Source organism: Niallia endozanthoxylica, assembly GCF_008710145.1.
GTDB classification, from domain to species: domain Bacteria; phylum Bacillota; class Bacilli; order Bacillales; family Cytobacillaceae; genus Bacillus_BD; species Bacillus_BD endozanthoxylica.
In genome coordinates this window covers 115,343-209,981 of the sequence record NZ_VYKL01000037.1, presented here as the reverse complement: position 1 = coordinate 209,981, position 94,639 = coordinate 115,343, and the positions used below count along the sequence as shown (strand labels likewise).

92 protein-coding genes, 3 tRNA genes, 1 pseudogene and 1 riboswitch (1 of these 97 only partly in view) are annotated in these 94,639 nt (G+C 39.2%); of the genes and pseudogenes, 27 read left to right on the top strand and 69 right to left on the bottom strand.

Translation table 11 applies throughout. The features are described from left to right. Nucleotides 1–217: 217 nt before the first annotated feature. The 4 genes from F4V44_RS21825 to F4V44_RS21810 all read right to left on the bottom strand — a co-directional run bounded on the left by F4V44_RS21825 (nucleotide 218) and on the right by F4V44_RS21810 (nucleotide 1,093). Nucleotides 218–289, bottom strand: a tRNA-Glu gene (locus F4V44_RS21825). Nucleotides 290–302: 13 nt separating this feature from the next. Further along, nucleotides 303–393 (bottom strand) — tRNA-Ser (locus F4V44_RS21820). Between the two features lie 3 nt (nucleotides 394–396). Continuing rightward, nucleotides 397–471: transfer RNA gene (locus tag F4V44_RS21815), tRNA-Asn, on the bottom strand. Nucleotides 472–631: 160 nt separating this feature from the next. Further along, nucleotides 632–1,093: a SprT family protein gene (locus F4V44_RS21810; RefSeq protein WP_150442118.1), complete on the bottom strand. Its 462-nt coding sequence runs from the start codon at nucleotides 1,091–1,093 to the stop codon at nucleotides 632–634. Between the two features lie 98 nt (nucleotides 1,094–1,191). On the opposite strand from F4V44_RS21810, the gene cmpA reads away from it, so the two are divergent. After that, complete coding sequence (gene cmpA, locus F4V44_RS21805; protein WP_150442117.1) at nucleotides 1,192–1,302, top strand: cortex morphogenetic protein CmpA; 111 nt, start codon at nucleotides 1,192–1,194, stop codon at nucleotides 1,300–1,302. A 133-nt stretch (nucleotides 1,303–1,435) separates the two neighbouring features. Here the strand turns inward: cmpA and F4V44_RS21800 are convergent, their stop codons facing one another. From F4V44_RS21800 to acpS, 6 genes are all read right to left on the bottom strand, one after another. After that, a complete protein-coding gene (locus F4V44_RS21800; protein WP_150442116.1) occupies nucleotides 1,436–3,616 on the bottom strand; it encodes a Tex family protein in 2,181 nt (726 codons plus the stop codon). Between the two features lie 154 nt (nucleotides 3,617–3,770). Then, entirely contained in the window at nucleotides 3,771–4,121 is a 351-nt protein-coding gene (gene ndoA / locus F4V44_RS21795; protein ID WP_150442115.1) for a type II toxin-antitoxin system endoribonuclease NdoA, read from the bottom strand. A gap of 4 nt (nucleotides 4,122–4,125) precedes the next feature. After that, nucleotides 4,126–4,407 carry a CopG family ribbon-helix-helix protein gene (locus tag F4V44_RS21790; protein WP_150442114.1) on the bottom strand — a complete coding sequence of 94 codons (282 nt, stop codon included), beginning with the start codon at nucleotides 4,405–4,407 and terminating at the stop codon, nucleotides 4,126–4,128. 294 nt (nucleotides 4,408–4,701) lie between these two features. Continuing rightward, nucleotides 4,702–5,856 carry an alanine racemase gene (gene alr / locus F4V44_RS21785; RefSeq protein WP_150442113.1) on the bottom strand — a complete coding sequence of 385 codons (1,155 nt, stop codon included), beginning with the start codon at nucleotides 5,854–5,856 and terminating at the stop codon, nucleotides 4,702–4,704. Nucleotides 5,857–6,135: 279 nt separating this feature from the next. Further along, entirely contained in the window at nucleotides 6,136–7,146 is a 1,011-nt protein-coding gene (locus tag F4V44_RS21780) for a LolA family protein (RefSeq protein WP_150442112.1), read from the bottom strand. A gap of 160 nt (nucleotides 7,147–7,306) precedes the next feature. After that, nucleotides 7,307–7,657 (bottom strand): holo-ACP synthase, encoded by a 351-nt coding sequence (gene acpS / locus F4V44_RS21775; protein ID WP_150442111.1) that lies wholly within the window; start codon nucleotides 7,655–7,657, stop codon nucleotides 7,307–7,309. Between the two features lie 323 nt (nucleotides 7,658–7,980). Here acpS and F4V44_RS21770 point away from each other — a divergent pair, with 323 nt between their 5' ends. Beyond that, nucleotides 7,981–8,571, top strand: coding sequence for a rhomboid family intramembrane serine protease (locus F4V44_RS21770; protein ID WP_150442110.1), 591 nt, complete (start codon nucleotides 7,981–7,983; stop codon nucleotides 8,569–8,571). A gap of 15 nt (nucleotides 8,572–8,586) precedes the next feature. On the opposite strand, the gene F4V44_RS21765 is transcribed toward F4V44_RS21770, so the two are convergent. The 22 genes from F4V44_RS21765 to F4V44_RS21665 form a co-directional block, all read right to left on the bottom strand. Next, nucleotides 8,587–10,011, bottom strand: coding sequence for a PH domain-containing protein (locus tag F4V44_RS21765; protein WP_150442109.1), 1,425 nt, complete (start codon nucleotides 10,009–10,011; stop codon nucleotides 8,587–8,589). Beyond that, nucleotides 10,004–10,483 carry a PH domain-containing protein gene (locus F4V44_RS21760; protein WP_150442108.1) on the bottom strand — a complete coding sequence of 160 codons (480 nt, stop codon included), beginning with the start codon at nucleotides 10,481–10,483 and terminating at the stop codon, nucleotides 10,004–10,006. Before F4V44_RS21760 ends, F4V44_RS21765 begins: the two co-directional genes overlap by 8 nt. A 157-nt stretch (nucleotides 10,484–10,640) precedes the next feature. Beyond that, nucleotides 10,641–12,113, bottom strand: coding sequence for a DEAD/DEAH box helicase (locus F4V44_RS21755; protein ID WP_150442107.1), 1,473 nt, complete (start codon nucleotides 12,111–12,113; stop codon nucleotides 10,641–10,643). A gap of 336 nt (nucleotides 12,114–12,449) precedes the next feature. Further along, a complete protein-coding gene (locus F4V44_RS27580; RefSeq protein ID WP_191090802.1) occupies nucleotides 12,450–12,620 on the bottom strand; it encodes a hypothetical protein in 171 nt (56 codons plus the stop codon). Between the two features lie 198 nt (nucleotides 12,621–12,818). Continuing rightward, nucleotides 12,819–13,514 carry an alpha/beta hydrolase gene (locus tag F4V44_RS21750; protein ID WP_150442106.1) on the bottom strand — a complete coding sequence of 232 codons (696 nt, stop codon included), beginning with the start codon at nucleotides 13,512–13,514 and terminating at the stop codon, nucleotides 12,819–12,821. A gap of 131 nt (nucleotides 13,515–13,645) precedes the next feature. Next, the gene (locus F4V44_RS21745) at nucleotides 13,646–15,022 is read right to left on the bottom strand and encodes a UDP-N-acetylmuramoyl-tripeptide--D-alanyl-D-alanine ligase (RefSeq protein ID WP_150442105.1); all 1,377 of its coding nucleotides are present in this window, start codon (nucleotides 15,020–15,022) and stop codon (nucleotides 13,646–13,648) included. Between the two features lie 35 nt (nucleotides 15,023–15,057). Continuing rightward, nucleotides 15,058–16,128: a D-alanine--D-alanine ligase gene (locus F4V44_RS21740; protein ID WP_150442104.1), complete on the bottom strand. Its 1,071-nt coding sequence runs from the start codon at nucleotides 16,126–16,128 to the stop codon at nucleotides 15,058–15,060. Nucleotides 16,129–16,536: 408 nt separating this feature from the next. Then, nucleotides 16,537–17,148: a histidine phosphatase family protein gene (locus F4V44_RS21735; RefSeq protein ID WP_150442103.1), complete on the bottom strand. Its 612-nt coding sequence runs from the start codon at nucleotides 17,146–17,148 to the stop codon at nucleotides 16,537–16,539. 35 nt (nucleotides 17,149–17,183) lie between these two features. Then, nucleotides 17,184–17,909: an ATP-binding protein gene (locus F4V44_RS21730; protein WP_150442102.1), complete on the bottom strand. Its 726-nt coding sequence runs from the start codon at nucleotides 17,907–17,909 to the stop codon at nucleotides 17,184–17,186. Then, entirely contained in the window at nucleotides 17,906–18,388 is a 483-nt protein-coding gene (locus tag F4V44_RS21725) for an ECF transporter S component (protein WP_150442101.1), read from the bottom strand. The genes F4V44_RS21730 and F4V44_RS21725 overlap by 4 nt, the downstream gene beginning before the upstream one ends. Next, nucleotides 18,369–18,971 carry a cob(I)yrinic acid a,c-diamide adenosyltransferase gene (locus F4V44_RS21720; RefSeq protein WP_150442100.1) on the bottom strand — a complete coding sequence of 201 codons (603 nt, stop codon included), beginning with the start codon at nucleotides 18,969–18,971 and terminating at the stop codon, nucleotides 18,369–18,371. The genes F4V44_RS21725 and F4V44_RS21720 overlap by 20 nt, the downstream gene beginning before the upstream one ends. Before the next feature lie 19 nt (nucleotides 18,972–18,990). Next, nucleotides 18,991–19,428, bottom strand: a complete 438-nt coding sequence (locus F4V44_RS21715) for a bifunctional adenosylcobinamide kinase/adenosylcobinamide-phosphate guanylyltransferase (protein WP_150442099.1) — start codon at nucleotides 19,426–19,428, stop codon at nucleotides 18,991–18,993. Continuing rightward, nucleotides 19,380–20,006 (bottom strand): histidine phosphatase family protein, encoded by a 627-nt coding sequence (locus tag F4V44_RS21710; RefSeq protein WP_150442098.1) that lies wholly within the window; start codon nucleotides 20,004–20,006, stop codon nucleotides 19,380–19,382. The genes F4V44_RS21715 and F4V44_RS21710 overlap by 49 nt, the downstream gene beginning before the upstream one ends. Continuing rightward, on the bottom strand, nucleotides 19,964–20,755 hold the full coding sequence (gene cobS, locus F4V44_RS21705) for an adenosylcobinamide-GDP ribazoletransferase (RefSeq protein ID WP_150442097.1): 792 nt from the start codon (nucleotides 20,753–20,755) through the stop codon (nucleotides 19,964–19,966). Before cobS ends, F4V44_RS21710 begins: the two co-directional genes overlap by 43 nt. After that, a complete protein-coding gene (locus F4V44_RS21700; protein WP_150442096.1) occupies nucleotides 20,742–21,629 on the bottom strand; it encodes a cobyric acid synthase in 888 nt (295 codons plus the stop codon). Before F4V44_RS21700 ends, cobS begins: the two co-directional genes overlap by 14 nt. Next, entirely contained in the window at nucleotides 21,626–22,207 is a 582-nt protein-coding gene (locus tag F4V44_RS21695; RefSeq protein WP_150442095.1) for a bifunctional adenosylcobinamide kinase/adenosylcobinamide-phosphate guanylyltransferase, read from the bottom strand. Before F4V44_RS21695 ends, F4V44_RS21700 begins: the two co-directional genes overlap by 4 nt. Then, nucleotides 22,177–23,262: a threonine-phosphate decarboxylase CobD gene (gene cobD / locus F4V44_RS21690; RefSeq protein ID WP_150442094.1), complete on the bottom strand. Its 1,086-nt coding sequence runs from the start codon at nucleotides 23,260–23,262 to the stop codon at nucleotides 22,177–22,179. The genes F4V44_RS21695 and cobD overlap by 31 nt, the downstream gene beginning before the upstream one ends. Beyond that, nucleotides 23,237–24,208, bottom strand: coding sequence for an adenosylcobinamide-phosphate synthase CbiB (gene cbiB, locus F4V44_RS21685; protein ID WP_150442093.1), 972 nt, complete (start codon nucleotides 24,206–24,208; stop codon nucleotides 23,237–23,239). Before cbiB ends, cobD begins: the two co-directional genes overlap by 26 nt. Further along, complete coding sequence (locus tag F4V44_RS21680; RefSeq protein WP_150442092.1) at nucleotides 24,198–25,679, bottom strand: adenosylcobinamide amidohydrolase; 1,482 nt, start codon at nucleotides 25,677–25,679, stop codon at nucleotides 24,198–24,200. The genes cbiB and F4V44_RS21680 overlap by 11 nt, the downstream gene beginning before the upstream one ends. A 2-nt stretch (nucleotides 25,680–25,681) precedes the next feature. Then, on the bottom strand, nucleotides 25,682–26,740 hold the full coding sequence (locus F4V44_RS21675) for a FecCD family ABC transporter permease (RefSeq protein ID WP_150442091.1): 1,059 nt from the start codon (nucleotides 26,738–26,740) through the stop codon (nucleotides 25,682–25,684). After that, complete coding sequence (locus tag F4V44_RS21670) at nucleotides 26,706–27,698, bottom strand: ABC transporter substrate-binding protein (RefSeq protein ID WP_150442090.1); 993 nt, start codon at nucleotides 27,696–27,698, stop codon at nucleotides 26,706–26,708. Before F4V44_RS21670 ends, F4V44_RS21675 begins: the two co-directional genes overlap by 35 nt. A gap of 159 nt (nucleotides 27,699–27,857) precedes the next feature. After that, nucleotides 27,858–28,038, bottom strand: a riboswitch (cobalamin riboswitch). A gap of 82 nt (nucleotides 28,039–28,120) precedes the next feature. After that, nucleotides 28,121–28,891, bottom strand: coding sequence for a hypothetical protein (locus tag F4V44_RS21665; protein ID WP_150442089.1), 771 nt, complete (start codon nucleotides 28,889–28,891; stop codon nucleotides 28,121–28,123). A 490-nt stretch (nucleotides 28,892–29,381) separates the two neighbouring features. Between F4V44_RS21665 and mgtE the strand changes: the two genes are divergently transcribed. Both mgtE and F4V44_RS21655 read left to right on the top strand, forming a co-directional pair. Continuing rightward, nucleotides 29,382–30,740, top strand: a complete 1,359-nt coding sequence (gene mgtE, locus F4V44_RS21660; protein ID WP_150442088.1) for a magnesium transporter — start codon at nucleotides 29,382–29,384, stop codon at nucleotides 30,738–30,740. 221 nt (nucleotides 30,741–30,961) lie between these two features. Then, entirely contained in the window at nucleotides 30,962–32,179 is a 1,218-nt protein-coding gene (locus F4V44_RS21655) for an FtsW/RodA/SpoVE family cell cycle protein (RefSeq protein WP_150442087.1), read from the top strand. A 100-nt stretch (nucleotides 32,180–32,279) separates the two neighbouring features. On the opposite strand, the gene F4V44_RS21650 is transcribed toward F4V44_RS21655, so the two are convergent. Continuing rightward, nucleotides 32,280–32,714: a Dps family protein gene (locus F4V44_RS21650; protein ID WP_150442086.1), complete on the bottom strand. Its 435-nt coding sequence runs from the start codon at nucleotides 32,712–32,714 to the stop codon at nucleotides 32,280–32,282. Between the two features lie 393 nt (nucleotides 32,715–33,107). Continuing rightward, complete coding sequence (locus F4V44_RS21645; RefSeq protein WP_150442085.1) at nucleotides 33,108–33,887, bottom strand: divergent polysaccharide deacetylase family protein; 780 nt, start codon at nucleotides 33,885–33,887, stop codon at nucleotides 33,108–33,110. Nucleotides 33,888–34,113: 226 nt separating this feature from the next. Between F4V44_RS21645 and F4V44_RS21640 the strand changes: the two genes are divergently transcribed. Beyond that, a complete protein-coding gene (locus tag F4V44_RS21640; RefSeq protein ID WP_223882000.1) occupies nucleotides 34,114–34,380 on the top strand; it encodes a hypothetical protein in 267 nt (88 codons plus the stop codon). Nucleotides 34,381–34,440: 60 nt separating this feature from the next. Here F4V44_RS21640 and qoxD read toward each other — a convergent pair whose 3' ends face one another. The 5 genes from qoxD to F4V44_RS21615 form a co-directional block, all read right to left on the bottom strand. After that, on the bottom strand, nucleotides 34,441–34,722 hold the full coding sequence (gene qoxD, locus F4V44_RS21635) for a cytochrome aa3 quinol oxidase subunit IV (protein WP_150442084.1): 282 nt from the start codon (nucleotides 34,720–34,722) through the stop codon (nucleotides 34,441–34,443). Nucleotide 34,723: 1 nt separating this feature from the next. Then, nucleotides 34,724–35,320, bottom strand: coding sequence for a cytochrome aa3 quinol oxidase subunit III (gene qoxC, locus F4V44_RS21630; protein ID WP_150442083.1), 597 nt, complete (start codon nucleotides 35,318–35,320; stop codon nucleotides 34,724–34,726). Next, a complete protein-coding gene (gene qoxB / locus F4V44_RS21625) occupies nucleotides 35,320–37,266 on the bottom strand; it encodes a cytochrome aa3 quinol oxidase subunit I (protein WP_150442082.1) in 1,947 nt (648 codons plus the stop codon). The genes qoxC and qoxB overlap by 1 nt, the downstream gene beginning before the upstream one ends. An 82-nt stretch (nucleotides 37,267–37,348) precedes the next feature. Then, nucleotides 37,349–38,269, bottom strand: coding sequence for a cytochrome aa3 quinol oxidase subunit II (gene qoxA, locus F4V44_RS21620; protein ID WP_150442081.1), 921 nt, complete (start codon nucleotides 38,267–38,269; stop codon nucleotides 37,349–37,351). 542 nt (nucleotides 38,270–38,811) lie between these two features. After that, the gene (locus F4V44_RS21615) at nucleotides 38,812–40,446 is read right to left on the bottom strand and encodes an ABC1 kinase family protein (RefSeq protein WP_150442080.1); all 1,635 of its coding nucleotides are present in this window, start codon (nucleotides 40,444–40,446) and stop codon (nucleotides 38,812–38,814) included. Between the two features lie 460 nt (nucleotides 40,447–40,906). Here F4V44_RS21615 and F4V44_RS21610 point away from each other — a divergent pair, with 460 nt between their 5' ends. Both F4V44_RS21610 and F4V44_RS21605 read left to right on the top strand, forming a co-directional pair. Then, the gene (locus tag F4V44_RS21610; RefSeq protein ID WP_150442079.1) at nucleotides 40,907–42,670 is read left to right on the top strand and encodes a SulP family inorganic anion transporter; all 1,764 of its coding nucleotides are present in this window, start codon (nucleotides 40,907–40,909) and stop codon (nucleotides 42,668–42,670) included. A gap of 54 nt (nucleotides 42,671–42,724) precedes the next feature. Beyond that, the gene (locus F4V44_RS21605) at nucleotides 42,725–43,075 is read left to right on the top strand and encodes an ArsR/SmtB family transcription factor (RefSeq protein WP_150442078.1); all 351 of its coding nucleotides are present in this window, start codon (nucleotides 42,725–42,727) and stop codon (nucleotides 43,073–43,075) included. Between the two features lie 57 nt (nucleotides 43,076–43,132). Here the strand turns inward: F4V44_RS21605 and F4V44_RS21600 are convergent, their stop codons facing one another. Next, nucleotides 43,133–43,921, bottom strand: a complete 789-nt coding sequence (locus tag F4V44_RS21600; RefSeq protein WP_150442077.1) for a TIGR00266 family protein — start codon at nucleotides 43,919–43,921, stop codon at nucleotides 43,133–43,135. Between the two features lie 246 nt (nucleotides 43,922–44,167). Between F4V44_RS21600 and F4V44_RS21595 the strand changes: the two genes are divergently transcribed. Further along, nucleotides 44,168–44,632, top strand: coding sequence for a nucleoside deaminase (locus tag F4V44_RS21595; RefSeq protein WP_150442076.1), 465 nt, complete (start codon nucleotides 44,168–44,170; stop codon nucleotides 44,630–44,632). A gap of 67 nt (nucleotides 44,633–44,699) precedes the next feature. After that, a complete protein-coding gene (gene ade / locus F4V44_RS21590; protein WP_150442075.1) occupies nucleotides 44,700–46,436 on the top strand; it encodes an adenine deaminase in 1,737 nt (578 codons plus the stop codon). A 171-nt stretch (nucleotides 46,437–46,607) separates the two neighbouring features. On the opposite strand, the gene proC is transcribed toward ade, so the two are convergent. Next, entirely contained in the window at nucleotides 46,608–47,414 is an 807-nt protein-coding gene (proC, locus tag F4V44_RS21585) for a pyrroline-5-carboxylate reductase (RefSeq protein ID WP_150442074.1), read from the bottom strand. A 118-nt stretch (nucleotides 47,415–47,532) separates the two neighbouring features. Here proC and F4V44_RS21580 point away from each other — a divergent pair, with 118 nt between their 5' ends. Both F4V44_RS21580 and F4V44_RS21575 read left to right on the top strand, forming a co-directional pair. Continuing rightward, nucleotides 47,533–48,132 (top strand): DNA-3-methyladenine glycosylase, encoded by a 600-nt coding sequence (locus tag F4V44_RS21580; protein ID WP_150442073.1) that lies wholly within the window; start codon nucleotides 47,533–47,535, stop codon nucleotides 48,130–48,132. 129 nt (nucleotides 48,133–48,261) lie between these two features. Then, nucleotides 48,262–49,257, top strand: coding sequence for a D-cysteate sulfo-lyase (locus tag F4V44_RS21575; protein ID WP_150442072.1), 996 nt, complete (start codon nucleotides 48,262–48,264; stop codon nucleotides 49,255–49,257). A gap of 98 nt (nucleotides 49,258–49,355) precedes the next feature. Here F4V44_RS21575 and F4V44_RS21570 read toward each other — a convergent pair whose 3' ends face one another. From F4V44_RS21570 to F4V44_RS21560, 3 genes are read right to left on the bottom strand one after another with little or no spacing between them, the layout of a single operon-like run. Continuing rightward, nucleotides 49,356–50,093 carry an amino acid ABC transporter ATP-binding protein gene (locus F4V44_RS21570; RefSeq protein ID WP_150442071.1) on the bottom strand — a complete coding sequence of 246 codons (738 nt, stop codon included), beginning with the start codon at nucleotides 50,091–50,093 and terminating at the stop codon, nucleotides 49,356–49,358. Nucleotides 50,094–50,128: 35 nt separating this feature from the next. Further along, on the bottom strand, nucleotides 50,129–50,830 hold the full coding sequence (locus F4V44_RS21565) for an amino acid ABC transporter permease (protein ID WP_150442070.1): 702 nt from the start codon (nucleotides 50,828–50,830) through the stop codon (nucleotides 50,129–50,131). Next, nucleotides 50,817–51,671, bottom strand: coding sequence for an amino acid ABC transporter substrate-binding protein (locus F4V44_RS21560; protein WP_150442069.1), 855 nt, complete (start codon nucleotides 51,669–51,671; stop codon nucleotides 50,817–50,819). Before F4V44_RS21560 ends, F4V44_RS21565 begins: the two co-directional genes overlap by 14 nt. A gap of 301 nt (nucleotides 51,672–51,972) precedes the next feature. On the opposite strand from F4V44_RS21560, the gene ilvD reads away from it, so the two are divergent. After that, nucleotides 51,973–53,655, top strand: coding sequence for a dihydroxy-acid dehydratase (gene ilvD / locus F4V44_RS21555; protein WP_396897511.1), 1,683 nt, complete (start codon nucleotides 51,973–51,975; stop codon nucleotides 53,653–53,655). A gap of 34 nt (nucleotides 53,656–53,689) precedes the next feature. On the opposite strand, the gene F4V44_RS21550 is transcribed toward ilvD, so the two are convergent. From F4V44_RS21550 to F4V44_RS21530, 5 genes are all read right to left on the bottom strand, one after another. After that, nucleotides 53,690–54,469 (bottom strand): IucA/IucC family C-terminal-domain containing protein, encoded by a 780-nt coding sequence (locus F4V44_RS21550; RefSeq protein WP_191090800.1) that lies wholly within the window; start codon nucleotides 54,467–54,469, stop codon nucleotides 53,690–53,692. Then, on the bottom strand, nucleotides 54,462–55,283 hold the full coding sequence (locus F4V44_RS21545; protein ID WP_150442067.1) for an ABC transporter ATP-binding protein: 822 nt from the start codon (nucleotides 55,281–55,283) through the stop codon (nucleotides 54,462–54,464). The genes F4V44_RS21550 and F4V44_RS21545 overlap by 8 nt, the downstream gene beginning before the upstream one ends. Before the next feature lie 57 nt (nucleotides 55,284–55,340). Next, a complete protein-coding gene (locus tag F4V44_RS21540; protein ID WP_150442066.1) occupies nucleotides 55,341–56,396 on the bottom strand; it encodes a FecCD family ABC transporter permease in 1,056 nt (351 codons plus the stop codon). Beyond that, complete coding sequence (locus F4V44_RS21535; protein WP_150442065.1) at nucleotides 56,393–57,397, bottom strand: FecCD family ABC transporter permease; 1,005 nt, start codon at nucleotides 57,395–57,397, stop codon at nucleotides 56,393–56,395. The genes F4V44_RS21540 and F4V44_RS21535 overlap by 4 nt, the downstream gene beginning before the upstream one ends. 205 nt (nucleotides 57,398–57,602) lie before the next feature. Continuing rightward, nucleotides 57,603–57,983 carry a 2Fe-2S iron-sulfur cluster-binding protein gene (locus F4V44_RS21530; protein WP_150442064.1) on the bottom strand — a complete coding sequence of 127 codons (381 nt, stop codon included), beginning with the start codon at nucleotides 57,981–57,983 and terminating at the stop codon, nucleotides 57,603–57,605. Nucleotides 57,984–58,121: 138 nt separating this feature from the next. Between F4V44_RS21530 and F4V44_RS21525 the strand changes: the two genes are divergently transcribed. After that, nucleotides 58,122–58,586, top strand: coding sequence for a hypothetical protein (locus tag F4V44_RS21525; protein ID WP_150442063.1), 465 nt, complete (start codon nucleotides 58,122–58,124; stop codon nucleotides 58,584–58,586). Nucleotides 58,587–58,684: 98 nt separating this feature from the next. Here F4V44_RS21525 and F4V44_RS21520 read toward each other — a convergent pair whose 3' ends face one another. Both F4V44_RS21520 and F4V44_RS21515 read right to left on the bottom strand, forming a co-directional pair. Then, entirely contained in the window at nucleotides 58,685–59,533 is an 849-nt protein-coding gene (locus F4V44_RS21520; protein ID WP_150442062.1) for a family 1 encapsulin nanocompartment shell protein, read from the bottom strand. A gap of 37 nt (nucleotides 59,534–59,570) precedes the next feature. Continuing rightward, the gene (locus F4V44_RS21515) at nucleotides 59,571–60,161 is read right to left on the bottom strand and encodes an IMEF encapsulin system ferritin-like cargo protein (RefSeq protein ID WP_223881999.1); all 591 of its coding nucleotides are present in this window, start codon (nucleotides 60,159–60,161) and stop codon (nucleotides 59,571–59,573) included. 232 nt (nucleotides 60,162–60,393) lie between these two features. Here F4V44_RS21515 and F4V44_RS21510 point away from each other — a divergent pair, with 232 nt between their 5' ends. The 6 genes from F4V44_RS21510 (at nucleotide 60,394) to F4V44_RS21485 (ending at nucleotide 66,091) form a co-directional block, all read left to right on the top strand. Next, nucleotides 60,394–61,362: an ABC transporter substrate-binding protein gene (locus F4V44_RS21510; protein WP_150442061.1), complete on the top strand. Its 969-nt coding sequence runs from the start codon at nucleotides 60,394–60,396 to the stop codon at nucleotides 61,360–61,362. A 307-nt stretch (nucleotides 61,363–61,669) separates the two neighbouring features. Further along, nucleotides 61,670–62,485 (top strand): GDSL-type esterase/lipase family protein, encoded by an 816-nt coding sequence (locus tag F4V44_RS21505; RefSeq protein WP_150442060.1) that lies wholly within the window; start codon nucleotides 61,670–61,672, stop codon nucleotides 62,483–62,485. Beyond that, entirely contained in the window at nucleotides 62,478–63,386 is a 909-nt protein-coding gene (locus tag F4V44_RS21500; protein ID WP_150442059.1) for an ABC transporter ATP-binding protein, read from the top strand. Before F4V44_RS21505 ends, F4V44_RS21500 begins: the two co-directional genes overlap by 8 nt. Further along, nucleotides 63,379–64,356, top strand: a complete 978-nt coding sequence (locus F4V44_RS21495) for an ABC transporter permease subunit (RefSeq protein ID WP_150442058.1) — start codon at nucleotides 63,379–63,381, stop codon at nucleotides 64,354–64,356. Before F4V44_RS21500 ends, F4V44_RS21495 begins: the two co-directional genes overlap by 8 nt. 259 nt (nucleotides 64,357–64,615) lie before the next feature. Then, on the top strand, nucleotides 64,616–65,227 hold the full coding sequence (locus tag F4V44_RS21490; protein WP_150442057.1) for a DedA family protein: 612 nt from the start codon (nucleotides 64,616–64,618) through the stop codon (nucleotides 65,225–65,227). 21 nt (nucleotides 65,228–65,248) lie between these two features. Continuing rightward, the gene (locus tag F4V44_RS21485; RefSeq protein WP_150442056.1) at nucleotides 65,249–66,091 is read left to right on the top strand and encodes an undecaprenyl-diphosphate phosphatase; all 843 of its coding nucleotides are present in this window, start codon (nucleotides 65,249–65,251) and stop codon (nucleotides 66,089–66,091) included. A gap of 112 nt (nucleotides 66,092–66,203) precedes the next feature. Here the strand turns inward: F4V44_RS21485 and F4V44_RS21480 are convergent, their stop codons facing one another. Further along, nucleotides 66,204–67,457, bottom strand: a complete 1,254-nt coding sequence (locus F4V44_RS21480) for a DUF438 domain-containing protein (protein ID WP_150442055.1) — start codon at nucleotides 67,455–67,457, stop codon at nucleotides 66,204–66,206. A gap of 111 nt (nucleotides 67,458–67,568) precedes the next feature. Further along, entirely contained in the window at nucleotides 67,569–67,796 is a 228-nt protein-coding gene (locus F4V44_RS21475) for a DUF1858 domain-containing protein (protein ID WP_150442054.1), read from the bottom strand. 268 nt (nucleotides 67,797–68,064) lie between these two features. Between F4V44_RS21475 and F4V44_RS21470 the strand changes: the two genes are divergently transcribed. Then, a complete protein-coding gene (locus tag F4V44_RS21470) occupies nucleotides 68,065–68,463 on the top strand; it encodes a hypothetical protein (RefSeq protein WP_150442053.1) in 399 nt (132 codons plus the stop codon). 55 nt (nucleotides 68,464–68,518) lie between these two features. Here F4V44_RS21470 and F4V44_RS21465 read toward each other — a convergent pair whose 3' ends face one another. Next, on the bottom strand, nucleotides 68,519–68,950 hold the full coding sequence (locus F4V44_RS21465) for a DUF2935 domain-containing protein (protein WP_150442052.1): 432 nt from the start codon (nucleotides 68,948–68,950) through the stop codon (nucleotides 68,519–68,521). Between the two features lie 64 nt (nucleotides 68,951–69,014). Further along, complete coding sequence (locus F4V44_RS21460) at nucleotides 69,015–69,296, bottom strand: iron-sulfur cluster biosynthesis (protein ID WP_150442051.1); 282 nt, start codon at nucleotides 69,294–69,296, stop codon at nucleotides 69,015–69,017. Between the two features lie 308 nt (nucleotides 69,297–69,604). Between F4V44_RS21460 and F4V44_RS21455 the strand changes: the two genes are divergently transcribed. The 4 genes from F4V44_RS21455 to F4V44_RS21445 all read left to right on the top strand — a co-directional run bounded on the left by F4V44_RS21455 (nucleotide 69,605) and on the right by F4V44_RS21445 (nucleotide 74,387). Then, nucleotides 69,605–70,951: a sodium-dependent transporter gene (locus F4V44_RS21455; protein ID WP_150442050.1), complete on the top strand. Its 1,347-nt coding sequence runs from the start codon at nucleotides 69,605–69,607 to the stop codon at nucleotides 70,949–70,951. A gap of 197 nt (nucleotides 70,952–71,148) precedes the next feature. Beyond that, nucleotides 71,149–71,325 (top strand): hypothetical protein, encoded by a 177-nt coding sequence (locus F4V44_RS27575; protein ID WP_191090799.1) that lies wholly within the window; start codon nucleotides 71,149–71,151, stop codon nucleotides 71,323–71,325. Between the two features lie 425 nt (nucleotides 71,326–71,750). Then, nucleotides 71,751–72,026: a magnesium chelatase domain-containing protein gene (locus F4V44_RS21450; protein WP_223881998.1), complete on the top strand. Its 276-nt coding sequence runs from the start codon at nucleotides 71,751–71,753 to the stop codon at nucleotides 72,024–72,026. Nucleotides 72,027–72,944: 918 nt separating this feature from the next. After that, nucleotides 72,945–74,387, top strand: coding sequence for an NADP-dependent glyceraldehyde-3-phosphate dehydrogenase (locus F4V44_RS21445; RefSeq protein WP_150442125.1), 1,443 nt, complete (start codon nucleotides 72,945–72,947; stop codon nucleotides 74,385–74,387). A 442-nt stretch (nucleotides 74,388–74,829) separates the two neighbouring features. On the opposite strand, the gene F4V44_RS28450 is transcribed toward F4V44_RS21445, so the two are convergent. Both F4V44_RS28450 and F4V44_RS27570 read right to left on the bottom strand, forming a co-directional pair. Continuing rightward, on the bottom strand, nucleotides 74,830–74,970 hold the full coding sequence (locus tag F4V44_RS28450) for a substrate-binding domain-containing protein (protein ID WP_150442049.1): 141 nt from the start codon (nucleotides 74,968–74,970) through the stop codon (nucleotides 74,830–74,832). Then, nucleotides 74,928–75,119 (bottom strand): hypothetical protein, encoded by a 192-nt coding sequence (locus F4V44_RS27570; protein ID WP_191090804.1) that lies wholly within the window; start codon nucleotides 75,117–75,119, stop codon nucleotides 74,928–74,930. The genes F4V44_RS28450 and F4V44_RS27570 overlap by 43 nt, the downstream gene beginning before the upstream one ends. 159 nt (nucleotides 75,120–75,278) lie before the next feature. On the opposite strand from F4V44_RS27570, the gene pyk reads away from it, so the two are divergent. Together pyk and F4V44_RS21430 are read left to right on the top strand one after the other, a co-directional pair. Next, nucleotides 75,279–77,039: a pyruvate kinase gene (pyk, locus tag F4V44_RS21435; protein ID WP_150442048.1), complete on the top strand. Its 1,761-nt coding sequence runs from the start codon at nucleotides 75,279–75,281 to the stop codon at nucleotides 77,037–77,039. Between the two features lie 412 nt (nucleotides 77,040–77,451). Beyond that, complete coding sequence (locus tag F4V44_RS21430; RefSeq protein ID WP_191090798.1) at nucleotides 77,452–77,991, top strand: PepSY domain-containing protein; 540 nt, start codon at nucleotides 77,452–77,454, stop codon at nucleotides 77,989–77,991. A gap of 329 nt (nucleotides 77,992–78,320) precedes the next feature. Here F4V44_RS21430 and ald read toward each other — a convergent pair whose 3' ends face one another. The 11 genes from ald to F4V44_RS21375 form a co-directional block, all read right to left on the bottom strand. Further along, entirely contained in the window at nucleotides 78,321–79,454 is a 1,134-nt protein-coding gene (gene ald / locus F4V44_RS21425; RefSeq protein WP_150442046.1) for an alanine dehydrogenase, read from the bottom strand. A gap of 125 nt (nucleotides 79,455–79,579) precedes the next feature. Continuing rightward, nucleotides 79,580–80,383: a fumarylacetoacetate hydrolase family protein gene (locus tag F4V44_RS21420; protein ID WP_150442045.1), complete on the bottom strand. Its 804-nt coding sequence runs from the start codon at nucleotides 80,381–80,383 to the stop codon at nucleotides 79,580–79,582. A 47-nt stretch (nucleotides 80,384–80,430) separates the two neighbouring features. Beyond that, nucleotides 80,431–81,855 carry an aspartate ammonia-lyase gene (gene aspA, locus F4V44_RS21415; protein ID WP_396897510.1) on the bottom strand — a complete coding sequence of 475 codons (1,425 nt, stop codon included), beginning with the start codon at nucleotides 81,853–81,855 and terminating at the stop codon, nucleotides 80,431–80,433. Nucleotides 81,856–82,135: 280 nt separating this feature from the next. Next, complete coding sequence (locus F4V44_RS21410) at nucleotides 82,136–83,473, bottom strand: aminotransferase family protein (protein ID WP_150442043.1); 1,338 nt, start codon at nucleotides 83,471–83,473, stop codon at nucleotides 82,136–82,138. A gap of 88 nt (nucleotides 83,474–83,561) precedes the next feature. Beyond that, nucleotides 83,562–85,013: an aldehyde dehydrogenase family protein gene (locus F4V44_RS21405; RefSeq protein ID WP_150442042.1), complete on the bottom strand. Its 1,452-nt coding sequence runs from the start codon at nucleotides 85,011–85,013 to the stop codon at nucleotides 83,562–83,564. Between the two features lie 37 nt (nucleotides 85,014–85,050). Then, nucleotides 85,051–86,247 carry a M20 metallopeptidase family protein gene (locus F4V44_RS21400; protein ID WP_150442041.1) on the bottom strand — a complete coding sequence of 399 codons (1,197 nt, stop codon included), beginning with the start codon at nucleotides 86,245–86,247 and terminating at the stop codon, nucleotides 85,051–85,053. Between the two features lie 29 nt (nucleotides 86,248–86,276). Next, nucleotides 86,277–87,284 carry a cyclodeaminase gene (locus F4V44_RS21395; protein WP_150442040.1) on the bottom strand — a complete coding sequence of 336 codons (1,008 nt, stop codon included), beginning with the start codon at nucleotides 87,282–87,284 and terminating at the stop codon, nucleotides 86,277–86,279. A 26-nt stretch (nucleotides 87,285–87,310) separates the two neighbouring features. Beyond that, nucleotides 87,311–88,501 carry a M24 family metallopeptidase gene (locus F4V44_RS21390; RefSeq protein ID WP_150442124.1) on the bottom strand — a complete coding sequence of 397 codons (1,191 nt, stop codon included), beginning with the start codon at nucleotides 88,499–88,501 and terminating at the stop codon, nucleotides 87,311–87,313. A 240-nt stretch (nucleotides 88,502–88,741) separates the two neighbouring features. Further along, nucleotides 88,742–90,442 carry a PucR family transcriptional regulator gene (locus F4V44_RS21385; protein WP_223881997.1) on the bottom strand — a complete coding sequence of 567 codons (1,701 nt, stop codon included), beginning with the start codon at nucleotides 90,440–90,442 and terminating at the stop codon, nucleotides 88,742–88,744. Nucleotides 90,443–90,510: 68 nt separating this feature from the next. Beyond that, nucleotides 90,511–91,527: a hydroxyectoine utilization dehydratase EutB gene (gene eutB / locus F4V44_RS21380; RefSeq protein ID WP_396897508.1), complete on the bottom strand. Its 1,017-nt coding sequence runs from the start codon at nucleotides 91,525–91,527 to the stop codon at nucleotides 90,511–90,513. A gap of 281 nt (nucleotides 91,528–91,808) precedes the next feature. Continuing rightward, nucleotides 91,809–93,257, bottom strand: coding sequence for an MFS transporter (locus F4V44_RS21375; protein WP_223881996.1), 1,449 nt, complete (start codon nucleotides 93,255–93,257; stop codon nucleotides 91,809–91,811). 1,117 nt (nucleotides 93,258–94,374) lie between these two features. On the opposite strand from F4V44_RS21375, the pseudogene F4V44_RS21370 reads away from it, so the two are divergent. Next, nucleotides 94,375–94,600, top strand: a pseudogene (locus tag F4V44_RS21370) (IS110 family transposase); the annotation flags it as partial. Here F4V44_RS21370 and F4V44_RS21365 read toward each other — a convergent pair. Next, nucleotides 94,530–94,639: the 3' portion of a nitronate monooxygenase gene (locus tag F4V44_RS21365; RefSeq protein ID WP_263406673.1), read on the bottom strand. The gene runs 76 nt beyond the window's last position; the window shows 110 of its 186 coding nt (coding positions 77–186); the start codon falls outside the window, past its right edge — the gene reads right to left on this strand; it ends in the stop codon at nucleotides 94,530–94,532. The pseudogene F4V44_RS21370 and the gene F4V44_RS21365 sit on opposite strands and share 71 nt — an antisense overlap.

The following is a 94,639-nucleotide window of genomic DNA, read 5'->3' as shown; positions in this document are numbered from 1 at the left end:
CTGCGTGACAGGCAGGCATTCTAACCAACTGAACTACCGGACCAAAAATATTACTATACATTAGATAGCTGTCTAGCTCCAGTGCCTAGCGGACTTCACATTCCTCCCTACGATAAGTCAACATCCAATCGCACTAGCGTGCTCTTGGTGTTTCCTTTATCTCGGTCCGGATGCTCCAGTCCATATGCCGCTGGGCAAAGCGCTTCCGCTTTTCTAATGACCCGTACGGGATTCGAACCCGTGTTACCGCCGTGAAAGGGCGGTGTCTTAACCGCTTGACCAACGGGCCATAATATAATAAATGGCGGAGAAGGAGGGATTTGAACCCTCGCGCCGCTCACGCGACCTACACCCTTAGCAGGGGCGCCTCTTCAGCCTCTTGAGTACTTCCCCATATGGCTCCGCAGGTAGGACTCGAACCTACGACCGATCGGTTAACAGCCGATAGCTCTACCACTGAGCTACTGCGGAATAATTTCTAAGTCTTTTTAGCTTGTCCTCATATCGACTCTTCATATTATAGTTACGTAAAATATAAAAGTCAATATTTTTTCATTCAAAAATTATATGAATAGGACTAACTCTTTGTTCGTTACAGGAACAAAAATATATCACCTTACTACAGTAAACGTCAACCGTCTTTAAAAATTAATTTCCCTCTGCAAATCCCACAAACATATTTTTTCGTATCTATCTTTCTTTTTCGTCTATATATCTGGTGACACCCATTGCAAATATACGTTATGATTTTTTGGTTCTTTTTGTTTACAGTGTTTTCTGGAAGTGAGGAACAGTACCTGGGGGCTCCTACTTTATCCAAGAGCAGCTTAAAATCCTTATCTCGATGCTTGTAACCCTTCCCCTCTAAATGCAAGTGATAGTGACACAATTCATGTTTGATAATACCGACTAGCTCATCCATCCCTAATTGCTGTAAATATTTTATATTCATTTCAATGTCATGGCTCTTCAATAAATATCGTCCGCCTGTCGTCTTCAGCCGAGCATTAAAAGTAGCTTGATGTCGAAAGGGTTTATGGAAATACTCCATTGAGATATCTTCCACGAGTTTTTGTAACTCTTGATTATCCACGTTACTTTCACAACTCCTTTTCATCATTAAGCACATGACAAACTATATCAGCATAGACTAATGATAATTAATAAGATTTTTGTCCGGGAGGTTATCAAATGCCTACTTGGTTTCAAAATCAAATCCAAAGAGCTTTTTATAATAAAAATAGATACCAAATTAAATTGTTAAATCAATGCTGGTTTATTTATAGAAAAAAACATTTTTAATGCTATTACAGGACTGTCCTGTTATTTGAAAAGAACCACATGTCAGAGTCCAGTGTCAATTATAAACATGGATGATTAAATGTGGAACTATTATCATATAAGACAGCCCTGTAAGACTACACATTTAAAAGGCTTAGCCTTCTGTTGGTGAAAGCATTGTTAAAGCTACTCTGCCTTTATTCAAATCAACTGAATCAACCCAAACAGTCACTACATCTCCCACAGACACAACATCAAGAGGATGCTTAACAAATTGACGGCTCAATTTTGATATATGGACAAGCCCATCTTGTTTGACACCGATATCTACAAAGGCACCAAAATCCACGACATTCCGGACTGTACCTTGCAGCTCCATCCCAGGCTTTAAATCTTCCAGCTTTAGAATATCCTTTTTCAAAAGCGGTGTAGGTAGTTCATCACGAGGATCTCTTTCTGGTCTTACTAACGCATCGACAATATCCTGAAGCGTTAACTCTCCAATTGTCATCTGTTCAGCTGTTTGTTTAATATCAATTGCAGCTAAAGCCTTTTTTAGCTCCTCTGTACCTAAATCTTCGGAGCTGAATCCAAGAGACTTAAGAAGCATTTCCACTGCATCATAGTTTTCCGGGTGTATAGGTGTTCGATCTAACGGTTCATTGCCATCTATGACTCTTAAAAATCCAATTGCCTGTTCATATGTTTTGGCACCTAAACGAGGAATTTTCTTTAATTGCTTCCTTGATGTAAATCGGCCTTCTTCCTCTCGCTTTTTCACAATATTGTTTGCCACTGTTTTTGACAGACCAGATACATATTGCAGCAGCGAAGGAGAAGCTGTATTTACATTCACCCCTACCTGGTTAACAACTGTTTCAACGACAAATGTAAGTGATTCATATAATTTCTTTTGTGAAACATCATGCTGGTACTGACCCACACCGACTGATTTTGGATCAATTTTCACCAATTCAGCGAGAGGATCCTGAAGACGTCTGGCAATGGAGACAGCACTTCTTTCCTCTACCTGATAATTAGGGAATTCTTCCCTGGCAATGTCAGAGGCAGAATATACACTTGCCCCGGCTTCATTTACGATTAGATAAAAAACCTCTTCAGGCAGTTCCTTTAATACATCTGCTACAAACTGCTCTGTTTCCCGAGAGGCTGTCCCATTCCCAATCGCTACCATTTCAACTTTGTAATCCTTCACGATTTTCACGAACTTTTCCTTCGCTTCTTTCGCCTTGGATACGGGCGGATGCGGATAAATTACCCCGATGGTTAACACTTTCCCTGTTTCATCGACAGCAGCCAACTTACATCCAGTACGGTAGGCCGGATCCACACCAAGGACTACTTTTCCTTTTAGCGGCGGCTGAAGCAATAAATTCCTCAGGTTTTCTGAAAAAATATGGATAGCCTGTTGCTCTGCTTTTTCCGTCAGTTCATTTCGAATATCTCTTTCGATAGAGGGTTGGATCAGCCGTTTATATCCATCTTCAATCGCCTCTGAAACAATAGGGGCTGCAATGGAACTTGTATCACGAATCCATCTTTTTTGTAGATACTTTACGATAAACTCTATATCTGGTTTTATATTTACACGTAAAATATCCTCTTTTTCCCCGCGATTCAATGCCAGGATTCGGTGAGGAACAATTTTGCTAACTGGCTCTTCATACGAATAATACATTTCGTATACTTTCTTCTCATCTTTTTCAGAGTCTTTTTCCGTTGATTCAACGATTCCCTTTTTGCTTGTTTCATTTCGAATCCATTTACGACTCTCTGCTTCGTCTGAGACCATTTCAGCAATAATGTCTTTGGCGCCTGCCAATACATCCTCAACTGTCATCACTTCTTTTTCATCCGAAAGGTATTTGCTTGCTTCTTCCTCTAATGACACGCCTTTAGGAAATGTCAATAACCACTCTGCAAACGGCTCTAAACCTTTTTCTTTCGCAATCGTTGCTTTTGTCCGTCTTTTTTGTTTATACGGGCGGTATAAATCCTCAACTTCCTGCAGTTTCACAGCCTTTACAATCTTTTGCTGCAATTCGGCTGTCAGTTTTCCTTGCTCTTCAATTAGCCTGACTACTTCCTCTTTACGTTGCTCCAGGTTTTGTATGTATTGCCATCTTTCCATAATGTCCCGTATCTGTACTTCATCCAAAGAACCAGTCTGTTCTTTCCGATAGCGGGCAATAAACGGGACAGTGTTCCCTTCATCAAGCATTGCTATTACATTTTTGATTTGTTTAACAGCAAGAGATTGTTCTGATGCTATTAACTGAAATAATTCCTCTTGCTTTTCTAGAGTATTTTCCAATCGCACAGCCTCCAATAATGAGTAATATATTTATTTTAACAAATTCTTACGCATGATACCCAGTGGTACCTTCATCTTTCAACGGACAAAATCCAACATGGTTATAGTCATAATAAAAACGCCCCTACAATTATAAGGACGTTTTTTGTATGATTTAAAATTCAATAAGACCTAAACTTATTTGCAGGGCTTCATTGACCTTATCCATCATTTCATCATCGAGATGAGTTATTTTATCGGTTAAGCGTTGCTTGTCAATAGTACGAATTTGCTCTAAAAGAATGACCGAATCTCGTTCAAAACCATAACGCTTCGCATCAATTTCAACATGTGTAGGCAGCTTCGCTTTTTGTATCTGTGCTGTGATTGCTGCAATTATTACTGTGGGACTAAACCGATTCCCGATGTCGTTTTGAATGACGAGTACAGGGCGCACCCCGCCTTGTTCTGAGCCAACAACTGGGGAAAGGTCCGCAAAATAAACGTCTCCACGTTTGACAATCAAGGGTTTACCCTCCGCTTACTAGACGTTCAACTGTGTGTTCTGCCTCATATTCCGCTTGAAATGCTTCAGATGCAATCGTCAAATTTATTTTGGCCATTTCCATATAGCCCCGTCTCATGGATTCACGAATATGTCTTTTCTTACGCTCACGTAAGTACATTTTCGTTGCTTGATAAATAAATTCACTACGATTTACATTTTCTTGTTTGACAAAACCGTCTAACTCACTTAATAGATGTTGCGGTAATTTTATCATAATCTCTGTCGTTACACTTGACTCAGACACAATTGTACACCTCCACCATCAATACACACCTATTCACTCTACCATTTTTTATAATATCATTAATTTTTATTAATGCAAAGACTATTCAAGGATTCTTCACTATTATCGTCCAAAAAAATAGCCTTTTATGCATTCATACGCATGTTTGACTACTTTATGTCGGTTATTTTATTTCTTTTCAATAAGCCTTGCTAGCAAACACTGTTTATAAAACTGATTTTTGACTCATCCGTGAGAAATGGACATTTCTCACGCCTTTCAGTAAAGGACTTTCAACTATCCAAAACTGCTGAATTAGAATAATCCGTTAACTACTTCAACGATTTGGCCTCCCTGAATGTATACGCGCGGGATTCGATTGGACATCATACAGGTAATTTCATAGTTTATCGTCTCTAATTCATCGGCTATCTCATTAACCGAGATAAATTCATTCCCTTGTCTGCCAATAAGGGTAACCTCCGTTCCCAGTGGCAAGTGATTTGGAAGCTTAATCATGGTTTGATCCATACAAATCCGGCCGGCAATCTGTACTCTTTTTCCATCGACTAATACTTCTTTTCCACGAAGCTTACGGATCCACCCATCTGCGTAGCCGATTGGCAGGGTTCCAATCCATTCAGGAGCTTTCGCTTCATAGGTCGCACCGTAGCCTACTTTCTCACCTGATTTTATTTCCTTCACATGAACTAATCTTGTCCTTAGAGAAAATGCCTCCTTGAGTGGATAAGGCAATTCCGTTTCAATCTCTCTTGAAGGACTTAATCCATACATAGAAATCCCTAAACGCACCCCGTTAAAATAGCTTTCTGGATAGCGAAAGGAGGCCGCAGAGTTGCTGGCATGAACTAATTCAGGACGCTGTTCAAAGCTTTCTAGCAGTTCATTAAAAGAAGCCAGCTGCTGGTTAAAATACGTCTTATCTGACTCATCGGCAGTAGCAAAATGCGTAAACACACCTTCTAAATAAAAACAAGAATTTTCTCTGATGGCGGATTCAACATCTTTAAGTTCTTCTTTCGTTTTTACACCAATCCTGCCCATTCCCGAATCAACCTTCATATGAAGCTTGACAGGTTTGCTTTCCTTTAAACACTCTTTAGCTTTGTCTATCCATTCCTTTTGAAAAACGGTCAATGTAATATCATATTCAGCAGCTAACGCAGCATTTTCCGGCCTACTCGTCCCAAGTACAAGCACCGGTTCTGTAAAACCTTTCTTTCGTAAAGCAATCGCTTCATCAAGGAGAGCAACGGCCGCGTAAGAAGCGCCGGCACTTATTGCCGTACGGGCAGCTTGAATGTCTCCGTGCCCATAAGCATTCGCTTTTACAACAGCAAATAAAACCACTTTTTCAGGTAAAATTTTTTTCAATGATTCCACATTATAATAAATGTTGTCAAGATTAATTTCTGCCCACGTATCACGATAAAACTGCTGAGCCCCCATTTGAATAATCCCCTCTTTTGTTGACTTATTTATCTGTATAATTTGATTATCGAGTTCTGCTAAGCACTTGTCAAATGGGTTTGACTAATAAACATTAACACGCTCTAATCGGTGAAATACCAAAGCTAACCGGCTAGTCAGACAATGAAAAAGGCCGACCCTTTATAAAGGTGTCAGACCCTGCAATACAATATCTAGCATAAACAAATAGATACCGATTATTCATTTATCTTTTATCATATTTGCAGGGGTCTAAACCCATTAGTCAGCCATTTGAGCTTATTTTACTGCATTGCCTTGAACTGTACGTGCAATTTCTACCATTTCTTCAGGTGTCAAATCATTAGAAGCAATCATATAATCTACACCATCATTCGTCCAGGTTAAACTATTATCAGTCAACGCTCCAATTGTAAACCCTAGGTCAACCAATTCACCTGTTACATTTGTCGGTCCAGCTGTAGCAGGCATGACCGATGTTTTCTCCTGCACTAATGTGAATGATTTATCTCCCTCATATGTGAGGACCACTCGTTTTCCGCTGTCTATTTTTACTTCCTTCTCACCTACTAAATGAACACCAGGAATATCTTCCGGGTACTTGACCGAGAATTCTTGATTCTCTAAATCCGCCATTACTGTTTTGTCAAGTTGGGCACCGGTCATATTCTTTTGGACATTAAAATCATTTTTATCAAAGCTGGCATTAAATTTCACATCAGAAAATTTAACAGTAACAAGCGCGTTATGGTCGGAATCCATCACCTTTACACTAATTGGGGCCAAGTTCTTTTTATTTAAGGTAATTTCCTGATAAGGAAGCATCTTATTGTTTTGATATCTTGTTTTCGTTTCAAATACATAATGCTCTTTTGTGCTAGTGAATTTTGCTTCTTTATCCTCCATAATATCTTTTACAAGCGACTCATATAAATAGGCTTGGCTGCTGTTTTGAGGCCAATCACTTTGGAACTTAAAACTTTTATTGAGAGCAGGAGTTAATACAAAGACACCTTCTTCATTGCGGAGAATCATTTGGTTTTGATCCTTTTGGGCATTCTTTAAGTCAACCCGGTAGAAATCAGGCTCCTTGTGCCAAACCTCTACATCATACGTATGCGGTTCTGTTCCCATCTGCAAGGTCATTTTTGCCTTTGCCTTATACCCGCCTAAATCCTCGAGCTTCGTATTTAAATCTTTAATGACATCCTCTTGAGTCTTCGTCCCACAGGCAGATAGTACAAGAACAGCCATGAGCCCTAAAGCCAACATGAACATCCTTTTCTTCATTCCTTCAACCCCTTTTGTCTCATTTCCATTACGTAGAAGGAGAGCTCAAAAAATGAACCTGGCCTTGTCTCTCCTATTGCACTATGAATATATGAGACAACCACTTATAATATGACGAACTCGAGGGAAGGAATTACAGAGCTTATTTATGAGCAAATATTTACTTTTCAATAATCACCTGTGCTGCTGCATATTCAGCGCTGTGAGTAATGGTAAGGTGGACTCCTTTCTGAAACGGTTTGCGGATATACGGCTTTCCTTTTTCATCATTCTCTATTTGGATATCCAGAAAGGAAAGGTTTTCGCCAATTCCTGTTCCAAATGCTTTGGCAAATGCCTCTTTGGCAGCAAAACGGCCTGCCAAATATTCAATTCTTCTTTTATCAGATAACTGCTCATAGGATTCCGTTTCAAAAGGTGTTAATATCCGATTCACAAATTTTGATTGACGCTCCACAATCTTTTTTATTCGCTGCAACTCAACAATATCTAAACCAATACCTGAAATCATTGTACATCTTCCTTCTCTCTTATCAAATTCGCTCCGTCGAATTTGTGCCCGGAAATTTATCGAGCTCGCTCGATAAATTTCCATTAAAAAATCCGAGGCATCCGCCGGAGGCTTAACTTCATTCAGCCGGGGTTTGAACTCCGTCTGAATCAGAGAGCCTTTTATATTTATCTCTCACTTATAGAAGTGGAGGACTTCTGCTGAATGAAGTTATAATTTGGTGCATAAAAAAATAGCATAGACAAGCAGCCATTAATCTATTTTGTTTTGATCTAAAAATAGCTGTGTTATGATTTATCCAAATACTTATTTTGGAGGGGTATATGTTTACAAGAACAGAAAGCTTTCAAGAATTTATTCGTTATTATCCGGTCGTTTCTGTGATTGTTTCTATTCATATTCTATTATACCTATTAACCTCTTTGCCAATCTTCCCCAACTCCACAATAATGCAGCAATTATCTGGGGTTAATTTTTATATTTGGCAAGGAGAAATTTGGAGACTAGTAACCCCAATCTTTTTACATAGCGGTTTTTCTCATGTGCTGTTTAACAGCTTTTCACTTGTTTTGTTTGGACCTGCATTAGAGAGGATTCTTGGGAGTTTACGATTTACTTGGATTTATTTAATTACGGGGATTTCCGCTAATGTCGCCACCTTGTTGATTGAGCCTGTAACCTATATCCATCTAGGTGCAAGCGGAGCTATTTTTGGATTATTTGGTATGTACATTAGTCTGAATGTGTTCCGTAAACATCTTTTATCTAAGGATAACAGACAGCTCATTACTACTATTGCGGTCATCAGTATTATCATGACCTTTTTCCAGCCAAATATAAACGTCATCTCCCACCTTTTCGGTTTCCTGTCCGGATTTTTGATTGGTGCATTATCATTAAGAAAACGTACCTAATCAAAGGTACGTTTTCTATTGATATCGATACCAATTATATATGGCAAGACCATCTTGTTCTTCAATGTCTACTACTTCACCGCCGGAAAGACCGACCCCCGAATCAACAGTTGCCTGAAGCGATCCAAGTGATTGTTTTTCTTGAAAAAGACTGCTAGTTAATGTCAGTGATTGAATTTTATTTTTTCTCATAAAAAATGTGTTCTTCACGATTCCCCGGTAGGTCAATGTAAGCTGCTGCTGATGTAAATTCCAGCCGGCATCCTTATATTTGAGATAGGACCAGAAAGCTGCGAACGGAAGCAGCAATAAGGATAAATAGCCCCATGGTCTGAAAAAAATCAAGGCCGCTGCAACAATAATCAATGGAAGCAGCATCCCTCGAACCATATACCGTTTCAACGCTCGTTTTGGGGCTGGAACCATCTTAGGAGTAAAGCAATAATCATGTAAAAATGGAGATAAAAGAGCAGCTATCTCTTTTTTCTTAATAAGCGGCAAAAGAAGAGTCCTTGAACTGTCTTTTTCAAGCGAACCCCCTGCAGTCTCTAAATAGACAGAGCAATATCCAAGCGGCTGCCTGACAATATTTTCACTTATTAGTATGCCTTGTATCCGTTTTAAGGGAATGGTAAGCTGTCTTTTTTCGAGCAGCCCTCTTGAAATGACTAAATCCTCTTCTACCTTTTTAACGGTAAACCCAGCATACTTAATCATCGTTCCAACAACAGCAATTATCCACGCGATTAGAAACAGCACGAAAAGAATGATGCTCACAAAAACAATTCCGGTAGAGATAAATCCCTGCAGCTCCTTAAATACTCTTTCATATGGTATTAATTCGTCGAATTGCAGGATAAAGGCAAGAGAGGCTGAAAGGACCACTCCTGCACCGCCGGACGTTGATGCTAGAAGCAGCAGTTGAGAAGGCTGCATCGTATATAAAGTTTCTTCTGACTCTTCGACTTCATTGTAAGGATCAGTCTGACCTCTTTTTACTGACGTCAATATCTCTTGGATAGCTATAGCATCCTGTTTCTTAATGGCTGTCAGCACTGCTTCAGCATTATTTAATCCGCTTGAACCTGCTGTTTCTACTTTCACTTTAACAAGACCAAAGGGACGCTGCAGAATCCCTTCTGAAAAATCAAGACTCTGAATCCTTTCAAATGGAATATATCGTTTTTTTCTCACAAATAAGCCTGATTCAATTCTTAGCTCCCCTTCTTCTACACGATACGTGAACCGAAGCCAAGATAAAATGCCGCCGATTAGCGATAAAAGAACAAAAGCAGCAGCGATGATAGACTGCCAAAAGTCAAAACCAGGACCTTTCCCGCCAAATAGAAAGATAAAAATAAAAGGAACAATAAATTCCTTCAATGACTTTAGAAAATTAATAACACTTGTAATGGGATGAAGCCGTTTTGGTTCAGACATCTTCATCAGCCACCCTTGCTAGCCTTGAAATGGATACTCTCATTTCTTCTGCTTCTGAAAGCTCTAATGCAGGTATTTCATGAGTGGTTGCAGCCGTTGAAACCGTCACGGAGGCTAATTTATATTTTCGCAGAAGCGGCCCCTGAGCGGTGTCCACATGCTGCACACGAACCATCGGGACAAGCGTACGTTTGATAACAAACAGCCCGTGCTGTAATTCTATTTCCTGTTCACGAACTTCATAGCGCCATCGTTTCCATCGAAGAGAAGGAAATAGTACAACAAAAAAATAAATGGATAAAACAAATAAAAGGATAGCAGCCGCACAAATCCAAATCGGCCACTCAAAAATAATAGTCAGCGTTGTCAGGCCTCCAGCTAATAATAAGAAAAAGAAGGAATAAAAGGCCCCGGATATGCGCCACACCTTTAACGCTCTTTCTGAAATCCTGTTTTTCGGTTCCGATATCATTATTTCTCCCCCTGAACTCACAAATCACAATCTCTTTTATTAGTATGTACGTTTTTACCTTCCATTTAGTTTCAATATAAAGCAAAGGTGTCAGGCACCGCATATGGACAAATAGGAATACTTTGTCTTTTTGCGGTGCCTGACACCTTTCTATCTCTTATTTATAGCTGTTTGATTTTGACTTATATTGTGAGTTATTTGGACGTTTGCCGCCATGGCTGTGACCTTGACGTGACTTCATTGGTGTTCGCTTACGGTTATTAGAATCATATCCTCGTTTACGGTCATCAAATTTACGATCACGCTTAACAGGCAGCGGCTTTTCTTCTGTTAATTTTACCGGCGTTGTATCAGGCTCTTTTGTCAGCATTTTCAATACTGCCGCTACAACGGTAGAAGCATCATGTTCTTCCAACAGTTCATCTGCAGCCTGCTTATAGTAAGAAAGGTTATTTCCATCAATCGTTTGAATGATTTTTTCCATTGCCGCTTTTTGCTGGCCTTCTAAAGCCTCATCCAATGTTGGAGGCTCCATGCGCTCCATTTTCTTTCTTGTTGTTTTTTCCACAACATGAAGGTAAGACTTTTCCCTTGGAGTAATAAAGGTCATTGCAACGCCAGCTTTTCCGGCACGACCTGTTCTTCCAATCCGATGAACATAGCTTTCGGGATCTTGCGGAATATCGAAGTTATACACATGAGTAACCCCGGAAATATCTAAGCCGCGGGCTGCCACATCGGTAGCCACAAGGACATCAATGGAACCTTCTTTAAACTTCCTTAATACGGATAACCGCTTTGCCTGACTCAAGTCACCATGAATTCCTTCCGCATTATAGCCGCGAAGATTCAACGCTTCGGAAAGCTCATCAACACGTCTTTTTGTACGTCCAAAGATGATGGCTAATTCTGGTGATTGGATATCTAACAGTCTTGTAAGGACGTCAAACTTTCCTTTTTCCTGAATTTCAATATAATATTGTTCAATCAAAGATACAGTGACTTCTTTTGTTTTCACACGCACGATTTGCGGGTCCTTCATAAATCGCTCGGCCATACGCTGAATCGGTGCAGGCATCGTTGCTGAGAATAGCAATGTTTGATGGTCTTCTGGAATTTTTGCCAGGATTGCTTCAATATCCTCGATGAATCCCATGTTCAGCATTTCATCTGCTTCATCCAAAATCACAGTCCGCACATTATCAAGCTTCAGTGTATTCCGATTGATATGGTCAAGCAAACGACCAGGTGTACCAACAATAATATGAGGAGGTCTTTTTAACGCACGAATTTGTCTGTTAATATCCTGCCCGCCGTAGATAGAAAGGACACGTGCTCTTTTTCCGTATCCAATTTTGTACAGCTCCTCTGAAACCTGAATCGCAAGCTCCCTTGTTGGGGCAATAACGATTCCCTGAATGATATCCTTTGTGTAGTCAATTGTATCAATCATCGGAACGCCAAATGCTGTTGTTTTTCCCGTACCTGTTTGTGCTTGACCAATTAAATCCTTGTTAGCTAAACCCAATGGAATCGTTTCAGCTTGAATTGGAGTAGCCTCCTCAAATCCCATTCTCTTTAAAGATTTTAATGTAGCCGGACTAATATTCAGTTCTTCAAATTTTGTCAATTTTTCCAATCTCCTTTAATTGTAACAAAATAGTCTATAAAAAGTGGCTAGTGTGGTTTTCTCCCGAGCCAAATTCCTGCGGAGATCTATCTATTTTAAATTCGCCCCGTCAAATCAGCGCCCAAATTTTTATGACGCATCAAAACGCCACAGTTGCATGTCTAGCCTGACTAGGACATCCGGTCCATCGTCGATACTTGCTTAATACATTTAACTTAAAAATTCAAGGCTCGCCGGAGGCTTAACTTCATTCAACAGGGCTTAAGCCCCGCTCAAAAGGAGAACTTTTTACATTCTCCAGCTTTTATAAAATTGGATGACTTTTGCTGAATGAAGTTAACGCAGCAATACATACAAAGCCAGCATAGTGTTGTACGCACCATTTAGTATGGAGGAATCCTTATGTTGAAGAGCCGAACGAATAGATACACGGCCGGCTTGTGGAGGAAGACTTCGTAACTTTGTTGGGGGTGGAATTAGCGTATCGATAATATTTAAACAACTCATTCTAAGCTGTTCCGTCCTCCGCTTCCTTCATACAAAAAGTGAAAAAAAGACATTCTCCAAATGGAGTAATGTCTGGGTTCGAAAGAAATTCTCTCATTGGCACTTTGATGGTAATTTTACCAGTAATTCCACCCATTTGCAACTGTGATAAATAGCTAATAGAAAGCGTTTGATGAGCAGTATATGCAAAAAAGAAAATTACTTTACTCCAGCTTTTAAAAAATAAAGAATATTTTCAAATAGATTATCTCTTTCGTCACTATGACAAATCAAATGCTTTGAATTCTTTAAATAAAAGAGCTTCTTTGAAGACGATCCTATCGTGCTGTATAAATACTGCGCTGCTTTCGGTGGTACAACACCATCCACTTCACCTTGGGCAATAAAGGTGGGAACGCTTATTTGAGGCACTAACGGTCTAATCGAATAAACAAGCTTTCGAAATTGCAGTGTTGCTGCTAAAGGGGTTTCCTTTAATTTTCGTTTATAACGTAAAAAAAGCTCATTTTCATTGAGTTTTCCTTGATACAAGTCTTTTACCATCATGCCCATGTCGATGGCAAGCTGTTTGGGATTTACATAGTAAGCTGCTGCACTTAATAGAACTAGCTTTTCTACCGGAAAATGAACAGCCAAATAACTGGCAATCATGCCCCCCATTGAAAAACCTACAACATACACCTGATCACAGGTTTGAAGTAATTTCTCAAGCTCTTGTTCAGCATGCTTAATCCACTGATTATATTGAATTCCTTTTAGATTTAAGGAATCTCCATGTCCCGGTAATGTCGGCACAGCCAGTTTCCAATCTGTATGCTTATTTAAAAAGTGAACGAGCGGTTCAATCTCAGATGGGGCACCCGTAAAACCATGAATACATAAACAGCCAATCATGCCATAACCACCGCCAATATTATAGAATGAAAAATTCCTTTTCTATTTTCTCGCATTCCCACGGTTGTTACTCGTGGGAAATAATGAAAAACGGAAAATCAAAGACCTTGCAAGCAACAAGGTCTTCGTATTTACTCTATTAAAGCATTCACTACTTCTTCAAGTTTCATGCCTCTAGAGGCTTTCACTAGAACAAGTGTCTCTTCATTCGTACAGTTTTTCAACCTTTCAATTAGTGCTGGCTTATCAGTGAAAGAAAATACTCTTTCCGCTGTGAATATACTCCGGGCTCCAGCCGCTATTTCTTCGCCTAACCGGCCAAATGTAAATACATAATCAACCTTTTCCGGATTGATATATTTCCCCATTTCAAAATGAAATTCATTTTCTTTTTCACCCAGCTCCAGCATATCACCGAGCACAAGTATTTTTCTTTCATAATCAGGAAGATTAGAAACTAAATCAACGGCTACCTTCATTGACGTCGGGCTGGCATTATACGCATCATTAATGATCTTTTCGCCATTTTTCCCCTCTACCAGTTCCATTCTCATATTGGTTAATTTCAAGCCTGCAAAACCATTATTCATTTCATGAAACGGAATCTGAAAAAATTGCGCCGCAAGCATCGCACTAAGTGCATTTAATACATTGTGGCCGCCAAGCACTGGCAGAGAAAATTCAGTTTCTTCTCCATTAATTTTAAACGTACTGCCATTCTGATTCGTTTCTAATTCAACAGGATATAAATCATTGGTGCTAAGACGGCCAAATGTCTTAATTTCCGCACTTCCTGTGTAATTAGACATACCTTCGCTCAGCAATAACTCATCACCTAAGTAAATAATTAAACCGTTCTTCTTCAATCCCTCAATGATTTCCATCTTTGCCGCTGCAATCGCTTCTCTTGAACCTAAATCCTGCAGATGAGATTCTCCGATATTGGTAATAATGGCTACATCAGGGCGTGCCAGCTTTGATAGAAACTCAATTTCTCCTCTGCCGCTCATTCCCATTTCGAGAACAGCTATATCTGTATCCTCATAAAGAGAAAGAATCGTAAGCGGCATTCCAATATGATTATTATAGTTTCCTTCTGTTTTTTGCACCTTATATTTTAATGACAGTAAATTTGCTGTCATATCCTTCACGGTTGTTTTCCCATTACTTCCGGTAATCCCGACTACTTTTACATCCAGCTCATTGCGATAGTTTCGTGATAGTTCCTGCAAAGCTGTAAGGGTATCCTCAACAACAATAATAGGCAGGTTTGCGGGAGGATTTGGAACGTCCTTTTGCCAAAGGGTGGCGGCCGCTCCCTTTTTTAAAGCATCCTCAACAAAACGATGGCCATCAGAGTGCTCCCCTTTAAAAGGAATAAATAAATTTCCTGGTGCTATTTTTCGAGAATCAATGGACACCCCATCAATGGATACGTCTTGAAAGGCTGCTAGATCATTCTCGACCTTAATCATCTTCTGTATCTGGTGTACTGTTCTTCTAATCATTGGCCCCTCCTCATCGTTACGGTCATTTCCGGGCTTTAAAATGTATATTTAATCGTTTGTTTTTCTTTATGTCTTTCTATTCCCAATTGAACAAGTGTTTCAATTAACTGAGGATACTCCACTTCTGTATGCTTCCATAGAAGCGGGAACATACTCACCGGAGTAAATCCAGGCATTGTATTCACTTCGTTAATCATCGCTCTCCCGTCTTTTGTTAAAAAGAAATCCGCTCTTACAAGCCCTGAACAATCAAGTGCCTTAAACGCTTTTAATGCCATTTCACTTAATGTTTTATACTCTTCCTCTGAAATCTTAGCAGGAATAATTAGTGCGGTATCTCCGTCTTCATATTTTGCCTTATAATCGTAGAAGTCTTCCTTTGGAACGATTTCTCCAACAACCGAACATTTAGGATCATCATTTCCAAGTACGGCAATTTCAACTTCTCTTGCCGTAACGCCTTCCTCAACAATCACTTTGCGGTCAAACTGAAAAGCTTCTTGAAAGGCCTTTTCTAGCTCCGCCCGATTGACACACTTACTGATTCCAACACTTGAGCCAAGGTTTGCCGGCTTCACGAAACAAGGATAGCCAAGCTCTTTCTCCACCTGATCATAAGTTGATTCCGGTTTTTCATTCCACTCACTTTTAATAAATGAAACGTATTGAACTTGATCAAGACCCGCATGGGCAAAAATATTTTTCATGACGACTTTATCCATCCCTGCCGAAGATGCAAGCACACCGTTTCCAACATAAGGAAGATTCAGTATTTCTAAGAGACCTTGTACGGTACCATCCTCACCATTTGGTCCATGTAAAAGCGGAAAAATGACATCAAAGGTTTTTCCATCCTCTGTTTGAAAAAGCTTTGATGAAAAAGCTGATTCTGATGAAGCAGTTTGTGAAAATTGCAGGTCCTCAATCTTTTCAACAGGCCCATTTAATTGCCCGCCTTTTATCCATTCACCTTTTTCCGTGATATAGATTGGATATATTTCAAATTTAGTATGATCTAATGCTTTATTAACAGCCAATGCTGTCCGCAAAGATACTTTATGCTCAGCAGATTTCCCACCATATAATAAACCTAATTTCGTTTTCATTTTAGACCTCCAATATATCAAATTCGTCCGTCGAATTTGCGCCCGGATTTTTATTCCACTCTTAACAGGCAGTAAGACTCCCACTGATGGAAGTTTCACTTGATCACGCTCGGTACATTCCCGAGGTTAAATCACACATGTACCATTTTACCACTTTATAACATAAGCGGGAGGGTTATTTGAACTATCCATTTCTTATCATATGTATAGTTGGGCTGAACCGAAACCCATAGTTGTGCCCATGTGTGAAATTTATAAAATTTTCTCCACCTGCTTTTTTAGCATATGGAAAGCTCCTCTTATTTCCCTTCACAAAAAAACAGAGTCAAATCCTCACTCTGTTTAACATTTTTTTATTATATACTACCTTTGTTCCTTTTACCTCATTTGGTTGGTAATGGAAGAATCTTATTCCGCCACATGACTCATATCACTTTCAACTAGTAACTCAAACCGCTTATTTTCCCATTTCACAATGGAAAGACTGGTACCATCGACTGTAGGCTCCGTCCACAAATCCTTTAATTCAATCTCTTTAAAAATAAGATAGAGGATTTTTATAAAAAGTCCGTGTGTGACAACTAACAGATTTCCGGTTAATTCACTCTTTTTCAATTCCTCCAGAAAACCATTCGCTCTTTCCAGCATATCTGCAAATGATTCTCCATCCCCACCCAGAAAAAGGTTAGGCTCATTCATAAAGGAATCATATTCTGCGGGATAATGTTCTTTAATTTCTTTTGTCGTTAACCCCTGCCAAGAACCTAAATGCATTTCCATAATCCGCTCGTCTGTTCCTATTGGAGTCGTGCGAGAACCGCGAAGAATCTTCGCTGTCTCAAGCGCCCGATCACTCGGACTCGAAATAATTCCTGCAAATTCCGTATCCTTTATCTTTTCTCCCAGCCTTCTCGCGTATTCCCTGCCTTTATCAGACAAATGGGAATCTAGTCTTCCTTGTATTCGATTGACCTTATTCCACTCTGTTTCTCCATGTCTCACAATATATAACTTTAGCATTCCGAAACTCTCCCGTATTTCTTTTACCGTACTCTTTATTTTACCTCTATCTCCAGCGAATGATAAAGGTCTAAAGTCATTTCCTTCACAACCGGCTCCAGTACGGCTGGAAAAGCAATCAATATACAAGTGGAAGGTCCGGAGGTTTTTAGCACATCCAATTCACATCCGACTGAATTCAAAGCTAACTCATCATTATCTGCCATCACCTTCAGTTCATGAAGGATTCCCTTTGAACCGACAGGCAAAAGAATAACACCATTCAACCCATTCAATTCTTTAAACAAGGACAGCGGGACTACTTCATGACTCTTTTTGAGCACCTCTTCCCCCACTAACGGTGATCCAATGACTGCAAACTTCATCTTAGTAAAAGACACTTGTTTTTCTGTAAACTCCCGATTTCGTTTCCCAATCACAATTGTACCGAAACCTGATTGCAGCAATGGGAAATTACTTTCTGTACTTCCTGAAATCTGAACAAGAGACTTCATTCCCAATTCATCCAAACCGCGTTCTACTCCATTAACCATTGCCTGCCAAGATTCATCGCCGCAAAAATTATGGATAATGACTGAAAAAGGCTCTCCACCAGCAGCCATACATTCCATAGCAGCCACTCTTAAGCTGAAATATGAGACCACATCATATGGTGTATGAACCAAATCATTTTCCTTTAATCCAATGCCGCCGCTATTATCAGATGCAATAACAAGCGAATCTCTTTCACTCATAGGAATAACCATAATATCTCGTATCATTTTACCGCTTCCTTATGAAGAAATACACTTGTTAAACGAGGCGCCAAAAGAAGAGCTAATACCGTATTAAGTACAGCACCAATTAATAAGGACGGAATCATTCCAATATAAAACCCCGACCCCATGATAAATAAAAACGGTAAAGGAGAAACAAATGTATTTCCTATGACAAATAAAATGCCAGCTAGAATTCTTTTACCCTTATCATAGATAACTGTAAACATCCAAACTAAGAGGGCCATTTCCACAGCAATTAAGAAATGAAACGGTCCTAGGGGCATTCCCCCGATGAGCGCTGAAACTAAATGACCAAAAAGAGCGACAAGTGCACCAGGAAGACTCCCCAAGAGGGCACCTGCTGCTAAAGCGGGCACCATATCTAATGCAACACTTGAAACAATGGCCGGAATTTTAATAGAAGCTCCGACCACTGACAAGGCAATGAATAAGCTGACCAGACTAACCTTCTTGATGTTCATTTTCTGCCTCCTCTTTTCTTTTTCCGCCGCGGAATACCGGTGCACTGCGAACATATTCCACATCCTTCACATGAAGCCTTGCATTCACTACTCGTGCAACAGCAAAGAAGTAATCTGACAGCCTATTCAGATATTGCAGCTGACGATGAAATTCGTTATCTATTTTTAAAAGAGTCACAACCAATCGTTCCGCTCTTCTTGTCACTGTACGTGCAATATGAAGAGTTGCAGCAGCCGGAGAACCGCCCGGTAGAATAAACCGTTCAAGCTCTGGTGCTTCTTTAATTAATTCATCGATTCTTTCCTCTAAATAGGTAATCGATTCAGACGTTAATTTCGATTGGCGTTTTTTCGTCACATTGGCCAAATCCCCGCCGCAGTCAAAAAGCTCATGTTGAATTTTTTCCAAATCATCCAAGATATCTTTAAATACATCCCCATCAAGCTGTGTCACAGCCTGCCCGACAAAGCAGTTCACTTCATCGACTGTTCCATAGGCTTCTACCCTCACATCATCCTTATCCACTCTGCCCCCGATAATGCTTGTTTGTCCCTTGTCACCTGTACGCGTATATAATTTCATCCCAAAACTTCCTTTCACTCTATTTTAGTTTTTGATTGATTCCATACCAGATCACATCTACCCTTTCGGAGGCAGCTGCACTATCTTGGAAAACCCTGCCTGTTACGTCCCGCCAAATACGTTCCTCGAGTGTGGCAGGTACAATTCCTTTTGTGATATCTGCACCTATTAAGATGGCCTTTCTTCCCTTCTGATTCTTTTCCCATAACTGCCATTTCTCCAAAAGTGCCCGCCATTTTTCCCTGACGGACCTTTCATCGTGATCATTTAATAATTCCTTTACCCACAGCTCAAGCCCTTCCAAAACAACCATTTCCTTATTAGAAGACTCTAAGCTATCGGGCAAAGCTTCTTGACGGTAGGCAGTAATCCAAAGGCTGTTTTCTTCGTTTATTCCATTATATGCTTTTACCCATTTTGATTTTCCGTTAAAGGCACCGCCCGTAACAAATTGCAACGTTCTCCCCTCCTGAATGCCTCACGATTTGACCAGACAAGCTCGAACCCATTTCCATGAGGAACCTTCCATTCCCAGAAATCGCGCTCTTCATAAAGCTTTGATAATAAATAACGTATTACACCCCCATGGGTCACAATAGCGAGCTGATGGATATTGTCACTATCCATCATGGTTAAAACCCTTTGCCATCCCTTTTCAATCCTGTCCGTAAAAACAGAATAGCTCTCACCCTGAGGCGGTGCTTTTTCATATTGGTTATTAAGCCACTCCTTATAATCAGGATTACCCGAAAGCTCGTCGTATGTTTTCCCTTCCCAGCTGCCGAAATGGAGCTCGCGAAATTCAGATAATATGAGGGGGGATTGATCGGGAAATAGCAGGTTTGCCGTTTGCAAACAGCGCTTTAAATCACTCGTGACAATTTGCTCATAAGGAGAAGACTCCGGAAACTTCCCCTTCAATGTTTCTCTTACATCCTCGCAAACAGGAGAATCTGTCCAGCCAATATAGGCCTTTCGTTTATTTTCTTCAGTTAAACCGTGACGAAATAATGCCACAACCACAGTGTCATCCATAAAACCATTTCCACTCCTTCCACAGATGCTCCTAATACATCACCTGTTATTCCGCCAAACCATTTGACTGCTTTTTTCGCTGATATCATTATAAATACGACCCCAGCCAGTAATAACAGGAAGGCACCACCAAGCGCCCCAGGCCAAATCGCTAATAACACAACAAACAAAATAATAATATAAATAGGATAAATCCAGAGAGTATACTTGGAAGCTGCATTTTTAAACAGAGTGCCAAGTCCCTCTTTCTTGGCTGCCTTTACATATATTAAAAGGACACCCATCACACTTTTACTTAAAAAAGGGATGAAGGCAATAAGCACATACGAAGCATCATAGAGCCGCTGGGCTATCTCATAAATAAACAAAAACTTAGCACTTAATAGGACCACAATAGAAAGAACGCCAAATGCTCCTACCCTTGAATCCTTCATAATTTCCAATCTTCGCTCCCGGTCACGATAGGAGAAATAAGCATCACTGGCATCCATCCAGCCATCTAGATGCAGACCTCCCGTTAGAAGAATCATCGAAAGCCATACAAAGAAAGCTGCTGCAAGCGGGGATAACGGTGTCCAAGCGGAAATAGCAAACAGGACAAAGGCATAAAAAATCCCCTGCAGGAGACCTAAGATGGGAAAGGTTTTGATTGCCTTTTCAATATGGACACGGTCCATCGGTACTTCATATGGAATCGGAATGCTCGTAAAAAATTGAAAGGCCATGATTAATCCTTTAATGGTCTTCATGGTCAAAATTCCAATCTAAGATGATCTTTTTGATTCTCTCCATATCCATATATTTTCCCATCTCTTCTGCCAATCTTTCATACCGCTCATCGCTTAAATTCTCGTCATCAACCTTTCGACTTTGCGGTATATAGGCTATGCTGTCCATTTCATCGATGGATAAGGAATCCTCACGTTCAATCATATGATTGCTTATATAGGGCAGCACACCTAGAACTGGGATTCCTGTCTTTTCCTCAAGAAATGTAACACCGTCCTTAAATAATCTAAAATCACCGCGGAATTTATTGATAAGGATTCCTTTGACTCTTTTTCGCTCTTCATCAGACAATAATTCAAGTGTTCCGACGATGCTTGCGAAGACACCGCCTCGATCAATATCTGCGACAAGAAACACAGGGACATCTGCCATTTCAGCAACCTTCATATTGACAAGCTCGCGGTCCTTTAAATTCATTTCAACTGGACTGCCCGCTCCCTCCATGATGAGCCAATCATATTCCTTTGAAAGCTCCTGAATAGACTGACGAATGACTTCCATTCCCTTTTCATAGAAGGTTTCACGGTAGTCTTTTCCAGATAACGTTTCGTGGGGTTCTCCCAGCAGCACAATCTCTGAACTCCTGTCAGAATACGGCTTTAGGAGGATTGGGTTCATCCAAACAGAAGCCTCTGTTTTAGCCGCTTCAGCCTGCACCCCTTGAGCTAGTCCAATTTCTGAGCCATCCTTCGTTATATACGAGTAATTAGTCATATTCTGTGATTTAAACGGAGCAACCCTAATCCCTTCATTCGCAAATATTCTGCATAAGGCAGTCACGATTAAACTTTTCCCTACATCAGAACAGGTTCCTTGAATCATGAACCCCTTCATTTGACCACACCTTTCATTTCAAGCGGTATCCCGGATTCAACTAAAAAAGCCCTTGAAGCTGAAGCAACGATTCTTTGATGCAATTTCCCCAGTAAACGGCTGTATTGAAAAACCAGCTCATTAGAGGCAATGGGTTCGTTCAGCACTTCATTACTTACAATGACGAGTGTCCTCACTTTCTGAGCAATCAGCACAACCCCATCCCACATCACTTCAAATAAATCTGCTAAAAAATTTTCCTTCTGCCAGTTGTCTTCTTCAAAGAACAGCTCATTATTAAGCCATGTCGTTAAACAATCAAGCAGTACAACATCCTGCTGATGAAAGAACGCTGCCAATTCTCCAATTGAAACTGGCTTTTCCCATGTATTCCAGTCCAATCCGCTTTGATTGCGATCTTCCCTATGCTTAAGAATTCGGTCTGTCATTTCAGTGTCTGAAGGCTGCATCGCTGCAATATAATGAAGCCGGCCCGTCTTAGACTTCTTCCATATATCAGCTGTCAGTTTTTCAGCAAAGCGGCTTTTCCCGCTGCGTACACCGCCGGTTATAAAAATAATGGATTCAAGCTGCGCCATGCCTGCATCGCCTCCATTAACCTTCTGTTTTCATCGGATGTTCGAATAGCAAAACGCAGCCACCGGCCATCAAGACCTGTAAAATTAAAGGTATGTCTTGGAACGATTCCCCGCTTCAGCAAAAATTCGAAGAGCGGGTACTGATCATCGAGCCCGATATCCCGCAGAAGGTAGAAATTTATTGCTGTATTGGAAACTTCAAAATGATGTTCTTGATAAAAGTCAAAAAGCACATTCCGTTCAGACTGAATAAATTGAATCGTCTTAAAGATATGGTTCTCATCTTCTAAACACCACTCTCCTGCTTGTAAGGCAACACTGTTAACACTCCAATGCGGCTGAAATTCTGACAGCTTTTCAATCAATCCCCCATCTGCCATTAAGTAGCCTAAACGTAATCCAGGAATAGCAAATACTTTTGTCATCGATCGCATTAGAATTAATTGCGGAAAATCCTTTAAGAATGGAACGAGAGGTTCATATTCAGCCGTAAAATCATAAAATGCCTCGTCTATAATTAGGAAACAGTTTTCATGTTTACATGCTTTTAAGAGAGGTAAAAGAATGCTGGTTTTATAATACATACCGGTTGGATTATTGGGATTGCACAGAAACACAGCATCCATACCTTGGAGTTTCCCAATCAGGTCATCTAAGTGAATCTCCCAGCCATCTGACAGCCTATAATAAGAAACGTCACAGTTGTTAACCAGACATGCCTTTTTGTATTCAGAAAAAGCAGGTTCCACAATCATCACTTTTTTCCCTGACAACAGTCTGCCAATCAGACTAATAATCTCTGCACCGCCATTCCCTATAAGAATCTGCCCTGGTTCAACCCCTTCGCGTTGCGATATTTTTTCTTTGAGTGATGCCATATGTGGGTCAGGATAGGTTCCCATTCCTTGAAACAAATCACCCCAGCGCTTTTGTAACACAGCAGGCGGACCGAGTGGATTAATATTAGCACTAAAATCTAATAAGGATTTCGGAAAAGGAAGTCCGGCGGCTTCATATAAATATTGAGGATTAGATCCATGTAACGGCCATTTCAACTAACACACCTCCAAGCCATAATAGGATTAAAAATAAATCGACAGTCTGGGAAAGAATGCGATTCATTTTGAGAATATCTTTGCTTTCTAACGTAACCAGCGGATCGCCCATTCTCGCACGATTTGAAACCATTCCCTTGTATGTATTGATTCCTCCAAGCTGGACACCCAAAAGAGCGGCAGCAGCCGCTTCACACCAGCCGCTGTTTGGACTTGGATGTTTTTTTGCATCACGGAACAGGATGCGCCATGTCTCTTTCCGATTGGTTTTAAGCGGACGGTTAGCCAGCAGCATCATAAAGCCTGTTAACCTGCTTGGAATCCAGTTAACGGCATCATCCATCCTCGCAGATGCCCAACCAAAGTCTTGATAGTTTTCATTTTTATAACCAACCATCGAATCACACGTATTAATTGCCCGGTATACAAGCGCGAGCGGAGCACCGCCAACTAAAGCCCAAAACATAGGTGCTGTCACTCCGTCGCTCGTATTCTCCGCAACCGTTTCCACCGTTCCACGGACAATCTCTGGTTCAGGCAAATGCTCAGTATCCCTGCCGACAATATAAGAAAGCTTAAGACGCGCTTCTTTAAGATCCTCCTTTTGAAGCGGTTCATATACCTCTAAAGCAGCATCCTTCAAGCTTTTTTGAGCGATAGTCGCGGCAATGATTATCCCTTCAACAAGTATTCCAACGAGCGGATGTATGCTATAAGCAGCCATACAAATCAATAAAGAAGGCAGCAGCACAGCTAGAATGATAATTAGAAGCATCCAAACTCCTTTCCATTTCCGCGTCTGCGCTCCGCCATTGTTAAGCTGCTTATCAAGAAAGGCAATCATCTTGCCAAACCATTTGACAGGATGCGGCCAGGAAGGGGGATCCCCTATTATTCGATCAATGATAACAGCTAATGTTATCGATAATGCATGTTCAATCAGCATATGCTTTCTCTCTTCTTTCTTTGCTCTTCACAATTGCTTCCTTTGTACATTCATATACTCCCTTGCCAATCAATTTCCCAAGCGGCGCAATGCTGCCGGCATATTCAAGCAGCTTGCCCTTTTGAGTCGCAGCAATTAAAATGCTGTCGGTAGACGTTCCTGTGGCAATGGTTCCTGTATTTACGTCTTTAATGTCCATATCATGCATGACTTTAACCTTTGCTTCCGTCGCGGTTACAACGGACTGGATAAATGCCTCCTCGGTTAATTCCCCGTTAACAAAAAGCCAAGTATTGATTGTTCCTGGTGTTAATATACCGCACTGCTCATGGCTTTTGGACACATCAACGGCATTGCCGACACCTGCTGTCACTATCACAAGTAAAGAAAATCCAGCACCCTCGTAAAGCCGGTACACTACATCCTCTGTATACACAGCCGTCATCATGCCAACCGTTTCAGAGGGTTCAAAGCCATTCGCCTTTAGAAATTCACTCATTTCTTCCCGGGGATTGCTGCAATTGTAATCCTTGTCAACATGTCTGTTTACAAACGTGTGATACCAGCCCATACCCGATCCCGTCACACCTGAAGACATGGTACGCAAAGACATCGGAGCTATTAAGGAAATAAATTCTTGGCTCACGGTCAGATTTTCCGTCGTAATCTTCATATCCTTTCGATTCTGATAATAAGATTCAGGCAGTAAAACCACTTGTGGAGCAGGAACAATAGGATGAGGATGTTTTCTGATTTCTGTATGGTAGACATTTTCAATCGTTTCTTGTTTTAATACTTCATTCGGTGTATCATAGCGATTTACTTCTCCGTTTTCCAGCAGCAAAAGACGATCACAATACAAACCAGCAAGATTTAAATCATGAAAAATAGACACAACGGTTAAACCCTTTTCCCGCGTCCATTTTTTCAATAAATCTAACAGTTCCTTCTGATAAGTTAAATCCAAATGATTGGTCGGTTCATCCAAAAGAAGGATTTCCGGCTCCTGTGCAAGTGCCTGCGCAAGAAAAACCCTCTGCCTCTCTCCACCAGATAATAAATGGGTCGGCTGGTCTTGGAAGGAAGCCACACCAGTCCAGCTCATGACATCTTGAACAATGGCCTCGTCTTCTTTACTCCATTCATTAAAAAAGCCTGATTGATGTGCATATCGTCCAAGTGAAACCGTTTCTCTGACAGAGTAGGAAAAGGCTTCTGATGAATGTTGTGATAGAACCGCAATGACCTTTGCCAGCTGTTTCGTTGAATATTTTTTTAAGTGCTGACCTTTCAAGAGAATGTTTCCTCTGTTATAAGGTAGAATGCCGCTTATCATCTTAAGCAAGGTGGTTTTTCCACTTCCATTTGGTCCAAGAATTCCAAAGAGCTCGCCCTTACGTACTTGAAATGATACATTAGCAAGGACTGCCGTATCGTTGTAGCCGCCATATAATTGTTCAATCTCGAGCAACCTCACCTTCCCCTTTCCTTTCTTTTACTTCTCATTAGAATCAATGCAAACACCGGGGCTCCAATTAAAGAAGTGATAACACCAATAGGAAGCTCTGTTGGTGAAATAATTGTTCTTGCTACAAGGTCAGCCAAAATAAGAAATCCGCTTCCCGTTAAAATAGACAAAGGCAATAAATGTCTATGATCGGGTCCCCAAAGTAATCTTGTTAAATGCGGAATGACCAATCCAACAAAGCCAATGGCACCTGAAACAGCCACCGCTGCACCAGTTAAAATGGAGCCAGCTGATAAAACTAGCAGTTTCCTCCTTTGTACGTTTACACCTAAATGCTGGGCGCGTTCTTCGCCAAATGACATAGCATTCAATTCTTTCGTATTAACTAATAAAAGCAAGGAGCCAATGATAAAAAATGGAATCATCATTTTAATATAGTCCCAGCCTCGCATCGATACACTGCCTAGAAGCCAGCCAATAATTTGCCTAAGTTCTTCGCCGGTTAAGGCAATCATAAGGGAAATAAAGGAGCTTAAAAATGAACTAAAAATAACTCCAGTTAAAATAATGGTTTCGACCTTCATAGAACGGTCAATTTTTTGCGCAAATAGAAGGACAATAAAGATGGTCATAAAAGAACAAATAATACTTAGAAAAGGTAATGTAAACGGACCGATAATCGGAATGGATAAATTTAAAAAGATTGTCAAAACGGCACCGACTGAAGCACCTGAAGAAACACCCAGTGTATAGGGGTCTGCAAGCGGGTTCCGTAACAACCCTTGAAAAGCGGCTCCTGCAATTGCAAGAGAGGCTCCAACTAACCCTGAAAGAATAACCCTTGGCAGACGAATATTTAGAACAATATTCGAATACATGGGGTCAATTTGCTCTATTGAAAAGCCGAAAAGAACTGAGCCAATAATTTGCACAATATCGAAAATAGGTACAGAAACTGTACCTATTGAAATAGCAAAGAGCATAGCTGTAATTAATAGAACGACAGCTAGCAAGTAAGCAACTATTTTATTATTTGAAAACGTCTGGGTAAACCGCTTTTGCAACTTCCTCTACTCCTTCAACAAGACGAGGCCCTGAACGTGTAACTTCATCGGAATTAACATCCACTACTTGCTTATTCTTTACTGCGTTAACATCCTGCCATCCTTCGCGGCCTAATACTTGTTCAGCAGCATCTGGCGTATAGAATCCATAAGTTGTAATAATGACATCAGGATTACTGGCAATAATCGCTTCCTGGTCAACCTTTGGCCAATCAGCCTCGGTCACTATGTTCTCTGCATGAATGATACTTAGCATTTCATCCATAAATGTATTTTTTCCTGCTGCGTATATTTCAGGGGCTGGCATAATTTCGATATAAACTTTTTTCCTGTCTTCCTCTTTAATTGAGGCCGCTTTTTCTTTAATTGCGTCTATTCTTGATTGCATATCGGCTGTAATTTCGTCAGCCTTTTCTTTCGTTCCTGTTGCCTTCCCAATCATAAGGATTGCATCATACACAGCATCAAAGCTTGTTGCATCATTTACAACAAGGACTGTAATGCCTGCATCACGGAGCTGCTGTAACCCTTCAACAGAGCTTCCCATTCCTGACCCGCCATGTGCAAGAACTAAATCTGGTTTTAATGAAATGATTTTCTCAACATTAAAGTTCATATCACCGATTTTTTCTTTTTCCAATGCTTCCTCTGGATAATTGTCATAATCGGTTACGCCAACAATCTCATCACCCAGCCCTAAAGCAAAAGTAATTTCTGTATTACTAGGCATAAGTGAAACAATTCTTTCCGGCTTTGCTTCAATAACAACCTCTTTATCCGCTGCATCCTTTATCTTTACTGGAAAGACATCCGTTGCTTTTTCCTCAACCGATTCTTTCTCCTCGGTCTTTTGATTCGGTTCATTTTGTGCTGTCTTGTTCTCATCTGCTCCGCCACAGCCTGCTAATACCAGAAGGCTTAACAACAGGGCAAACAATACGGTATAAAACTTTTTCAATTTATATTCCTCCCTTTTCTTATTTTATCTTGTTAGTCTTACATATAAATTGAAATCAATACAACAAAAAAAGCATCTCCTAAAGTAAAGGAGATGCTGGATTGACTATATAAATATTAAATCTAGCCGGTTTCCATCCACCCCCTATCCTCGTAGGTTTTTTGGTGTGAGAAACAGGCTGGTCTCCTGGCTCATGATCATTGCTTCCTGCTCCTTCCCATACAACGTACAGTGGATTCGCAGGTCACTCCCATTTACAGTGGCGGGACCGCGTTGGACTTTGCACCAACTTCCCAATTAAGTCTTGTTTTAATAAGACACCTATTCCTAAACTATATGTAAATTTTCAACAACCTGATTATATCATCACCGAAATACTAATCATAGTATTTTATTATCCTGTACGCATGAAGAAGGACCGTTTAATTTGATCTCATTTTCCACTCACGCGTTTTCTTATCAAAAATAAGCTTCGCATCACATGGCCTTTTGCTGTTTTTTTCATATTCTTCGTACATATCATCCATATTTGAAAAATCACCAATCACCCATACTGGCAATTCAATGCGAAACCGATTTTGCATAACATCCTTAATAGACAAAACTAAACCTTCACTCATAAACTTTTTTATAGATAATAAAAGATGCTCGTCAACGGATGGATAAGTTTTTTTCTTTTTCAACCCTAATAAATTTTTCTCTGGCTTAATGGCTTCAAGCTTCATCGGAATCAATTGGCTCAGAAGGTTATAAAAAAGATTCACATCCCGGTAATAAGTTTTGTTAAACCAGCCATCATCATGCGCTAAATAGGCAAAGGAATTCCCTAAATAGCTGTAGAAAGGAGGTCTTAAAGGCTCTTTGACGTGACCAAGATAAAGCAGCTCCGCTAATACCTGACCAGGAATTTCATCTAACCCTTCCATTTCTTCAAAGTCAATCCAGCAAAAATCTCCGTACCCGTAAACATCTTCTTCAACGAGCTTCATTACTCTTTTCTTTGGCACATAATCAAGCATTGTGTGCATATTAAAATCTCCATCATCAAACCGATGCTTGAGAAGGAGTAAATGATTGATGGATTCGTGTAAAGACAGCAGGAACTCACGAAATTCAATCCCATAAGAAAGTACATACTGATCCTTTTCATTTAAATGGATATAAATTACATCCCTTATATCATTCCTCTTCAACGATGAAACCCCCGAATATGTAATCAAAATATCCTTACTGTCTACTTTCTTAGCTCCATTATCTATTTTCTATCATAGCAGATAATAGAAATATTATCTTAATTAGTGCTTGTTATTTTTCAACAATCCTTCTAGGATAAGGTAAGTTCGACCATCCTTATGAACTATACATTTTTATTCAGTGTTGGGCAATGGGAAAATCAGATGTTTATAAAACGGACAAGATTTATATTGTACTACACTATTTTTATCGGATGCAGGAAGCAACATACAGACATAAAACATATCCCTAAAAAATCCTTTATTTCTAACAAACGCCTATGTCCCCTTTTCCGTAGACATGCATAACATATACTATCTATTTATAAATAAATTGACCATTATTACTCCATGTTCACGAAATTTCATTTTAATTCATATCATTTTTTCATTATAATAGTCATGCATGACTAATCCCAAGAACTTTTCCGGTGGAAGGAGCGTGAGACGTTTGATTCAAAACATGACTGAAAACCAAATCACACTTTATATTATTAAAGCTTTAAAGGAAAATAAACAAAAAGAGCTGGATGCTATTCTAGATGAATTGCAGCCCTATGATATAGCTCAAATCTATGCCGATCTGCCGGAAAAGCATCGAACTCGTTTCTTATTAAATTTAAAAATTGATTTACTTGCCGACTTAATTCAGGAATTAGATAGAGATGAACAATTTAAAGTTCTAAATAAGCTAGGGCTTGAGAGAAAAGGTCAAGTTCTTGATGAAATGGATAATGATGACCTGGCCTCTTTATTGGACGAATTATCCCCTGAAAAAATGGCTTCTCTACTATCCGGTATGAAAATAGAGGAATCTAAGATTGTTCAGAACATCATGAATTATCCTCCTGAAACAGCCGGGCGTTTAATGACAAACCGATTTGTTTGGATTCGGGATTACTATTCTGTAAGAGACGCAGTTGATAAGTTAAAAACCTTTGCTGAATTTGCCGAAACCATCAACTATTTATATGTAGTAGATAACCACCGTAAGCTTGTTGGCGTTGTATCCTACCGTGACTTACTGATTGCTGACGCCAATGAAAGAATCAGCAACATTATGTATGAGCGCGTAATCGCTGTATCGGATACAATGGACCAGGAAGAAGTGGCCCGCATGATTGAGCGCTATGACTTTCTGGCTATTCCCGTTGTAAACGAAAATAATGTCTTAATGGGGATTGTTACGGTCGATGATATTATCGATGTTGTGATTAAAGAAGCAAATGAGGACATTGAAAAGCTTTCCGCATCAGGTAAAGCGATTGATTTTGATACAAAAGCGTTTGTAGCTGCCTATCGCCGGCTTCCATGGCTTGTCTTATTATTGTTCATTGGTCTTATTTCAGGAAGCATCATCAGCGGCTACGAAAACACCTTACAACAGGTCGTGGCATTGACATACTTTATGCCCATGATATCAGGTATGACTGGAAATACTGGAACACAGTCACTTGCTGTCGTTGTTCGCGGCCTAGCTGTAAATGATCTTGATAAAAAATCGATTTTCAATTTAATTATGCGGGAATCCGGTGTTGGTATTATTATTGGTGTAACCTGCGGCATCTTAATTTCCATTATCGCCTATGTATGGCTTGGCAATCCAATGCTTGGTGTCGTTGTAGGCTCATCCCTCCTGCTAACTTTAATTATTGGTACATTGGCAGGAACAATTATCCCCATTTTCCTTTATCGGATAAATATTGATCCAGCAGTTGCATCCGGGCCGCTCATCACAACGTTAAATGATATCTTTTCATTAATTATTTACTTCGGAATTGCAACAGCTTTTATGCATTATTTAATGTAAATAACGAAAAGCGGAAGGCGCCTGCCTATCGGCGATAAGTATAAGACATAATATAGACGGTGTCAGGCACCAGAAAAAGACAAATGAAGCCCATTTGTCTTTTTCTGGTGCCTGACACTTTCTAAAAACAAAACGTCAAAATTATTTGTATAATTATATTGTTGTAGTTATAATTGTTTGCTACGATTAGGTGGTAAACACAGATGAAATAAGGTGTGAGAATGGAACGTAAGAATAAAGTGGCAGAGAGATTCGATTGGACATTAACACTATTATTATTGATGCTCTTTCTTGTCAGCTGCGTTGCAATATACAGCGGTCAAGCTTCAAATCAATATTCAGGATCAAACTTCCTGATGCAGCAAATCTTTTGGTATGGAGTCGGTGCGGCTATTATTGCAGTTGTCATGTACTTTGATAGTGATCAGTTAAATAGACTTACCTGGGTTATCTATGGATTCGGAATATTATTATTACTATTTTTAGCCGTTGCACCTGTTAGTGAATTCACGCCAAAAATTAATGGAGCTCAAAGTTGGTTTATCACCCCGGTCGGCTCCCTTCAACCTTCCGAATTTATGAAGGTATTTCTTATCATGGGCTTAAGCAGAACCATTTGTAAGCATCATGAAAAAAACATTAATAAAACGATGAAAACTGATTATTTATTATTAATAAAAATCGGACTTGTAACCGGTCTGCCAATTGGACTTGTTATGTTACAGCCTGATTTAGGAACCTCCCTCGTTATGCTGGCCATTATGACAGGTATGATTTTTATTTCCGGTATCTCCTGGAAGATTATTGGATCCCTTTATGGAACAGGCGCTGCCATTGCTTGTACCATACTATACTTTGTCATCTGGGCACCAGAAATATTAGAAAAATATTTAAATGTAAAGTCCTATCAATTTGACCGTATCTATGCATGGATTGACCCAAATAACAATGCGGCAGGATACCACCTTTCCAATTCATTAAAAGCCATTGGTTCTGGACTTTTAACCGGGAAGGGCTTTGGTGAAAGAAAAGTATATATTCCAGAAAGTCATACAGACTTTATTTTCAGCGTTATCGGAGAAGAATATGGATTTCTTGGTGGAAGTATTGTCGTTGGACTATTTTTCCTCTTAATCTATCACCTTACGAAAACAGCTCTAGAAACGGTTGATCCGTATAATACTTATATTTGTGTAGGAATTATTAGTATGCTGACCTTCCACGTATTCCAAAATATTGGAATGACCATCCAAGTCTTGCCGATTACAGGAATACCGCTGCCTTTTATTAGTTATGGCGGGAGCTCGCTTATGGGGAATATGTTTGCCATGGGGCTCATCTATAGTATCCATTATCACCATCGGAACTATATGTTTTCTTCAAACAATCATTATTCTGAACCTGATACGAAGACAATGGAAAGAAGCACGTCCAGTTAATCAAACGTTTGTTTAAATAAAAGACAACAGCAAAAAGCACGAGAGCTTTCAGAAATGAAGTCTCCCGTGCTTTTTTTGTTACGGCAAGTTGTTCCCTCTATTATTCTCCTAAATAAGCATTAAGCATCCATACATGTGTGTCAATGCTCTCGATTAAGCCAACAGCAAGATCATTTGTGATTGTGTCATTTTCTTCTTCAGCGCTGGCCGCTAATTGCTCCAAGCCTGCTTTAATTTCAATATAGTCTCTCACAAGTGCAGCAACCATATCAGATGCTTTTATTTCCCCGGCTGTTTCTTCTATTGTTGCTATTTCAAGAAATTCTTTCATTGTTGCGATTGGTTGTCCGCCAATAGCTAACAGACGTTCAGCAACTTGGTCCACAACTTGTCCTGATTCATTATATAATTCTTCAAATTTTGCATGAAGTGTAAAGAATAAAGGTCCTTTAACATACCAGTGGAAACGATGAAGTTTTGTATAAAGCACACTCCAGTTAGCAATTTGTTGATTTAATTTAGATTGGATAGTCATAAAAAAATTCCTCCTTAAGTATCGTTCATTTGTTCTTTCTTTATATTCTTATTATAACAAGTTTAATTTTAAAGTCAATATTAAATTATAATAATTATAATATAGAAATCACTATCGATTAATAAGGAAAGACATTCCAGTACAATATTATTCCTAAATAAAGAAAGAGTCAGTGACATTAATCACTAGACTCTTTTTGCTGCAAACATTGTTTTCCATGTCTAATTTATAGCTTTGTTTATAAGCATTGTTGATTTTGACTCATCTAAAGCTGAAAGGCGTGAGAAATGGATATTTCTCACGGATGAGTCAAAAATCTGAGTTATCAATCTGATTCGTTAATATGGCCTCATTTATAGATAAGCAGTTATTCCCCACTGCCATACTCTTATCCTACGGCAGTTTTTGATCAATCATATCCCGCTCAGGTATGAGTGTAGAAAGTGGTACAATATCAGCATATTCTTTGTATTTAGGGATGTATGTTTTCAATGTACTTACCACTCTTTCACCGGTAATTCCAACATGACCGATGGCAATTAATTGCTCCTCTTCAGTTAATTGTTGCATTAGTTTGTTAGCCTGTTTATTGATATATTGTTCTGAATAAATATGATCAAAAAATAAATCATTTTCTAAATGAGGAACGGATAATTCCTCAGCCACTTTTCCAACGACACTATTACTGCTTGTTTTGCTATCAAGATAATAAAGACCCTTTTCCTTACAAACCTCTAATACCACTCTCATGACCCGCTCGTCTTCTGTTACTTTTGATCCCATATGATGGTTCATCCCCACTGCATATGGGACGGATTCAATCGCCTTTTCAACCTGTTTTCTTATCTCTTTATCACTCATATCTGTTGTAATGGCTCCTGGTCCCAGCCAGCTCTTTTTTCCGCTCTTAGGCTCCATTGGCAAATGAACAATTACCTCATGTCCCTTTTTATGAGCTAATTTCGCATCACGAGCAGTAGTCGATAAAAATGGCATAACCGCAACAGTTATTGGGACAGGAAGATCTAACATCTCCTCCGTCCCCTTCATATTGTTGCCGAAATCATCAATGACAATTGCCAGTTCTTTTCTTAATGCTGTTTTTGTTTCCGCATGGATTTCAGTTATACATATTGAAAAAAGAAGCATAATAGTCATGAATGTTATTCTCATAGAAGCACTTCCTTTTCTTTTTAAGATGTCACAAAAGGAATTTTATTAAACCAGTTTTTTTAAAAAAGACAAAAGCCCAGTGTCAAGCACCGCTTATGGACACTATGAACCTTTTTGTTTTTTTGCAGTGCCTGACACCCTAATATAAAATGGTGAAGAATTCCCAAAAAAAGTTTGACAATTTTGTGAATTTTTTGAATAATATAAATATACAAAGGAGGTCGTTATGATGAATACACGTTTGAAAATATTAAATGCAACAAAATTCACTGGCAGTGTTACATTACTTTTAGGTACGTTGATTCTTTTATACGGTATTGTAAGCGGCTTCAATTCCGTAATTGGGATTGGAGTTGGCACAGTTGTTGGGGCAATTTTTATTTTTCTTATGGGAATGTTTTTCATTGCGACAGAGGAAATGGTGGAAAACACCTTCAAGGGAATCGAAATTACTCCAATTAAACCGAATAAAGTGGTGTACTTAAAAAGATAATCATTAAAGAAAAAGAAAGAGAGTGCCGATATCGGCACCCTCTTTCTATCCTTTTTTCTATTACATATCCCAAACAAAAAGCAGTAATGTACCTAGAATCGTTACTAACGCAATTCCTACCATGAAATACACATTACCATAAATGGACCATTTATCTTCTGTTTCACCAGCGTGCATGAATACGACAAGCTGCAACAATGCCTGAGCAAATGCTGTAACAAGTAATACAGTCATTCCAGCCGCAAAAGATAGATCCATGAAATACACAACAAGAGCTGCTGCTGTAAGAATTAACGAAAAGACAAAGCCTATTATTTGTTTTCGTGGAAATAGTTCGCTCATATTACATCATTCCTTTCAAGTAGATGAAGCTGAAGATAAAAATCCAGACAACATCTAAGAAATGCCAGTAAAGCGAGAAAATAAATGACTTATTCGCAGTTTCCGGAGTCAATCCGCGTTTTTTCAATTGAATCAGAATTGCTGTTCCCCAGAATAAACCGAACGTAACGTGCAATCCATGAGTTCCTAATGTTGTCATTAGAATAGCTGTGAAGGCACTAATTTGAAGACCTGCTCCAACATGTACATAATGAGCAAATTCATAAATCTCAACACCTAAGAAAGCTAAACCAAGAACAAGCGTAAGCGCGAAGAATGCCATCATCGCTTTTGTTCTGCCAAGACGCATCGCGTGTACTCCAAGCCCAATAAGAAAACTACTTGTTAAAAGCAGAATCGTTTCAATAAGGACTGGAGTAATTTCGAAAATCTCTGCCCCAGTTGGGCCGGAACCTGTCCGACCCTCATAAACAAAATACGTTGTAAAGAGTGTTGCAAAAAGCATAATTTCAGCGCCAAGGAAAATCCAGAAACCATAAATATTTAAATCATTTTGGTGTGTACTGTATTCAAGAGGCTGTGCATGACCAGCTTTCATTATTTAGCACCCCCTAATTTTTCTTCTGTTTCAGTAACTTCCTCTAAAGAGATATAACGTCCATGGTCCTTTTCAAACGAGCGATGTGCCAGACAAGCGAAGATTCCAATTGTTGAAATAATGACAAGCGGCCAAATCGCGAATACAAATGAAAATCCCCATACAAAGAAAATTGAAGCTAAAATAAATGGTACGCCGCTGTTATTAGGCATATGGATTTTATCCAATTTGCCCGGGAATAAAACATGTTTACGTTTTTTAGCATCCCAAAGCGGTTCACTTGTTTTAATTTGCGGTTCAATTGCAAAGTTGTATTCTGGTACTGGAGTATGCGTAGCCCATTCTAACGTACGCGCATCCCAAGGATCTGCACTGATATTTCTTGGAGCATAACGAACACTATAATATACGTTGTAAACAATTAATGCGAAAGCAACAGCCATGATTCCTGCACCAATGAATGAGATCATATTTAGAGTACTAAAGCCAGCTGCTTCAGAGTACGTGTACATACGACGCGCTTGACCATCTAAACCAGAAATATACATTGGGAAGAATGCTACAACAAAGCCGATTGATAACAGCCAGAAAGTCCATTTTCCGATTCTTTCATTTAACATAAAGCCGAACATTTTTGGCCAATAATACGTTAAACCAGCAAGCATTGCGAATACAACACCTGGAATAATTGTGTTATGGAAGTGAGCTACTAAGAACATTGTGTTATGGTATTGATAGTCAGCCGCTGACATCGCAAGCATAACCCCTGTAACCCCACCGATTGTAAACAGCGGGATAAAACCTACTGAATAAAGCATCGGTACGGTAAAGCGTATCTTCCCTTTCCACATGGTGAACAACCAGTTAAAAATCTTAACCCCTGTTGGCACAGCAATCGCCATTGTCGTAATAGAGAAGAAGCTGTTAGCCAATGCACCTTGACCCATTGTAAAGAAATGGTGGGCCCAAACAAGACATGAAAGAGCTGAGATGATAACCATAGAAGCTACCATTGATTTATAACCGTATAAGTTTCTGCTTGAGAATGTAGAAATAATTTCACTGTATAGACCAAACGCTGGAAGGATTAAGATATATACTTCCGGATGTCCCCAAACCCAGAAAAGGTTTGCCCACATCATATCCATACCGCCGTTTGTAGTTGTAAAGAAGTTTGTTCCAAATAATCGATCCATTGTTCCCATTGCAAGTGCTACTGTTAAAACTGGGAATACTGTAATAATAATCAAGTTAGCTACTAAAGTAGACCATGTGAACATTGGCATTTTCATTAATGTCATGCCAGGTGCTCTCATTTTCATGATTGTCGTAATCATGTTAATACCTGTCATCAATGTACCGAGACCGGATATTTGAAGTGACAGCATATAATAGTTCGTACCAACAGATGTACTGAAATCATTACTTGCCAGCGGGAAGTATGATGTCCAGCCTGCATCAGGCGATCCACCGATTACAAAGGAAATGTTAAATAACATTGCACCCATAAAGAACAGCCAGAAACTAACTGCGTTTAAACGAGGGAATGCAACATCACGAGCTCCAATTTGTAATGGCACAATGTAGTTCATGAAACCAATAATGAATGGCATAGCCATAAACATAATCATGACTACCCCGTGTGTTGTGAATACTTCATTATAATGTTGAGAATCTAGAAGTTTATTATCAGGTACAGCAAGTTGTGCACGTAGCATGATTGCATCAACGCCGCCACGGAATAGCATGATTAAAGCACATAATAAATACATGATACCGATACGTTTATGGTCAACTGTTGTTAACCATTCACGCCATAAATATCCCCATTTTTTAAAATAGGTTAAACCTGCAAGAATTGCAATCACTGTCAGACCAATGGCAACCATCGATGCATAAATCGCAGGACTTGGATGTGGTACGGCAAAACGTTCAAAAAATTCCATCCTTTTTTGGCTCCTTTCGGGAAATATACTACTCAATAAAACTATTTTTTGTGAGGACCTACACGTAGATACTCTTTAAAGATTAATGACCGCTATGCTCTGAATCTTCTTCATCCATTTTCATGTCTTCTGTGTGTCCTTCATGTGTTTCTTCTGAATCACTCTCAGATGAACCATGACCATGTTCTGGAGCTGGAGAAAACTCTAAATGAGTACCTGTAAATGTCATCTGACCTAGGTGCCCTGGTTCTAATAACTCATCAAATTTCTCTTCTGTAAGAGGATCTGCAGTTTCTTTTACTTCGTCTACCCATTCATCAAATTCCTTTTGGGACATTGCTGTAACGTTAAACATATTTTCTGCGAATCCTTTACCACTAAAGTTTGCGTTACGTCCCCACATTTCACCTTTTTCGTCAGCTGCTAAGTGTAAAGTCGTAACCATATCGGACATCGCATATTTTTGTCCTCCAAGCTGCGGAATCCAGAAGCTTGTAATAGAACCGTGTGAATATAACTTAAACTCCAGTGGACGATCTGTTGGAATATACAAGTAGTTCACTGTTTCAATATCTTCTTCAGGATAACTGAAATGCCATTTCCAATCGGATGATGAAGCATAAATAACTAATGGTTCTTTATCTTCATAACCCTTTGGTGTTGCTTCAACAATGTAGTTACTTTGTACAGATACAAATGAGAAGTAAGCAACAATAAGTACTGGAATACCTACACAAATTGCTTCCACCCATGGATTCCCCTCAATGTGTGGAGGTTCATAATCCGGACTTTGCTTTGAAGCACGATACTTAATTAATACATAAATCAAAATAGCGAAAACAATGATAACGATAAACGACATGATCCCAATGGATAACAAGATATCCCTGGCTTGCCTTTCAGCTTGAGGCCCTTTAGGATCTAGAACCAGCAGCGGCTCACATCCAGCAAGTACTGTGGTAATGGTAATTAAAAACATGAATAAAGCCGATTTAATTTTCATACAAGTACCCCTTTCTTTGAAAGTATCAATATATTTTTCTTGCATTTAAGCATTGCATGCTTGCATCAAAATAAATACAGACGACATCGACTAAAATTATTTCTAATGTGTGATTTTAGTCATTGCCACTGAATTTACTTTTTGCTATTTCTCATAAACAATATTAACATGATAACAACATCATTATCCTAAGGTAATTGTTACAAATTTAGTAAGGTATTTTTTTCCAGTTAATTTGCCAACGACATACCTCCCTAGTCTATTAAACTGCTATACCGCCAATGAAAACCCTTCCAACTTGATTAGTAGAGTGAATACTAGACATCAAAATTTAGAAAAAAATAATATTACTAGAAAAATATTCTAGTATATAGATATTTCACTACCACTATTAAAGCAGAAAAAGGATAAAAAGGGAAGGTATTTACTTAATGTAATTAACTTACTTTTAGTGGAATTATATATTACTTTAAACACAAAAAGGCAAGAGGCTATTTCTATTAATAGCTCTTGCCTTTTTGTGTTACTCGCTCCAGTTTTTTTTAAGATTTATCCATAAGCCTTCGATGCTGAAGAAGCATTCTTATATAATAAGCAATACTAATTAGCAGCAGTCCGGAGCTCGCATACAATAAATAATATTGATTTAAATAGAAACTGACATAGATAAGGATACAGCTTAACAGACATAGAAGAAATGCATCTCTTTTCCTTGAAACGACCATTTCGTGTTTCATCTTTATTATTTCATTTGTTCGTTTCCATTCACGATATTTTCTTGGCTCTTCTAATGCTTGTTGAAGCTGATTTGGCAATGATACGAGCGGTTTTAAGGAAGACTTGGCAAAATTCACTACAGTTTCTTTCGCGCCTTCTGAATTCTCCTTCAACCATCTCGTCAGCATCGGCTTGCTCATTTCTAATAAGTCCATTTCAGGATCAAGACTATAAAGAATACCAATAAAGGTCGAAATAGCCCGTCCCAAAAAGGCATATTCGCTTGGTAATTGAATCGGCTGATTATTAACCAGTTTTTCAATATCATTCATGATTTCTTCTACGACTCTTGTGTCATTTGCCTTTAACCCGTTATCGCTGTAAGTTTCAATTAACATTCTCAGAACTCGCTCAATCTCTTCCTTATCAGCATGCGGCAGCAAAAATCTCATGCCTTCAATTCCATCAACGACTTTTTTATAATCCTTTAATAGGATTCCAATCACAATATCCCGGATATACATGGCATCCCTTTTCCGGATGACTCCAATCATACCAAAATCAATTAAAACAATCGTTCCATCTGCCTTTACCATAATATTCCCTGGATGAGGGTCTGCATGAAACTTCCCTTCATTTAAAAGCTGACCAAGAAAGCTTTCTAGTAACACATTTGATATTTTATATTTATTAATATGGTGCTTTTCCAAAAATGCCAAATCATTAATCCTGTTCCCTTCCTTCCATTCCATGACCAAAACTCGCTTCGTGGAATACTCAGGATAATAATCGGGAATTTCAAGCCCTGGAAAATCTTCATATTTTTTCTGGAAATAAAGACCGTTCTCAAGCTCAAGGTGGAAATTTAACTCATCACCAATGGTTCTGACAAATTCTCGATAGAATAAGCTGAGGTCCATTGAATTCTCTAGTTTTGTAAAACGCCTAGCAAGCCAAAGTACAATCCTAACCGCTCTGAAATCACTATAAATAATCTCGCCAATTTTCGGACGCTGTATTTTCACGGCAACTTCTTCACCTGAATGCAAGGTTCCCCGGTATACTTCACCGATAGACGCTGATGCAATCGGTTTGGCACTTATTTCGTGAAGTACTTCACTATAGGGCTTATTCCATTCATCCTCGATCACTTTTTTCGACTTCTCCCATGGTACCGACGGAACTTGATCCAGCAGGTCGGTTAACTCCTTTATATAAATGTCAGGCATAATATCCTTACGAGTACTTAAATATTGACCAAGCTTAATCATAACTCCTTCTAGATACAAGGCTTTCTCTTTGTACCGATGTGCTTGTCTGCGAAGCAGTTCCTCCCACTGCTGTTCTACTTTGTCATTCCAATTTCCGCGATGTCTTTTCTTAAAAAAGACAATTTCTATAAAGATTCTCACTGCCAACCATACAATGGTGTAAATTCTATAGAGGGAGAAATACTTCATGATAAAACAAACCCCTTTTCAAAGTGATGTCCCTTACATTGTATATCATTCGACTTCTATTCGCATTTCTCACTCTTACCATTCTTTATCTTTTTCATCGTTTTCATTCTAAAATGACCATATTCTTGTCACTTTTTATTCGTTTTTTATGCTGTGCTGACAAATCATGTTGATTAAGTCAGATTTTTGACTCATCCGTGGGAAATGGACACTTCTCACGCCTTTCAGCTGTGCTGAAAGGTTGCTGCAGGGGTATGAAGTGACAGGAGAAAAATCATTTTCTCCTGTCACTTCATACCCCTGCAGCTTTAGATGAGTAAAAAATCAATCATGTTAATAAACAAAGCTTATTTTTACGAATAATATCTTTTGACAAAGAAGAGGAATTATCATAGTATTTGGTTAAAGTATATTTAAATAATCAAATATATAAATATTTAATAAGGGAGATAAGTAAAAGATGGTCCGAAAATTTCTTTTTGACGAGAGATTTCATCATTACAGTTGGCATTCTTTACAGAAGGATCTTATTTCGGGAATAATTGTAGGGATTATTGCCATCCCTCTTGGAATGGCCTTTTCCATCGCTTCCGGAGTAAAGCCTGAATACGGTATCTATACAACGATTATTGCTGGAATTTTAATTTCACTTTTTGGAGGTTCAAAATTTCAAATAGGCGGTCCAACTGGTGCTTTCATCCCTATCCTCTTTGGTATTGTCATGTCCTATGGCTACGAAAATCTTCTTGTTGCCGGGATCATGGCAGGCTTTATCTTAGTTCTAATGGGCCTCTTCAAGCTAGGCTCACTCATTAAGTACATTCCTCGTCCAGTCACCATTGGTTTTACAGCAGGGATTGCTGTTACCATTTTCACGGGACAGATTGCTAGTTTCCTAGGTTTAACTGGAATTGAAAAGAAAGAAAGCTTTATTGAAAATATGTCGGAAATCTTCCGCCAAATAGATACTGTTAATAGTTACAGCATCTTAACAGCAGTCATTTGTTTAATTACCATACTTCTAACGCCAAAATGGTTTCCAAAGGTACCCGGTCCTTTAATTGGGCTGCTCTTATCCACTCTCGCGGCAGTCTTCTTCTATCCTGGCCAAGTAGCTACGATTGGGACTGCTTACGGTGAAATTCCTAATACGCTGCCAAGTATATCTTTACCACAGGTGGATTTAGGTACGATACAGCAATTAATTGGGCCAGCTCTTGTCATTGCGCTGCTAGGCGGAATCGAGTCCCTTCTATCTGCTGTTGTAGCTGATGGAATGACTAGCACACGCCATAACAGCAATAAAGAGCTGGTTGGACAGGGAATTGCCAATATCATTACTCCCCTTTTTGGCGGAATTCCAGCTACCGGTGCGATTGCCAGAACCGCAGCCAATATTAAAAACGGAGCTGTCTCCCCGTTATCCGGGGTTATTCATGGAATCGTTGTCTTATTAATACTAATGATATTTGCACCTTTGGCATCCCATATTCCTCTTGCTAGCCTTGCACCTGTTTTGATGGTTGTGGCTTGGAATATGAGCGAGAGACATATCTTTTCCCATATATTAAAAACAAAAACCTCTGACTCTCTTGTTCTAGTTGTTACGTTTCTCTTAACCGTATTCGTTGATTTAACAACAGCCGTTGAGGTTGGTCTTTTATTAGCTGTCCTCTTGTTTACCAAACGAATGGTTGATGCTCAAGTAATCGCAAGAGCATTACCAAACTTGAATAAAGCCGGCAAAAAAGTTGAAACACAAATGGTATACGATGGGCATGATTGTCCTCAAATTACCATTGTTAATGTAGAGGGACCACTGTTTTTCGGGGTTGCTCAAACTTTCCAACAAACCATTATGAATACCATCAGCCATAAACCATCACTCTTGTTATTACGAATGGGAAAAGTTCCTTTTATCGATATTACAGGGGAAGCCACTCTTACTAGCATTGTTAAAGAGTTTTCTAAACATGGAACCATATTGGTCTCCGGCCTTAATGCCCAGCCTGAAGAAATGATAAAGAAAACTGGTTTATATGAATTAATTGGCGAAGAACATTGCTTCAAACATACCGGTGATGCCATTCAATTTGCGTTAAATCATGTCAATACAAGCAAGTGTCTTGGATGCAGCCAGTTCGCTTTTAGTGAATGCAGAAATCTTTCGAGTTCAAAAGAGTTGGTTGTTGAGCCCAAAAAGGTATATACTTCTATTAACTAAATAAAAAGGACGTTACTATTATAAAGCGTCCATCTCTTTAAGGAGCTGGATAAATTGAATTTAGAAATGCAACAATTTAAAGCGGAATTCTTTAAAGCCCTTGCCCATCCATTACGTATTAGAATTTTAGAGGTATTGTCAGAAGGAGATTTTGGTGTTAACGAAATTCAAAACGCAATTGGCAGTGAAGGATCGACGGTTTCCCAACAGCTAATGGTCTTAAGAACAAAAAACATTGTCGTCGGTACGAAAAATGGAAATCGAGTTATCTATTCATTACGAGACCCGTTAATCATTGATCTCCTTGTTGTAGCGAAACAAATCTTTAATAATCATTTAGTTGATACAATTAACATCTTAGATAAAATTGTTGATCAAGAAGAGGATACTATTGAAGAAGAATGATTAAGAAAAAAGGTTGAACAAAAAACGGCTGTTCAACCCTTTTTTATCTTGTTTGGTTTAATCATTTGTAAACATGTTAAAAATACCGCCAATACCGCCTTCACCTTTTGACGCTCCGCCGCTTTGCGGTGCAGCAGCAAACACACGGCTGGCCAATCGGCTGAATGGAAGAGATTGAATCCAAACAGATCCCGGGCCTCTTAGCGTGGCAAAGAATAACCCTTCACCGCCAAAAAGGGCTGTTTTCACTCCCTTTACCATTTCGATGTTATAATCAACCTCTCTTGTCATAGCTACTAAACATCCTGTATCCACACGAAGAACTTCTCCCGGAGCGAGATCCTTTTTAATAATGGTTCCTCCTGCGTGAATAAACGCCAGCCCATCACCTTCAAGCTTTTGCATAATAAAGCCTTCACCACCGAAGAATCCGGCGCCAATTTTCCGTTGAAATTCCACACCTACAGCCACACCCTTAGCAGCTGCAAGAAAGGCATCCTTTTGACAAATAATTTTTCCGCCAAGCTCACTTAAATCCATTGGAATGATTTTACCAGGATACGGAGAGGCAAAGGAAACATGCTTCTTCCCGCTGCCTTCATTCGTAAATGTTGTCATGAACAAGCTTTCACCAGTGATTACACGTTTTCCGGCACTGAACAGCTTGCCCATCAGTCCTCCGCCTCCGCCTGAGCCGTCGCCGAAAATCGTTTCCATACGTATTCCGTCTTCCATCATCATCAAGCCGCCTGCTTCAGCAATAACCGTTTCACCTGGGTCCAACTCAACTTCCACAAACTGCATATCATCACCGTAGAGCTTGTAATCAATTTCATGATTATTCATCAAAGTTCCTCCTGACCAAAATTAATATTCAGACATCATTCTATTTTACCATTCATTTTCCACATAAAGGATATTTAAATTCTATTTCTATCGATATATACCGTTCAATCATGCAAAAAGTTTCACTTTTTTCATTTTTTCCTTTTTAAGAGGGGATTAACCCATATTCTGTTTCTCTGTCATTAATAAGAAAATGAAAAAATATAATGTGAAAAGTACATTTAGAAAAGATGAGGAGTGAAAACTATGGATAAATATATAAATATGGCTGTCGATGCCGCTATCGACAATGTATCTGGCGATAAGGGAGGGCCATTTGGAGCAGTCGTAGTTAAAAATGGAACGGTGATTGGGGTTGGTAGAAATCAAGTTACTACTCTAAACGATCCCACTGCACACGCAGAAGTTCAGGCTATTAGAGAGGCTTGTCAATTTCTGAAATCCTTCCAGCTTGATGATTGTGAAATATATACGAGCTGTGAACCGTGTCCAATGTGCCTAGGAGCAATCTTTTGGGCACGACCAAAAGCTGTATACTATGCCTGCACGAAAGAGGACGCAGCAAAGGTTGGCTTTGATGATCAATTTATTTACGAACAGATTGCCCTCTCCCCTGATCAACGGTCAATCCCAATGAAGCAAATCTTTCCGAAACATGCAGAGTTACCTTTTCAAGCCTGGACGACATCACGTAATAAAATTAATTATTAGTATTTTTTAGAGCATCCTTCATGTCGGAGTTTTCGTAGACTCCTATCACTAATAAGAGATGGGGTAGATAAAAGTGGACGTTGAAAAATTAACAAAGAGAATTAGAGTAGCTGCAGGGGAAGAGCCTGCCGACCTTGTGATTAAGAATGGAAAAGTCATTGATGTTTTTAATGCCGAGATCATAGAAGGAGATGTTGCGATTGTTGATGGATATTTTGCGGGAGTTGGAACATACGCGGGTAAAGAGACTATCGATGCAAAAGGCTCTTATATCTCCCCAGGCTTCATAGAAGGCCATGTTCATATAGAATCCTCTATGATCACTCCTCAAGAATTTGCAAAGGTTCTTCTTTTACATGGAGTCACGACTGTCATCAATGACCCCCATGAAATCGCCAATGTTTCCGGTGTCAAAGGCATACAATATATGCTCGATTCCAGCGAAGGTCTGCCGGTTGATTTTCTATTTATGCTCCCTTCTTGTGTACCAGCAGCCCCTTTTGAGCACGCAGGTGCCGTACTAAATATAGAAGAACTAAGACCCTTTTTCCAACACCCAAGAGTGCTGGGATTAGCTGAAGTCATGAATTATCCTGCTGTTCGAGATTGTGAACAAAATATGATTAATAAACTAATTGAAACGGCTAGGTCTGGGAAGAAAATCGATGGTCATGGTGCAGGACTTTCAGCATCCAGCTTAAATATCTATATGTCAGCCGGGATCCGTACAGACCATGAGTGTACAACTGCCGAAGAGGCGAAAGCCAGGCTTCAAAAAGGAATGTATGTCATGATTCGTGAAGGAACAGTCGCGAAGGATTTACGCAGACTGATTAGCGTTGTTAATGAACGGAATTCACGCCGCTGCCTTTTCGTAACAGATGATAAGCATTTGGATGACATCATTGAGGAAGGAAGCATCGACTATAATGTCCATTTAGCGATTCAAGAAGGAATAGACCCTATTACAGCGATTCAAATGGCAACCATAAATACTGCCGAATGTTTTGGCTTGAGTGAGAAAGGAGCTATTGCCCCCGGCTATCAGGCTGACTTCCTGCTAATAGAAGATTTGGACTGCATAACTATTACACAGGTGTATAAAGACGGTCATGCAGTGATGGTGAACGGTGCATTAAAGGGATTTACTGAAACCGGGCTGGAAGTACCAGAAGAACTAAAGAAAACGGTGTTTTTCCATAACCTAGGTGCAAAGGATTTAGCTATCCCCTTGCAGCAAGCAAAGGCGAATATCATAGAGATTATTCCGAACAGTCTTTTAACCAATCATTTGATTGAGGAGGTCAACCTCAATGATACCGGGTGCTTCGAGCCCTCTATTGTAAAAGATCAGCTTAAACTTGTTGTCATAGAAAGACATAAACGAACCAAACTTGTTGGTGCCGGGATTGTGAAGGGCTTGGGGTTAAAATCGGGTGCCATTGCTACGACTGTTGCTCATGATTCACATAACCTCATTATTTGTGGAACAAATGACCATGATATACTTTTTGCCGCCCAAGAAATAAAAAACATGCAAGGCGGATTAATTGCTGTAAAAGACGGTGAAATTCTTGCCTCCCTAAAACTTCCTATTGCAGGATTAATTTCACTAGGAACTTACCAGGAGGTATATAAGGAACTGCAGAATCTGAATCAAGCTTTAAAAAGGCTTGGGGCCAGCGAGCATTTTAACCCATTTTTGACTTTGTCTTTCCTCGCTTTACCAGTCATTCCGGAGTTAAAGCTGACCGTTAAGGGACTATTCAGCGTTGGCCGATTTGAGCATATTGGGATTGAGTAGAATTATAACTATATCATCATTTAATCCGTTACACTGGAGGGGATTTCCCTCCTTTTTTTCTGCAAAAATCCTTATCTATTTCTGGAAAAATAGATAAGACTGTCAAAAAATGTTTCACATGAAACATTTTTTGACAGTCTTCGCTTCGATTCAATTCATTTTTACTTTTTGTCAATTCCCTATCCCCTTCGTCCGTTCCGTACAAGCCTTCATGGCTTCTAAAATTGCTGCCCTGAATTGGTTTTCTTCCAATGCCGCTACGGCTCGAATAGTCGAACCTCCTGGTGTGCAGACGTCATCCTTTAATGCACCGGGATGTTTCCCTGTCTCTAACACCATTTTTGCCGCTCCCAGCATTGCTTGAGCAGCCATACGATAGGCCTGTGCTCGGGGAATTCCGTCGCGGACACCGCCATCTGCCAGTGCTTCAATGAACATATATGCATATGCCGGTGAAGAACCGCTAATCGCAGGGACCGCATCCATAAGATTTTCATCTATCATTTCAGTTCTGCCGAAACTATTTAGTAACCTTTTTACAATCTCTAAGTCGGTTTCAGTCACAAAGCTGCTAATACTCATTGCAGTCATCCCTTCCCCAACTAATGAGGGCGTATTCGGCATCGTCCGTACAATCTTTACCTTCCTGCCGATTCCTTTTTCAATTTGTTCGATTGTTATTCCCGCTGCCATGGTGATGACCACAACGTCTTCCTTCAAGCTCCCTTTGATTTCAGATAGAACTTTATCATGAGAGGATGGATGAACGGCTAGAAACAGAAGATCAGACCATTCCGCTACCTCTTGATTATGAAGACTGCCCTGCACTTTATAACACTCTTTCACTTCCAAAAGGGTCGATTCTCTCCCAGTACTTACCATAATATTGTTATGTTCCACAATATCGGCCTTCAGCATCCCTGCCATAATGGCACGCCCCATCTTACCACAGCCAATAAACCCAATATTTTTGTTCATTTTCTTCACTTCCTCTTCGCATTCGGTCACTATCCACATCATAGCAAATACAGAAGGTGGAGAAAATGTTTCCTCTTTGCTACAATCAAGAAACATCATTTTTTCAGGAGTGTTAGCCATGGAACCATTACCATTTGAATTTTTTAAAAAGCCTACACTTGACCTTGCAAAAGAACTACTTGGATGTCTGCTTATGAAAGAAACCTCTGAAGGTGTTGCTTCCGGCTATATTGTGGAAACGGAAGCCTATATGGGACCGGAAGACAGAGCCGCACATAGTTATGGAAATCGGCGTACGAAACGAACAGAAATCATGTTTGGTGAGGCAGGATTAGTGTATACGTATGTGATGCATACCCATACACTTGTGAATGTTGTAAGCGGACCACTGGACAAACCTGAGGCCATCTTAATCAGGGCAGTAGAACCTGTCCAAGGTTTGGAATTAATGAAGGAACGTCGAGGCATAGAGAACTTGAAAAATCTAACGAATGGACCAGGTAAATTAACAAAAGCACTCGGTATTACAATGGAGGATTATGGCCATTCCTTTACTCACCCGCCGTTGTATATAGCTGCTGGAAAATCCCCCGAAGACATTTCAGTCGGTCCTCGAATTGGAATTGATAACGCCGGTGAGGCTAAGGATTATCCATGGAGGTTTTGGGTAACAGGTAATTCCTTTGTTTCCCGACACCGTAAAAGTAACGCAAAATAACCATTCTATGCGGACTAGAATAGATTTTGATTAAAACAAAACCGCTTGTTATTATAACACCTGAGTTTGTACGACTAAACTTCTTTTTACATAGCATTAGTTACTTTTAAATACGAAAGGAGATTTCCCATGAATTTAGCGCTTTTTCCTAGAAAACGATATACGTCATCTTACACCCCCATCGAGAAATTAGAGAAATTCTCTGAAGCTCTCGGCGGACCCTCTATTTATATGAAACGCGATGACCAGCTTGGCCTGACTGCCGGTGGAAATAAAACAAGAAAATTAGAATTTCTTATGGCAGATGCTTTGAAGCATGGCGCAGATACTATTATTACTTGCGGCGGTATTCAGTCGAACCATTGCCGTTTAACATTAGCTGCTGCTGTAAAAGAGAATTTGAAATGCATTCTTGTTCTGGAAGAAGGTGTGGAAGAAAGTACGGAGCCCGATTTTAACGGCAACTATTTTCTCTATTATTTATTAGGTGCAGAAAATATTAAAATCGTTCCGAATGGATCGGATTTAATCAAAGAAATGCAAAGGATTGCCGAAGAGCTCTCAAAAGAAGGAAGACGTCCTTATCTAATTCCTGTAGGCGGCTCTAATGTGATTGGTGCAACTGGATATGCAGCCTGCGCGCAAGAGATTTTAACACAAATGTTTGATCAAGAATTACACTTTGATGCTGTGGTGTGTGTCAGTGGAAGCGGCGGAATGCAGGCCGGATTAATAACAGGATTTTATAGCAATCATAGCGGTATTCCTGTCATCGGGATAAATGTCAGCAGAGGAAAAGCGGCACAAGAGGAGAAGGTTTTTCAGCTTACTACTGAGCATGCTGCTCATCTTAGTCTACCGAACTCTATTAATCGTGATGCTGTCACATGCTTTGATGAATATGTCGGGCCTGGATACGCAATACCTACACCTGAAATGATAGAAGCAGTCAAGCTGATGGCCAGAACAGAGGGAATTTTGCTTGATCCAGTCTATACAGGCAAAGCGGCCGCAGGGCTGATAGATCTCATTCAACAAGGTCACTTTAACAAAGAAGATTCTATTTTATTTGTTCATTCCGGCGGCTCTCCTGCTTTATATGCGAATACCTCTCTGTTTCAATAAGAGTCTTTGTTAAAAATATGCAGTACTTACTGATGAAGGACATTTCATAGAGAATTTGTCTGGGTTTGTCCTTCATTAAGCTGCCTCCGAATTCCTGCCTACTCTTGTATCAGTCTCAAAAACTGCTTTGTCCTCTCTTCTTTCGGGTTCGTAAACATCTCATTAGGTTTGCTTTGTTCCACAATCACGCCCCCCTCCATAAAGATGACTTCATCTGCCACTTCCTTGGCAAAGCGCATTTCATGAGTAACCACAATCATCGTCATCCCTTCCCGTGCAAGGTCCTTCATGACTTTTAACACTTCACCAACAAGCTCAGGGTCAAGTGCAGAGGTTGGTTCATCAAATAACATCACCTTTGGCTCCATTGCTAAAGCACGAGCAATTCCTACCCGTTGCTGCTGACCGCCCGATAACTGAAACGGATAATAATCAAGCTTGTCACCCAGTCCAACCTTTGACAGCAGTTCTTCTGCTCTTTTTCTGACGGTATCTTTCGACTCCTTTTTTACCGTAATTGGTCCTTCCATGACATTTTCAAGTGCTGTCTTGTGGGGAAACAAATTATAGTTTTGGAAAACCATACCGGTTAAACTCCGAAAAAGAGGGACCTTTTTCTTCGGTACTTTCTGGGAAAAATCAAGGGCTTGATTTTCAATTGAAATACTGCCTTTTGTCGGGATTTCCAGCACATTCATGCATCTAAGAAAGGTCGTTTTCCCAGAACCGGATGGTCCAATTAAAACCACGACTTTCCCCTTCCCCACTTCTAAATCAATTCCCTTTAATACTTCCAATTCACCAAAGCGTTTATGTAAATTCTTTATCGTGATCATGGACTAACTCCTTATTCAAAATGCTTCCGCAAATATTACTTTGCCACATAACGGTCAAATCGGCTTTCAAGTCTGCCTTGTACAATGGATAACAGAAAACAAATCACCCAATAAATAAGAGCTGCCTCTGAATATAAAAGTAAAAATTCATAATTTGTAGCAGCAATTTCTTGGGCTCTTCTGAACATTTCTGTCACAAGAATCATCGCTGCCAGCGAAGTATCCTTCACCAAACTGATAAATGAATTAGAAAGCGGAGGAATCGATACTCGTGATGCCTGCGGGAGAATAATTCGTTTTAACGCCTGGGTATAAGACATACCAATGGAATATGCGGCTTCCCATTGTCCCTTGGGAATGGAAACAATCGCTGCCCGTATAATCTCTGACGCATAGGCCCCCACACTTAATGAAAATCCAATGACTGCCGATGGAAATGGGTCTATGATAATGCCAATTGTCGGAAGTCCATAGAATAGAATAAATAATTGCACTAGTAAAGGCGTTCCTCTTATCGCTGACACATAGACTCTTGCAATCATTTGCAGTATTTTAATAGAAGATAAACGCGCAAGTGCCGTTAAAACAGCTAGCAGTAGTCCGATGATAAACGTTATGACGGTTAACGGAATCGTATAAAGCACGGCTCCCTCCAGCAGCGGCTGAAGGGAATTTTTTGCAATTTCAATTAGTCTGGCAGTACGATCCTGATCCATCATAATATTATTTAAGTACATTTTCACCAAACCATTTCTCAGATATTTTTTCGTACGTCCCGTCATCAATCATTTCCTGCAGAGCTTTATTCACGGCTTCTACAAGAGTCTCATTCCCCTTGCGGAACATGAGACCGCTTTGGCTTGCCTCTTCTCTCTCTGCCACTATTTTTACAGGAGCATCCGGCTGCTTTTTCTTGTAATCAAGAAAGGAGATATTATCGTTAATGGTTACATCTGCACGTTTTGAATTAATCAATTCAACTGACTGCATAAACCCTTCTACTCCAACAATTTCAGCCCCATATTCACGAGCAATATCGCCATAATTACTTGTCATTGATTGGGCTGCCCGTAACCCTTTTATATCCTCAAAGCTTTTTATGCTTTCATTCTCTTCATGAGTAATTAATACGGCCTTTGATGTAATATACGGATTGGAGAAATCATATTTTTCCTGGCGGTCCGGGCGAATTCCGACCTGATTAGCGACCATGTCAAAACGCTCGGCATCTAAGCCCGCAAACATGGCATCCCATTGTGTTTCTGAAAACTCAGCCTCCACACCCATTCGTTTAGCCACTTCTTTTGAAATCTCTACATCAAATCCGGTTAACTCCCCGCTTTCATCATGGAAAGTAAAAGGAGCATATGTACCTTCTGTTCCAACCGTAAGTTTGCCTTCGTCTTTGATTTTACCTAATAAATCATGTCCTTTCTCTTCATGTTCTTTATCGTCATGTTTCTCAGTCTCAGCTGCATTATTTTCCTCATTCTCCGGCTCGGCTTCATTCGTTCCACAAGCAAAAAGCATGATACTTAAGCTGAATAGAAGAATAAGGAATAAAGAATATTTCTTCATCTAAATACCTCCTGGTTATGATTGGTTTTATGGCCAATAATATTAGCTTTTAATAGGATTCTTAAAATAGTGCTGAATTATGCAACGATGGCATGAGACCCTTTCAATTAAATTTTTTTAATAAAATATTTTGAAGAGCTGATACTATAGACATAAAATGGCCAATTAAACAGATGATCCCTTTACTCCCTCCACCTTATTCCAAGTCAAAAAACCTACCCTTATTCGACTAATAGTGCTAAAATAATAAAAAGTTTAAATATTAACTAAAGAAGATAAATTGCTAGAAAGCGGGGGAATTATATTGGCAGAATTACGCAGTAGTATGATTACACAAGGTGTCGACCGTGCGCCGCATCGAAGCTTGCTTCGTGCAGCCGGTGTGAAGGAAGAAGATTTCGGCAAACCATTTATTGCGGTTTGTAATTCTTATATTGATATTGTTCCTGGACATGTTCATTTACAGGAATTTGGAAAAATTGTAAAGGAAGCTATTCGTGAAGCAGGCGGTGTTCCTTTCGAATTTAATACAATCGGAGTGGACGACGGAATTGCGATGGGACATATCGGAATGCGTTATTCCCTTCCAAGCCGTGAAATCATTGCTGATTCAGTAGAAACAGTTGTTTCTGCTCACTGGTTCGATGGGATGGTCTGTATTCCAAACTGTGATAAGATCACACCAGGAATGATGATGGCAGCACTTCGTGTAAATATTCCAACAATCTTTGTCAGCGGCGGCCCAATGGCAGCTGGTACAGATTCAGCAGGAAATGCTCTTAACCTGAATTCTGTATTTGAAGGAGTAGGAGCCTACCAAGCAGGTAATATCGACGAAGCAAGATTAAAAGAAATTGAACAGGTAGCATGCCCGACATGCGGTTCTTGTTCAGGAATGTTCACAGCAAACTCTATGAACTGTTTAGCAGAAGGACTTGGACTAGCACTTCCAGGTAACGGTACCATCTTAGCTACAGCTCCTGAGCGTCGTGAATTTGTTAAAAAGTCAGCTACACAATTAATGGAGCTAATCAAAAAGGATATTAAACCTCGTGATATCGTAACATTAGAGGCAATTGATAATGCATTTGCATTAGACATGGCAATGGGCGGATCTACGAATACAGTTCTGCACACATTAGCATTAGCACAAGAAGCAGAGATTGAGTACTCATTAGAACGTATTAATGAAGTGGCTGCACGTGTACCGCATCTAGCAAAAATTGCACCTGCTTCAGACTATCATATTGAAGATGTGCATAAAGCTGGCGGAGTTAGTGCAATCATTAACGAAGTTCTTAAAAAGCCGGGAACCATTAACGGCGACTGCTTGACTGTATCTGGAAAAACTTTACGTGAAAATGTTGAGGGTGCAGAAATCTTAGATACGAATGTCATCCGTCCACTTGATAATCCTCATTCAGAACAAGGCGGTCTTGCTGTTTTATTCGGTAACCTTGCACCACAAGGTTCAATCGTTAAAGTCGGTGCGGTAGATCCATCTGTTGGCGGCTACCATAGAGGACCGGCTATCTGCTTTGATTCACAAGAGGAAGCACTATCTGGAATCATTACTGGTAAAGTACAAGAAGGCAACGTTGTTGTTATCCGCTATGAAGGTCCAAAAGGCGGTCCTGGTATGCCTGAAATGCTTGCTCCAACATCTCAAATCGTTGGACGCGGCCTTGGTGCAAAGGTTGGTTTAATTACTGACGGCCGTTTCTCAGGCGCATCTCGTGGAATTTCCATTGGACATATTTCTCCAGAAGCAGCAGAAGGCGGTCCAATTGCTTTTGTTGAAGACGGCGACATCATTGAACTTGATATGAATAACCGCAAGATTACGCTTGAGGTTTCTGATGAAGAAATGGAAAAACGCAAAGCCAACTGGAAAGGCTTTGAACCAAAAGTGAAAAAAGGATATTTAGCCCGCTATTCCAAGCTTGTAACAAACGCAAGCTCCGGCGGTGTCTTGAAAATCTAATCACAAAAAAAATGAAACCTTCGTTTTGGAGGTTTCATTTTTTTGATTTTGAATCTGCCTTTCTGCATTTTCTTGGACATGTATTGCAGTATATAGCCGGTCCTTCTAACCTATAGTTTAAACAACAGGTTGTTCTGATACGAATTTCAACCCCGTTTTGATCCTCATACTTTTTATTATCATAAAACTTTTTTAATGGATTTTCCCGACAGTCTCCAAAAAGACTCCCAGGTGCTTCATTGATTAGATAATGATAGTCTTCATTTGCTCTTTTCTCTATTTCTATATCATCTATTTTTGTAAACGCTGTTTCATAGAGCCAAAATAAATAAATAGAGATATTTTCCCAAAAAATTTGTTTAGACTGTTTTGTAACCTTTGATATTTGTGAAATCATTACATACATATGATTAGTGAAAACATCTTTGATTACTTCTTCCCTAAAACGTTCCCTTTCTGTACAAAAGGTTTCTACGCTCATTTGATGAAAATAAAATTGAGGTAACCAGATTTTATCTCCTTCTTGAGTTTGGAGACTTATATTTTGGAATGACATGTTTATTTTTTTATTCCATGCCGTCATTGCATATAACGAAATGACGGCTAAAATAGCATATCTTTTGACGAAAAGAGAGGCTGTTACCTTTACATCAGGGGACCCAATATAGGTGCCTGCCCATTCTAAATACTTTAACAATACATAATCATCAAATAACTCATGTAAGCGAATAGACTGGTCTGATGCATTCTTTTCCGTAGTTAAACGAAACTGGCTTAACTCTTCTATTTCAGCTCGATTAAGAAAATCAGGCATACACCATTCCATCCTTCTTCTTAATGCGTCGTCCTTTCCCAAAAGGAATACACAATGGGGTGCCGTAATGCGGATCTAGTATAACATCGCATTCTAACCCAAATACATTTCTCACCAATTTATCATTAATTACAAATTCAGGTTGTCCTTGTGCAAAAACCTTCTTGTCCTTGATTGCCACGATATTATGAGCATAGCGGCAAGCTAAATTTAAATCGTGTAAAACCATAACAATGGTTCTTTTTTCCTTTTCATTGAGCTCAAACAGAAGATCAAGTATGTCAATTTGATGTGTTAAATCCAAATAGGTTGTTGGTTCGTCGAGAAGAATAATATCCGTATCTTGAGCCAATGTCATCGCAATCCATGCTCGTTGACGTTGACCTCCTGATAGGGAATCAACAGCCCGATCCTTCAAATTTTCGATTCCTGTTGCAGCTAAAGCATTATTCACTTTCTCCTCATCTTCCTGGGTCCATTGCTTCAGCCATGTTTGATACGGATATCGGCCTTGCTTCACAAGCTGCAGAACAGTCAAACCTTCAGGTGCTTCAGAGGACTGAGGAAGTATCGCCATTTGTTTTGCAACATCCTTTGTTGACATTTTTGCAATGGCATTTCCATCTATTAAAACAGTCCCTGATTTTGGTTTTAACAGTCGGGCAATCGAACGAAGAAGTGTAGATTTCCCACAGCCATTTCCACCAATAAAAACAGTAATCTCCCCTTTTGGGATGGAAAGATTCATTTCTTCAATAATCATTGAATCACCATATGAAAGGGTGAGATCTTTCGTTTCAATTACCTGTTCCATAAGGATTCTCTCCTTTTACCATTTCTATTTATTTCCTATATAGATGCTTCCGCTTTTCTATGCATTCCGAGTTTTAAACAGTAAGTATATAAAATAAGGTGCTCCTATTGCTGATGTAAATACTCCTGCTGGGATTTCTAATGGAGAAAATAAAGTTCTCCCAATCAAGTCTGCCAGCATAACAAGAATTCCTCCAATGAGTGCTGAAACCGGTAATAATGCACCGAAAGAAGATCCCACAAGTCTTCTTGCCATATGCGGCGCCATTAAGCCTACGAATCCAATTCCCCCGGCAAAAGCAACAGAGCTTCCAATTAATGCCGTACTTATCACCATCAGAAAAAAACGCTGTCGTTGAACATGTCCCCCTACTCCGGTCGCTATCTCATCGCCAAGTTCCTGCACATTCATATTTCGTGCCATCATCAGTGAGACGGCAATTAGAATGACCGTGCATGGAACCAATAGACTAACCTGATTCCAATTGGACCCGTTAACGGTTCCAGTAATCCAAATATTTGCCTGACTTGCACGGTAAATTGGGCCTAAAATCATCATTAAGGTTGTAAGTGCCTGCATAAGTGCTGAGAGCCCAATCCCGATTAATATTAGACGAATAGGCGATACTCCATTTTTCCATGCTAAAAAATAAACAAGAAAGGCAATAACTCCAGCTCCTACAAAGGCCGCTAACGGCAGCCATTTAATACTTACGGTTAAAGCGTTATTTTTATCACTAAAAAAGGCTAAAAACCCAACAACAGCAACCGCGGCTCCCCCTGTAATTCCCAGCATGTCCGGAGATGCTAATGGATTTCTGACCATCCCTTGGAGAATTCCCCCAGCAACAGCCAAGGAAATTCCCACCATAAGAGCAATAATAATTCTTGGCAAACGAAAATTCGTAACAACGAGCTGCTCCATCTCCGTACCGCCGCCAAAGAAAACTTGTATGACGGAAAGAGGACTGATCTTCATATCACCTGTCCCTGTGCTGACAATAAAAATTATTGCAGCAGCTATAGCCATTATCACAAACACTTTTGCCGCCCTTTTATCTAAAAGAAAGGAGATTTTTCCTCTAAACCATCTGATACTCTTGTAAGGACTCATTTTGAATGAAACCCCCTTCTTGCAATATAGATAAAGAATGGCGTTCCAATAATAGCAGTCATTACACCAACAGGAACTTCTTCCGGCATAATCACATAACGAGCCAGAATATCTGCCATAAGTAAGAGCATGCCGCCAAGCAGAGCCGAGAATGGAATAATCCAGCGATGATCAATCCCTACGATGGCACGAGTCAAATGAGGCGTAACAATTCCAACGAACGCAATCGGTCCGGCAATGGCAACCGAACCGCCTGACAATAGAATGACCATCACAGCTGCGGCAATTTTTATTAAAAATGTATTAAGTCCTAATCCTTTCGCAACATCATCACCCATTGCCAAAATATTCAATTTCGAAGCAAGCAGAAGAGATCCAAGCCATCCAACCAATAAATACGGGAATAATGCCGTTAATATCTCTAGCTTCCTTCCCTGAACAGATCCTGCTAACCAAAACAAAACCTGCTCTAATGCTGCTTCATTTAAGACAAGAAACCCCTGTGTAAAGGAAGAAAACATCGCCGTCAATGCAGCTCCCGCCAATGTGAGCTTTAATGGCGTCAGACCCTCTCTGCCAATTGATCCGATTGAGTAAATTCCAACAACCGCTATCGTTGCCCCTAAAAACGCGGCCCATGCAAAGGCTTGCAAATTTCCGATTGAGAACAAAGTCACCCCAATCACAACAGCAAAACCAGCTCCAGAGTTTATCCCAAAAATTTCAGGCGAGGCAAGGGGATTTTTTGTTAGTGTTTGCAATAGTACCCCAGCGATAGCTAGACTGCCGCCCACCGCTGCAGCAATTAATGCTCTAGGTAATCGAACAGTTGTAATCACAAGATGTTCATTTGATCCGTTATTACTTTGAAAAGCATCCCACGCCATTTTCCAGGTTGTATCTGTATAGCCATATACAATACTGGCACACATGAGTAACAATAATAAAATAACCGCAATAATGAGACCTGCTGCCTTCTGTCCATTTGTCTTTAAAAGCATATCTATAAACCTTTCAAGTTTGATATATTAATTCGTAAATTTAGTCTATTTGAAAAACTATGATTCTGTCAATGACTTTGATAATCATTTTCAATTAGTCTTGTATATTTATTTTAGAAATATAGAAATAAAAAAATGGATGTACCTCAGATTTGAGAAACATCCATTTACGGTAATATGTATAAATTTTTAAACATAATAATCATCATTTGACAATTGCTTGGCAGGCAAGCCGGTGCCCGTTTTTAATGGAAAGATGTAATTTCTTTTCTTCAAGATTGTTAACTGGTTGAAGATACTGCTCCCCATTGATTACGCTCACCTTACATTTACCACAGGTTCCCTTTTTACAGCTATAATTCAAAGGCATATTTTGCTCAAGCGCTGCGTCTAAAAGAGATTGCCCTTTTATTACCTCCACTTTAAAGTTATACCCATTTTGACTAATATCCACCACTTTATTTGTTTCAGTCGCTATAGTTGTTGGATTGTTATCCCTTGGTTTTTCCATAATGACAGGAGAATTAACCAAAACAGTACTTTTCACACTGCCATATTTCAAGGAACCAATTGTAAGTTTTTTCATACTTTGTATCCCCTTTCAATTTTGAAAATTGTTGGGCAATTATTCTATTGACCAAATGCTAGTTTCCTTTGTATAATGATAATGAAAATTGTTCTCAATAAGCACGCTTCCTTCCCAATAAAAAAAGGAGATGATACTATGGTCTATCAAATTAATGGTTTAAAAGATATTCATAAATTATTAGTTAACGAACGGAAAATTGGCGGTGTCATTGAAGCGAAGACTCTTCGTCTCCGTACTGGTGAAGTATATAAGAATACCGTCATTACACATATTGATTTACTTGGTTCTTCTATCTATTCAATTGGTTTTGTCACAGAGGATTCCGAGAACATCATTGTCAATATTACTGAACTTGGCCTGCTCCAAGAACCAGAGTATAAAAGAATCTGTGAATTAAACAATCAAGCTTATAAATCAACGAAAACAAAAACCAAAATTAAATACTTAAAAAGATTATTAGATATTAACAAAGACAGCCTCAATAAAATTTTCTTAGAAGAGGCAAAAATGATTATTGAGGATATCGGTTTGACTGTTGCCAAAAAAGAACTAAATATCAGTCATATCTATCCCAAAAACAAGGTGTATTCGATTGCCTAATAGTAAAAATAAAGGGTTGTCCTATAAAGGATCAAGTATCACGGTATGTTGTGATGCAGGATGCTTTATGGGACATCCCTTTTGTTTTTAGCTGGAAATCATTCTGAGAAATCCTCTAAAGTACAAATCGCACTTGGCCGCTTAATTCGCGGAACAATGGTTTCGTATACCCTGAAATAATAATTCATATTATCCTGGTCTAAAAATACCGTATCAAAATCACTTGCTACTGCCAAATCAACATTTTGTTTTCCTGCGTCAAGTACAACTCCTGTACCACTCTTTATCATTGGAGATTGGAACACCCCTGCCGGCATTAATTCACGGATATGTTCAATCTCTAGTACATGCGTTCCTTGATGTACGCGGTGGACGAGTGCATACAGTTCAGGAGACAGCACGAGGGCATACGGACCAGTATGGCCCATTCTCAGCAGTTTATTTCTTGCTTCCACAACATCACTAAAGGCATTGCCTGATTCCATCCAATCGCTGCGAATATGAGATAACTTCCCTTTTACATTCATAATTCCTTGGATATCAAATTCCTTTGACCCATTAAAAATCAGGTCATCCTCTAATAATGCGCATTGCTGTGCCGCATTGGCTGCTGCTGAAAAATCAATTGGGCTGCCAAGCGTTTTTGCCTGCTGAATATCCCGCCAATATAAGATAAAATCCTTATATAATAAAGGGACTGTAAGAGTAACCCTCCTTGAAGGTACCGAAAGACCTAAGTCCTCACCGTGAAAACTAAGCGATCCCCGTTCAGGTGTTTCATAAATATCATTTGTTACGGATTGAACACCCTCCCCTAGAGGTCCATAAATATCAATCACTTTTCTTCCGACTAACTGCTTTCTTACACTTTCAAATACGGTTTGATCAAGATCCTGCCATTCCTCTCTTGTTAAAGAGGACTCCGAAAATTGAATCGATTTATCCATATAAAATCACTTCTCCTATTTCCCATTTATCCTATTGCTATTGCTGTTTTAAACTGCCTACCGTTAATTTTTTCTTATAGCTTTGTTTTACTGGAGCTGCCGCATGTACATGCTCATGTGAATGTTCATTTGAATACGCCTCAATTTTTACGTTTGAGCCATTCTCCTTCTTTTCATCGGTTGGAATGGATGTTTTAAATTCGGCACTAACCTGAAATTCTTGATTCAGCTTATCCATAATGACTTTCATTTGTTGATAATCCTCATAGGTAAAGTCTCTTAATGCTTGAATTTTCTCTTCATATTCCGTTCCTTTAAATTGAAAAAGAAATAAATCTAAATGCTCTAAAAAATTATGTAAGCCGAATTTTTCAATGCTGATATCCTGTAAGAGATGAACAAGCTCAAGCTGATTCCCGGAAAGAGCAGTGCCATCTTGAACCTTTGGCATTAGAATATCTAAACGGTCCGAACGATGTTCTTCCTCTTCATAAATGTGATGCCAAAAGAGACGTTCATGGTCATCTTTTGCATTTTCAATGATTGGTGTAAGAATCTCCATGAAGTCTACTAAAGCATTTTTAGTTCGATTAAAAATGGAATCCATATCCGTAAAGGTTGTTTCCACACATTCCCCTCCCTTTTAGCTATTTATTGTTCCATTTATACCCACTTTTTGAGGGAATTAAACCTATTACACTATATAGAAAATCTAAATAAATTTTGTTTGTAATCTATTATTCAATGATTTTGATAATCATTTTCAATTAAGTGTTGACATCCAACTTTTTTGCTTTTACAATATTCATATAATTCAAATTGAAAATGATTATCATTAGCAATCACAGGAGGAACAGAAAATGAAGTCAATCCGCACTATTCTATCTTTTCTTTCAATCATGTTGATCTTCATCCTAGCTGCCTGCGGCGGTAACGAGGAGAAAAACAGTGCTGAAAAGAAAGAAGAAAGCCCAAAAACAGAAGACACCAGCTATACAGTAGAACATGCAATGGGCTCAACAACCATTGAAAAAACACCTGAAAAAGTTGTTATTTTAACAAATGAAGGTACTGAGGCCCTGCTTGAACTAGGTGTAACACCTGTTGGTGCTGTTCAATCATGGACAGGCGATCCTTGGTATAAACATATTGCAGATGATATGAAGGATGTTGAAGTCGTTGGATTAGAAAGCGAAGTCAATGTAGAGGCAATTGCTGCTCTTCAGCCTGACTTAATTATTGGAAATAAAATGCGCCAAGAAGCGATTTACGAGCAGTTAAGCGCCATTGCCCCAACCGTTTTTGCTGAGGACTTACGAGGAAATTGGAAATTAAACTTTGAACTTTATGCTAAAGCCCTTAATAAAGAAGACAAAGGAAAAGAAGTTATTGACGCTTATGAAGCCCGTATTGCCGACTTAAAAGAAAAACTGGGTGACAAATTGAATCAGAAGGTATCCATGGTCCGCTTTATGGCTGGAGATGTACGTATTTATCAAAAGGACTCGTTCTCAGGTGTCATTCTAGAACAACTTGGATTTGCAAGACCTGATAGCCAAAATGTCGATGAGTTTGCCATTAAAGGAGCTACAAAAGAACAAATGCCGCTAATGGATGGCGATATCCTCTTCTACTTTACGTATGAAACTGGGGACAACGCAGCTTCTAATCTTGAAAAAGAATGGCTGAATGATCCGTTATTTAAAAACCTAGAAGTGGCTAAAAAAGGTGAAGTTCACAAAGTGGACGATGTCATTTGGAATACTGCCGGCGGTGTAAAAGCTGCAAACTTAATGTTAGATGATATCGAAAATACTTTTCTAAAATAATAAATAATTTTTAACTACTGTTTATCCCCCCCTTTTTTAAGAGACTGCCATGTCAGGTAACATGCATTAGTTACCTATGACTTGGCAGTCTCTATTATTTTGTATTTTAAATGAAGAATTCAGCTCAACCTTGTTTACTTTACGATTGTTCTCCTATTTCTCACAAATGATCTCCTGCCATTACTTATCCTTATATTTAAAAAAATGGTCTAAAGTGTCCTAACAATAGAAATAATTGAGATTGAATGAATGTTAATATGTCAATCTGCATTTTTCTATTAATTACTTTCACAGGAGATGATGAACCTTGAAAAAAAACGCAGCCCGAATTATAACCATCATCGCTGCCTTACTTTCATTGCTTTGGCTTTTTGGATTCGCTTGGTCCATAGAGGACTTCTATAATGGAAAGGCTGAAATCATAGAAAAGGAGCCGACCGAGAATGAAAATAAAAATGAAATCCAAACCGCTGCTAAAGACCTGACAGTCGTTGCACTTGGTGATTCCCTTACGAGAGGAACTGGCGATGATTCAGGTATGGGTTACGTTGGCTTAGTCACCGGGGAACTGAGAGAGAGATTAAATCCAGGGGATATTCAAGTGTATAACCTAGGAATCAACGGTCAAACTTCGCAAGAGCTCCTGCAGCAGCTAGGTCAGCAGAATATTGGCCGTCAGATTGAAGAAGCGGATGTCATCCTGATGACCATTGGCGGAAATGACCTTTTTCAGCAGGGAGAAACTTTGTTTGATTTAAATTTGGATAAAATTCAGGTGCTGCGGCAGACCTTTCTAGCCAACCTAGAGCAAATTTTCACAACCATCCGTAAGCATAACTCACAAGCAACCATCTTTATTCTCGGACTTTATAATCCATTTATTGATTTGGATGACAGCAACGTTACCAATACAGTTGTTAGAGGCTGGAATCATGCGACAGAATTAACCGCCGGACAATTTGAAAAAATCGTCTTTGTTCCAACCTTTGACTTGTTCCAGCTATCTGTTAATGAGTATTTATATTCAGATAGATTTCATCCAAACCATGCCGGCTATCAGTTAATTTCCGAAAGATTAGCCCCCCTCATTAACTGGGAAAAGGAGATTCACCCTAATGACTGACGTAACATTAGCAGTGAAAAACCTGCGAAAAACCATTGGACGAAAAGAAATTATTAAAGGATTAAACTTTGAGCTGCATCAAGGAGAGGTGTTTGGCTTTCTAGGACCAAACGGGGCAGGAAAAACAACCACTATCCGTATGCTAACCGGTCTCATCAAGCCAACCACAGGATCCATTTCCATCTGCGGCTTTGATGTACGAAAGGATTTTACAAAGGCTATGCAGTATTTAGGCTGTATTGTTGAGAATCCAGAGCTATATCCCTACTTATCCGGCTGGGATAATCTGCTCCACTTTGCACGAATGCTCCCTTCCGTTTCTGAAGAACAAATCGAAGAAACCATTAGATTTGTCGGCCTGGATGCTCGGATTCATGATAAAGTAAAAACCTATTCTCTTGGCATGCGGCAAAGGCTTGGAATTGCTCAAGCTCTATTAAACAAGCCAAAGGTGCTTATTTTGGATGAACCAACAAATGGGCTTGACCCTGCCGGAATTCGTGAAATGCGGCAGTTTATACGCAATTTAGCTGAGAATGAAGGATTGAGTGTACTAGTTTCCAGTCATCTGTTAAGTGAAATCCAGCTTCTATGTGACCGAGTCGCCATTATGAAAAAAGGGGAAATCATCCAAATCGATTCGGTTGACAATCTGCTGACAAAACAAGAAAAGCTCGCTTGGAGGGTCCTGCCTCTAGAGCAGGGAAAGGAAGTGCTAGAACGTTTTACAGATGTAGAGGTAGAAGAGGATTATATCATCACTCCCCTTGTTGATCTGAAAGCCGGTGAATGGAGCAAAGTATTAATTGAAGAAGGGGTCTCTATTTTAGAAATGAATCGTAAAATTCCTGTCTTAGAGGATTTATTTTTACAGCTGACAGGCGGTGAATCCGTTGGTTAAGTTAGTACATAATGAAATGATGAAGATTATGGCCCGGAAACGGTTGATTGTTATCGCTTTGATTACGGCCGTCTTGGTTGGGTTATTTACATATGCTCAATATAAGGAAACGATGGAGCGGCAGGAAAAGCTCGGGACCGACTGGAGAGCACAGGTCCAGGCGCAAATTGTTGATATATCCAACCGTCTAAGTTCAAGCCGGATGTCCGAGGATCTCCGCGAGCGCCTTCAAATCACGTTGAAACAATCTCAATACTATCTTGACCATGATATTAATCCGACTGAGCCCGGCGCGCCATCATTTGTGAGAATGTTCATTGAAAACTCAGGACCGATGTTTATTCCCTTGCTTGTGATGGTAATTGCCAGTGATCTCGTTTCCTCCGAGCATACATTGGGTTCCATTAAACTGCTGCTGACAAGGCCGGTCAAACGATGGAGAATTCTATTGAGTAAATATGTAGCGTTGATTCTGTCTATCTCTATCATTATCGCGATTGTTGGTTTGCTTGCCTACCTTCTTTCAGGGATTGTATTTGGTTATCGCGGGTTGAATGCTCCTGTCATTACCGGCTTTACCGCTCAAGGCGGGAATTTAGATACGTCTGAGGTACGGCTTGTCAGTCAATGGCGGTTTTTATTCATGGACTTTGGACTGGTCTGGTTTGTCGCTGTCGTCGTCGGGACGCTTTCCTTTATGCTGTCCGTACTGATTCGCAGTACGGCTGCGGGGATGGGGATTATGCTTGCCGCTCTCATTTCCGGCTCCATCTTAAGCAATATGGTTTCATCATGGGAGTTTGCTAAGTATCTATTTATGGTGAATTTAAATCTAACCGGCTACTTAAGCGGCGCTGCTCCGCCAATTGAAGGAATGACCCTTCTATTCTCTATTACGCTATTATCGTTATGGTGGCTCGCCTCCCTCTTTGTATCATTCGTTGTCTTTACAAGACAAGACGTTTACTAAGTTGGTGCCTGACACTCGAAAAAGACATTTGGTTGATGTTTGTCTTTTTCGGATGTCAGGCACCTTTAAGTTTGGAAAAAGAATGGGCATTTACTTCATTTTATGATAATCTTTCAGCATGGACTTTTTTCAAGCAGCATACTATTGTTAATGGAGATTGTCTCAAACATATGTATACATGTCTGGTTTTTACCGGTCCTTAAGCAATTTTTGGACAAAGTAGATTGTACATAAAGTGATATTTAGTTGGAGGTTGAAAATGGAAAGCTGGATTACAAGTTTTATGGAGCAGTACGGATATATCGGCGTGTTTCTTATGATTGCTTTAGAAAACGTCTTCCCCCCTATCCCATCGGAAATTATTCTCCCATTTGGCGGTTTTATGACCACTTATACAAGCATGACGGTTCCAGGTGTAATTATTGCGTCAACGGCAGGTTCGGTTGTCGGAGCTGTCATTTTGTATGGGATTGGCCTTTTACTTGATGTGGAAAGACTTGAGAAGATCATTGACCGCTGGGGCCATATTTTACGGGTGACGAAGGAAGATATTCACAAGGCTGATGCATGGTTTGATCGATACGGGATTTGGACCGTATTATTCTGCCGGATGGTCCCATTAATTCGCAGTTTGATTTCCATCCCTGCTGGTATGTCTAATATGAAGTTTGTCTTATTCCTTATTTTCACCTTTATCGGAACATTAATTTGGAATATCATACTTGTTTCTGTTGGTGCTGCATTAGGTGATAATTGGCATGCCATCACGAACTTTATGGATGTCTATTCGAATATTGCCTATGCTATTATCGCTGTCGGTATTGTAGTATTTGTATTCTTCTTTTTCCGAAATAAAAGGAAGAAAGCTTAATAAAAAGGAGTTTGTAACACCATGGATTTTATAGAAATAATTAAAGCAATTATTCTCGGCATGGTAGAAGGGTTAACAGAGTTTGCGCCTGTTTCCTCTACCGGTCATATGATTATCGTGGATGATATGTGGCTGAAATCTGAAGAATTTCTAACAAAATATGTAGCCAACACATTTAAAGTCGTTATCCAGCTAGGCTCCATCCTGGCTTCTGTCATTGTCTTTAGAGAACGTTTCATTGATTTACTTGGGTTAAACCGCATTTTTAATAAAAACAAGGTCGTAAGTGTAAATAACGGCGGGCATTTGAACCTGCTTCATGTCATTGTTGGTTTAATTCCAGCTGGTATTCTAGGAGTCTTGTTTGAAGATTACATTGATGAGCATTTATTTTCCATTGAAACGGTCGCCATCGGCTTGATTCTTGGTGCGTTTCTTATGATTGCAGCCGATAAGTTCGGCGGGAAACGTCCAACTGTCAATTCCCTTGATGAAATTACGTATAAGCACGCCTTAATTATCGGTCTTGTTCAATGTTTTTCTCTCTGGCCGGGGTTTTCACGGTCAGGCGCCACGATTTCGGGCGGTGTATTGTTTGGACTAAATCACCGGACTGCCGCTGACTTTACCTTTATCATGGCGGTTCCGATTATGGCCGGAGCAAGCTTCATTTCGCTTTTGAAAAACTGGCAGTACTTCACTATCGATGCCTTACCATTCTTTATCGCTGGTTTTATCAGCGCATTTATCTTTGCTCTTATCTCCATCCGCTTCTTCTTGAAGCTGATTAATAAGGTCAAGCTTGTACCTTTTGCGATTTACCGCATTATTGTAGCGGTGATTATTATCTTGTTATATTTCTAAAAAATAAAAGGGACTCCTTCAATCGCAGGAGTCCCTTTCGTTTTGACAGATATGCATTTTTCGATGGATTTAGTGCAATCAAGCCTTCGTTTGGTGCCATTCCCTATTTAGCTTATGATAAAATACGCTTTTGACCTTCTAAGGCACGAATTGGCGCCACATTTTGTGTAAATTCAAGCGTACCCATATATTTTCCCTCTTCATCACGAACAGCAAAGTAACGAATGTAAACAAATTTATCTTTAAATGGAATCCAGAAATCCTCAGCATCCTTTTTACCAGATTTGAAGTCTCGCAGCAGCTCTTCTACTACATGAACACTTTGCGGCGGATGACAGTTTTGAACTGTACGTCCAATAACCGCCTTCGTTCTTGCAAAGATTCTTTCTTTTCCGTGAGAGAAATAACGAACCACATCATTTTCATCAATGAATGTTAAATCAACCGGCAGATGGTTCAGCAATGTCTCAAGCTGTTTCAGCGATACAATTCCCGTTTCAAAGCGGATAAATCCATCCGTGTTTACCTCGACTTCTGCCTCTTCTTTTGTTTCTTCAACAGCAAGAGGATGGCGTTCAGGTTTCCATACCCCGGCAGGAGCGGTTAAACAAAAGCCAATTTCATCACTTTCTTCTGCAATTTTTACCCACTCATCCTCTGTTAATGTCTGAAGGGCCATTGGGAAAAGAATATTTTCTTCTTTAAAGATCATTTCAGAAACTTCTTTAATTACATGCTTAAGCATACCGATTATTTCTACTTTATTTCCGTAATACTCCATTAAAAATACCTTCGTCTGTTTAATCGCAAGACGAATCGCATCATCTACACCCCACATGACCTTTGTCGGACCATCAATTCCATACTTTTCAAGGTAAGGGAACAACAGATTTTCTTTTCGGGAATAGTGTTTATCTACATCCAAAAGCAAGTTCAAATCTTCAATTAGCTTAAAACGATTTTCATCAGAGTCATCCTTTTCAAAACGATCCATATGAAGCTGCAGCTTGAAGTTAACAAGCATATCAATCTCTTTATTTTCTAATTTCCATGTATGAACAGGGTGACCTGGCTGATCCTCAGGCTTGTCGGAACGATGAATTTCTTCAATAGAACCTTTGAAAATGGCTGTATGAACAGAGCAAAGGCGCTGTACTTCCTCAACCGGAATCCCTTCCTCCACCATCAAGTCATGCTCCATTTGGGAAATTTCCGCAACGGTTACGTCCCCAACAGCTTCTTCAAACCTTGCTTTTACTTCTTCCACACTTTTTCCGGCATGTAACTCTTTAATAATTTCTTTCAGCATGGCTTGGCGTTCACTTTTATTTTCAAATACTTCACGATTATTGATTAGTTCGCTCATGATTCCATCCTCCTGGGAATGTATTGTTCGTATTTTTTCGTATCTATTATAATTAGGCGAGAGGACTCCCATCCTCAAGGAATGTGCGAGGCGTAGCCCAATGAGTAGTATTCATTGCTTAACGGTATATCCGTGTTTTTCAAATGTCTTTACAATGTCAGACAGCTCAATTCCCTTCATTCGGGCTCCTTTTGCTATCGTCATGACTCGGCCTGCTGTTTGCAGCATCCCTGGTTTCGTGATCTGATCAAAGCCAAGTTCCTTCATAACTTCCATCACAAATGCATCTTCTGTACAGATTTCATACACTGTTTTTTGAAAATCAATTATTTTTTCCATATTCACTCACCTCTTTAGTGAGATTAATCTTTTATCCTCTAGTCTTTTATTTAGTAGGGATGAGAACTATTCTCATACTCAAAGTATACTATTTATAAAAAAAAGCACCGTGATGAATATCACGTTTACCGTTGGAAAGTTTCTCAATTGTTAACAAAGTATGGACAGCAGTAATAGAAAGGAAGAGCTTGCATATATATGTAGGGATAGGCACTATTGTTCCAATAGCACAGCTTAATCATCTTGTATTTGAAGGGGTAGATTGAAAATGAAATTGAAAAAATCCATACCTATAATCGGACTTGCCATAACAATTATCCTACTAATCTACTTAGAATCTCCCTATTCCCTCATAAATAAAGAGCATGTCCGAGTCTCCAGTATTCCGAATGAAGTGTTATTGGCCGAGGCTGAGAGCGCAGCAGAAGATGGAAATGATCTGAGTGAACCTGTTGTTTCAAATGATGAAGAAGCTGGCTCGCAAGAAAGTGAAGAAGTTGAAGCGCAGGACTTTACGTTGGAAATGATGTTAGAGGAAAAATCCAAGGTTGATGGTTATATTGTAGAAACGTACCGGGAATATGAAATCTATAAGAATGAGAATGGTGAATTAATTAAAAAGGTCCCTACTTCAAACTTTGATTATATTCGCTATTATAATAAATAGAAAAAAGCAGTGTCTAGAACAGGAGACACTGTTTTTCTTCTATGAAAATGAATGATTATGGCTGTTGTTGGTATAAGAGCGCTTGGGAAATACCGACAAAGTATTCAGACTCTCGTATGATATGGTCTAGCACTGCTTTTGCCGTTTGATTCGCACTCACGGCCTTGCTCTTGGTTTTAATTTGCTGGCATAGGTTGATAAATTGTAAGCTTTGCTGCAAGCTAAAGGAAACTAGCTGCATGACTTGCTGCTGCAGCGCTTGGGAGAGTTGATAGCCTGAACGGGCAACCGTTTCAATAAACCGAACCACCTTTTTATGTGTTTCACTAAGGGCAGCTTCCCATTCTTCTAATGCCTCTACATATTCTTCTTCAAGATTTGGTACTAGCGCCCTTATGACTAATGTATGTTCCTCTTCCTGATGCTTCCAAAACTCCGCTTCATCTAATATGCGCAAAGGCATTTGCGGCCCATAATAGAATTGCAAAGACCATCCCCCCTTGTACATGTTCATTACAGTACAGTATATGGGAGAATGGTTTGGATATGCCTTAAGCCTCCTCCAGCGGTGCTAAATCGAATTCTTTAAAGCCAAACTTATCCTCACCATAAACAATTTTTTTATTGAAAAAGTAATGCTCATGTCCTTTATCAATGATAAAGTGCAAACCATCAACGGTCTCTTCTATATCGTTTGGCAGAATTTCATCTTCTACTGTTAATTTCAATTTCATATAACAGCTATGACGCATCTGAAGACGGACATAGGCTTTTCCAAACTCTTCTAGTCTATTTTGAATTTCTGTTTTTGCTTCCTCACTTACGATAAACATGAATTCATCCCCATTCGTTTTAGTTTTAGAGTCCATTGCAATCATTATTATGAGTACTATTATACCACCAGGGGCATATAGCTGTCCCTAAAAAGAATCTGAAGTTATTTAAAAATAGCGATTCTTCCCTTCAAACATATTATATGTAAGCTTGATTATGTTATGATGTTAAATGACGTCGAAGGTTCAATTGATATGTTAAACAAACGTTTGTTTAATAGATATGTTTGCTTTTCCCTGCATTCTTAAGTTAGATTACATACATCATCATTTGCTTTCGGTTTTACTATGTTTTGGAGGAGTTTTTCATGGAAAAAAGGACGGAAAAATGGTCATCGAAGCTGGGATTTATTTTATCTTCAGCAGGTGCTGCCATTGGATTAGGGGCCATTTGGAAATTTCCCTATGTCACCGGGATGAGCGGCGGCGGGGCATTTTTTCTTATCTTTGTTATTTTTACTTTATTAATTGGACTGCCCATGCTTATCTCAGAATTTATCATTGGCCGCGGCTCCGGCAAGGAAGCTATCAGCGCCTATAAAACATTAGCTCCTAACAGTTTATGGGTGAATCTTGGCCGTCTTGGTGTAGTAGGCTGTTTTCTTCTCCTCTCCTTTTATTGCGTTGTTGGAGGCTGGGTATTCGTCTATAGCTTATTATCCATCTTCGGAAGAGTGATTCAAGAGGGTGCTAACTATCCTGAATTATTTGGCATGGTCACCTCTAGCCCAATGATTACGATAGCTGGACTAGCTATCTTCTTACTTGTTAACATTGTCGTGATTGCTCTTGGTGTTCAAAATGGAATTGAAAAGGCAAATAAATATATGATGCCGCTGCTTTTTATCTTTTTTATTATTCTAGTGATTCGCTCATTGACTTTAGACGGTGCAATGGAAGGCGTACGTTTTTTCCTTAAGCCCGACTTTTCAGCCATCACAAGCGAATCGGTTCTATATGCTCTTGGTCAGTCCTTTTTTGCCTTAGCAGTGGGATTCTCCTGTATGGTCACGTACAGTTCTTATTTAGATAAGGATGTCAGCATTCCTGCATCAGCCAATTCGGTTGTGTTCATGAATATATTTGTTTCCCTGCTTGCTGGGCTCGCTATCTTCCCTGTTGTCTTTTCCTTTGGTCTTGAGCCGACAGAAGGACCAGGACTGCTATTTATCGTACTGCCGACTGTTTTTGGACAACTGCCGTTTGGAGAATTGTTTTTAAGCTTATTTTTAATTCTATTTCTATTTGCCACACTCACATCATCCTTTAGTCTTTTAGAGATTATTGTGGCTGCCTTTACAGCCAACGGAAAACATTCGCGAAAAAGGGTCTCCTGGATTTCAGGGCTAGTTGTATTTTTTGCCGGCATTCCCGCAGCCTTATCATCCAGCCTCTTGGCAGACTTGAAATGGTTTGACCGGACTGTATTTGATCTGACAGACTATTTAGTCAGCAATATTATGCTCCCTCTTGGAAATCTATTGATTGCATTCTTTATTATTTATAAAATGAATCAATCTCTCGTTAGACAGGAGTTTTTCCAAGCTAATACATTATCGCAGTCTTACTTTCACACATGGAAGCTCTTAATGCGATGGGTTGTCCCCATAATCATTATTCTAGTGTTTCTAAGCACAACAGGCGTTATCGGCTAGATTGGTGTCAGACACCATAAAAAGACAGATGTTTGGCATTTGTCTTTTTTTGGTACCTGACACTCTTTCCTTTCAAACTTAATCAATATTTTATCATTAAATATTCAAAAGGTACCTAAAACAGAATATACACTTGCTATAAACACGTGATATAATGTGAGCAAATACACAAACTATAGAATGGCAGGAGAAGAAAGATGAGTACATGTAAAGTCTGCAATAAAGAACTAAAGGATACTGATTGGATAAAACTGGACTATAGAAACAGATTAACACATTGTACATGTGATAATTTACGCTCGGATTTGAAGGATTTAGATACATTCAAGAACTTAAAGAATAAATACTCCCTTCAATTGAAAGCAGCGAAATAACGATTAGAAACAATAAGAAAAACTTCAATAAATATTGAAACGTTTAAAAATAAATATATGTTAGAATGTGAATAAATACACAAAGATTAAAAGGAGATAGTTATTATGATAATTTGCAAAGTATGCAACAAAGAACTTAAAGACAGCGAATGGATCAAAATTGATTATAAGCATCGATTGACTCACTGCACATGTGACAGCTCACGCTCTGATTTAAAAGACCTTGATACTTACAAAAACATTAAAAACAAATACAAATCTTATATCCTAGTGGCAAATTGATGCTTTTATTAACACGCAGCGAAAACCCTTACAAACCATGGTGTCAGGCACCTTAAAAAGACATTTACCGTGCATTTGTCCATTTAAGGTACCTGACGCTTATATTATAAGGTAAACGTAAGTGAATCTATGGAGGTTTATACATGGCATCAATTACTAAAAACTTTACATTAACCGGAATTGAAGGACTTGTTGTTGATATTAAGACAGATGTACTTCCAGGGCTCCCTTCCGTATCCATCGTTGGTCTTGGTATAATGGCTATAAAAGAAACCAAAGAACGCTTAGAAGCAGCAATTACTCATTCAAACCTTATCTTCCCCCAGCAGAAAATCGTCTTCAATCTAGCTCCATCTATTATGAAAAAAAACAGGCACTCACTTCAATCTAGCGATGGCTGTTGGACTTCTTCTTCATAGGTAATTACTATATTGTTATCGTTACGTATACTAGACCAAATTCGAATCAGTAAGTATTCGTAAAATAGGTATTATACGAATAGCTATATAACTAAATAGCCGTTACTCCTCCCCTTTAATAAATTAACAACAAAGGCAAATTAGAATTTATGGCTATTTGTGATGTGTACTAGAAGGTACGCTTATTTTTTTATAATTCGGGCTTACACTATATCAACTCTAGAGCAAAAAATAGTCCCTCACATAACATAGGGACTCTAAAAGAAACTGAAATAAATTACTTTAGTATATTATTGTAAAATTCCAGCCACTGCTCGGCATTACTTTTTGTAATAATATCTACTCCACTATCTATATTCTGTTTTATCCTCTCGCCTCTTAGCACTTTATCTGCTGTTTCAGCACTTAGATACCCCCCTATCATATGGGTTTTGCGATACTGAAATGGAGAGTTTTCCTTCCTTAATATTTTCAAGCATTTCCGTGATACCATTGGTTCCGGTCATAGGTAATTCAAGACCATGCTCGTAAATGCTATCTAATGCTGGAAGAGCCAGATAATCCGTTGTCGTGATAACTCCTTTAGGATTAGGATTGTTCCTTAACGATATCCTCCATTACAATAGCGCGTCTATCTGAAACATTTAATGTTATGGAAACGCGTATCAAATAATATAATTACTAGAACGAAAAGAAATAAGATAGTTTACATACAATTCAGAAAAAATATTGACAGATAATTCTTACTTTGTTAAAGTAAAATCCACAAGTGAAAGATTATTTAAAAGATTATTTTTTTGTACCAAATGGGACGTTTTATGTCCTATAGGGACGTTTTTCATCCCTTTATTTTTTGCACTACAGGTAGTCATTATAGAGTCATTTATAATTTAAGGAGGAATTTTGATGACAGAAAACGTGTTAACCTTATCAACTTATAAGTATTATGCAAACGGAGAGTGGAAAGAAAGTGAATCGGGGCAAACGATTGACATAGTATCACCTTACCTTGATGAAGTAATTGGAAAGGTTCAAGCTATTACGAAAAAAGAAGTAGATGAAGCTATTCGTTTTGCTCATGAGGCACAAAAGGAATGGGCAGAAACTTCTCTGCAGCAACGTGCAGCGTATTTATATAAATGGGCAGACGAATTGGTTAACATGCAGGAAGAAATCGCCGAAATCATTATGAAAGAAGTAGGAAAAGGTCGTAAAGATGCACAAAAAGAAGTGGTACGTACTGCCGATTTTATTCGTTACACGATTGAAGAAGCGTTACATATGCACGGTGAAAGCATGAGAGGTGATAGCTTTCCAGGTGGAGCGGCATCAAAAGTGGCGATCACTCAACGTGTCCCATTAGGCGTCGTATTAGCAGTTGCACCGTTTAACTATCCAGTCAACTTGGCTGCTGCAAAAGTAGCTCCAGCACTAATGGCAGGAAATGCTGTTATCTTTAAACCAGCAACGCAAGGCTCGATTAGCGGAGTAAAGATGATTGAGGCCCTTGATAAAGCTGGATTGCCTAAAGGTCTAGTCAACTTGGTAACAGGCCGCGGTGCTGTGATTGGTGATTATCTAGTAGAGCATGAAGGCATTAACATGATTTCGTTTACGGGCGGTACAAATACAGGGGTCCATTTAGCCGAAAAAGCCAAAATGATTCCACTGGTTCTTGAGCTTGGCGGTAAAGATCCTGGTATTGTATGCGAGGATGCAGATTTACATGAGGCTGCATTACAAATTATCAGCGGTGCGTTCTCATACTCTGGCCAACGTTGTACAGCGATTAAACGTGTATTAGTGCATGAAAATGTAGCGGATGAGCTTGTTACACTGCTGAAAGCAGAAGTAGAGAAATTATCCGTTGGTTCTCCGGAACAAGAAAGTACCATCGTTCCATTAATTGATAATGACTCAGCCAGCTTTGTACAAGGATTAATTTACGATGCCATTCAAAAAGGAGCAACGGTTGTGACCGGTAATAAACGTGAGCAAAACTTAATTTATCCAACCCTTCTTGATCATGTGACAGGAAATATGCATGTTGCGTGGAAAGAGCCATTTGGACCTGTCCTGCCAATTATTCGTGTAAAATCAGACGAAGAAGCCATTCATATCGCAAACAAATCAGAGTTTGGCTTACAAGCAAGTGTCTTTACAAAAGATATCAACCGTGCGTTTGCGATTGCTAATAAAATTGACACAGGTTCTGTGCAAATTAACGGGCGTACAGAGCGTGGCCCAGACCATTTCCCATTTATCGGTGTGAAGGGATCCGGTATGGGGGTACAAGGCATTCGTAAGAGCCTTGAATCGATGACTCGTGAAAAGGTACTAGTATTAAACCTTGCTGATTAACAAGAAGTCTTTCTATATAGGAGAGATGAGCAGAATTAGAAATACAAAAATTGTTGGTACCATTGGTCCAGCTAGGTAGGATGCTTTCTTATCATTCATCACACAACTATTGCCTATTTCTATAAATAGGAACATGAAACCTCGTTATTAAAAACGATTATTGTTTTTCAATTTTACTAAAAGTTTTACTTAATATTTTCACCTAAAAGGCAACAGTTTGTTTAATAAAACATAAAAAAGACCATCCCGATTAGATTCACATGGAGTTGGAATGGTCTTTTGATAACAATTTCATTTGGCTATGTTTAGATAATTATTAATTTAACATCGTTTTCTACTTAGAGTTCCCACGAATTTCAAGCCAAGTCGATATACTGAAAGTTTTCGGTATTTATCTGCCAGCAAACTGTTCCAGCAGAAAATCAACGACCGTTTCACCCATTCATTCAGTATATGCCTTTACTGTACTTAACGAGGGGTAGACATATCTTGAAACACTAATGTCATTTACACCAACGATACTCACTTTGTCAGGAACTATTATATTTGCAGCATGAAGAGCTCGCAAAGCACCGATAGCCATTGAGTCACCTCGAACAAAAACGCAGTCAGAAGATCTTCTTTATGTTCTTCTAATGCCTTTTGCATTAATTGACTCCCGCTATCAACTGAGAATTTTCCAACGTGTACATACTTTTCATTATAAAATCCTTTTCGGAAAAAATCATTCAAAACTAATTCTCCTTGGATCATCCATTTCAGATGCAGCGCTTTAGAGGCTAGTAGTCGAAAATTAGCTCCCCCTTTTGGATGCAGTTATGGATAAGGTGAATGAGATACTAAATGGAAAAACAATACAATGTATAAGGTAAGATTACCGGAGGTTATAAAATGCGCAAAACAAAAATTGTCTGTACAATCGGACCTGCTAGTGAAAGTGTAGAAATGCTGACGCAGTTAATGGAGGCTGGTATGAATGTCGCTCGATTAAATTTTTCGCACGGTAATTATACAGAGCATGGAGAGCGAATCCAAAATATTCGCGAAGCGGCCCAGATAACAGGAAAGAATATTGCGATTCTGTTGGATACAAAGGGTCCTGAAATACGAACACACAATATGGTGAATGAATCAATTGAATTGATAGCCGGAAGCTCTAGTATCGTTTCAATGCAGGAAGTGGAAGGAACCTCTGAAATGTTCTCTGTTACATATGAGGGGTTAATTGACGATATTGAAGTGGGCTCCAAAATTCTTTTAGATGATGGATTAATCGGTCTGGAAGTAGAAAAAATCGATAAATCTAACAATCATATTCATGTAAAAGTACTAAACAGCGGAACGTTAAAAAACAAAAAAGGTGTAAATGTGCCTGGCGTGTCTGTTAAATTACCTGGTATTACCGAAAAGGATACAAATGATATCCTCTTTGGAATCGAGCAAAGTGTAGACTTTATCGCAGCCTCCTTTGTTCGAAGAGCCTCTGATGTGTTAGAAATTAGAAAGTTGCTTGAAGAAAATCATGCAACCTATATTCAAATTATTCCTAAGATTGAAAACCAAGAGGGTGTAGATAATATTGATGAAATTCTTGAGGTTTCTGACGGACTAATGGTTGCCCGCGGCGATCTTGGTGTCGAGATTCCAGCAGAGGAAGTCCCGTTGGTTCAGAAAAACTTAATCAAAAAATGCAATGCATTAGGAAAACCGGTGATTACGGCAACACAGATGCTTGATTCCATGCAGCGGAACCCGCGTCCTACCCGTGCAGAAGCAAGTGACGTGGCAAATGCTATTTTTGATGGTACAGATGCCATCATGCTTTCAGGTGAGACAGCTGCAGGTTGCTATCCGGTTGAGGCAGTCCAAACCATGCATAATATCGCTTCACGTGCAGAGTCAGTATTAGATCATAAAAAGCTATTATCCAAGCATAGTAAGGATAGTGAAAATACGATTACTGATGCGATTGGCCAATCTGTGGCACATACTTCTTTAAATTTAGATGCAAATGCTATTATCACCCCGACTGATAGCGGTTATACTGCACGTATGATTGCGAAATATCGTCCAAAAGCACCGATTGCTGCTGTAACAGCAAATGATTATGTGTTAAGGCGACTAGCGTTAGTATGGGGAGTTTATCCGCAAATGGGAAAAGTAATTCATTCAACAGATGCAATGCTTGAAGATGCAGTCGATGTAAGTTTAAATAGCGGATTTGTTTCTCATGGCGATTTGGTTGTTATCACAGCGGGTGTTCCTGTCGGCGAAGCGGGCACGACAAATTTAATGAAGATTCATATAGTTGGTGATGTTTTAGCGAAAGGTCAAGGGATTGGACGTAAGTCTGCATATGGGAAAGCGGTGATTGCAAAGAGTGCAAAAGAAGCCTTGGTAAAAGTACAAGACGGGTCGATACTTGTAATGAAAGGAACGGATAAGACGATGGTTCCAGCCATTGAAAAATGTGCCGCTCTTATTACAGAGATAGGTGGGCTTACCAGCCATGCTGCGGTTGTTGGCTTGAACTTGGGTATTCCTGTCCTTGTTGGTGTCGAAGGCGTTGTTGATTTATTAAAAGATAATCAGGATATAACTGTAGATGCGCAAAGAGGTGTCATTTATAATGGACATGCCTCTGTTCTATGATAAAAAGTACGTAGACTGTTAAAGATTACTTATTAAGTAAGCGATAAAGCAATCGAGGGAAGATAGCTTTATCGTTTTTCTTTTTTAAATGAACAGAAAGCTCAGATATACGGAAAGCGTATGAGGAAAAAAATTGATATTCACTGATTAAAAATCCAAAGTTCAAATGAGATAAATTAATGAAGGTTCAGGGACTAGAACTCTAGTCCTTTTTATATTTACTTAATTTAACTTAATTATAGATTGAATCTATCATTGATTTTTATAGTTTATTTAAACTTCTTTATGATTACTAATACACTATCTTTCACTTTCTCATCAATTTCTAATCTTCCCTTCTCTAGATTCTCATTTTTCAAGGATATAGTAAGAGTATAGAAAATAAGTTATGAATTTGAAGGAGGAAATAAATATGAAAAGGAAAGTATTAATTGGTACTTTAGGAGCTGCTCTTGTATTTGGGGGTGCATTTGCTGTTGGTGCTGCGGATAATGATAATGCAAAGAATGAGAAAACATTCCTTAGCACAGATAAAGTTGAAAAAATTGTACTTCAAGAAGTAGATGGTGTATTACAAAGTATTGAACTAGAAAAAGAACTAGATAAAGTGATGTACGAAGTGGATATTGAAAAAAATAATGTAGATTATGACTTGTACATTGATGCTTATTCTGGAGAAGTCTACTCAGTTGACCGTGATGATATGGATGACGACAATGATGATAATACGAATCTTTCAAACGGTGATCAAACCAATAAAAATACCATTTCCCAAGCCGATGCCACTACCATTGCTGAAAAAGCAGTAAATGGAAAGGTGGTAGAGATTAGCAAGGATGAGGACGATGGGTTTATCAAATATGAAGTAGAATTAAAAACGGATCGTGGAGAAGCAGAAGTTGAAATCGATGCATCCACTGGAAAAGTACTTGAAGTTGAGTGGGATGATTAATTAAGTGAGCGTAGTAAAAATGATATTATACATGAAGAAACAAGAGCCTTATGTCAATAAAAGGACTCTTGTTTTTTGCTTTATTGTTTATGTTCATCCCTTATTGTTTTATAAAATCAAGACAAAGAGCAGAGATCCATTGATACTACGTCAAGAAAATAGACACAGATTTTCTTGACGTAGTATCATATTAGGAAAGGAAACAAATGGAGACAAATTCCTTTGATTGTTAAAGTAGATATGATTAGCATCCTTTAGCCTTGTCCTCCCCAAAAATACAAAGAACATAAAAATGTCCATTTTTGATGCCTGACACCCTATTGTTTCGTTTAGATAGAAATAGTTTGATCATGCAATACTGTATCAATTGAGATATAGTTATAACCATGTGCTTCAGCCACTGCTTTATATGTCACTTTGCCATCTATAATATTAATACCTTTAGCCAAAGCTTTATTATCTAATGCAGCTTGTCTATATCCTTTATTTGCAATCTGCACACCGTAAGGTATCGTCATATTCGTTAATGCGAGAGTCGATGTGCGTGCCACCGCTCCAGGCATATTCGCTACAGCATAGTGGAGAACACCATGCTTTTCATACGTGGGTTCATTATGTGTTGTAATTCGATCAATCGTTTCAATGGATCCACCCTGATCAACAGCAACATCAACGATTACTGAACCTGGACTCATGTTTTTCACCATTTCTTCTGTAACCAATCGAGGAGCACGTGCACCTGGAATGAGGACCGCACCAACCAGTAGATCCGCCGTTTTTACTGCCTCTGCAATATTATGACTATTGGACATCAAAGTCTTTACGCGCCCTTGGAATTGGTCATCCAGTTGACGAAGACGATCCGCATTAATATCCAGTAAAGTTACCCTTGCACCCAAACCAAGGGCCATTTTAGCAGCATTCGTTCCAACAATACCTCCTCCTACAATAACCACTTCTCCCGGTGAAACGCCAGGTACGCCACCTAAAAGAACTCCCTTTCCACCTTTGGATTTTTCTAAGAATTGTGCCCCGATTTGAATAGACATTCTGCCCGCTACTTCACTCATCGGAGTCAACAAGGGAAGAGAGCCGTTCTCTAATTGGATTGTTTCATAAGCAATGGCATTAACCTTATTATCTATTAATGCCTTGGTTAACTCAGGTTCTGGAGCAAGGTGGAGATAAGTATAAAGAATTAAACCTTCTCGGAAATAATCATACTCTGCAGGAAGCGGTTCTTTTACCTTGATTACCATTTCAGCAGACCATGCTTCTTGTGCGGAAGATACAATTATGGCACCTGCATCGATATAATCGTTGTCTGCAAATCCACTTCCTAAACCAGCACCTGTTTCCACCCATACATCATGTCCATTATTTTTAAATGTCGTCACTCCAGCCGGAGTAATAGCTACACGATTTTCATTATTTTTAATTTCTTTCGGTACCCCAATAATCATCTTAAAAACTCCTTCTTCCATTCGATTTTTTATCATAGATTTATGCACTGTTAAAAAAACAAAACTCCTTTAAGTGAGACACAGCCAAGCCTTCGTCTTACACATGCAGGTCAAAAATAAGAATACTAGATTACATAATTAGATAGTTTACCGATATTCTCTACTTCCACCGACACGACGTCGCCTGACTTCATTGGACAACTGCCAGAAGGCGAACCAGTAGCCAACACATCACCTGGTTCCAAAGTCATAATTTGTGAAATCCAACTAATCAGGTATGGAATGGAGAGTGACATCTGATTTGTATTCCCATCTTGTACAACTTGACCGTTAAGTTTTGTAACGATTTGTAAATTGGTTGGATCTATACCTTTTACAATCCACGGGCCCAATGGACCAAAGGTGTCAAAACCTTTGCCGCGTGTGAACTGAGGATCCGTTTTTGTAAGATCTCTTGCAGTTACATCATTAAAAATGGTACAGCCAAAAACATAATCCATTGCCTCTTCTTCTTTTATATTTTTTCCGTGTTTTCCAATAACGAGTGCCACTTCCCCCTCCATTTCAACCTGTTTGGTTAAATCACTGGAAGGAAGAATAATTTCCCCCTCATTTGGAATCAAGGAAGATGTTGGCTTTAAAAACAGAAATGGTTCTTTAAGATTAGCCTTTCCCCCAGTCTCCTTTGCATGTTCAGCATATGTCCAGCCGAAATTAATCACTTTTGAGGGTGATACAGGCTCCAAAATTTTCACATCACTATATTTAAGTCTTACACCATCAAATTTTAATTCATTGTTTACAATTTCAGAGAAATCACTTTGCAATTGTAAAATTTCATCAGCCTCAACAATTCCGTAATATATTTTACCGGTATGATTCTGATAACGAACAATTGTCTGCATTTTTTGTAATACCTGTGTTACCATACACACCCACTCCATCTATAATTTAAAACCTTGCCCAAATCGTTGATTCAATCCTTATCCAATAGAGCCGCTCCTGAAATTCCAGGTTTTGTCATCTCATATGGATTTAAAATTAATTCAAGTTCTTCCTCAGTTAATACATCATATTGCAAACATAGCTCCCGTACGGGTTTTCCATTTAAGATAGCCTCTCTAGCAATACGTGCTGCTACTTCATATCCAATATGTGGATTTACAGCTGTAATAATCCCTACACTTTTTTCTACGTACTCTTTTAAACGTGCCTCATTTGCTTCAATGCCTTTTAAGCAATGTTCTGTAAAAACATGGAATGCATTATTCATAATACTGATTGACTGAAGCAAATTAAATACGAGAACAGGCTCCATCACATTTAGTTCAAGCTGACCTGCTTCTGAAGCTAGACAAATGGTATGGTCGTTACCGATGACTTGAAAGGCTACTTGATTAATCATTTCAGGCATGACTGGGTTGACCTTTCCAGGCATAATAGATGAGCCAGGTTGACGAGCTGGTAAGATAAGTTCAGCTAATCCTGCACGAGGACCAGAAGCCATTAATCGGATATCATTAGCAATCTTAGACATATTAATCATACAAACCTTTAAGCTAGCAGAAACTTCCGTATAAACATCTGTATTTTGGGTAGCATCAACAAGGTGATCAGCACTTTGTAATGGAAGCTGACTTATGTGCGCTAGGTAACTCACAACCTTTTTAATATAACGAGGATCCGCATTTAATCCTGTTCCTACAGCTGTTGCTCCCATATTTACCATATATAAATGTTCACGTGATTGCTTAATGCGTTTCATGTCACGCTCTAACACACGACTATAGGCTTCAAACTCTTGACCAAGTCTGATTGGAACCGCATCTTGTAAATGGGTCCGTCCCACTTTTATGATATGGTCAAATTTTTGGGCCTTTTCCTGAAATACAGCTTGCATACTGTTCATCGTTTTTAATAGTTTCTCTAATAAATTAAGCGTGGCTATATGAATAGCCGTTGGGAATACATCATTGGTTGATTGCGACATATTGACATGACTATTTGGACTTAAATGCATATATGACCCTTTTTCATGCCCAAGCAGTTCAAGAGCACGGTTAGCAATCATTTCATTTATATTCATGTTCATGGATGTACCGGCTCCACCTTGGATAGGATCAACAAGGAATTCATCATTTCTTTTTCCTTCAATAATCTCATCTGAAGCTTGGACGATTGCCTTTCCTAACCCTTCATATAAACGCTTCACATCCATATTAGCAAGAGCCGCAGCCTTTTTAACTATAGCTAAAGCTTTAATCAGTTCTTCATGGACCTTATAGCCTGTTATTGGGAAGTTTTCAACGGCACGCAGTGTTTGTATCCCATAATAAGCTTGCTTAGGAACTTCTTTTGATCCTAAAAAATCCTTCTCCACTCGTACCTCTTGTTTTTCAATCGTATTTACCACAATGCTACCCACCTTATATATCAATCACCCTGCCTTTACATGATGCGATGTAATCGGTATTGGAAAAGGTCTACTCGCCCATTACTTCCGTAAATGAAAGCCGATTTTTTCGTACCATTGAACAGGGTGATTCCTCGCAAATGCACTTGGACGAACTTCAGAGTATTTACCTTACCTTAAATGGTTAATGGCAGTATTAAATTTATTGATAATTCTGACTATTAATAGTAGATTCCCATATAATAAAAGACATTAAATGTTCTTTCTATTAAAGTCTTTGTTTAACTGCTGTTAAGGAAGTATCAATAATCGAAATCATTTTTTCTACTTCATCTTTTGTGATACAGAATGGCGGTGCAAATGCAATCGTATCTTGACCCTCATAAACAATGGCGCGGCCAATCATATTATGCTTAAGAGCTTCCTCTACTACCTTTAGTGATACCGGTTCTTCGAAGGTTGTTTTTGTTTCTCTGTCTTTAAAAATTTCAATAGCACCAAGCAAACCAATTTGACGAATGTTTCCAATTTCTTCGTGAGTTTGCTCTAAATATTTGAATCCTTTTAGCAATTCTGCCCCCATTAGGTTTACATTTTCATTTAATTTTTCTTGTTCGATAATTTCTAAGTTTTTAAGGGCTACTGCGCAGGCAGTGTTATGACCGCTATACGTATATCCGTGGTAGAAGTTACCTTCTGTCAGTTCCGTTAACTCATCTTTCAATCGATCCGTGAATACTACCCCTCCAAGTGGAGCATAACCACTCGTAATCCCCTTCGCAATGGCCATCATATCAGGTACCACATCAAAGTTGTCGATTCCAAAGTTTTTACCCGTTCTGTAGAAACCATTAATCACCTCATCAGCAATGAACAGGATATCGTTTTGATCACAGATCTCACGAACTTCTTTAAAGAAGTTTTGTGATGGTGGTAAGTTAACGCCGCCAGAACCTTGAACTGGTTCTGAAATGATTGCCGCAATGTTTTCTGCCCCTTCACGCTCGATCATTTCTTTCAGTGCCTCAATGGATGAATCTACATATAAGTGATCTTGAGATAAACCCGGGAAATCTCTAAATGGGAACAATCCTGTAGCAGGTGAAGCACCAATGGATACACCATGATAAGATTTGCCGCGAGAAATGATTTTTGTTTTATTTTTATAACCTTTCATCTTCCAGTAGTAACGTGCTGTTTTAAATGCAGTGTCATTTGATTCTGAACCACCGCATGTAAAGAATGTATAGTTTAAATCTCCCGGGGCCATTTCAGCAATTTTTGCTGCTAATCGAATGACTGGTTCATGGCTGTTCGTTGCGAATGTTGAGCTGTAAGCTAGTTTTTTCATTTGCTCCATCGCTGCAATGGCCAGTTCTTCTCTTCCATGACCGATATTTACATTCCACAAAGAAGATAAACTATCAATGACTTCTCTTCCTCTGATATCTTTTAAATAGATTCCTTTTCCTTCTGTAAAAATAAATCCTGGGCCTTCTGCCTTTTGCTGTCTAAATGAAGTAGATGGATGAAAGAAATGCTTCTTATCAAGTTCTGCTAATTCCTCGTATTTTTTTTGCGCGCTTTCAGTTACTTGTAATAACATCGTAATTTCCCCTTCCCGTATCAACTTTTTAATTGTATTTTTTCATCTATTGAGTTTTTTTAAGACTAGTAAAAGATTGGCATGACAATTACATCGATTTTTTATAATTCAGCTTAAAACTAACGACCTTTGGCTCTGTCATCTCCTGGATAGCAAACTTCACACCTTCTCTTCCCAGTCCAGATCCCTTCACACCGCCAAATGGCATACCGTCAATCCGATAATCACTGCTGTCATTAATCATAATTCCGCCAACATTCATTTTTTCGATGGCTTCAAATGCTTTTTCAATGTCTCTTGTAAAAATTCCAGCCTGCAATCCATAGTCCACATCGTTGGATTTTTCAATGGCAGATGCAAAATCATCCACAGGGTATAATAAAACAACTGGTCCAAATATCTCCTGCTGTGCGATGGTGCAATCTGCCGGTACATCTGTTAAGACGGTCGGAGAATAAAATGCCCCTTCACGCTTGCCTCCAATTAGGAGAGTGGCACCTTTATCAACGGCTTCATTCACCCACTTTTCTACCCTTATCGCTTCCTTTTCATTAATCATTGGACCCATGTCCGTTGTTTCCAACATCTTATCGCCCACTCGATATTGCCCTACCCGAGCAATAAACTCTGAGCAGAATTCATCGTAAATATCCTGTTCAATATACACACGCTGGACTCCTAGACAATTTTGTCCCACTGCATAGAACGCCCCTGAAACGGTCGCTTCAACAGCATCTGGAAGATCAGCGTCCTTCAAAATGATAACAGGAGAATTGGATCCAAGCTCCATGCTAATCTTTTTCAAACCTGCTTTATGGGCAATTCTTTCTCCCGTTTCGAGTCCGCCTGTAAAGGAAACCATCCGAATGGCTGGATGAGTAATTAGTATATCGCCTATTTCTCCTCCATGTCCTGTGATAACAGAGATTACTTTAGGGGGCAGACCTGCAGCTTCAAAGGCTTCCGCTAAAAGAAGAGCACTCAAAGGCGTAACAGTTGCCGGTTTAACAATAATGGCATTTCCTGAGGCTATAGCAGGACCGACTTTATGTGCAACTAAGTTGAGTGGGTCATTAAAAGGTGTAATGGCGGCAATGATTCCTATTGGAAAACGATAATAATAGCCAAGGCGATCCTCACTTCCTTCTCTTTGATCGAAAGGAATCGTTTCTCCTTGTATACGTCTTGCTTCTTCAGCTGATATTTGCAATGTTTGGATACAGCGGTTCACTTCAGCTCTTGCTTGAAGAATCGTTTTACTGCCTTCTAGCGCAATCGTTTCAGCATATTTTTCGCTATTTTCATTTATATAATTGGCAGCCTTGTTTAAGATACTGATCCTTTGGTGAACGGGCATCGAAGCAGCCTTTTGAGCCCCTTCTTTCGCTTGTTCAATGGCAAATAGCATATCTTCTGCTGATGCTGCAGGAACATTTGTAATAAATGAATTGTCTTGAGGGTTTAATACTGCAATCGTTTCCTCTTTACTGATCCATTCACCCGCAAGGAACATTTTCGTGCCAAGTACTTCCGTTTTCATAAACATCACACCTTCCTTAGAAGTTATAAAAGAATGATTAATCCTGCTTTAGTAGTTTAAGAGCCGATTCTGCAAGAATGGATACGCCCATTGGCAAACAGCCTTCATCAATATCAAAAATATTGGTATGCAAGTCACGTGAAATTCCATCTTGCAGTGCACATCCAAGAAAGAACATGGCCCCTGGAATCTGTCTTGTCATATATCCGAAATCTTCTCCGCCAAGTCCAAAAGGTTTTTGTACGATTTTTATCGCTGGGTATAATTCTTTTGCCGCCTCTCTTATCATTTCATTTACTTTTGGATTATTATTTAAGGCGGGCTCCCCGCGTTCCACTTCGAATGTATAGGATCCTCCGAATGGCTGAACCACTTTAAATGCTTGCTCCACCTCTTTCGCCAGTTGATCTCTGACTTCAGGTGAATAGGTCCTTAATGTACCTGTTATGGATACTTCTTCAGGAATGATATTGCTGGCAGTTCCCGTCTCGATTTGACCAATGCTCGCAACGGCTGTATCTAGTGCAGATATTTTTCTAGAGATAATCCCATAAAATGCTTGCAGGAAAGATCCTAGCATCCAAATGGGATCCGTGCCTAAATGCGGATATCCCCCATGCCCGCCTGTCGCTCTAATTTTCCCATGGAAAACATCTACATTTGCCATGCTATAGCCATCATTCATCTGTATGGTTCCTACAGGCTCCCATGGACACAGATGAAGAGCAATAATGGACTCTACATTTTCCAGTATCCCCTCCTGCATCATGCGTGGTGCCCCGGATAAACCTTCGTGATCTGTCGCTTCCTCCGCAGGTTGGAAAATGAGCTTTACCGTTCCTTGAAAGGACCCTTCTTTTGCTTTTTTAGCTAGAATTTTTGCAGCACCAAGTAAAATCGTTGTATGGGCGTCATGACCGCAAGCATGCATTACACCTGGATGTTGTGATTGAAAGCCATGTTGATTTTTTTCCGTTATAGGCAAGGCATCCATGTCAGCACGAATCGCCACTGTTTTTCCTTCTCCAGCAGAAATGGTTGCTACAATTCCTGTGTTAGCAATATTGGTTTGAATAGAAACGCCATCTATCTCCTTCAATGTTTCAGCAACAAATTTAGCCGTTTCATATTCTTGAAAACTTAATTCGGGGTATTGATGAAGATGTCTCCTCCAGCCTACAAGCTGTTTTTCAATTACCTTTGCCTCTTTAACAAGGTCATTCGTTACAATCATGAATGAAAGTACCTCCTTTTCTGATTATCCTACATCACTGTCAATTGTTTATGATTATCAACCGTCATACCAATGGTTTCAAAGGATTCAAGCAAATGATAAGCATAGAGAGCGATAGCTGTATCCTGCACACCTGTGCCTGTTAAATCACAGACGGTTACTTCATGATCATTGATTCTTCCTGGAGATTTTCCAGCAATGATTTCACCAAGCTCAATGACAGGATACGCTTTATTCATTTGCCCCTCTCTCACCGCATGATGGAGTTCACCTAGCCGAAGACACTGTGCCTTAGAGTCGCACACGTATCGATCTGATTTGGCAATAACTGCGCCTTCCAGTTCTTGTTTATCTTCAGCATCCGATCCCATCGCCGTAATATGAAGGCCAGGATGAAGCCATTCTGATTTTATAATCGGACTTTTCGAAGGTGTGGTTGTCACGACAATTTCACTAAGTTTTACAACCTCTTCAGGAGAGGAGGCTGGGATGACTGTGATATGCAAGGCAGCCTCCATCTCCTCTTTAAACTTCTGAACATTCGATTCCAATCGGCCATATACTCGGATTTCTTTGTAATCACGAACGAGTTTAAGCGCTCTCATTTGATATCTTGCCTGTGCTCCCGTCCCAATGACTCCGACAGTAGTCACAGCTTCTTTTGCTAGATGTTTGGCTGCAATGGCTCCTGCTGCTGCCGTTCGGATTTCTGTTAAATACCCATTGTCTAGTAAAAAGGATTTGGGCTCACCCGTTTTCGTACTAATGAGCATCATGAAGCCATTCGCACTTGGCAGGCCCAATTGATAATTATAAAAAAAACCGGAGGAAACCTTTATAGCGAAAAAATCTTTATTTGGAATATACGCTGATTTCACGTCCACTTCTCCGTTATTTTCCTTCACATCAATACGCATAATTGGGGGCATCACCACTTGATTTATCACTAATTGCTTAAAAGCGTCTTCGATGATGTGAATCACTTCTTTGTTTAACTTGATAAAAGAGCGAATGTCGCTTTCTGTAAAGATTTTCAAAATAGCTCACTCCTTATAAAAACGGATTAAACTTGAAGATTATGACTTTCGTTTACAAACAACTGCCTTGGAAAATTCGTGAGCACTTCACAGCCAGTTTCTGTCACTCTGAATGATTCACTGATCTCAATTCCGTAATTATCAAACCATAACCCTGGTATTAAATGGAATGTCATATTCGGCTGTAATACGGTGAGATCCCCTCTGCGAATGCTTGCAGTGTGCTCGCCCCAATCAGGCGGATAATTTAATCCCATTGAATAACCAATCCTTGAATCTTTGACAATTCCATGCTTAGAAATAACCTTTGACCAAGCGATTTCAAGCTCTTCACAAGTCGCACCTGGTTTGACTGCTTCAAGTGCGGCGTTTAATCCCTCCACCACAATTTTGGATACATCCAATGCTTCTTGACTTGGCTTTCCAAGTGAAACGGTACGTGCTAGTGGTGAATGGTAGCGCTGGTAGCAACCTGCGATTTCAATAATCACCATTTGGTTATTTGTATATTTTTTATCTGTCCAAGTGATATGTGGAGTAGATGTATTTTCTCCCGCAGGCAGCATCGGTACGATAGCAGGGTAATCACCCCCGAATTCACTAGTCCCACGGATTAAGTCTCCATATATATTGGCAACTGCATCACATTCTCTAACGCCTTCTTGGATCGAATTCACAGCCGTTTGCATGCCGATTTCTACGATTTTTGCTGCTCTCTTAATGAATTCAATTTCCTGATCTGATTTAACTATACGAACATAGTTGACTAGTAAACTAGCATCAGAGAATATCGCATTTGGTAGATTCTTCTTTAAGCATTCATAGGATTGTGCTGAAAAATAGTAAGAGTCCATTTCAAGTCCAATTCGACTTTTGGATTGGCCAATTTGAGTTAATATTTGAGCCGCAAATTCACTAGGGTGCTTTATTTTAGAATGGACATAGTCCTCTGGATAAGGGATTATATTTTCATGGTAAAGCCAGGTAGTAGCCTTTGCTGCATTCGCATCCATTTTTCTGCCTATCCATATCGGCTGATCCTCATCAACTATAACAATTAGCATTTGGTCAACATAGAATGACCAGCTATTATATCCAGATAAATAATTCATATTTGCTGGGTTCGTCACTATTAAAACTTCAATTCCTCTTTCCAGCATACTTTTCTTTGTTTGATCCAATCGTTTTTTATACTCTTTTAAACTAAATGGCAACATCATAATCCCTCTCTTTATCGAATCAATAGTGTGTTTTAAATCGTTATGACCATTTGTTAATTTCATTATAGGGGGAATGCTTCAATAAAACATTCGCTAATATGTATGAATTTTCAGAAATTGTTTTTATACAATTTGAATCATATAGTAGACCTTTTTTCTTTTTTAACAGAGTTTTTACTTGAAAAGTATATAAAAAAGGGAGTTTGCTACAGATATCTCTGTACCAAACTCCCTTTTTTATAATCCGTTGATATTGGAGAGATTTGTATTGATTTGTTCTCTCTTTATGACACCTGTTGACCAAACTCGAATACTAAAATCCAACAGGAATAGATCATCTGGATTAACGAGTGATAGTCCTGTTAATGATTCAATTTTTCTTAACCGGTATAAAAGTGATTGTCGGTGAAGATTCAGTTCACGTGCCGTTTGACTAACATTCCCACTATTTCTGTTATAAGCCTTGAACGTATTAATTAGATCCATATCCCGTTTCTCGTCATATTCAATCAATGGTAAGATAGGGGCGGCGATGATTTCCTGCACTTCTTCATTGATCGCCAAATTGAGCAATAACCGATTCATACGCATTTCATCAAAATTGACCCGTTTGCCAACTCCAATTTGAGTTCTTCCCATATCTAATGCCGCTTTCGCTTTTTTAAAGCTTTTGGAAAAGTTCCCATTCCCATCTTTATGTTTTCCGATTCCCCATGAAAAAGTCAAACTAGGAAATAAATGCTTTAATCTTCGTTCAACCAAATCTAAAAAGTGATTAACTGAATCCGCATTCGATTCCTTCGTTACTTCTAAAAAAATAATTATCTGGTCACCTTCATAAGCAAATAGCATTTGATGTTTAACAGCTTCTGCTGCAAATATCAATTCCTCTTTTATGTAACTAATCATTTTTTCCAGCCAATTATTATTTTTGGAGTGCCTTTTATGTTCTTTTTCCATCAAGGATGCTAAATTCTCTGGAAACCCAATAATACATTCATAGGGGATATCCAAGTTGTATTGAAACTGCTCCGCTTGCGTCATTTTATATTCCTCGGATAGATTTTCACCCTTGATTAGCCTTAATAGAAAGTCATTTTGCAAGCGCATCTCGACTTTCGTCACAACACTTTTTCGAGAAAACCATAAGGCACAAGCCATCATCGCATGTTCAATAATATGAAGCTCTTGCTGATTCAATTGATATGTTATGTCAGAAAGAACACATATTTCCCCTTCATGTACACCATTTGTTTGGATGGGCAGATGATATAGGTTCGATTCTTCATCAGCTATTTTTCTTATTTTAGAGTGCAATGGATGGTTGGAGGCTGCCTGACTTTTTTGCTTTTTTATCAATTGATTCCTGATACTCAAGACCTTTGATTGCTTCGCACTGCCAGCGACTGGGTTTCCCTTCTTGTCTAAAATTAATATGGGAAGGTCCAGCTCTTCTTCAACATAATTTGAAATTTGCTCAAGGTTTTTACCATCTAAAATCATTTGAATTAACGTTTGATGAATCCCATTGGAACGTTTTGAATCCTGCTGTTGAACAATGTTTAATTCTCTCATCACTTCATGAATGATATCAGCGAAACGAATCTCCCATGGAATTTCTATTAAAATAAAATTTCTTTCCTCTGCAAACCGGATGATTTCTTCAGGAATTTCAAATATGTAACGGCCTGTAGCAATTCCTAATGCTGATGCCCCCGAATTATATACATCTTTCACAAATTCTAATAAAATATCAATATCCTCATGACAGCCAATTCCTGTACTAAGGACAAATTCATTTTCTCTGACAAAATTTTCAACGGGGCTTTCAATAACCGATACCCATTCAATCAAACGGTTACTTAAAACGTCTTTACCTGTTTTTATTTTGGAGGTTTTCAATAGGGGAAGCTCGATAATGTCACTAACATGCAGCATGTTCAGCATCTCTCCTTTCAATTTTGGAGTTTCTAATTGGAAGTCCAGCTTTCATAGGATGATAGAGTTTATCCATTTTTTTGCACATAGTTTTGAAGGACATTAGTGATAACTGATAAATCAACATTACACCCGGTAACAATCGTTCCCATTTTTCTATAAGTTTTTGATAATTTATTATTTAAAAGAGCTGCCATACCAACAGCAGCGGCTCCTTCAACAGCCATTCGGTGAGCATCCATCATGAATCCTATTCCTTCAGCAATTTCCTCTTCAGAAACGAGAAGTAAATCATCAACATTTTCTTTAATGATGTGAAACGTATACTCATTATTTAACCCTATCCCGCCTAGCAAGCTATCAGCCAATGTCGGCTGTTCTTTCAGTACAACCGGATTTCCTGCTTTAATGCTTTCATACATGACAGGCGATCTCTCCATTGAGACGCCAATCACTCTAATAGACGGATGAATTGATTTTAATGCAAGAGCTGTACCGGCTAATAAACCTCCACCTGATAACGGCACAAGTAATGCCTCTAAATCGGGAACTTCCTCGAGAATCTCCAATCCAATGGTTCCTTGTCCAGCAATAACATCCTGATCATCAAATGGCTTAACGACGGTCATGCCATATTTTTCTTCGAGCTCATAGCAATATTTCTCTGCCTCATCTTGACTGTCCCCAATGATTTGAATTTGTGCACCAGATTTTTTTAGTGCATCTACCTTTGCCTTTGGAACTCGGTTGGATATACAAATGGTCGACTGTATACCAAGTTTTTGGGCAACATAAGCAACAGCCAAACCATGATTCCCTGTTGAAAAGGTTGCGACCCCACACTTTTTTTCTTCTTCGGTTAAATTTAATATTTTATTAGCCGCTCCGCGAACCTTAAAGGACCCCGTTTTCTGCAGATTTTCTAGTTTAAGATAGACATTTGAGTCTATTTTTTCAGAGAAAGGTATGGAATGAATCAATGGGGTTGATGAAATTAATGGTTTAATTTGTTTTCTTGCTTCCCATATTTTTTGAATGAGCTGCCCACTTTGTAATCTTTCATATGCCTTTTTCAATAAAACCACTCCTATATCCTACATTATTAATTATATCTAATTATCAATATATTGCAATAATTCTAAATATATAAATACTTTTATGTCAAGAGTATCTTTTCGTGTTTTCTAATTCAACTGTTATCAAGGCAATAGTGTCTTTAAGTTCGTTATGCACCAGTGAGAAGTCCATCAAACTCGTTGTTTTTTTGTACTAGATAATCTTCTAGAAATACTAAATAACTTAAACAAAGGTAAAACACCTCATAAGTAAGTCTTTTATAAGGTGTTTTACGATATTTATTCCTATGTTATTTTGCAGTGACGTTTGAATTAAACTTACCTTCTACCACTGCTTCTACTGGCAATTCTTCTTTCCACCAGAGAGCCTTGTCCGGATTCTTCAATAGTTCATCGATTTCTCTTGGATCATCTACAGTTGGTGCAGACCCGCGCAACGACCTGCCGGCGGTTTCTTTTACAAAAAAGCCAACAACTACAAGTCCGATGATACAAACTGCCATCAAGTAATAGGCAGGGACCATGCTGTTCTTCGTCAGACTCACCAGCCAAGCAATAACTAGCGGGGTTGTACCACCAAATAAAGAGGTAGAAATATTATACGTGATTGCAAGCGAGCCATAACGTACCTTCGTAAAAAATAGGGACGGTAATGTTGCAGGAAGTGCACCTTGAAAAGCAGCGAGAGTAATGCCAAGGATTAAAAGTCCAGCAAAAACAACTAGGTTACTGTTTGAACTAATCATGATAAAGGCTGGTACACTAAGTAAAATCGTGCCAATGAGAGCTCCTTTAACGATCTTGTTGCGGCCAATGCGATCGCTCCAATAACCCATCCCTAAAATAATAGGAATCAGCAAAATCATCACAAGAAGATTAAAGACTAATCCCTTTGTTTCACTGTAGCCAAGTTCTTGAGTTAAATAAGATGGCATATACGTGAGAACCATATATAGCGATGTGTTATAAAAGAACACAATTCCTAGGCAAATTAAAAGAGGCTTCCAATGGTTTGTCAAAATTTCTTTCAAAGATGCACGATGACGATCTTCTTCCTTTGCTTCTTCCATCGCCTTGAATGCCGGTGTTTCCTCTAAACGAGAACGTAAATAAAATCCAATAAACCCCATAGGTCCAGCAATCAAAAATGGAATTCTCCAACCCCATTCGACCATTCTGTCAGGACCGATAATGTATGTCAAAAGAGTGACTAATGCGGCACTGGCACAAAACCCTACGGCTGTTCCAACCTCTAATCCACTTGTTAGAAAACCACGTTTTTTATCCGATGTTGATTCAGCTATATAAGTCATGGCACCCGCATACTCGCCTCCAGTTGAAAACCCTTGGACTAACCTCGCAATTAATAGCAAGATAGGCGCTGCAATACCGATAGTGGAATAGCTTGGAATGAGGCCAATAAACAATGTCGAAGCGGCCATCATTATGAGTGTAAGAGAGAGGACTTTCTTTCGACCCACTCGATCTCCCAACATCCCAAAAACAAGACCGCCGAGTGGACGAGCGATAAATGCAATAGCAAAAGTGGCAAATGCATAAATCAATTGATGGGCAGGGTCAATTTCAGGAAAAAAAACTTTACCAATCGTAACCGCTAAATACGCATAGAGACCAAAGTCAAACCATTCCATTGCATTACCAAGCGAAGTAACGACAACCGTTTGCTTAGCAACCTTCTTATCTACAACAATAATATCCTCTTTTTTTAAATTACTCATATTTAGTTTTCCTCCATCTTCATTACAGGTATAGGAATTAATCATTTAAAAATTATCTTGAGTAGATTGATATCCGTTTCAAATAAAAAATGATACTTATGCTATTTGAGTGAAAATAGAATGGAAAGTACCTACTATATATTTATTTTTTGATTTTAAGGCTGGATATTTTGATAGCTTGCTTCCGGGAAAGCTGTGGGCATTGATGGAGTCAAATCCCAGTGTATTTTAACCATGTTGTAAATTAGAATCGGTAGAGCCTTTTAGATTGAATTTCAATCTTTGAAGTCGATACCATTTTATTCATCTTTGTCACAAAAAGGAAAACGTTTTCATTAAAAGTAGTTATTCAAGCTTGATTGGTCAAGTACATTTAAGTAAAATATGTACTGTTATTATTTGTGAAGAATATTCCATCGGGTCGCTTGTGTCTGATTGTACAAAATGATCATTGTATCCACTTATATGTTCCTCATGCATCCATGCGGTCATCTCGTACTATTAGCTTCCATCACTCTTCACATCCATATAGGCTTGTGCTTGTCTAATGTAATAATTAGTCCTTGCACAAGTCATATGAATAACCCACATCCCCTGAAAAGTCATTCATATGAGCGGGATTCGTACTAATTAAGACATTAAATCCACATTCCTGCTTATTCGTCTTTATCATATTAACCCTCTAAGGAAACTCAGTTTCTTTAAATAACACTGAAATATCACTACCTTTCCAACCTTCTTATATACCACCACAAGAAAGTTCTGACTTTTCTGTATATTTTTTAGATTAACAAGAAAAAAAAACCTAAACAATACACAAACTGTATGAAGATTTTTTTCTGCTTTTTAGACAATATAACTAAAAGTTCTGTTAAATATGAGGCTACGTTAGGAAAACCGCATAAGGTGTATGGTTTTCTAGAAAAATAGCTTCTTCATCCTAGGAAAACTTTTGTACTTAACTTTCGGTGCCTGACACCATTACCAGTTTTTCGATAGCATGAGGAAATGGAGTTTTCATTAATTCTAACCAATCTACATCTTTTTATTTTTTATCTGTATCAGTTTCTATTATTAGAAGTTTACTAATTGCTTCTAATCATATAGATATTCTTATGGTGAAAGGGTCGCCGCAACGGTTATTTCTGAAAATTGGTGAGATTGACTAGTTTAATGATTTTAAGAAACTTGTAGCTTTCGCTGGAGTGGACCCTATTGTATTCGAATCTAGTAAGTTTACAACCACCAAGAATCGTATCACGAAACGCAGATCTATTGGGCTTCGTCATGCCTTATATATATCCGTGCATTGTGCCATTCGTGACTGTAAGGCTGACGAGTCATTTCCTTTGTTTCTAAAATATTTTGTTCCGCTCCACCTG

Excerpts from the sequence above, each read along its gene's own strand:
- F4V44_RS21535 (WP_150442065.1), bottom strand. The coding sequence starts at position 57,397 with ATGCTTTTAAAGACAAATGGACAGAAGGCAGCAGGTCTCATTATTGCG.
- qoxB (WP_150442082.1), bottom strand. The coding sequence starts at position 37,266 with ATGGAATTTTTTGAACGTTTTGCCGTACCACATCCAAGTCCTGCGATT.
- F4V44_RS27575 (WP_191090799.1), top strand. The coding sequence starts at position 71,149 with ATGAGTACATGTAAAGTCTGCAATAAAGAACTAAAGGATACTGATTGG.
- F4V44_RS21580 (WP_150442073.1), top strand. The coding sequence starts at position 47,533 with ATGGAACCATTACCATTTGAATTTTTTAAAAAGCCTACACTTGACCTT.
- F4V44_RS21600 (WP_150442077.1), bottom strand. The coding sequence starts at position 43,921 with ATGAATAATCATGAAATTGATTACAAGCTCTACGGTGATGATATGCAG.
- F4V44_RS21720 (WP_150442100.1), bottom strand. The coding sequence starts at position 18,971 with ATGAAATTATATACGCGTACAGGTGACAAGGGACAAACAAGCATTATC.
- F4V44_RS21730 (WP_150442102.1), bottom strand. The coding sequence starts at position 17,909 with ATGATACGAGATATTATGGTTATTCCTATGAGTGAAAGAGATTCGCTT.
- F4V44_RS21480 (WP_150442055.1), bottom strand. The coding sequence starts at position 67,457 with ATGAGCGAACTAATCAATAATCGTGAAGTATTTGAAAATAAAAGTGAA.
- F4V44_RS21595 (WP_150442076.1), top strand. The coding sequence starts at position 44,168 with ATGGATAAATATATAAATATGGCTGTCGATGCCGCTATCGACAATGTA.
- F4V44_RS21645 (WP_150442085.1), bottom strand. The coding sequence starts at position 33,887 with ATGAGAATAACATTCATGACTATTATGCTTCTTTTTTCAATATGTATA.
- qoxC (WP_150442083.1), bottom strand. The coding sequence starts at position 35,320 with ATGAAAGCTGGTCATGCACAGCCTCTTGAATACAGTACACACCAAAAT.
- F4V44_RS21570 (WP_150442071.1), bottom strand. The coding sequence starts at position 50,093 with ATGATCACGATAAAGAATTTACATAAACGCTTTGGTGAATTGGAAGTA.
- cbiB (WP_150442093.1), bottom strand. The coding sequence starts at position 24,208 with ATGCTGATTGAACATGCATTATCGATAACATTAGCTGTTATCATTGAT.
- F4V44_RS21500 (WP_150442059.1), top strand. The coding sequence starts at position 62,478 with ATGACTGACGTAACATTAGCAGTGAAAAACCTGCGAAAAACCATTGGA.
- F4V44_RS21545 (WP_150442067.1), bottom strand. The coding sequence starts at position 55,283 with ATGGAACAGGTAATTGAAACGAAAGATCTCACCCTTTCATATGGTGAT.
- F4V44_RS21540 (WP_150442066.1), bottom strand. The coding sequence starts at position 56,396 with ATGAGTCCTTACAAGAGTATCAGATGGTTTAGAGGAAAAATCTCCTTT.
- F4V44_RS21695 (WP_150442095.1), bottom strand. The coding sequence starts at position 22,207 with ATGGCGCAGCTTGAATCCATTATTTTTATAACCGGCGGTGTACGCAGC.
- F4V44_RS21520 (WP_150442062.1), bottom strand. The coding sequence starts at position 59,533 with ATGGATAAATCGATTCAATTTTCGGAGTCCTCTTTAACAAGAGAGGAA.
- qoxD (WP_150442084.1), bottom strand. The coding sequence starts at position 34,722 with ATGAGCGAACTATTTCCACGAAAACAAATAATAGGCTTTGTCTTTTCG.
- F4V44_RS21650 (WP_150442086.1), bottom strand. The coding sequence starts at position 32,714 with ATGACTATCCAATCTAAATTAAATCAACAAATTGCTAACTGGAGTGTG.
- F4V44_RS21780 (WP_150442112.1), bottom strand. The coding sequence starts at position 7,146 with ATGAAGAAAAGGATGTTCATGTTGGCTTTAGGGCTCATGGCTGTTCTT.
- F4V44_RS21390 (WP_150442124.1), bottom strand. The coding sequence starts at position 88,501 with ATGTTGCCATTTAGTTTAAAAGAGTATAAAAAACGATTGGATCAAACA.
- F4V44_RS21550 (WP_191090800.1), bottom strand. The coding sequence starts at position 54,469 with ATGCCTGATTTTCTTAATCGAGCTGAAATAGAAGAGTTAAGCCAGTTT.
- F4V44_RS21450 (WP_223881998.1), top strand. The coding sequence starts at position 71,751 with ATGGCATCAATTACTAAAAACTTTACATTAACCGGAATTGAAGGACTT.
- F4V44_RS21400 (WP_150442041.1), bottom strand. The coding sequence starts at position 86,247 with ATGATTGTAACGAATGACCTTGTTAAAGAGGCAAAGGTAATTGAAAAA.
- F4V44_RS21745 (WP_150442105.1), bottom strand. The coding sequence starts at position 15,022 with ATGATTAGAAGAACAGTACACCAGATACAGAAGATGATTAAGGTCGAG.
- F4V44_RS21375 (WP_223881996.1), bottom strand. The coding sequence starts at position 93,257 with ATGAGTAATTTAAAAAAAGAGGATATTATTGTTGTAGATAAGAAGGTT.
- alr (WP_150442113.1), bottom strand. The coding sequence starts at position 5,856 with ATGGGGGCTCAGCAGTTTTATCGTGATACGTGGGCAGAAATTAATCTT.
- F4V44_RS21760 (WP_150442108.1), bottom strand. The coding sequence starts at position 10,483 with ATGATATCGGAACCGAAAAACAGGATTTCAGAAAGAGCGTTAAAGGTG.
- F4V44_RS21740 (WP_150442104.1), bottom strand. The coding sequence starts at position 16,128 with ATGAAAACGAAATTAGGTTTATTATATGGTGGGAAATCTGCTGAGCAT.
- F4V44_RS27580 (WP_191090802.1), bottom strand. The coding sequence starts at position 12,620 with ATGAGTTGTTTAAATATTATCGATACGCTAATTCCACCCCCAACAAAG.
- F4V44_RS21470 (WP_150442053.1), top strand. The coding sequence starts at position 68,065 with ATGAAATTGAAAAAATCCATACCTATAATCGGACTTGCCATAACAATT.
- F4V44_RS21385 (WP_223881997.1), bottom strand. The coding sequence starts at position 90,442 with ATGCTGCATGTTAGTGACATTATCGAGCTTCCCCTATTGAAAACCTCC.
- F4V44_RS21475 (WP_150442054.1), bottom strand. The coding sequence starts at position 67,796 with ATGGAAAAAATAATTGATTTTCAAAAAACAGTGTATGAAATCTGTACA.
- F4V44_RS21770 (WP_150442110.1), top strand. The coding sequence starts at position 7,981 with ATGTTTACAAGAACAGAAAGCTTTCAAGAATTTATTCGTTATTATCCG.
- F4V44_RS21420 (WP_150442045.1), bottom strand. The coding sequence starts at position 80,383 with ATGGTAACACAGGTATTACAAAAAATGCAGACAATTGTTCGTTATCAG.
- F4V44_RS21565 (WP_150442070.1), bottom strand. The coding sequence starts at position 50,830 with ATGTACTTAAATAATATTATGATGGATCAGGATCGTACTGCCAGACTA.
- F4V44_RS21405 (WP_150442042.1), bottom strand. The coding sequence starts at position 85,013 with ATGAAAACGGAAGTACTTGGCACGAAAATGTTCCTTGCGGGTGAATGG.
- F4V44_RS21560 (WP_150442069.1), bottom strand. The coding sequence starts at position 51,671 with ATGAAGAAATATTCTTTATTCCTTATTCTTCTATTCAGCTTAAGTATC.
- F4V44_RS21455 (WP_150442050.1), top strand. The coding sequence starts at position 69,605 with ATGGAAAAAAGGACGGAAAAATGGTCATCGAAGCTGGGATTTATTTTA.
- F4V44_RS21575 (WP_150442072.1), top strand. The coding sequence starts at position 48,262 with ATGAATTTAGCGCTTTTTCCTAGAAAACGATATACGTCATCTTACACC.
- F4V44_RS21610 (WP_150442079.1), top strand. The coding sequence starts at position 40,907 with ATGGTCCGAAAATTTCTTTTTGACGAGAGATTTCATCATTACAGTTGG.
- F4V44_RS21460 (WP_150442051.1), bottom strand. The coding sequence starts at position 69,296 with ATGTTTATCGTAAGTGAGGAAGCAAAAACAGAAATTCAAAATAGACTA.
- F4V44_RS21430 (WP_191090798.1), top strand. The coding sequence starts at position 77,452 with ATGAAAAGGAAAGTATTAATTGGTACTTTAGGAGCTGCTCTTGTATTT.
- F4V44_RS21725 (WP_150442101.1), bottom strand. The coding sequence starts at position 18,388 with ATGAACATCAAGAAGGTTAGTCTGGTCAGCTTATTCATTGCCTTGTCA.
- F4V44_RS21765 (WP_150442109.1), bottom strand. The coding sequence starts at position 10,011 with ATGTCTGAACCAAAACGGCTTCATCCCATTACAAGTGTTATTAATTTT.
- F4V44_RS28450 (WP_150442049.1), bottom strand. The coding sequence starts at position 74,970 with ATGGCTATCGGTGCTTTGCGAGCTCTTCATGCTGCAAATATAATAGTT.
- F4V44_RS21410 (WP_150442043.1), bottom strand. The coding sequence starts at position 83,473 with ATGTTATTACAAGTAACTGAAAGCGCGCAAAAAAAATACGAGGAATTA.
- F4V44_RS21615 (WP_150442080.1), bottom strand. The coding sequence starts at position 40,446 with ATGAAGTATTTCTCCCTCTATAGAATTTACACCATTGTATGGTTGGCA.
- F4V44_RS21485 (WP_150442056.1), top strand. The coding sequence starts at position 65,249 with ATGGATTTTATAGAAATAATTAAAGCAATTATTCTCGGCATGGTAGAA.
- F4V44_RS21525 (WP_150442063.1), top strand. The coding sequence starts at position 58,122 with ATGGTCTATCAAATTAATGGTTTAAAAGATATTCATAAATTATTAGTT.
- F4V44_RS21655 (WP_150442087.1), top strand. The coding sequence starts at position 30,962 with ATGGAACGTAAGAATAAAGTGGCAGAGAGATTCGATTGGACATTAACA.
- F4V44_RS21640 (WP_223882000.1), top strand. The coding sequence starts at position 34,114 with ATGATGAATACACGTTTGAAAATATTAAATGCAACAAAATTCACTGGC.
- F4V44_RS21710 (WP_150442098.1), bottom strand. The coding sequence starts at position 20,006 with ATGGATGACACTGTGGTTGTGGCATTATTTCGTCACGGTTTAACTGAA.
- F4V44_RS21750 (WP_150442106.1), bottom strand. The coding sequence starts at position 13,514 with ATGATTGGCTGTTTATGTATTCATGGTTTTACGGGTGCCCCATCTGAG.
- F4V44_RS21735 (WP_150442103.1), bottom strand. The coding sequence starts at position 17,148 with ATGCTAAAGTTATATATTGTGAGACATGGAGAAACAGAGTGGAATAAG.
- F4V44_RS21530 (WP_150442064.1), bottom strand. The coding sequence starts at position 57,983 with ATGAAAAAACTTACAATTGGTTCCTTGAAATATGGCAGTGTGAAAAGT.
- ald (WP_150442046.1), bottom strand. The coding sequence starts at position 79,454 with ATGATTATTGGGGTACCGAAAGAAATTAAAAATAATGAAAATCGTGTA.
- cmpA (WP_150442117.1), top strand. The coding sequence starts at position 1,192 with ATGCCTACTTGGTTTCAAAATCAAATCCAAAGAGCTTTTTATAATAAA.
- pyk (WP_150442048.1), top strand. The coding sequence starts at position 75,279 with ATGCGCAAAACAAAAATTGTCTGTACAATCGGACCTGCTAGTGAAAGT.
- F4V44_RS21490 (WP_150442057.1), top strand. The coding sequence starts at position 64,616 with ATGGAAAGCTGGATTACAAGTTTTATGGAGCAGTACGGATATATCGGC.
- qoxA (WP_150442081.1), bottom strand. The coding sequence starts at position 38,269 with ATGAAAATTAAATCGGCTTTATTCATGTTTTTAATTACCATTACCACA.
- acpS (WP_150442111.1), bottom strand. The coding sequence starts at position 7,657 with ATGATTTCAGGTATTGGTTTAGATATTGTTGAGTTGCAGCGAATAAAA.
- proC (WP_150442074.1), bottom strand. The coding sequence starts at position 47,414 with ATGAACAAAAATATTGGGTTTATTGGCTGTGGTAAGATGGGGCGTGCC.
- F4V44_RS21700 (WP_150442096.1), bottom strand. The coding sequence starts at position 21,629 with ATGAAGGGGTTCATGATTCAAGGAACCTGTTCTGATGTAGGGAAAAGT.
- cobS (WP_150442097.1), bottom strand. The coding sequence starts at position 20,755 with ATGAAGACCATTAAAGGATTAATCATGGCCTTTCAATTTTTTACGAGC.
- F4V44_RS21510 (WP_150442061.1), top strand. The coding sequence starts at position 60,394 with ATGAAGTCAATCCGCACTATTCTATCTTTTCTTTCAATCATGTTGATC.